Below are 115,343 nucleotides of genomic sequence, written 5' to 3'. Positions count from 1 at the left end.
TCCATTGCGGTAGCAGAATCTGCCCGACGATAAACGCGGCCGGGATCGCCAGGAAGATCCCGCGCATAAAACTCATGCCGATCTGAGCACCGTTCTCGCGGCTGGCAAACAGGCTACACACCACGCACGTCAATAGCAGCGCGCCGGAGGCAGCGGGCCAGGCGGTCGCCAACCAGAAGCACGAGACCACCAGAAACGCCAACGCACTGCGGGCACCAAACACCAGCGCCAATGACAGGTCGCGGTGCGGTGTCAGGGTTCGTGGCGGGTCGACCGTTTCCTTGCCCTCCTCAACGGCGTTCAACGCGGCGCCGGCCGCCATGGCGGTATCGAGCAACAAGGTGAAACGAGCCAGGCAGTAACTCTGTGCGGAGCTGATGTGCGGGGCGTGGGAAGCGTCGAGCAACCTCGGACGCAGCGCTTGCAGGGTCGCGGTATCCGGGCTGTTGAGCGCCTCTTGGACCTCGGTCATCCAAGGCAACAGTTGCTCGGCTTCCAGGGGTTCCAATTGCTTCCATTGACGGCGCGCCGAACGAGCGATGCGCAGCAGCATCAACAGCTTTTGGCTCAAGCCGCTGATCGCGCGTGCTCGTTGCCGCCCAAGGCTTCCTTCAAACCAGGCATGCTCGCGCTGGGCATCGACGGCGACGATTTTCCCAAGGATTTCCAGCAAGCCTTTACGCGCCTGACCATCACCGGCCAGGGTCGCACGCGCGGCGTTCATACCGCTTTGCCAGGCTGCCCGCGCCTGATCCGCCAGTTGCCGTTCGACCCGCATCGGCCAGAGCAGCGCACTGGCGGCGGTGGCGCAAAGTATGCCCAGGCAGATTTCAGTGCAGCGAGCCACGGCCTGATCGAACACGGTCAGAGGGTGGGTGATGGCCGGCAACGCGATGATCGCCACCGTATAACCCGCCAGCACGAATGAATAGGACCAGGTGCTGCGCAGCAGGGTCGAACTCGCCGTACACAGCCCCAGCCATAACGCCAATGCCAACAAAAACAGCCAAGGCGTCTGGGCGAACAACCCCATGAACACCACTGACATGATCGTCCCGACTAACGTACCCAGCAATCGCGCTAGACCCTTCTGTACCACCATTCCGGACAACGGCTGGGCGACGATGAACGCAGTCATCAAGGCCCAGGCCGGTTGCTCCAGGCCCCAGCGCAATGCCAGCCACAGCGCCAGGCCGCCGCCGATCAAGGTTTTGATCGCGAACTGTAAGGCGCGGCGGTCAGGCGCAAACAAAGCCTGCAAAGTGATAGGCACGTAAAACACTCTTGAAAAGACGATTTAACGATAGTCGGGTTCGGTTCAGTCACTTGAAAAATCAAATTATTAGCTAGCTAACTATCATCCGTCCAGTGCTAATTCCCGGACACAAAAAAACGCCAGACTGGCTGGCGTTTTTGACAGACAACGAACGCTTACGAGCGAGCGCGAGCCTGGTTACGCAGGGCTTTTACCTGATCGTGATTGCGTTGCACGCCGTGGTACTGACGCTCAACCAGGTCACGAATGCCCACCAGGTTGTGTTTGTTGATTTTTTCGATGGCTTCTTTGTAAGCCTTCAGTGCATGGTCCTCACCCCGTTCAGCTTCGTTCAGCACGGCTTCTTCATCTTTGCCGGTGAACATCGCTTTCACGTCGACCCAGCGACGATGCAGGTCACCGCTGACACTGGTGGAGGTTTCCGGATCGCCACCCATGGAACGTACAGCGGCCTGCAATTCAGAAGCAGCCTTGGCGCAGTCAGCCGAGCGCTGTACGAAAATGGCTTTGAGTTCAGGGTGTTTGATGTCTTCAGCGCACGTCTTGAACCCTTCCTGACCGTCTTTACTGGTTTCAATCAGGTCGTTGAGTACAGAGATGGCTTCTTTATTCATGTCGGTCATTTTCAATTCCTCACGGGTTAATGAAAGATGCAATAGGTGTTGCACCCTGCATGCCAGCTTTGAATTGACAACTTATCCCTTATATTTCAATTAGTTATTGTTTAACACAAAATCTGTATCCGCTTTATTTGCATGATCTGTCATTTGGCCTCCATGCAGAATGCCTGTATTTTCCAGACTGTTTGAATCAAGGCGACTGATTGATGAACCCTGAAAAGCTTGAACTGCTAGTCACCCGTGAAATGCCCTTCGGCAAATACAAGGGCCGGATCATTGCCGACCTCCCCGGCCAATACCTGAACTGGTTCGCTCGTGAAGGTTTCCCCCATGGCGAACTCGGCGGCTTGCTGGCCTTGATGCAGGAAATCGATCACAACGGCCTGTCGGAGTTGCTCGAGCCGCTACGCGCCAAACATGGCAAACCTGCCCCGCGCCACTGATTCTCCCAGACCGAGTAGTCCATGCCCGATAACACCCGCCGCGCCCGTGATGAACAATTCTGGAAGACCTTTGCCGACCGCTACGCGGTTGAACCCGGGCCCATCAACCTGGAAAACGGTTACTTCGGGCGTATGTCGCGCACGGTGGTCGAGGAGTATCAGCGCAACATCGAACTCATCAACCGCAGCAACTCGGTGCTCGTGCGCCAACGCTTCGAGCAGGGCGAAAGCCTGGAGATCCGCGCACAGCTTGCCGAGCTGGTGGCCGTACCCGAGGAAGCCGTCGCCCTCACCCGCAACGCTTCGGACGGTTTGCAATCGCTGATTCGAAACTACAATCAGCTTCAACCGGGCGACCAGGTGCTGATGTGTGATCTGGAATACGACACGGTCAAAGGGGCCATGCGCTGGCTGGCGCGTAATCGCGGCGTCGAGGTGATCGAGATCGAGCACCCGCACCCCGCCAGTTTTGACAGTTTGCTGGCCACTTACCGCGAAGCCTTCGTGCGTTATCCGCGACTCAAACTGATGGCCCTGACCCACGTTACTCATCGCACAGGGTTGGTCATGCCAGTGCAGGCGATCGCTGCGGCCGCCAAAGAGCACGGCATCGACGTGATCCTCGACGGTGCCCATGCACTCGGCCAATTCGAATTCAATCTCGATGAACTGAGCATCGCCTTTGCTGGCTACAACCTGCACAAATGGATCGGCGCGCCGCTGACCCTGGGCTTCATTTACATCGCCCCCGAGCGCCTGGCCGACATCGACCCGGACATGGGCGAGATGCATTTCCCGATCACCGACATTCGCGCCCGCACCCCGTACAGCACACCCAACATCCCGGCGTTGCTGACCCTGCCGCTGGTGTTCGAGGAACATCGGGCCATGGGCGGTTCCGCCGCCAAGGGCGCTCGGCTCAATTACCTGCGCAACCGGTGGGTGAGCGCGGTGCGCGAACTGCCGGGGATCGAAGTCATGACCCCGGACGACCCGCGACTGTATTGCGGCATCACTTCGATGCGTTTTACCCGACATGCCGATCAACAGGTGATGGTCGAGCGGCTGCTCAAGGACTACAACCTGTTTACCGTGGCGCGCAGTGGTGCCGCGAGTGGTCCGTGCATTCGCATAACACCGGGGCTCGCCACCACCGCCGCGGATATCGACGTGCTGAGCAAGGCGCTGAACGAGCTGCGCTGACGTCACACGGTGTACCTGTCGAAGTCCTCCGCTTTGATCTGCGATGAAACCGTAAACGTGTCGACAGCGATGGTCATGTGCCCGAAAAAGCCGTCTTCATTCGAGTCTCGACCGAGGGTATGGATGTTTAAGGTTGAGGCCTCGCCTCCACGGTTTTTATAGTGAAAGTCTTCATCGTTGGTCAGCGCCGAAACTGTCCGGCCACTGTACTCCCTGGCGTTGAGCACCGACCTCGACGCGACCTCCGGGAAGTAAAGCTGACCAACCCAGGCGACATGGCGCTCTTCCAGATAGTTGTTACCGGCCGTGATGCGCACCGCGACATGAATGTGCAGGGCCCGGCCGGCATAGAATCCGGGATAGATCGTGGTAAACCGCACGATGCCCTTCTTGTCCGTGAATTGCCCGCCGCGCAGATAGGTATCGTCGTCGGTGCGCGGGATCGCGCCAATGGCTCCGACATCGACTTTCTTGTCCGGATCAATCTTGCTCCAGCCCGAATAAGCGCCTCGCGCATTGCAATGCCAGAGATCGACCACCGCGCCCGTGACCGGCTGACCGGTCATCGCATCGACAATTGTCAGTCGCAGCACCAAAGGGATGCCATCCATGCCTTCGCTGATGTTTCGCCTGATCAATTTAGGATTTCGAAAATACGGGCCCGCTATCTGTTCAGGTGTCAGTTGGTAAACCGGTGTGGAGGGTGTAACCGAGGTGTTGTCGTCCATGACGTTCTCTCTTCCATAAGATGAACGCAGGTTATGACGGGGCCAGGCTCGATGTGCGGTAACTATGTATCGCATGATCTTTTTGTAGGAGCGAGGTTTTCATCAGGCAAAAAAAAACGGTGCGCCGACCAAGCGCACCGTAAAGCCGTAGAACACACAACGAAGTGTTTGGTAATAGCCGATCAGTCCAGCAGCGCCAATGCCTCGGCGGTGCATTCCTGAATGCGGGCCCAGTCGCCGTTCTTGATCCACTCAGGATCAAGCATCCAGCTACCGCCCACGCACATCACGTTTTTCAACGCCATGTAGCTCCTGATGTTGGCCGGGCTGACACCGCCAGTCGGGCAGAATTTCACTTCGCCGAACGGGCCGCCCAGGGCTTTGATAGCTGCGACACCGCCGCTGACTTCCGCCGGGAACAGCTTGAAGCGGCGATACCCCAGGCCATAACCTTCCATGATGCCGGAGGCGTTGCTGATGCCCGGCAACAGCGGAATCGGGCTGCCGACACTGGCTTCCAGCAGGTCACGGGTGATGCCTGGCGTGACGATAAACTGCGAACCGGCCGCTTCGGCAGCCGCCAGCATGTTGCGATCGAGCACAGTACCGGCGCCGGTCACCAGCTCCGGGCGTTGCTCGCGCAGAATCTGGATAGCCTTGAGGCCGAACTGTGAACGCAGGGTCACTTCCAGGGCGGTCAGGCCACCGGCCGCGAGGGCGTCGGCCAGCGGCAGGATGTCCTGCTCGCGAGCAATAGTGATCACCGGCAGAATCCGCGCCTTGGCGCAGAGGCTGTCGATCAGGGCAACTTTGTCCGCCATGGAAACGGTTGGGGATGTGTTTGTCATAGCGGCTGATCCTTGGCTCATGGGCACCAGTAAATCTCTAACGTAGGTTGCAGAAACGCGCGAATCGGCATGGCGGCGACATCGTCACCGGCCAATGCGGCACTCAAGGTGGTCAGCTTGGACTGACCGGAAATCGATAGAACGGTGAACTGGGCAGAGGCCAGAAGCGCGCGGCTCATGGTCAGGCGCTGATGCGGCACGGTCGGCGCCAGCATCGGCCAGCAGCGACGGCTGCCGTCGACTTTCAAGGCATCGGCCAGGTTCGGGCTGTTGGGGAACAACGAGGCCGTGTGGCCGTCGTCGCCCATGCCGAGTATCAACACGTCGATCGGCGGCAACTCGGCGAGCAAACGGTCGGCCTGCTCGGCTGCCTGTTCAAGGTTGACGGTGGTGCTGTACAGACTCAGAAACTGAGCCTTGGCCGCCGGGCCTTGCAGCAGATAACGCTTGAGCAGACCGGCATTGCTGTCGGCGTGCTCGACCGGCACCCAGCGCTCGTCGGCCAGGGTCACGACGACCTTGGACCAGTCCAGTTTCTGCTTGGCCAGGTTTTGGAAAAACGCCACCGGGCTGCGCCCACCGGACACCACCAGCGTCGCGGTGCCGCGAGCGTCGATGGCGTCACTCAGTTGCTTGGCCACATTCAGCGCCAAACCATCGGCCAGCAGCACCGGGCTCTTGAACTCATGGGCGCTGACGCCCTGAGGCAGTTGCAAATTAGATATCGCCATACCACGACCTCCCATCCCGCGTGATCAGTGCAATGGAGCTCATCGGTCCCCAGGACCCGGCCGCGTACGGCTTAGGCGCATCACCGGATTTTTTCCACCCGGCGATCAACTGGTCACACCACTTCCACGCGGCTTCGATTTCATCTTTACGGACAAACAGGTTCTGATTGCCGCGCATCACTTCCAGCAACAACCGCTCGTAGGCATCGGGAATCCGTGCGCTGCGATAAGTGTCGGAAAAATTCAGCTGCAACGGACCGCTGCGCAGCTGCATACCCTTGTCCAGGCCTTGTTCTTTGGTCATCACGCGCAAGGAAATGCCTTCGTCCGGTTGCAGGCGGATAATCAGCTTGTTGCTGATTTGCAGGCGCTGCTCGGGAGCGAAGATGTAGTGGGACGGTTCCTTGAAGTGGATGACGATCTGCGACAGCTTCTGCGGCATGCGCTTGCCGGTACGCAGGTAAAACGGCACACCGGCCCAACGCCAGTTGCGGATATCGGCACGCAGCGCAACGAAGGTTTCGGTGTCGCTCTGGGTGTTGGAGTTCGGCTCTTCCAGGTAACCGGGAACCGATTTGCCTTCGCTGTAACCGGCGATGTACTGACCGCGCACGACCTGAGTGGTCAGGCCTTCCGGGCTGATCGGCGCCAGTGCCTTGAGCACTTTGACTTTCTCGTCACGAATACTGTCGGCGGACAGGTCGGCCGGCGGGTCCATGGCGATCAGGCAGAGCAGTTGCAGGAGGTGATTCTGGATCATGTCCCGCAGCTGACCGGCCTTGTCGAAGTAACCCCAGCGACCTTCGATCCCGACCTTCTCGGCCACGGTGATTTCCACGTGGGAGATGTAGTTCTGGTTCCACTGGGTTTCGAACAGGCTGTTGGCGAAACGCAGGGCGATCAGATTCTGGACGGTTTCTTTGCCCAGGTAGTGGTCGATGCGGTAGGTGCGGTTCTCCGGGAAGAACTGTGCCACGGCGTCGTTCACCTTGCGCGAGGATTCCAGGTCCGAACCAATGGGCTTTTCCAGTACTACGCGGGTGTTTTCGGTCAGGCCGACCTTCGACAGGTTCTCGCAAATCGCGCCGTAAACGGCTGCCGGTGTCGCGAAGTAGGCAATCACCCGTTGAGCGCTGCCAGCCATTTCAGCCAGGGCGACGTAATCGTCAGCCTTGAGGAAGTCGACGTGCAGGTAACTCAGGCGGGCCAGAAAGCGTTCGACCACGGCTTCGTCCAGCTCTTTGTCACTGACGTATCGGCGCAGCTCGGAGGCGATAAACGCCAAATGCTGCTGCTCGCTGCCAGGTTCACGGGCCAGCGCGATAATTCGCGTGTCCTCGTGCAAAAGGCCTGCGCCATCGAGTTGATAAAGGGCAGGAAACAGCTTGCGCAGGGCCAGATCGCCGAGGGCGCCGAACAAGGCAAAGGTGCACGGTTCAACCGTAATCGAAGGCATGATGTTTGTTCTTTTATCAAGTTAAGCTACAAATACCTTTTTTCAAGGCATCACTCAAGGGAAAATGTAGTAATAACCACAACATTTTCGCAAAATACAGATTCCGAGTGGTGGACGGTCGGAGCCATCAGTAGGATAGGCCACCGTTTGGGGCCCGATCAAAGTCCCAATTTGCATAGCCGAACGCTTATTTGCATAGCAAAGCTCCTTTTCGTAGGTGAACCAAGGAACCCCATATGGACCGCGTGCGAAATTTACTGGAACAGATCCAGAATCGCCTTGAAGACCTGAACAAGGCAGAACGCAAAGTCGCCGAGGTGATCCTGCTCAACCCACAGCAGGCCACCCGATTCAGCATCGCCGCCCTCGCGCAGGCCTCAAAGGTCAGCGAGCCGACGGTCAACCGTTTCTGCCGTTCGTTCGGTGTCAGCGGCTACCCGGAACTCAAGCTTCAGTTGGCCCAGAGCCTGGCCAGCGGCGCGGCGTATGTCAGCCGGGCGGTTGAGGCCGACGACAATCCGGAAGCGTATACCAAAAAGATTTTCGGCAGCGCCATCGCCTCGTTGGACAGTGCGTTGCAGGCGCTTGACCCGAACCTGATCAGCCGCGCCGTCGACCTGTTGATCCAGGCCCGGCAGATCCACTTCTTCGGCCTCGGCGCCTCGGCCCCGGTGGCGCTGGATGCGCAGCACAAGTTCTTCCGCTTCAACCTGGCGGTCACCGCCCATGCCGACGTGCTGATGCAGCGCATGATTGCGTCGGTGGCGCATACCGGCGAGTTATTCGTGATCATTTCCTACACTGGCCGCACCCGCGAACTGGTGGAAGTGGCGCGTATTGCCCGGGAGAACGGCGCTTCGGTGCTGGGTCTGACGGCCGAGGGTTCACCACTGGCCAAGGCCAGTACGTTGAGCCTGAATATTCCGCTACCGGAAGACACCGACATCTATATGCCGATGACGTCGCGCATCATTCAGCTGACCGTGCTGGATGTGCTGGCGACCGGCATGACCTTGCGTCGGGGCGTGGATTTCCAGCCGCATTTGCGCAAGATCAAGGAAAGTCTGAATGCCAGTCGGTATCCGATTGGGGATGAGTTTAACTGAGACTTTAAGAACCACCCCTCACCCCAGCCCTCTCCCCAAGGGGGGGAGGGGGAAAGGGAGCAGATCTTCATGCTTTTCAAAACCTGAGTTCAACTCAGAGTTTCAGGTCGACGTAGATTGAACAATCAACGCGGTCAGTCCCCTCTCCCTCCGGGAGAGGGTTAGGGTGAGGGAGCAATCTCCCTGACACACCTAAGCCCCCACCCGCGCCTGCAAACTCAAATGCGCCCTCTCCCCCGGCGCCAGGCTCAGGCTATCCGTCCCGCCGCTCGCCGCCTCCACACACACAAACTCCGACATCTCATTCCAGCTCACCCCCAACAACGGCCGCGAGCCCGGATGCCAGACCACCGTGTCCGCATCATCACCGGTATCGATGCACAATTCTCGCTGCCAGGCATGGTCCTTGATCTGTAATTCGCCGTCATGCTGGAACACCCGCTGGCAGCCACCCTCTACCCGCAACTCGCCTTCCTGATGACAAATCTGACGGTTCAACTGGTCGTAACCCTGCGCCCCGTCGAGGCCAGACAGCGCTACCTCACCGACGTCGCCAATACGCCAATAGGCGTGCAACGCCTGACTCAATTGGCACGGCAGGCTGTCCTGATGCTCGGTACTCAGGCGCAAATCCATGCGTTCACCCAAGTGCGCATGCAAGTCCACTTGCCAGTCGCACAACTGAAGTTGCCAGTGCAGGCGCACGCCATCGTCATCAGTGCTGCTGTCCAGAAGCTTCCAGTCGATCAGCCGTGCCCAGCCATGGGATGGCCAGGCGTTTTCGCTCGGATGACGGCCATACCACGGCCAGCACACCGGAACGCCACCACGAATCGCGCCGACCTGCGGCCACTTCGCCGCGCACCAGAGCCAGGGTTTCTGGCCTTTTGGCTGGAAGTGCAGCAACTGCGCACCCTGCCGACTAAACACCGCCTGACACAGCGGATGGTCGATCACCAGCACGTCGCGCTTCTGATAGCGCTCCCACGCAAACACCGGACGTTCGCGCAAGGATTTGAAGAAGCGTTGTAGCGGATGCTCATGCATGTGCCACGGTCCTGAAAATCACCCGGGGTGCGCCGCCCCAAAAAAAAGCGGACAGCCAAGGCTGTCCGCAAAAATGCGCACATAGAGAGGAGCTTATCGCAACAGCGTTAGAACACCGACTGAATTTTCAAGCCGGCGACCAGCGCGTTGTCGACCTCATCAACACCGCCTGGATGAGTAATGTATTGCAGGTTAGGACGCACGGTCAGCCAGTTGGTAACGTGGAAGCCGTAGTTGATCTCGTAGTTGTACTCGGTGGTACGCAGCGGCGAGAACAGTGGATCCTCGTATTCGGTGACACCATTGGAGGCGTTAACCAGCTCGGCGTTTTTCTTCACGTCATCGTTGACATGAATACGGGCGAAACCGATACCCATGTCATCTTTTGGACGTGCATCGAACGGGCCCTTGTACACAAACATCAGCGACTGGTAGTTGTCGACGAAGTTGGTGTCCTTGTCGTGGAAAGTCGCGTTGGCTGCGATGTTCAGACCGCGGGACGCGTCACCGTTGTGGCTGGTGAGTTGTTGCTGCGCCACGAACCAGTAACCGTGCTTGCTATCGTGGCTGCGATAGGCGTTACCGCTGGTTGCTGCATCATTGCCGTTGTCATCCTTGCGGACGTCATCGGCATTGGCCGTGCTTTTGTAGTAACCGACACGGTATTCGCCCGGCAGGTTGCCAGGGTTCGGCAACCAGACCAGTTCCACCGGCAAGACGGTGCCCTTGGTACCACTGCCGCTGAGCTTGAAGCCGTTACCGTGCTCCAGTTGCGACGGGTTCTGGTTGTACGCGCCGATCTGCGCATAGAACTCAGGCGAGATGTTGTACTTCACGCGGGCCGCAGCCTGCATGACCGGCCAGTTGTACCAGATATTGGTCGCCCAGTTACCCGCTTGGGAACCGCAGAATGCCAGGTTCTGGAACTCGCAAGGGAAGGTGTTGAAGTCCTCGCCTTCGCCGAAGTAACCGGCCTTGACGTCCAGTTTACCGTCGAGGAACTGGTGCTTGATCCACAATTGGGTCAGACGGACCATATGGCCACGGCCGTAGACTTCCTGGGACGAACTCAAGGTGCCGGCACGCGGGTCGCCGACACGGTCATTGGAGATGTTCTCACCGTTACGGTTGGTGAGCTGGATCTTGGCCTGGGTGTTATCCCAGCCCCACAGCTTTTGCAGGTCCAGCGCCACGCCCAGACCAAACTGGTCGGCGTAACGCGCAGTCTTGTCATCATTAAACCCGCCGTGGAGGTTACCGCCCACTTCACCGACGTAGTCCATCTTGATGTCGATACCCTGCTCGATCAGCCTGGTCCGCTCGCCACCCCAATCGCCGGTCATCCATTCGGAATCGGCGCTGAACGCGTCAGCCGCGTGCACACTACCGGCCAGCATCATTGCCGCAATGGCTGACAACTGGCAGATAAGCTGAGCGTTGTTGTTCTTCTTCATCCCTACATCCTCGTTTTATTGTTATTAACTGTTTTTATTTAACGCGGTGACATCCCTGTGGGAGCGAGCTTGCTCGCGATAGCGGTCTGTCATTCAACATTGATGTCGACTGATACACCGTCATCGCGAGCAAGCTCGCTCCCACACTTGTTCTTTATCGGCCTTTAAATTGGGTGACGTTCGCGCTGTGGCTTTCGGCTTTTGGCTGACCGGCCACCCCCAGGCGTTCACCGGTCTTGGCATCGAACAGCAGCACTTTCGATGGATCGAATTGCAGAGTCAGGGTCTCGCCCACGGCCGGTGCAACGTCCGGCGCCAGACGGCAGCAGACTTTGGTTTCGTTGAGATTGACGAACACCAGGGTGTCGGGACCGGTCGGCTCGGTGACCTGGACTTCGGCGCGAATGGTCGGCAAACCGTTCGGCTCGTTGCCCGCCAGCACGATCTGCTCCGGGCGCATGCCGAGGATCACTTCGCGGTCTTCAAGACCGGCGTCCTGCATGCCCAACGGCAATTCGCAGCGCGCCTGACCACTGTCGAGCAGCGCCACCAGGCGACCGTCCTTGCGCTGCAAACGCAGCGGGATGAAGTTCATCGGCGGCGAACCGATGAAACTTGCCACGAACAGGTTGGCCGGGTTGTTGTAGATGTCTTTTGGCGTACCGAACTGCTGAATGATCCCGTCCTTCATCACGGCCACTTTGTCGCCCAGAGTCATGGCTTCGATCTGGTCGTGGGTCACGTAGACCGTGGTGGTTTTCAGGCGCTGATGCATCAGTTTCATTTCGGTGCGCATCTCGACGCGCAGCTTGGCGTCAAGGTTGGACAGCGGTTCATCGAACAGGTAGATCTTCGGCCGCCGCGCCAGGGCACGACCCATGGCCACGCGCTGTTGCTGACCACCGGAGAGCTGGCCGGGTTTGCGGCTGAGCAGATGCTCGATCTGCAACAGCTTGGCCACGCGAGCGACTTCTTCGTCGATTTCGGCGGCCGGCATTTTGCGAATCTTCAGGCCGAACGCGATGTTGTCGCGCACGCTCATGGTCGGGTACAGCGCGTAGGACTGGAACACCATGGCGATGTCGCGATCTTTCGGGCTCATGCCGCTGATGTCGGCGTCGTCTACCAGGATTGCGCCGCCGCTGATGTTTTCCAGACCGGCGATGCAGTTCATCAAGGTGGATTTGCCGCAGCCCGACGGACCGACCAGGATCAGGAATTCCCCGTCATCGATCTTCAGTTCGATGTTTTTCAGGGTGTCCGGCAAACCGGCGCCGTAGGTTTTGTTGACGTTGCGTAATTCGAGAGTTGCCATTGTTCTACCCCTTGACCGCGCCGGACGTCAGCCCACGCAGGAAATACTTGCCAGCGAATATGTAGACCAGCAGTGTCGGCAGCCCGGCGATCATCGCGGCGGCCATATCAACGTTGTATTCCTTGGCCCCGGTGCTGGTGTTGACCAGGTTGTTCAGGGCCACGGTAATTGGCTGGGCATCGCCACTGGCGAAGACCACGCCGAACAGGAAGTCATTCCAGATCTGGGTGAACTGCCAGATCAGGCAGACCATCACGATCGGGATTGACATCGGCAGCAGGATCTTCCAGAAAATCGTGAAGAAGCCTGCGCCATCAAGCCGTGCAGCCTTGACCAGCGCATCCGGAATGCTCACGTAGTAGTTGCGGAAGAACAGCGTGGTGAACGCCAGGCCGTAGACCACGTGCACCAGCACTAAACCGGTGGTGGTGTTGGCCAGGCCGAACTTGCCGAGGGTGAACGAGGCAGGCAGCAGCACAGTCTGGAACGGCAGGAAGCAACCGAACAGCAACAGACCGAAGAACAGTTGCGAACCACGGAAGCGCCACATCGACAGCACGTAACCGTTCATGGCACCGATGAACGTGGAGATCAGAACCGCCGGCACGGTGATTTTCACCGAGTTCCAGAAGTAGCCGCCCACAACGTCCCAGGCCTTGATCCAGCCGATGCCGTCAATCACTTGCGGCCAGCTCAGCAGGTTGCCGGTGCGGATGTCTTCCGGGGATTTGAAACTGGTCAGCAGCATCACCACCAGCGGGATCAGGTAGATCGCGGCGGCCAGCAACAGCGTGGCGTAGATTGCGATGCGGCTAAAGCTGATCACCGGTTTTCCGAGTTGATTACTCATGGCGTTTGCCTCGCAATTCGGAGTACAGGTACGGCACCAGAATCGCCAGGATCGCGCCGAGCATCATCATGGCGCTGGCCGAACCAATGCCCATCTGGCCACGGCTGAAGGTGAAGGAATACATGAACATTGCCGGCAAGTCGGACGAGTAACCGGGACCGCCCGCCGTCATCGCCGCCACCAGGTCGAAGCTCTTGATCGCGATGTGCGCAAGGATCATGAAGGCGCTGAAGAACACCGGGCGCAAGCTCGGCAGAACGATCTTCAGGTAGATGGTCGGCAGGCTCGCGCCGTCGACTTGCGCGGCACGGATGATCGATTGATCGACACCACGAAGGCCCGCCAGGAACATCGCCATCACAAACCCGGAAGCTTGCCACACCGCGGCGATCACCAGGCAATACACCACGCGATCCTGATCCACCAGCCAGTCGAGACGGAAGCCTTCCCAGCCCCAGTCACGCAGCATTTTGTCCAGGCCCAGACCCGGGTTGAGCAGCCATTTCCACGCCGTACCGGTGACGATCATCGAGAGCGCCATCGGGTACAGGTAAACGGTGCGGATGAAGCCTTCCTTGCGAATGCGCTGATCCAGCAGCACCGCCAGGAACACCCCCAGCACCAGGCTGATGCCGATGAACATGCCGCCGAAGACCGCGAGGTTTTTGCTCGCGACCCACCAGCGGTCGTTGTCCATCAGGCGGATGTATTGCTGCAGACCGACCCATTTGTAGCTCGGCATGAAGCTGGAATTGGTGAAGGACAGAACGAATGTCCAGATGATGTAACCGTAAAAACCAACCAGGACGATCAGCATGCTTGGCGCCAAAACCAGTTTGGGGAGCCAGCGCTGCAGTGCGTCGAACGGTGAGGCTTTGCTGAAAACCGCCACAGAGCTCATCGGGATAATCCAGGTGAAGAAATGAGGATCAGAGGGTGATCCCTTGTGGGAGCGAGCTTGCTCGCGATAGCGGTGTAACAGTCGACATCTCTTTTGAATGTCAGCCAGCTATCGCGAGCAAGCTCGCTCCCACAGGGGGAACTCACTCAGGTAAATGCCGCAGGGATTACTGGGCGGCTTTGACGGCCGATGCCAGTTGGGCGCTGGCCTTGGCCGGGTCAGCATCCTTGTCGTTCATGAAGTTGGTCACCACATCGAAGATCGCGCCCTGTACGGCCAGGGAAGTGGCCATGTTGTGCGCCATGCTCGGTTGCAGGCCGCCAGTCTTCTCGTCAGCCAGGAAATCCTTGGCCGCCGTTTGAGCGCAGGAATCGAAGCCCAGACCGCTCATGTCGTTAAGCATGTCGGTACGCACCGGGATCGAGCCTTTGTTGATGCTGAAGATTTTCTGGAAGTCTTTACCCAGCGCGACCTTGGCCAGGTCTTGCTGAGCGGCGATGTCACCTTTGCGATCGGCTTTGAGCTTGAACACAGCCATCGAGTCGATGTTGTAGGTGAAGGCTTTTTCAGTACCCGGGAACGGCACGCACTGGTAGTCCTTGCCCGATACTTTCTTGGCAGCGGTCCATTCGCTCTTGGCCCAGTCGCCCATCATCTGCATACCGGCCTTGCCGTTGATGACGTCGGCGGCCGCGATGTTCCAGTCACGACCGGCGCGGTTCGGGTCCATGTAGCCAGTGAGTTTTTTCAGCTCGGTGAACGACTTGGTCATCTCGGCACCGGAGAGGGTTTTCTGATCCAGGTCTACCAGGGCCTTCTTGTAACCGTCAGCGCCCATGACCGAGAGCACCACGTCTTCAAACACGGTGCTGTCCTGCCAAGGCTGGCCACCGTGGGCAAGCGCGATGAAGCCGGCGGCTTTGAGCTTGTCGCCGGCGGCATAGAATTCTTCGAGGGTAGTAGGGGCTTTTTCGATCCCGGCTTTCTTGAAGACTTCCGGGTTGATCCACAGCCAGTTGACGCGGTGAATGTTCACCGGTACGGCGACGTAGTCACCTTCGTACTTGACGGTGTCGGAGACTTTCTTCGACAGCAGGCCATCCCAGCCTTCAGACTTGGCAACGTCTTTCAGGGTATCGGTGCTGAGCAGGCCAGTGCTGCCCCACTCCTGGATGTCCGGACCTTTGATCTGTGCAACGCCCGGCGGGTTACCGGCGACGGCGCGGCTTTTGAGTACGGTCATGGCAGTGGAACCGCCGCCACCGGCGACTGCGCCGTCCTTCCAGGTAAAGCCGTCTTTTTCGACTTGGGCCTTCAAAACATCGACCGCGGCCTTTTCACCACCAGAAGTCCACCAGTGAACGACTTCCACCGAACCTTTGGAATCGGCGGCAAGCGCACTGAGAGGGAATGCAGACAGAGGAAGCAGTGAGGCGAGAGAAATGACAGTAGCGAGGCGAGAAATCGCGTTCATCTAGTAGTACCTTTCTTGTTGTTATGCATGCAAGTCTGGTGCTTGCGCTACATAGGATTTTAAACAGGAGTTGTCCCTTCGCAGGTAACGAAGGGACGTTCGAATGTCACCGCATGGTTACACAGGAGCGCTCTGGGATAACTGTGCCAGGGCAGTCGCCATACTGGGTGCCAGAGGCAGTCGCGGGATCAATACGGCTTGCCAGGCGTGATAGAGATCAGGCTTACCGGCCCAGATATCGGCGCTCGGGCGATTCTGCGGATCGAGTTCGTGGTGCCAGCTACCGCTTTCACGGTCGATGAAATGGTTGTCGCAGAATTCCCAAAATAGTCGGTACCAGCTTTCGTATTGCGCATCGCCTGTGCGTTTAAGCAGCGCACTGGCGGCGGCGCTGGCTTCGCAATGAGTCCAGTGCAAGCGATGGCGGACCACGGCGCAATTGTCCCAGTCGAGGGTGTAGACAATCCCAGGCGCCCCGTCGACGTTCCAGCCGTGGCGGCAGTTGTGGTCGAAGAGTTTTTGCGCGTCGGTGGCCAGCCAGCCTGGCGTGAGCATCCCGGCCTGCACCCGCGCCGCTTCGAGATGCAGCAACAGCCGCGCCCATTCGAAACCGTGGCCCGGCGTGGTGCCGTAGGGGCGAAAACCATCAGCCGGGTTGTCGTGGTTGTAGTCGCGAAGCGGCTGCCAGTCGCGGTCGAAATGCTCGACCACCAGGTAGTCGTTGGCGGCGGCGTGACCGTGGATCACCCGCTCAACGATGCGCTGGGCGCGGACCAGCCAGCGGTTGTCGTCGGTAACATCCGCCAGCGCAAGGAAGGCTTCGGTGGCGTGCATGTTGCTGTTGGCGCCGCGATAGGCCTCCTCGCAGCTGAAGTCGCGGTTGAAGGATTCGCGCATCGCGCCTTCCTCCTCGCTCCAGAAATGCGTGTCGATGACGTTGATCGCGTCATCGAGCAAAGCTTGCGCGCCGGGACGTTGGGCGACCACAGCGGAACTGGCGGCCAAGGCTACGAAGGCATGCAGGTAAGCAGCTTTACCGGTGTTGCCGTCGCGATGATGTGCAGCGGCGAACCAGCCACCGTGCTCGGCATCGCGCAATGGGCCGCTGAGGGCTTTGACACCGTGATCCACCCGCTCGGCGAAACCCGGCAAGCCCTGAATATGGGCCATGGCGAAGCTGTGGGTCATGCGGGCGGTGTTCATGGTTTCGGCTTGAGCGTTGGCCGGGAGGTGGCCCTTTTCATCGAGATTGCCGAAGCCTTCGGGAAGCGTTGAAGCCTTGGCAAACGCCAGCAGGCGCAGGCCTTCGGCGGCGAGCCATTGTTGATGGGCAGGTGCGTTCAGCCAACTGCTGAAAGCAGGTTGGAAGGTGTCCATGGGGTACCTTTTTTGTTGTTATGACTGGGGGCAGTCTAAACAACGGGCGATGGCGGGCTTGTAACGAAGGGGGCGAGTTATGTCACCGCTCTGTGACACTCCCCGAGAGTTGCGGTGAATCTACTGGCGCCATCGCGAGCAAGCTCGCTCCCACATTGGATTTCTGTACGACGCAAAAGCCCTGTGGGAGCGAGCTCGCGATGGGCGCGACGCAGTCTAACTAGTCGACACTGCGCGGTAACTGCAACGTCACCCTTAACCCGCCTTCACGCAGGTTTTGCAGGCTGACCTCCCCCCCATGGCTATGCGCAATATTGCGCGCAATCCCCAACCCCAACCCATAACCCTGCTGCTGCCCAGCCAGGCGAAAGTGCGGTTCGAACACCTGCTCCATCCGCTGTTCCGGCACCCCAGGCCCCTCATCGTCCACATGCAGGATGAACGCACTCTGGTCGTCATCAATGTGCAGATGCGCTTTCTGCCCATACTTCAAGGCGTTGTCGATCAGGTTGCCGATGCAACGCTTGAGCGCCAGCGGCTTCCCCGGATACGCCGCCAGCGCACGCCCTTGCTGAGTGACGCGACCATTGCCGTTGGGCGCCAGATACGGTTCCACCAGACAATCAAGCACGTGATTGAGGTCCACCGGCTCGATGTTTTCGTGGATGTCAGTGTCTTTCACGCATTGCAGCGCGCCTTTGACCAGCAGCTCCAGCTCATCCAGATCACGGCCAAACTTGGCTTGCAGTTTTTCGTCTTCGAGCAATTCAACCCGCAGCCGCAACCGGGTAATCGGCGTGCGCAAGTCATGGGAAATCGCGCTGAACAACTGGCTGCGCTCGGTCAGGTAGCGGCTGATGCGCTCGCGCATCGCATTGAAGGCGCGACCCACTTCGACCACTTCACTGCCGCCGCCCTCCGCCACGGGCTCGACTTCCGCACCGAGGGACATGTCCCGGGCAGCCCGCGCCAAACGCTTGAGCGGACGGCTCTGCCAGTGCACCAGCAGACCGATGAACAACAGCAAGAAGCTGCTGGTGAGCACGATGAACCAGACTTGCTGCGCCGGCAGGCCTTGTTCTTCAAGACTGGTGTAGGGCTCGGGCAACAGCGAGGCGATGTACAGCCACTCGCCCGGTGCCATCTGGATTTGTGTGACCAATACCGGTGGATTCACCGGTTCCAGGGTCAGCGCGTAATGCGCCCAGGAGCGCGGCAATTCATCGAGTTTCAGGCCGCCGTTGAAGATCCGCAGGTCTTCGGGGCTGACGAACGTCACCGAGATATCCGTGTCCTGGCCCAGGGACTGGCGCAGCACTTCGTCCACCGCTTTGAGCACGGCTTCTTTGCGCGGGGTGATCGGCAGCACTTCCATGCCCAAGGGTTTGTCGTTGAGCGTCACCACAAAACGGGTGCCGCCCATGCTACGCAACTGGTCGAGTACCAATGGCCGAAACGCGACCGGCAGAGAGCGGAAGTAACTGACGCTCGCCGTCATCGAATGAGCGAGGCTACGGGCGCTGGTGACCAGGCCTTCAAGCTGGGTGGCGCGCAGTTGCGAGACCCAGATCACGCTCGACAGCGTCTGGGCGAACAACACCGCCAACAGCGTCAGCAACAGCATCCGCCCAAGCAGCGAGCGCGGCATGGGGATTCGTGCGGCGACTTTGCGGAAAAACTCAGTGGCCATTGCTGGCAACCACATTGGCGGCCAGTTGGTAGCCGCTGCCGCGCACGGTACGGATCAGCCGCGGCGGTTTTTCGGTGTCGCGCAGGCGCTGGCGCAAACGGCTGACGGCCATGTCGACGATGCGATCCAGTGGCATCAAATCACGACCACGGGTGGCGTTGCCGATGGTGTCGCGGTCGAGAATTTCCTGGGGGTGATCGAGGAACAGTTTCAGCAGCGCGAAATCGGCGCCGGAGAGAATCACTTCTTCGCCGTCGATGTGGAACAGTCGGTGACTGACCATGTCCAGGCGCCAGTCATCGAAGGCCAGCACTTCACTGCCGGAACGCTCCTGCCCGAACTGCGCGCGACGCAACAAGGCTTTGATGCGCGCCTGCAATTCGCGTGGGCTGAACGGTTTACCGAGGTAGTCGTCCGCCCCCAACTCCAGACCGATGACGCGGTCGGCCTCGTCGGAACTGGCAGTGAGCATGATGATCGGTACCTGCGCCTGACGCGGATGCTGACGGATCCAGCGGCAGAGGCTGAAGCCGTCTTCGTCCGGGAGCATCACATCGAGGATCACCAGATCGCTCGGTGCCTCGTTCATCGCCTGACGAAAACCCGCACCGTCGGGCGTGGTACGAACCTGGAAACCGGCGCGGGTCAGGTAGGTGTCCAGCAACTCGCGTATCTCTTGATCGTCATCGACCAACAAAATCGACTTGTTGACTGAGCTCACGGGGCGGCGTCCTTGTTGTTTGAATTGGGCGGATTATGCCTGATGAACCTTGGATATTTGTTGCCTGTTCTAGCCTTATCGCGAGCAAGCTCGCTCCCACAAGGGATAAATACACATTCTGAAAATGTAAGTAATCCTGTGGGAGCGAGCTTGCTCGCGATGAAGGCGACTCGGTCTCAGGCCTGGTCGAGTGCCACACCCGCGCCAACCAGGCCGGAGTACGGCGCCGTCACCAGCCACACCGGGATGCCTTTGAAGTAATCACTCATGCAGCCCTTGTCAGCAAAGCACCGGGCAAAGCCGCTTTCGATGAAGAAATCGGCGAACCGCGGAATCACCCCACCCACGATGTACACGCCACCGCGTCCGCCCGTGGTCAGCACGTTGTTGCCGGCCACACGACCCAGCCAGCAGCAGAACTGCTCAAGCACTTCCAGGGCAATCGGATCACCGGCCAGACCGGCAGCGGTAATCGACTCGGGAGAATCCAGCACCGGCTCATGACCGTCCACCGCACAAATCGCCCGGTACACCCGAGGCAAGCCGCTGCCGCTCAAGGCTGTTTCAGCGCTGACATGGCCGATCTCGTTGAAGATGTGTTGCCACAACTGAGTCTCCCGCGGACTGCTCAGCGGCAAATCGACGTGACCGCCCTCCCCCGGCAACGCGGCGAAACGACCTTCACCCAGATCCAGCAACGTGCCGACGCCCAGGCCAGTCCCCGGACCAATCACCACCGCCGGCCGCAACGGTTCCGCCGTGCCTTCGCAGACCACCCGAAACTCGTCCGGCTGCAAACGGGTCATGCCCAGCGCCATGGCCGAGAAGTCGTTGACCAGCAACAGTTGATCCACCTGCAAGGTCTTGCAGAACCCCTTGCGGCTGAGTCGCCAGTGATTGTTGGTGAACTTGAATTCATCGCCGCTGACGGGGCCGGCCACCGACAGGCACACCGAACCGATCAAACCCGGCTCCAGGCCAAGCCCGCTCAGGTAGAGAGCAATAGCCTCTTCCGGGCTGGCGTGGTCCGCCGTCGCCAGCACCTGAATCGATTCCAGCTGCTGGTTTTTCCACAACGCGAAACGTGCGTTGGTCCCACCGATGTCACCGACCAAAGCCAGTTTCAATTAAGCGTCTCCAGGGCAGAAGTAAAGGCGCTGGCGCCCTGCTCTGCGGAGCTGAAGGCCATGCGCATGAAACCAAACAGTTCGCGACCGCTGCCGATGTTGTTGCCCAACAGGCCCTTGGCAGGTTCGCGCGCCGCGAATTCTTCGGCGTCCACCTTAAGCTCCAGGGTGCCTTTGACGCCATCGACGCGGATGATATCGCCCTCTTGGACGCGCGCCAAAGCGCCGCCCACATACGCTTCGGGGCTGACGTGAATCGCCGCCGGGATTTTCCCCGACGCGCCGGACATGCGCCCGTCGGTAACCAACGCCACTTTGAAACCGCGATCCTGCAGCACGCCGAGGAACGGCGTCATCTTGTGCAGCTCCGGCATGCCGTTGGAGCGCGGGCCCTGGAAGCGCATCACGGCGACAAAATCCTTCTCCAGCAAACCGGCCTTGAACGCATCGGCCAAATCCTGCTGATCCTGGAACACCATGGCCGGTGCTTCGACGATCTGGTTTTCCAACGCGACGGCGGACACTTTCATCACGCCACGGCCGAGGTTGCCTTCCATGACCCGCAAGCCGCCCTCTGGCGAGAAGGCGCGAGCGACTGGACGCAGGATGGTTTCGTCGAGGCTTTCGATCGGGCCTTCGCGCCAGACCAGTTCGCCATTTTCGAGGAACGGTTCCATGGTGTAGCGGCTCAGGCCATGGCCCAGAACCGTGTTGACGTTTTCGTGCAGCAAGCCAGCTTCCAGCAGTTCGCGGATCAGGAACGACATACCGCCCGCGGCCTGGAAGTGGTTGATGTCGGCTTTGCCGTTCGGATAGACGTGGCTCAGGGTCGGCACCACCTCGGAGAGGTCGGCCATGTCCTGCCAGGTCAATTGAATGCCCGCCGCCATGGCGATAGCCGGCATGTGCAGCGTGTGGTTGGTCGAGCCGCCGGTGGCGTGCAGGGCCACGATGGAGTTGACCAGCGAACGTTCGTCGACGATTTCGCCAATCGGCATGAAGTCGCCGCTTTGCTTGGTCAGACGGGTGACCTGATGCGCCGCTTCGCGGGTCAGGGCATCGCGCAACGGCGTGTTCGGGTTGACGAAAGAGGCGCCCGGCAAGTGCAGGCCCATGACTTCCATCAGCAACTGGTTGGTGTTGGCGGTGCCGTAAAAAGTGCAGGTACCTGGGCTGTGGTAGGACTTCATCTCCGACTCCAGCAGCTCTTCGCGGCTGGCCTTGCCCTCGGCGTAGCGCTGGCGAACGTCGGCTTTCTGCTTGTTGGAAATGCCCGAAACCATCGGCCCGCCCGGCACGAAGATCGTCGGCAAGTGACCGAAGCGCAGCGCGCCCATCATCAGGCCCGGCACGATCTTGTCGCAGATGCCGAGCATCAGCGCACCGTCGAACATGTTGTGGGACAGCGCCACGGCGGCGGACAGCGCAATTACTTCGCGGCTCGGCAGGCTCAGTTCCATGCCCGGCTCGCCTTGGGTCACGCCATCGCACATGGCCGGGGTACCACCGGCGAACTGGCCGACGGAGCCGATTTCACGCAGGGCTTTTTTGATCTGTTCAGGAAACACTTCGTACGGCTGATGCGCCGAGAGCATGTCGTTATACGACGAAACAATCGCAATGTTCGCGGAGTTCATCATTCGCAGACTGTTCTTGTCGTCGGTGCCGCACCCGGCTACGCCGTGGGCGAAGTTGGCGCACTGCAGCTTGCCGCGCATAGGACCGTCGCTGGCAGCACCACGAATCAGTGCAAGGTAAGCCTCACGCGTGGCGCGGCTGCGGGCGATAAGCCGTTCGGTGACCTCAAGGACGCGGGGATGCATGTGTAGAACTCCAGGCTAACGGATGTGGCGACCTGATTGTCTATGCTGATCAAGAACCGTAGTGATTGGGATGACAGACGGTTTTCTTGATCGGTCGGACCAGTTGACTCAGGTCACTCGTTGTAGATTGAACAAAATATTGCCATTAAAAAGGCTTGTTTTCTATTTTTATGCGAATAATCTTGTAATTCCAACAACAAATCGACGGCGGCCCTGTTAAATGACTCTTCGAATCGCAATCAATGGTTTTGGCCGAATTGGCCGTAACGTCCTACGCGCACTGTATACCCAAGGTTATCGTCAGGATCTGCAGATCGTTGCCATCAATGACTTGGGCGACAGCTCGATCAACGCTCATCTGCTCAAGTACGACACTGTTCACGGCACGTTCGACGCCGATGTTCAGCACGACCAGGAAAGCCTGACCGTCAACGGCGACCGTATTTCTGTCAGCGCCATTCGTAACCCGGCCGAACTGCCCTGGGCCGCGGAAAAGATTGATGTCGTATTCGAATGCACCGGTTTGTTCACCGACCGGGCCAAAGCCGCCGCGCATATTACGGCCGGCGCACGCAAAGTGATCATCTCCGCCCCGGCCAAAGGCGCCGACGCCACCGTGGTGTATGGCGTTAACCACGACATTCTGCGCCAATCGCACCAGATTATTTCCAACGCGTCGTGCACCACCAACTGCCTGGCCCCGGTGGCGCAGGTGCTGCACCGCGAGCTGGGCATCGAAAGCGGTTTGATGACCACGATCCACGCCTACACCAATGACCAGCACCTGACTGACGTCTATCATGTCGACCCGTATCGTGCACGTTCGGCCACCCAGAACATGATCCCGAGCAAGACAGGCGCCGCAGAAGCGGTGGGCCTGGTACTGCCAGAACTGGCGGGCAAACTGACCGGCATGTCGGTGCGCGTACCGGTGATCAATGTGTCGCTGGTAGACCTGACTGTTCAGCTCAAACGCGAAGCGTCGGCCGATGAAGTGAATGCGCTGCTGAAAGAAGCGGCCCAGCACTCGAAGATTCTCGGCTACAACACCCTGCCGCTGGTCTCCAGCGACTTCAACCACAACCCGCTGTCGTCGATCTTTGACGCCAACCACACCAAGTCCAGCGGCAAGCTGCTCAAGGTACTGGCCTGGTACGACAACGAATGGGGCTTCTCCAACCGCATGCTCGATAACTGCCTGGCGCTTTGCAACGCCGAATAATCGTTGCCACCTGCAGGAGCATTCGATGATCGGTATCAGTTTTACGCAAAAGACCCTGGCAGCGCGCAAGCGTATTGCCTTGGTCGCCCATGACCACTGCAAGGTGTTTTTGCTGGACTGGGCCGAGCGGCACAAAGACAGGCTCGCACAGCATGAACTGGTCGCCACCGGCACCACCGGGTTGTTGTTGCAACAACGCCTGGATTTGCCTGTGGAGAGCATGATCAGCGGCCCATTGGGTGGCGACCAGCAACTCGGTGCGCGAATCGCCGAGCAGCGGGTCGACATGCTGGTGTTCTTCTGGGACCCGTTCGAACCACAGCCGCACGACCCGGACATCAAGGCGTTATTGCGCGTCGCGGCGGTCTGGAACATTCCCGTCGCCTGCAACGAATGCAGCGCCGACTACCTGCTCAGCAGCCCGATGATGGAGCAGGCGCACGAACACCGGATCCCCGATTACGCGACCTATCTATTGGGCCGCGCCTAGCAATTAGCAAATCAGCTTCACAAATCAATACTTGACCATTCGAGCGGATGATAAGCATTATCATTCGCTCGAAATGGATCAGGTCCTCCCGTGAGTCAATCTCGCTTCAATCACGTCTTCATCGCCCAGCGAGTCTCTCTGCTGCGCACATTGGAGCGGATGGTCAACAATCACAGCACCGCCGAAGACCTCCTGCAGGAGACCTACCTGCGAGTGACCCGGGCGCTCAGTGAGCGGGCCATCGATCACCTTGAACCTTTCGTTTTCCAGACCGCCCGCAACCTGGCACTGGACCATTTGCGTGCGCGGCGGATTCAGTCGCGCACGATGCTCGACGACGTGCCGCTGGACGTGGTGGAAAGCGTCGCCGCCCCTGCCAGCAGTGCCGAGGACGCCGCCCATGCCGAACAATTGCTCGAGCGCTTGAACGTGAGCCTCAATGAACTCAGCGCACGTCAGCAGCAGATTTTCATCCTCAGCCGTCTGCACGGGCACAGCTATCTGGAGATCGCCGAGAAGCTCGGCGTGTCATTGAGCACCGTGCAAAAGGAGCTGAAACTGATCATGGCGGTCTGCGTCGGCGTGGCCGAACGGTTAAACGGAGGCTGAGTCTGTAGGTTTATTCTCTACGAGTGAGGATGAACTGCATGGACTATCGGGCTTTGCTACCCTTGCCCCACTTTCAAGCTTCATTAAAAAAACAGCCGTGCCAAGACACTGCCGAGGAAACACCGTGACGGACACGCTTCCAGTGCCTCCCCCCGCCCCCCCTCCCCCCGCCCCGGCGCGGGACCCCGCACGTGCGATGGACCAGGCCCTCGACTGGCTGATCGTGCTGGACAGTCCGAGCGAGGACCAGACCCGACAGTTTCACGACTGGCTGGCCGCCAATCCGTTGCATGCCGAGGCGTTCGCCAAGGCTCAGGCGATCTGGGATGGCCCGCAGGTCGTGCAATGTGCGCAAAGCCTGGCCGCCCGCCCGCCGAAAGTGACCGTCCTTTCGCGCCTGCGGCCTCACTGGAAACCGCTGGCCACTGCCGCGGTGCTGATCCTCGGTGTGTTCAGTTTCAGCAATCTGCCCATGCGCCTGCAGGCTGATCACCTGACCGTGGTCGGTGAACGTCAACGTCTGCAATTGGAGGACGGCTCGAAGGTCCTGCTCAATACCAATTCGGCCTTCTCCAGCACCATCAACGATCAACAGCGCATTGCCCGCTTGTATCAGGGCGAGGCGTTTTTCGAGGTGGCGGCCAATCGTGGCCAGCCGCTGGAAATCGACGCCGGGCCGGTCAAGGCCAGTGTTCGGGACACCGCATTTGCAGTGCGTTATCTGGACGGTGTGGCACAGGTTCGGGTGCAGCGTGGGGATGTCGACTTGCGAGCGACCCGCGACGACGCGCGAATTCGATTGTCCGCCGGAGAAAGCATCCGTATCGGCCCCAACGGTTTCGATCGCCCCGCCAAGCTCGATGCCGCGACCGATCTGGCGTGGGTCCAGGGTCGACTGGTGTTCGAAAACTGTCCGCTGAGCCAGGTACTGGCGGAGCTGCGTCGTTACTATCCAGGCTGGATCATCATCAACAACAACGAGCAGTTGGCCGACATCGCTGTCACCGGCAATTACCGACTCGACCAGCCGTTGGACGTGGTCCGTTCGCTGGCCCACATCACCTCGGCGCGACTCCAGGAATTCCCGGCGCTGGTGATTTTGAACTAAATGAGAATTATTTTTACTCGATAGCCAAACCCCATACGTCTCGTTATAGCTAATGCAATTGATTCGCATCTTCAGATGCCAATCAGAACCTATAAAGATTCGTGCGACACGGAGCGCTATCGATGTCCTCTCGCCTTACCCGCCAACCTTCTTCACCTTCTCGCGTGCTGTCGCTGCTGACCGCCGCCATCCTGATGGCAGGCAGCGCGCCGCTGATGGCCGCCACCGCTGCAGAGCAACCGACCCGCAACATGGGCGATTACGCGTTCGCCATCCATCAGCAGTCGTTGGTCTCGGCACTCAATGCCTTTACCACCGTGACCGGTTGGCAGGTCGGCTTGTCGGCAGAACTGGCTGAAGGCGTGGCCTCGCCGGGCGTACGGGGTTCGCTGCAGCCAGAGAAAGCCCTCGATCGCCTGTTGGTGGGGACCAACCTGAGCTATCGCAAACTGGGCAACAACAACATCGTGCTGGAGAAGCGCAGCAACAGCGGCGCGCTCAACCTGGAACAGGTGACCATCAGCGCCACCCGTCAGGAACAGGACGTGAACAGCGTGCCGAGCACCGTCACCGTCCAGACCCGCGAAGCGCTGGACCGTAACAATGTGAATAACATCAAGGATCTGGTGCGCTACGAGCCGGGTGTTTCGGTGGGCGGCGCCGGTCAACGCGCCGGTCTCACTGGCTACAACATCCGCGGCATTGACGGCGACCGCGTACTGACCCAGGTCGACGGTGTGCAGGTGCCCGACAGCTTCTTCAACGGCCCGTACGCCCAGACCAACCGCAACTACGTCGATCCCGAGATCGTCAAGCGCGTCGAGATCCTGCGCGGCCCGGCGTCGGTGCTTTACGGCAGCAATGCCATCGGCGGCGCGGTCAGCTACTACACCCTGGACCCGGACGACATCATCAAGCCGGGCAAGGATGTCGGCGCACGCCTGAAAACCGGTTACAGCTCGGCCGACGATAGCTGGTTGACCTCCGGTACCGTGGCCGGTCGCACCGGCGACTTCGACGGCCTGTTGCACTTGAGTCAGCGCAATGGTCATGAAACAGAGTCCTACGGCGAAACCGGCGGCACCGGCCTGAACCGCACCGAGGCCAACCCCGAGGACGTGCGCACCACCAACGTGCTGGCCAAGCTGGGCTGGAACTACGCCGACGATGCGCGCTTCGGCCTGACCTACGAGCACTACAAGGACGACCGCGACACCCACCAGCTGAGCGCGGTGGGCGGCCCGTTCAACGCAGGACGCGGTTTCGGCTTCTATAAATCCCGTACCGGCAACGACACCGTCACCCGCGAACGCTTCGGTCTGGAACACAGCTTCGGCCTGGACAGTGTCCTGGCTGACAACATCAAATGGACGCTGAACTACCAGATCGCCAAGACCGACCAGCGCACCGAAGAAATCTACGCGCCGTCGCGCACCGTGCTGCGCAACCGCGATACCACCTACAAGGATCGCCAATGGGTGTTCGATGCCCAGGCTGACAAGTCGTTTGCCATCGCCGACACCGATCACCGTGTCACCTATGGCACCACCCTCAAACAGGACAAAGTCACCGGTCTGCGCACCGGTAGCGGCACCTGCCTGACAGTGGCCGGCGCGTGCCGGGTCATCGGAGCCGCCAGCGCTGCCGACACCCTGAAACCCGCCAGCGACTTCCCGGACCCGACCATCAACAGCTACAGCGTGTTCGCTCAGGATCAAATCAGCTGGGGCAACTGGACTTTCCTGCCCGGCGCACGCTACGACTACACCCAGCTCAAGCCACACATCACAGACGAGTTCCTGGTCACCGCCGATCAGAGCGGCAACGGCGCGGTGAACGACGACACCAAAACCTGGCATCGTCTGTCGCCAAAATTCGGCACCACCTACAGCTTCAACGACAACTACACCTGGTATGGCCAGTACGCCGAAGGCTTCCGTACTCCGACCGCCAAGGCCCTGTATGGTCGCTTCGAAAACCTGGCCGGCGGCTATCAGGTCGCGCCTAATCCCGACCTGGAGCCGGAAAAGAGCAAAAGTTATGAAACCGGTTTGCGCGGCCAGTTTGAGGCGGGCACTTTCGATATGGCGGTGTTCTACAACAAATACCGCGACTTCATCGACGAGAACGCCATCACTCCCGGCTACACCGAGACCACGTTCCAGAGCAACAACATCAAGCACGCCACCATCAAGGGTCTGGAGCTCAAGGGTCGCCTGAACCTGGATAATTTCGGTGCGCCAAACGGTCTCTACACCCAAGGTTCGGTGTCTTACCTCTATGGCCGCAACGATGACAGCGGCGAGCCGCTGAACAGTATCAACCCGCTGACCGGCGTGTTCGGTCTGGGTTATGACCAGGACAACTACGGTGCCCTGCTGAGCTGGACACTGGTTAAACGCAAGACCCGCGTCGACAGCACCAGCTTCAAAACTCCGGACGGCACCAGCACCCAGTTCAAGACCCCGGGCTATGGCGTGCTCGACCTGGCCGGTTTCTACAAGGTGACCAACGATGTAACCGTCAACGCCGGCCTCTACAACCTGACCAACAAAAAGTATTGGCAGTGGGACGACGTGCGCGGTTACGACAGCGTCGGTGAAGCCTCGGTGACTCAACCGGCCAACCTCGATCGCCTGACTCAACCGGGTCGTAACTTCGCGGTCAATCTGGTCTGGGATATCTGACCTGATTCACCTCCCGGCGCCGCGGAATAGAAGCAGCGCCGGGAGGTTTTTTTACTGTCCGGCGCCCGGTCATTCGTCTCGTTACCAAGCGCCTCTTTTTCTCAAGGACTTCTCATGACCACTCAGGACACTGCTCAACGCCCGACTCTGCGTTCGCAACGCTTGAACCAGATCACCCATGAACCTCACACCCAACTCGATGCGCTGGTCAAAGCGCACGCACCGTTTGAAACCCAGGCCAACTTCGCGCGTTTCGTAGTTGCTCAGTATTTGTTTCAGTCGGAACTGGTGTCGCTGTACAACGATGCCGAGCTGACGTCCATCGTTGCGGACCTGCCGGCACGCTGCCGTGCGGAAGCGGCCAAGGCTGACCTGGCTGACCTGGCTGACCTGGACACTCAAGTTCCGGAGCCCGTCGCAAGCGCCGTGAAGAATCCAGCCAAAGCCGAGGCCCTGGGTTGGCTCTTCGTGTCTGAAGGCTCGAAACTCGGCGCGGCGTTCCTGATCAAGCGTGCCGTGGGCCTGGGGTTGAGCGAAACCTTCGGCGCTCGTCACCTCGCGGAACCGGCCGGTGGCCGCGCTGAAGGCTGGAAAAGCTTCGTCAAAACCCTCGACGGGCTGGAACTCAGCGCACAAGAAGAAGCCGAGTTGGATAAAGGCGCTATCGACGCGTTCAACCGCTTTACCGTGTTGCTGGAACAGGCTTACACCACCACCCCAGAACTCGCCTGACTGTACGCATTCCCCTGTGGGAGCGAGCTTTGTGGCGAGGGGATTTATCCCCGTTGGGTCGCGAAGCGGCCCTAAAAAAGGGGACTGCTGCGCAGTCCAACGGGGATAAATCCCCTCGCCACAAAGCTCGCTCCCACAGGGTTCTTGCCGACTGAGCCAATGCCTCAACCAACATCATCAAAACTCGCCCGAATCCTCTTCGGTCTCCTGGCCTACGTCAGCCTGGGCATCGGCCTGATCGCCATCGTCGTACCCGGCCTGCCGACCACCGAGTTCATCCTGCTGGCTGCTTGGGCCGCGACCAAAAGTTCACCGCGCCTGAGTGCCTGGCTGGAAAACCACCGGCTGTTCGGACCGATCCTGTGCAACTGGCGCAACGGCAAAATTATCGCCCGTCGAGCCAAGGTCAGCGCCACCGTCAGCATGCTGCTGTGCGCCGGGTTGATGCTGGTGATGCTCGATCATGGCTGGCCGATTTACCTGGCCATCGCCAGCATGAGCCTGGGTAATGTGTGGATCTGGTCACGGCCAGAATCGCTGCCGACAATCTCCTGAATTTCTGTCCTTTTCAGGGCATTTTCCTGCGCAAACGTTCACCTACTACCGTTCGTCGGCTTTGCGCTCATGCAACCTGCGCCCCCGCCGATGTGCATGAAATGGCGCTGAATGGACTTGGCGAACCGGGTCGATCCCGACTCACAGCCAATACCTCATCCATTCGCGAGTTCGTCCTATGTTCGACTCTGTCTCCATCCGCCTGAAAATTGTCCTGCTGTCCGGTCTGTGCCTGCTTGGCGTGGTCGTCTTGATCGTCGGCATGAACATCTACCAGACCGATCAGAACGATGAACTGGTCAGCGCCTCCAGCAGCAAGATGCTCACCGCCAGTGTGCAGAACCTGCTCCATGCCAAGGCCGCCGAGCAAGCGGTGCGGGTGCAGAAGACCTTCGGCGAAAGTCTGCTGGTGGTGACCGCCCTGGCCGATCAGATCAAGGACATGCGCACCCTGGCGAGCAAGCGCTCCCTTGAAGCTGGCGCCCTGCGCGAAGAGTTGAACCAGAGCCTGAAAACCGCCTTCGAGCGCAACAGCAAAGTGCTGGGGATCTGGCTGGCGTTCGAGCCCAACGGGCTGGACGGCAAGGACAGCGAGTTCGCCAACGATGCGGCTCGCCAGTCCAACGAAGCCGGTCGTTTCGCCAGCTACTGGAGCCGTGCCGGCGGTGCCGGGATCAACACGATCATGGTCGAAGACGACATGACCAAAACCACCTTGAGCCTCAGCGGTACACCCTACAACAGCTGGTACACCTGCCCTCGCGACAGCAAGCGTACCTGCCTGCTCGACCCCTATGCCGATACCGTCGGCGGTAAGGAAATGCTGATGACCACCATTTCCGTACCGCTGTTGGTGGATGGCAAATCCATCGGCGTGGTCGGTGTGGACATTGCCCTCGACGCGCTGCAAGCGGCGGCTGTCGACTCCCAACGTGATCTGTTCAACAGCGCCGGGCACATGCTGATCGTCTCCGGCAGCGGCGTGCTCGCCGGTTACAGTGTCGACGCGAGCAAGGTCGGCAAAAGCATCGGTGACACCTTGGGCGCGGACGGCAAGGACGTCCTGCAACTGCTCAGCGCTGGCACGCCGAAGATCCTCGAACAGGGCGACCTGATTCGCGCGGTGTACCCGGTCAGTCCGATTGCCGAGTCCAAAGCCTGGGGCGTGGTGATCGACCTGCCGAAACAAGTGCTGCTGGCCGACTCGGTAAAGTTGCAAGCCGTACTCGATGACGCCCAGCAAAGCGGCACCCTCAAAGCGGTGTTGGTGGCGGTGATTGCCGGCCTGGTCGGACTGTTGCTGATCTGGCTCACGGCGTCCGGCGTGACTCGGCCGATCAATAGCGTGGCCGAGATGCTCAAGGCGATTGCCAGCGGCGACGGCGACCTGACTCAACGTCTGCACTACAGCAAGAAAGACGAACTGGGCGAACTGGTGAGCTGGTTCAACCGTTTCCTCGACAAGCTGCAACCGACTATCGCGCAGATCAAACAAAGCATCACCGATGCGCGCGGCACGGCCGACCAGTCCTCGGAAATCGCTCGCCAGACCAGCGAGGGCATGCAGGTACAGTTCCGCGAAATCGACCAGGTCGCCACCGCGTCCAACGAAATGAGCGCCACCGCCCACGACGTCGCCAACAGTGCCTCGAACGCGGCGAACGCGGCCAAAGGTGCTGATCAATCAGCCCGCGACGGCATGTCGATCATCGAACGCAGCACCCGCGACATCAACCTGCTGGCCGACGAAGTCAGCAAAGCGGTGACCGAAGTCGAAGCGCTGGCGGTCAACAGCGAGCAGATCGGCTCGGTGCTGGAAGTGATCCGCAGCATCGCCGAACAAACCAACCTGCTGGCGCTCAACGCGGCGATTGAAGCAGCCCGTGCCGGCGAGAGCGGTCGCGGGTTCGCGGTGGTCGCCGATGAGGTGCGCAACCTGGCCAAACGCACACAGGACTCGGTGGAAGAAATTCGCATCGTGATCGAACGCATCCAGACCGGCACTCGCGGCGTGGTGGCCACCATGCATTCGAGCCAGACCCAGGCCCACAGCAACGCCGGACAGATTCAGCAGGCGGTTCAGGCCTTGAGCAAAATCAGCGACGCAGTGACGGTCATCAGCGACATGAACCTGCAAATCGCCAGCGCCGCCGAACAGCAAAGCGCCGTGGCCGAAGAGGTCAACCGCAACGTCTCGGCGATCCGCACCGTCACCGAAACCTTGACCGGGCAGGCCACCGAGTCAGCGCAGATCAGCAGCCAGCTCAACTCTTTGACCACCCATCAGATGAAATTGATGGATCAGTTCCGGGTGTAATTTGATCTATCATCAGGCCCTCTCCCGGAGGGCCTTCGATGACTGGTTTACTCACGTCCATTCAAGCCGCACTCGGCTTGCCTCATACGCAGGTCAAGCTCACCTCGAGCGGCGCCCTGCCCTCGGCGTTTGCCGTCACCGACCTGGCGTGCGCCAGCATTGCCGCTGCCGGCCAGGCTGTCAGCGAATGGCTCCAGCAACAAACCGGTCGCTTGCCCACCCTTGAGGTCGACCGCCGCCTGGCCTCCTTCTGGTTCGCCACTTCGATCCGCCCGATAGGCTGGAGCGTCCCGCCGCTCTGGGACCCGGTCGCCGGTGACTACGCCACAAAGGATGGCTGGGTCCGCCTGCACACCAACGCGCCCCATCACCGCGCCGCTGCCGAAAAAGTGCTCGGCGCCTGTGCCGACCGTGCAGCGATGGCGAGCAAGGTTGCTCAATGGGCCAAACGTGATCTGGAGCAGGTCGTGGTCGATGCCGGTGGCTGCGCCGCCGAGATGCACACCTGGACGCAATGGCAGGCGCATCCCCAAGGCCAGGCCGTGAACACCGAGCCGCTGATTCAGTTTGCGGACAACAGCCGCCAGAACGCGAAACCGTGGCAAGGCTCGGTGGCGCAACCGCTGGCCGGGATCAAGGTCCTGGATTTAACCCGAGTGCTCGCCGGCCCGATTGCCAGCCGCTTTCTGGCAGGCCTCGGTGCCGACGTTTTGCGTATCGACCCACCGACCTGGAACGAACCGGGCGTGGTGCCGGAAGTCACCCTGGGCAAACGCTGCGCGCGCCTGGACCTGCACGACAAGACTGATCGCGCGGTGTTCGAAAGCCTGCTCAAGGACGCTGACATTCTGCTTCACGGCTACCGCGCGGATGCACTGGAACGCCTGGGTTACGGCGTCGCCGAACGCCAGAAACTGGCGCCCGGCCTGATCGATGTCAGCCTCAATGCCTACGGCTGGAGCGGCCCGTGGCAGAACCGCCGCGGTTTCGACAGCCTGGTACAAATGAGCAGCGGGATCGCCGACACTGGCATGCAGTGGAAACACGCGAACAAGCCGACGCCATTGCCATTGCAAGCGCTCGATCACGCTACCGGGTATTTGATGGCGGCCAGTGCGATTCGATTGTTGGGGCGTAGTGGATCGGCGCGGTTGTCGTTGGCGCGTACGGCGAAGTTGCTGATTGAAAACGGCGCGGGGACGGATGAGCCGTTGCGGGCAGAAGATGACAGCGATCAAGGGCTGTTGGTTGAGCAGACGCCCTGGGGACCGGCGCATCGACTTCATGTGCCATTGAAAATAACGGGGACACCGTTGCAGTGGGCACTTGCTGCTGGAGAATTAGGTTCACATCGCGCGCAGTGGTGGTGACTGCCGGATTGCTATCGTCGGAACGCCGCCCGGACCAAGCTCGCTCCCACAGGTGACGGAGTTTTCCCGGACGACTGCGATCAAACTGCCGGACCACTGCCTCGATGCCAACAATCGCCCGCGCCGACAAGAACCCCAGCATCGCCGACCAGTCATAGGGCGGTGGGTACTCCAGCAGCACCTTCATAACGCCTCCAATTGCCGATGAGACCACGCTGACCAGGATGAACCAAGTTCGCCCGACAGACTGGAAAAGTCGTGATGATCGGTTCACTCTCGGACTCGGCGACACCCGGATTAGCGATCAATAAAAGAAACTCCGAGGGCAGGCTTGAGGTCTGCCCTGATTCAATACCTTTTTGAAGGAGAGATGCCAATGGCAACGTTCGAGCCCGGTCACCTGCACATCGAGCGCCACGCGCTGAACAAGGACGATTACAGTTACAGCCTGAGCATCGACTATGAAGTCAGCCAGGACCCCAAGGAAGGTCAAGGCATGCTCTTCAAGATGCATGGTACGGTTGGGGACAAGGAGTTGAAGGAAGAATTCTTCCTGCCCAAGGATCAGGCATTCGACTTCGCCCGGCATGCCACGCGCATTGCGCAAAAATACGGCTTGCCCAAGGAAGCCAGCATCGGTTCGATTCACAAGCAATACGACGAGATGTTTGAAGATGTGCGCGCGCAGCTGGATGTGAAATCCGGTGACCCGGTCAAACCTGAGCATCTGGATCGAATCTGAAGGCCACCCCCTCACCCTGACCCTCTCCCCACTGGGGCGGTCCGACGTTCGGGAGGGCTGGGGTGAGGGGTGGCTTTTGAATCCACCCTAAATCTCAAGATTTCACCCAAGACCTCCTCCAAGGCATACTTGCCACCCTCCGCACTCCAGAACCAAGAAACGCCCCATGCGTATCCACGTCAGCTTCATCGACCGCGTCGGTATTACCCAGGAAGTCCTGGCCTTGCTTGGTGGGCGCAATCTCAATCTGGATGCGGTGGAAATGGTCCCGCCCAACGTCTATATCGATGCCCCGACGCTGAGCCCGGAAGTCCTCGAAGAGCTGCGCGATGCGTTGTTCAGCGTGCGCGGCGTGCAAGCGGTGACGGTAGTCGACATTCTTCCCGGTCAGCGTCGGCACCTGCAGCTTGATGCGTTGCTCGCGGCCATGACCGACCCGGTCCTGGCGCTGGACAGTGCCGGCAAGGTGTTGCTGGCCAACCCGGCACTGATTGCCTTGTACGGGCGCGAGCCTGACGGCGAAAGCATCGCTGACCTGTTCGCCGACCCAACACTACTCGAAGCCCTGCTGGAAAACGGCTTCCGCCTGCCGCTGCGGGAAGTCACCGTCAACGGCCAGACGTTGCTGCTGGATGCCACACCGATTACCGACGCCGGCGCCCTGCTGACTCTGTATCAACCGAACCGTATCGGCGAACGCCTTTCGGCACTGCACCACGACCATGCCGAAGGGTTCGATGCGCTGCTCGGCGAGTCTCCGTCGATTCGGACCCTCAAGGCCCGCGCCCAGCGCGTTGCGGCCCTCGATGCGCCGTTGCTGATCCAGGGCGAAACCGGCACCGGCAAAGAACTGGTTGCGCGTGCCTGCCACGCCATCAGCGCTCGACACAGTTCGCCCTTTTTGGCGCTGAACTGCGCGGCATTGCCGGAGAACCTCGCCGAAAGCGAATTGTTCGGCTACGCCCCCGGCGCCTTCACCGGTGCGCAACGGGGCGGCAAACCGGGGCTGATGGAACTGGCCAACCAGGGCACGGTGTTTCTCGATGAGATCGGCGAGATGTCGCCGTACTTGCAGGCAAAATTGCTGCGCTTCTTGAACGACGGCAGCTTCCGCCGGGTGGGCGGGGATCGTGAGGTGAAGGTCAATGTGCGGATCCTCAGCGCCACGCACCGCGATCTGGAAAAAATGGTCAGCGAAGGTTCGTTCCGCGAAGATTTGTTCTATCGCCTCAACGTCCTGAACGTCGAAGTCCCGCCCCTGCGCGAACGCGGCCAGGACATCCTGCTGCTCGCCCGCTACTTCATGCAGCAGGCCTGCGCGCAGATCCAGCGTCCGGTCTGTCGCCTGGCGCCCGGCACCTATCCGGCACTGCTGGGCAATCGCTGGCCGGGCAACGTGCGGCAATTGCAGAACGTGATCTTCCGTGCCGCCGCCATTTGCGAAAGCAGCCTGGTCGATATCGGCGACCTCGATATCGCTGGCACTTCGGTGGCGCGCCAGAGCGACAGCGACGTCGATAGCCTCGAACAGGCGATGGAGGAGTTCGAGAAAAACCTGCTGGAAAAACTCTACGTCAGCTACCCCTCGACCCGCCAATTGGCCAGCCGTTTGCAAACCTCCCACACGGCGATTGCCCATCGGTTGCGCAAGTACGGCATTCCCAATAAGCCCTGAAGCCGCCATCGCGAGCAAGCTCGCTCCAACACTGGGATTGTGTCGATCACAAATCTCTGATCACAGGAGATCCCTGTGGGAGCGAGCTTGCTCGCGATGAGGCCAGTTGCCTCACCATCAATCTCATCAAAAGCGACCTCCATCTGTACTGAAAGCGCTACAGCGGAACGATATCGCTACACCCTCTCCTGATCACCGCTGCGCAAGGCTTTGATCCACTTAGGCTTTTTTCTCCACCTTGTGCTGTAGCGATTTCGTTACAGCCAGCAAATCCTTGCACCTCAAACAAATACATAACTTATTGATTTTTAACGAATAAATAACATTGGCCGCGATTTTGCTTAGTATCCACTCATAAAGCAGGGCTTTGCCCAGCATTCAATCGCGTCACCAGACGAGTCTGGCCCCCCTTAGGAGTTTCCATGAGCGAGTTGCGTTTTACTGAAGATCACGAATGGCTACGTACCGAAGCTGACGGCACCGTCACAGTCGGCATCACCGCTTTCGCACAGAACGCCCTGGGCGACGTGGTTTTCGTACAACTGCCTGAGCTGCAGTCCTACGACAAAGGCGCTGAAGCCGCCACCGTGGAATCGGTAAAAGCCGCCAGCGGCGTGTATATGCCGCTGGACGGTGAAGTGCTGGAAGTGAACCCGGCGCTGGACAGCAGCCCTGAACTGGTCAACGAAGATCCGCTGGGCGAAGGCTGGTTCTTCCGCTTTCAGCCAAGCGATGCCTCGGCTGTCGCCCAACTGCTGGATCAAGACGCCTACGACCGTCTGATCAAAGCCAACGCCGAAGCCTGAGGAGCGCTGACATGACTCAAATAAACCTAACGACCGCCAACGAATTCATCACCCGCCACATCGGCCCGCGTGCCGGCGACGAGCAAGCCATGCTCAACAGCCTCGGCTTTGACTCCCTGGAAGCCCTGAGCGCCAGCGTCATTCCCGACAGCATCAAAGGCACCAGCGTGCTCGGCCTGGAAGACGGTCTGAGCGAAGCGGACGCCCTGGCGTTGATCAAATCCATCGCCGGTAAAAACCAGCTGTTCAAAACCTACATCGGCCAGGGCTACTACGGCACTCACACGCCGTCGCCGATCCTGCGCAACCTGCTGGAAAACCCGGCCTGGTACACCGCGTACACCCCGTACCAACCGGAAATTTCCCAGGGCCGTCTCGAGGCGCTGCTGAACTTCCAGACCCTGATCAGCGACCTCAGCGGCCTGCCGATCGCCAACGCCTCGCTGCTGGATGAAGCCACCGCCGCCGCCGAAGCCATGACCTTCTGCAAACGCCTGAGCAAGAACAAAGGCAGCCACGCGTTTTTCGCGTCGGTACACTGCCATCCGCAAACCCTCGACGTGCTGCGCACCCGTGCCGAGCCGTTGGGCATCGACGTAGTGGTTGGCGACGAGCGTGAACTGACTGACGTGACGCCGTTTTTCGGCGCACTGCTGCAATACCCGGCGAGCAACGGTGACGTCTTTGATTACCGCGAACTGACCGAACGCTTCCACGCCGCTAACGCGCTGGTCGCGGTGGCCGCCGACTTGCTGGCCCTGACCGTGCTGACCCCGCCGGGCGAGTTCGGTGCTGACGTGGCCATCGGCAGCGCGCAACGTTTCGGCGTGCCGCTGGGCTTCGGTGGCCCGCACGCCGCGTATTTCTCCACCAAGGATGCGTTCAAGCGCGACATGCCGGGCCGTCTGGTCGGTGTCTCCGTCGACCGTTTCGGCAAGCCGGCCCTGCGCCTGGCGATGCAGACCCGCGAGCAACATATCCGTCGCGAGAAGGCCACCAGCAACATCTGCACCGCGCAGGTTCTGCTCGCCAACATCGCCAGCATGTACGCCGTGTACCACGGCCCGAAAGGCCTGACGCAGATTGCCCAGCGCATTCATCACCTGACCGCGATTCTGGCCCAAGGCCTGAAAGCCCTGGGCCTGAGCGTCGAGCAAGCCAGCTTCTTCGACACCCTGACCCTGAACACCGGCGCCAACACCGCCAAGCTGCACGACAAGGCTCGCGCTCAGCAGATCAACCTGCGTGTGGTCGATGCTGAACGTCTGGGCCTGTCCCTCGACGAAACCACGTCGCAAGCTGACGTGGAAAGCCTGTGGGCCCTGCTGGCTGACGGTAAAGCGCTGCCGGATTTCGCCGCCCTCGCCGCCTCGGTTCAAAGCACCCTCCCGGCCACCCTGGTGCGCCAATCGCCGATCCTCAGCCACCCGGTGTTCAACCGTTACCACTCGGAAACCGAGCTGATGCGCTACCTGCGCAAGCTCGCCGACAAGGACCTGGCGCTGGATCGCACCATGATCCCGCTGGGTTCCTGCACCATGAAACTCAATGCCGCCAGCGAAATGATCCCGGTGACCTGGGCCGAGTTCGGCGCCCTGCACCCGTTCGCCCCGGCCGAGCAAAGCGCCGGTTACCAGCAGCTGACCGATGAACTGGAAGCCATGCTCTGCGCCGCCACCGGTTACGACGCGATCTCGCTGCAACCGAACGCCGGCTCGCAAGGCGAATACGCCGGCCTGCTGGCGATTCGCGCCTATCACCAGAGCCGTGGCGAAGACCGTCGCGACATCTGCCTGATCCCCTCGTCCGCCCACGGCACCAACCCGGCCACCGCCAACATGGCCGGCATGCGCGTGGTCGTGACCGCGTGCGATGCCCGCGGCAACGTCGACATCGAAGACCTGCGCGCCAAGGCCATCGAGCACCGCGAGCATCTCGCGGCATTGATGATCACCTACCCGTCGACCCACGGCGTGTTCGAAGAAGGCATCCGCGAAATCTGCGGCATCATTCATGACAACGGCGGCCAGGTGTACATCGACGGCGCCAACATGAACGCCATGGTCGGCCTCTGCGCACCGGGCAAGTTCGGCGGCGATGTGTCGCACCTGAACCTGCACAAAACCTTCTGCATCCCGCACGGCGGTGGCGGCCCGGGCGTCGGCCCGATTGGCGTCAAGTCGCACCTGACCCCGTTCCTGCCGGGTCACGCGCAGATGGAGCGCAAGCAAGGCGCGGTCTGCGCCGCACCGTTCGGCAGCGCGAGCATTTTGCCGATCACCTGGATGTACATTCGGATGATGGGTGGCGCGGGGCTGAAGCGCGCGTCGCAACTGGCGATCCTGAATGCCAACTACATTTCCCGTCGCCTCGAAGAGCATTACCCGGTGCTGTACACCGGCAGCAACGGCCTGGTGGCGCACGAATGCATCCTCGATTTGCGCCCGCTGAAAGACAGCAGCGGCATCAGCGTCGATGACGTCGCCAAGCGCCTGATCGACTTCGGCTTCCACGCCCCGACCATGTCGTTCCCGGTCGCCGGCACGCTGATGATCGAGCCGACCGAAAGCGAATCCAAGGAAGAACTGGACCGCTTCTGCGACGCCATGATCCGCATCCGCGAAGAAATCCGCGCGGTGGAAAACGGCACGCTGGACAAGGACGACAACCCGTTGAAAAACGCACCGCATACTGCGGCGGAACTGGTTGGCGAGTGGACGCATCCGTACAGCCGTGAGCAAGCGGTGTATCCGGTTGCGTCGCTGATCGAAGGCAAGTACTGGCCACCGGTCGGTCGGGTCGACAACGTGTTTGGTGATCGCAACCTGATCTGCGCTTGCCCGTCGATCGAAAGCTACGCTTAAAACTGATGGGGGCGGGTTCGCCTGCCCCACTCAAAACACCACAAAACCCTGTGGGAGCGAGCTTGCTCGCGATGACGGACTGACATTCACCAAAGATGTCGACTGAAGGACCGCTATCGCGAGCAAGCTCGCTCCCACAGGGATCCGTGCCAACCGTCATGTTCGGCCAATTCCTATAACAAGAAACCGGAGAACAACCATGTCGTTAAGCGTGTTCGACCTGTTCAAGATTGGCATCGGCCCCTCCAGCTCCCACACCGTCGGCCCGATGCGTGCTGCTGCGCGTTTCGCCGAAGGTTTGCGCCGTGAAGGGCTGCTGGCTGCAACCGCCTGCGTCAAAGTCGAGCTCTATGGATCACTCGGCGCCACCGGTAAAGGACACGGCAGCGACAAGGCTGTGTTGCTCGGCCTGGAAGGCGAACACCCGGACACCGTGAACACCGAAACCGTCGCCGCCCGCCTGCAAGAGATTCGCAGCAGCGGTCGTCTGAACCTGCTCGGTGAACACGCCATCGAATTCAATGAAAAGCTGCATTTGGCGATGATCCGCAAACCGTTGGCCTATCACCCCAACGGCATGATTTTTCGCGCCTTCGATGCTGCCGGCATACAAATCCGCAGCCGCGAGTACTACTCGGTCGGCGGCGGTTTTGTGGTCGATGAAGACGCCGCTGGCGCCGACCGCATCGTCGAAGACGCCACGCCACTGACCTTCCCGTTCAAAAGCGCCAAGGACTTGCTCGGTCACTGCGCTACTTATGGCTTGTCGATCAGCCAGGTGATGCTGACCAACGAAAGTGCCTGGCGCCCGGAAGCGGAAACTCGCGCCGGCCTGCTGAAAATCTGGCAAGTGATGCAGGACTGCGTCGACGCCGGTTGCCGCAACGAGGGCATTTTGCCCGGTGGCTTGAAGGTCAAACGCCGTGCGGCAGCGCTGCATCGGCAACTGTGCAAGAACCCGGAATCGTCCCTGCGCGATCCGCTGTCGGTGCTGGACTGGGTCAACCTCTATGCACTGGCGGTCAACGAAGAAAACGCCAACGGCGGACGCGTGGTCACTGCGCCTACAAACGGTGCGGCAGGGATCGTCCCCGCTGTTTTGCATTACTACATGCGCTTCATCCCCGGCGCCAACGAAGACGGCGTCGTACGCTTTCTGCTGACCGCGGCCGCGATCGGCATTCTCTATAAAGAAAACGCCTCGATCTCCGGCGCTGAAGTCGGCTGTCAGGGTGAAGTTGGCGTGGCGTGCTCCATGGCCGCCGGCGCCCTGTGCGAAGTCCTCGGTGGCACCGTGCAGCAGGTGGAAAACGCCGCTGAAATTGGCATGGAACACAACCTCGGCCTGACCTGCGACCCGATCGGCGGGCTGGTGCAAGTGCCTTGCATCGAGCGCAACGCCATGGGTTCGGTGAAAGCCATCAACGCGGTGCGCATGGCCTTGCGCGGCGACGGTCAGCACTTCGTCTCCCTCGACAAGGTCATCCGCACCATGCGCCAGACCGGCGCCGATATGAAAAGCAAATACAAGGAAACCGCCCGTGGCGGTTTGGCGGTCAACATTATCGAGTGCTGATGCGCGCGCATTGTCATCTGCACACTTTTTCAGGAGCTGAATATGTCCACCGAACAACTGTTGAAAACCCCGTTGCACGCACTGCACATCGAACTCGGCGCCCGCATGGTGCCGTTCGCCGGCTATGACATGCCAGTGCAATACCCGCTGGGCGTGATGAAAGAACACCAGCACACCCGTGATCAGGCCGGGCTGTTCGATGTCTCGCACATGGGCCAGATCCGCCTGACCGGCGCCAATGCCGCCAAGGCCCTGGAAACCCTGGTGCCGGTCGACATCATCGACCTGCCGGCGGGCATGCAGCGCTATGCGATGTTCACCAACGAGACCGGCGGCATCCTTGACGATCTGATGGTCGCCAATCTGGGTAACGACGAACTGTTCCTGGTGGTCAACGCCGCGTGCAAGGATCAGGACCTGGCGCATCTGCGCAAGCACATCGGCGACCAGTGCACGATCGAGCCACTGTTCGAAGAACGCGCCCTGCTGGCGCTGCAAGGTCCGGCCGCGGTCACCGTACTCGCACGCCTGGCGCCTGAAGTGGCGAAGATGACCTTCATGCAGTTCGCTCGAGTGAAGCTGTTGGGCATCGAGTGCTTTGTCAGCCGTTCGGGCTACACCGGTGAAGATGGGTTCGAAATCTCCGTGCCGGCCGCCAACGCCGAAGCCCTGGCTCGCGCTCTGCTGGCCGAACCGGAAGTGGCGGCCATCGGCCTTGGCGCTCGCGACTCCCTGCGCCTGGAAGCCGGCCTGTGCCTCTACAGCCACGACATGAACACCGAAACCTCGCCGATCGAAGCTAGCCTGCTGTGGGCCATTTCCAAGCCTCGTCGCGCTGATGGCGCGCGGGCTGGCGGTTTCCCTGGTGCTGAAACCGTGTTCGGACAGCAACAAGCCGGTGTCAGCCGCAAGCGTGTTGGTCTGTTGCCTCAGGAACGCACGCCGGTGCGCGAAGGTGCAGAAATCGTCAATGAAGCAGGCGACATCATTGGTGCAGTGTGCAGTGGCGGCTTCGGCCCGACCCTGGGCGGCCCTCTGGCCATGGGTTACCTCGACAGCGCTTACATCGCTATCGACACACCCGTTTGGGCGATTGTTCGTGGGAAAAAGGTGCCTTTGCTTGTAAGCAAAATGCCATTTGTTCCACAACGCTACTATCGTGGTTGATTGACTGTTTCTATAAGTAACGCGGCTGCGTTCACAGTGCACTAATGTGTAACGCAACCGCCATAAAACAGTGCGTATCTTCGATTACGAACTTGGCTTATAACGATCGAAAACAATTGAACACGGCGATCGCATAAGCCAGCACTAGTTGCGACAGAAACCCGCCAACGCTAGCAAATACGGGCCCTCCACAGGGCTTGTTTTTTCTCCCGTAGTTGGCGTAGAGTTTGTTCACTGTGTTTGCATGGGTCGCCTGGAATCGTGACCTGGGCAGTAGCCTACAAGTTAGCTACATCCCGTTCGACGTCTTCTTACTCTCCTGCAACCAGCCCCAGTACTCTTTCACAAGAAGGAGGCTGTCATTAATTTTTGCGTCAAAGGAAATAAGAAATGTCCCAACGTCAGAGCGGTACCGTCAAGTGGTTTAACGACGAGAAAGGTTTTGGTTTTATCACTCCAGAAAGCGGTCCGGATCTGTTCGTGCATTTCCGCGCTATTCAGGGCAACGGCTTCAAGAGCCTGAAAGAAGGCCAAAAAGTGACATTCGTTCCTGTGCAAGGCCAGAAAGGCATGCAGGCTGACGAAGTACAAGCAGAAGCCTGATCTTCTGTAACGAAAAAGCCCCTGATGCTGACATCAGGGGCTTTTTTGTGCGCGTAAATCCGTAAAATGGCTTCTTTTTCCGCCGAGAGCCCTGCCATGCCGAAACACCTGCTGAAACCCCAGGGCGAATTTCCTGCCGCTGGCTTGGGTCGTCGTCTGGCAGCGATGTTCTATGACTTCCTGTTGTGTACTGCCCTGCTGATCGTCACCAGCGGCCTCTACAAGATGATCCAGATGGCGATCATCGGCGAAGACAAAATGCGCACGTTGACCGAAGCCGGTGCGCTGGATGGAGATCCATTGCTGTCGACAGTGCTGCTGTTCGTGCTGTTCGGTTTCTTCGCCAAGTTCTGGACCTGGTCCGGCCAAACTCTGGGCATGCAGGTCTGGTGCATCCGCGTGCAGAATGCCGATGGCTCATCCATCAGCCTGTGGCAGGCGCTGCTGCGGTTTGTGGTGTCGATCGCGTCCTGGCTGTGCGTCGGGCTGGGTTTCTTCTGGCCCCTGTTCGACAAACAGAAACGCAGTTGGCATGACATCTACTCCAATACCCAGCTCGTGCGGATTCCAAAGAAAACCAAGTAATCCAGCCATACGAAAACCACTGTGGGAGCGAGCTTGCTCGCGATGGCGGCCTGTCAGTTACATGCATGTTGACTGACACACCGCCATCGCGAGCAAGCTCGCTCCCACAGTTTTTTTGCAACTAGCTGACAGATCTCAGGCGTTGCCGGCCAATTTCATCCGCGCAGCCTGGGTGAAGTCGAGCATGCGCTTGAGCGGCCGAATCGCCTGCGGGATCAGCGCCGGATCGACAAAGATCTCATTCGCCCCCTCCTTCAAGCTCTTCAGCAGGTGCTCAAGGGTGTTCATCGCCATCCACGGGCAATGTGCGCAGCTGCGGCACGCTGCGCCGTTACCGGCCGTTGGCGCTTCGATGAAGACCTTGTCCGGGCACAGCTGCTGCATCTTGTAGAAGATGCCGCGGTCGGTGGCGACGATCAGGGTCTTGTTTGGCAGACTCTGCGCTGCCGCAATCAACTGACTGGTGGAACCGACGGCATCGGCCAACTCGATCACCGAAGTCGGCGACTCGGGATGCACCAGAATCGCTGCATCCGGGTACAGCGCCTTCATGTCTTCGAGTTGTTTGGACTTGAACTCTTCGTGAACGATGCAGGCACCGTCCCACAGCAGCATGTCCGCGCCGGTCTGGCGCTGGATGTAGGTGCCCAGGTGTTTGTCCGGGCCCCAAATGATGGTTTCGCCGTTATCCATCAGGCTTTCAACGATCTCCAGCGCGCAGCTTGAAGTCACCACCCAATCCGCCCGGGCTTTCACTGCCGCCGACGTGTTGGCATACACCACCACGGTGCGTTCCGGGTGCTGATCGCAGAACGCCGAGAACTCGTCCACCGGGCAACCCAGGTCCAGCGAGCAGGTCGCTTCCAGGGTCGGCATCAGGATGCGTTTTTCCGGGTTGAGGATTTTGGCGGTCTCGCCCATGAACTTCACACCGGCGACCACCACCGTCTTGGCCGGGTGAGCGTTGCCGAAGCGGGCCATCTCCAGCGAGTCTGAGACGCAACCGCCGGTTTCTTCGGCCAGGGCCTGAATGACCGGATCGCAATAGAAGTGAGCAACCAGCACCGCGTCCTGAGCCTTGAGCTCGGCAGCGATGGCGGCACGGTAATAGGCCTCCTCCTCGGCAGTCAGCGGTTTGGGCTGCTTGGCGTCGAGGTGGGCTTGAACCAGAAGGCGTTCGGAAATCTGCGTCATGTTCGCAAGACCTGCAGGCGCTTTCGCGCGAAAGTCGAGTATACACCCGGCTCCGGACCCTTCAGGGTACCGCCGGGAGAGTGAGTATCATCAGGCACGGACAACGTTGAAGCTGCGCAAGGCTACAGAATATCCCGTAGATGCAAAAGATGATTCTGACCTGCGTCACGGGTCGCAGCCCGGAACTGGGCGAGCTCAAATCGCGGGCAAAAAAAAATCCGGAAATCCTCACTTGCGTGGGCCTTCCAGACTTTTAAAACTGCTACAAAAATGGTGGGTCGTGTGGGATTCGAACCTACGACCAATTGGTTAAAAGCCAACTGCTCTACCAACTGAGCTAACGACCCGCTGTGTGGTGGCGCGTATAATACTGATTTTTAAGGACTATTCAACACCTAATTTGAAATAAATCAAAAATAAGGTGTTGGGTCGCTGATTCCGGCTGCCGCAAAGCCTTCTGCACGCAGGCGGCAGCTGTCGCATTTGCCGCATGCACGGCCATTATCGTCGGCCTGATAGCAGGAAACAGTCAGCCCGTAATCAACACCCAGCTTCACGCCTGCCTGTACGATCTGCGCCTTGCTCAGGTTTTGCAGTGGCGCCTGGATACGGAAACCATTGCCCTCTACACCAGCCTTGGTCGCCAGATTGGCCATGCGCTCGAAAGCCTCAACGAACTCGGGACGGCAATCCGGGTAACCGGAGTAATCCACCGCGTTCACACCAATAAAAATGTCACGCGCGCCGAGCACTTCAGCCCAGCCCAACGCGAGGGACAGAAACACCGTGTTGCGCGCCGGTACGTAAGTCACCGGAATGCCTTCACTCGGTGCTTCCGGCACATCAATGGAGCTATCCGTCAGCGCCGAACCGCCGATGCCGTTCAGATTCAAACCGATCACCTTGTGCTCGACCACACCCAAGTCACGAGCAACGCGCTCGGCGGCATGCAGTTCAGCGCGATGGCGCTGACCGTAATCGAAGCTCATGGTGTAGCAGCTGTAGCCTTCAGCTCGGGCCATCGCCACGACGGTCGCCGAGTCCAGGCCGCCGGACAACAGGATGACCGCACGCTTTTCCACAGTGTTCAGTTGTTCAGTCATTTCAGCGCCCCGGCTCGTCATTCCAAAGATATTTATGCAACTGCAATTGCAGTCGCACTGGCAGGTTGTCCGCCACCACCCAGTCAGCCAGGTCCCGCGCGTTCAGGTCATGGTGACTTGGCGAGAACAGGACTTCGCCAGCACGCTGATCCAGACCGTACTGAATCAGTTTGGACACAGCCCAGTCGTAGTCTTCCCGCGAGCAGATGACAAACTTCACCTGATCGTTGCGCGTGAGCAGTTCGATGTTCTCGTAGCGGTTGCGATGCACTTCTTTCGAACCCGGGGTTTTCAGATCGACGACGCGACTGACCCGTGGATCGACGGCCGAAATGTCCAGGGCACCGCTGGTTTCCAGCGAGACCTCGTAACCGGCGTCACACAACTGCTTGAGCAATGGGATGGCATTAGGTTGCGCCAGGGGCTCGCCGCCCGTGACACACACGTAGCGCGGACGAAAACCGGCCACTTGCTCGAGGATGTCATCGAGCGGGCGAAGGGTGCCGCCCGTGAACGCGTAGGCGCTGTCGCAGTATTGGCAACGCAACGGGCAACCGGTCAGGCGCACAAAAACTGTGGGCAGCCCGGCAGTCCGCGTTTCACCCTGCAACGAGTAGAAAACTTCGGTGATTCTCAATGTGTCTTGCATAGTCGCCACGGGCATAACAGCTAAACAGGCTGTCCGCCTCCGTCAGGCACTTCAAGGAATCCCGCCACCGCGCAGATCCCAAAAAGCGTGTTTCATAAAAAGGGCGTGAATTCTAACGAAAAAACCCGCGACAAGCGCGGGTTTCTTCAAAACGGGTCAAGCAACCCTTACATTTTTTGCAGATCACGCTGGGCCAACTGAGCGGCGGAAGTGCCCGGGTATTGCGACACGACCTGTTGCAGAATGCCTTTGACCTTGTCGGTGTGACCGAGGCGGCGCTCTACATCAGCCAGCTTGTACAGCGAATCAGGCACTTTAGGGTGCTTTGGGTACAGCTGCGAAACCTTGGCAAATGCCTGACCTGCACCTTGCAGATCGCCTTTGGCCAAATTCACTTCGCCCAACCAGTACTGAGCATTACCCGCGTACTGGCTGTTCGGGTACTTGCGCAGGAATGCGGCAAACGCCTGGCTGGCCTTGTCGAAATCCTTGGCTTTGATCAGGTCGAAGGCTGCATCGTAATACAGTTTTTCCTTCGCTGGATCAGCCGGCTCGCTACCCGCGGCAGGCGCTTGTGTGGAAGTGGCAGCGGCTGCCGCTCCTGCGCCTGCACCCGCTGCTGCACCGGGGGCATTCAAACTGCCACCGGTGGAAGAATTTTCAGGAGTCGCGGCTGGTGCAACGCCGGTTCCTATGCGCCGATCAAGATCCTGATATCGCTCCAGGTTCTCTTGCTTCATGCGCGCTACATCATTTTGTAGAACTTCGATGATGCCTTGTTGGCGCGAGATCTGCTCCTGCATGGATTGCAGTTGGTTGAACAGCTCGCCCTGTGCCGAGACAGGGGCCGAAACCCCTCCCCCGGCATAGGCGCCGTTCGTACCGTAACCCGCAGGCGGATAACTAGTCCCGCTATTGTTATAGCCGGAGTCGTTATCGACCACAGGAACCGCAGCCCACACCGCAAGCGGTGCGAGGCTGAGAGCCAAAACAGTTACAGCACGACGGCACGTTCGCATGACGAATTACTTACGCAGTTCGACGCGACGGTTTTGAGCCCAGGACTGCTCGTCGTTGCCGGTAGCAACTGCACGCTCTTCGCCGTAGGAAACCAGTTCCAGCTGAGCTGGGGAAACACCTTGCAGTACCAGGTAACGCTGAACGGCTTTCGCACGACGCTCGCCCAGTGCCATGTTGTACTCACGAGTACCACGTTCGTCGGTGTTGCCTTCCAGAACAACGCGAGCGCCGTTTGCTTTCAGGTCTTTGGCGTGAATGTCCAGGGAGCGCATGGCTTCTGGCTTCAGGTCCGAGCTGTCGTATTCGAAGTAGAAGGTGGTGATTGCGCGCAGAGCAGCTTCTTCGCTCAGGGAGCCGTCAACAGCACCAGTGTTAGCGCCGTAACCAGCGTTTGGATCGACAGCGCCTTCACCGGCATTGTCGCCGCCTTTGGACGAGCAACCTACAGCTACAGCCATGGCCAGAGCCAGCGCAGCAAATTTACCAAACTTCAGCATTTCCATCGTGAAACTCCTAATGAACCCCAGTGTGTTAAGTACAACGTGTAGCGCCGCGTCAGTTCAGGTAAGGGGACCAGGAAGGTTCTCTGACTTCGCCTTGTGCGGTAGGAAGCGGGAGCCTTACGCGTCCATTAATGGACACGAGCATCAAGACTCCCCGGCCCTGCTGGCGGGTGGCGTAGATTACCATGGTGCCGTTGGGCGCAACAGTAGGCGACTCGTCCAGAGTGCTATCAGTGAGGATTTTTACGCTTCCGCGCTGCAAATCCTGGGCCGCCACCTTGAAATTAGTGAAACCTTCCTGGCGGTGGATCATCACCAGGGTCTTTTCGTCAGCCGAAAGCTTGGGGTTGGCGTTGTAGTTACCGACAAAGGTCACCCGTTCCGCACCGCCACCACCGACGCTGGTTTTGTAGATCTGTGGCTTGCCGCCACGGTCCGAGGTGAAGTAAATGGTCGAACCATCTTTACCCCAGAACGGTTCGGTGTTGATGCCAGGACCGTTGGTAACACGCGTGATCTGACGCGAACCCAGGCTCATCACATAGATGTCAGGGTTACCGTCTTTCGACAACACGAACGCCAGACGCTGACCATCCGGCGACCATGCTGGCGCGCCATTCAGGCCTTCGAAGTTGGTGATCTGCTCACGGCGACCGGTGTCGATGTTCTGCATGAAGATACGCGGACGCTTCTGCTCGAACGAGACATAAGCGATGCGCTTGCCGTCCGGTGCGAAACGCGGCGACAGGATCGGCTCGCGCGATTGCAGCAGGGTCACAGCGCGGGCACCGTCATAGTCCGAACGTTGCAGCGTGTAGCGAGTGTTCTTCTCGGAAAAACGCTCGGCCGTCACGTACAGCAGACGAGTCGAAAACGCACCTTTGATACCGGTAAGTTTTTCGAATGACTGGTCCGCGATGTAGTGCGACATGTCGCGCAGTTGATCGACGCTGCCCGACACGCTGCCGGTCAGCACTTGCTGCTCGGTGGCGACGTTGAACAGTGCGTATTGGACCTGCAGGCGACCGCCCGCAGGAGCAATGCTGCCGACCATGACGTACTGGGCACCCAGCGCCTTGAAGTCACGGAAGATGATTTCGCTGGCCTGGCTTGGCTGGCTGATCATGTTCTGTTTTGGAATCGGCGAGTAGTAACCCGAGTTGCGCAGGTCGTTACCGATGATTTCGGCCATGTCGTCCGGCAGCACGCTGCCGCCCTGGTTGCCGAATGGAACGACTGCGATCGGGGTGGCCCGATCACTGCCGCTGGTGACCAGAATGTTTTTTTCATCTGCTGCCGCTATCCCTGCCAGGCAGCAGATAACGACAAGCATTCCTCGAAGAAGGTTTCTCACAAGGCTAGATCCTCAGGTGTGAATGTCATCTTGAATGAACGATACGGAGCGAAATCGCTCGGCTTCATTCCCTGCATTTCTGTCAAACGTCCAATATTCTTCACCGCTGCTACAGCAGAAGCGTCAAATGGACCATCGCCACTGGACTTGCCGACGCTGACCGAAGTCACCGTACCGTCCGGCAACATGCCGATTTGCAACACGACTGTCATGCCTTTGCGGGCCGAAGGTGGACGAGCCCAACCTTCCGCTGCACGAGCACGGATCAGATCATCGAAACTGCCGGCGACTTCGTCACCCTGCTCATCCGCCAAGGCCTGCTGACGCTCCGGCGTGTCGGAAAGCAAATCTGCCAGGGCCTGAGCCTTTTTGTCTTCGGCGGATTTACGTGCCGCTTCCTGCGATTTTTTCTTCGCAGCATCGGCAGCAGCTTTCTTCTTCGCGTCTTCGGCGACTTTCTTCTTCGCGTCTTCAGCTTCAGATTTCTTCTTGGCGTCTTCCGCGGCTTTCTTCTTCGCGTCTTCGACGATCTTTTTCTTCGCTTCTTCAGCGGCCGCTTTCTTGGCCTCTTCTTCAGCCGCTTTCTTGGCTTCTTCTTCAGACTTCTTCTTGGCTATATCAGCCAATTGTTTCTCTTCGACCTTTTTGGCTTCGGCGGTCTTCTTCGCTTCATCGGCTTTCTTGGCTTCATCAGCCTTTTTTGCCTCGTCCGCTTTCTTCGTCTCGTCGGCCTTCTTGGACTCTTCGGCTTTTTGAGCCGCATCTTCCTTCTTTTGTTCCGCGGCCTTGATCGCTTCCTGCTCGATCTTTTTCTGTTCCATCTGTTCGACTTCGGTCTGACGCGCGGCGGATTTCTTCGCCTCACCCGCAATCTTCTGATTGGTCTGGGTGGTCGCCTGACTTTTCGATTTCAGCTGATACAGGGTCGCCTGGACAATCGGCTTGGCCGGCGGCAGTTCTGGCGTGAAGGCGAAACTGACGAACAGCATGCCAAAAACCAGCACGTGCAAGACAAGCGCCCAGACACTAGGCCAGAAGTAGCTTTCCGAGGCGGACGGCTCTCGCATTTGCTGCATCAGGGTGCCTCGGTAATCAAGCCAACATTACCGACCCCGGCTTTCTGCAACCCGCCCATGGCGCCCATGACGGAACCGTAGTCGACGGTCTTGTCGCCGCGAATGAACACCTGGGTACGCTTGCCGCCTTCAGTACCGGCGCGAATGATCTTGGTCACGGCGTCGGTCATCTGCGGCAAGGTCATGGCCTTGTCCTGCTGTTTTTCGGTGTCGACTTCGCTGCCAAGGTTCCAGTAATAGGTCTTGTCAGACTTGATCGAAATGGTCAGGACCTGAGTGTTGTTGTCCTGCGGCAAGGCTTCGCTGGAAACCTTGGGCAGATCAACTTTCACGCCCTGATTGAGCATCGGTGCGGTCACCATGAAGATGACCAGCAGTACCAGCATCACGTCGATGTAAGGCACCACGTTCATCTCGGCAACCGGCTTGCGCTTTTTGCGAGCTCGAGCGATTAAAGCCATTGGAAATTACCTGCTTATTCTTCGCTGGTGTGCACTTTGCGGTGCAGGATCGCCTGGAATTCATCGGCGAAGGTGTAGTAACGGCCCAGCAGGGTTTCACTGCGAGCAGCAAAACGGTTGTAAGCGATAACGGCCGGGATGGCGGCGAACAGGCCGATCGCGGTAGCAATCAGTGCCTCGGCAATACCCGGAGCCACAGTGGCCAGGGTCGCTTGCTGGGCAGCGGCCAGACCACGGAAGGAGTTCATGATGCCCCAGACCGTACCGAACAGGCCGATGTATGGGCTGACGGAACCAACGGTCGCGAGGAACGGCAGGCTCTGCTCGAGCTTTTCTTCCTCGCGGGAAATGGCGACGCGCATGGCACGGGCTACGCCTTCCATGACCGCTTCCGGGTCAACACCTGGCTGCTGGCGCAGACGGGAGAATTCCTTGAAACCGGCACGGAAGATCTGCTCTACGCCCGAATCCGGATCAGGGTTGCTGCCGGCCTGACGGTAGAGTTTGGACAGGTCGATACCCGACCAGAAGCGCTCTTCAAAGCTCTCCAGGGCACGTCGACCAGCGCGCAGCAGGTTGCTGCGCTGAAAGATCATGATCCATGAGGTCACCGATGCGGCTACCAGGATCAGCATTACCAGTTGCACCACGATACTGGCATTGCTGACCAGGCTCCACATGGAGGAATGGTCGACGACGTTAGCTTCCACGCTTTATCTCCTGCTTTGAGTGTGTACCCGCGCCGCTCACGTCGGCAAAGGCCGCACGTAGAGCTTCGGGAATGGCCCGGGGTTTCAAACTGTTAGTGCGCACACAGGCCACCAAAAACTGCCCTTCGCAGAGCAGCACATTATCCGTGGCTCGCCTGACCTGCTGTTTGAAGCGCAGGCTGACACGGTTCAATTCGATTACTTCAGCGCTTACCAGCAGCTCGTCGTCCAGTCGCGCCGGCGCGTGATAACGCGCTTCGCTGGAATGCACGACGAACAACAGGTCCTCCCCTGCAAGCGCCGATTGGGCAAAGCCCAGCTCCCGGAGCCGCTCGGTTCGAGCCCGTTCCATAAATTTGAGGTAATTAACGTAATACACGATGCCACCCGCATCGGTGTCCTCGTAATAAACGCGACAACGAAGTGCGAAAGGCTCAAGCCCGTTTTGCGCGCGCATACTCTAGTGCTTACTCCTCACGTTGCCAATCCGGCCAGGCAACTGTTTTTCATTGATTCACGGCTTTCTGGCGAAAGTACGGTCCTGGGACCGCACAAACTCCGAAAAAATCAGCGCGCAAAGGTTATTAATCGTCCACGGCATCGAGGAACTCGTCTACCACGGGCATCTCGCCCATACGTGTCGGAATGTTTAAACCGAAGTGCAGGTACGCATGCCGCGTCACCACCCGCCCCCGGGGTGTGCGCATGATGTAGCCCTGCTGGATCAGGTACGGTTCCAGCACGTCTTCAATGGTGTGGCGCTCTTCACTGATGGCTGCGGCGAGGCTGTCGACCCCGACCGGCCCGCCATCGAACTTCTCGATCATGGTCAGCAACAGACGTCGATCCTGATGATCGAAGCCACGTTCGTCGACATCCAGCAGGTTCAAGGCCAGGTCGGCGATCGGTTTGGTGATGTGGCCCTTGGCGCGAACCTCGGCGAAATCCCGAACCCGGCGCAGCAAGCGGTTGGCAATTCGCGGTGTACCACGGGCACGGCGGGCGATTTCGAAGGCGCCTTCCGGGTCCAGCGGCAAGCCGAGGATATTCGCCGAACGACTGACAATCGTTGCCAGGTCAGCGGTGTTGTAGAACTCCAGGCGCTGGACGATGCCGAAACGGTCGCGCAGCGGATTGGTCAACATCCCGGCCCGCGTCGTTGCACCGACCAGGGTGAACGGCGGCAGATCAAGCTTGATCGAACGCGCGGCCGGCCCTTCGCCGATCATGATGTCGAGCTGGAAATCTTCCATGGCCGGGTACAGCACTTCTTCGACGATTGGCGAGAGCCGATGGATTTCGTCGATGAACAGCACGTCGTGTGGCTCAAGATTGGTCAGCAGCGCAGCCAGATCACCCGGACGCTCAAGCACAGGGCCCGAGGTGCTCTTGATCGACACGCCCATTTCCTGGGCGATGATGTTGGCCAGGGTGGTTTTACCCAGGCCCGGCGGGCCGAAAATCAGCGTGTGGTCCAGGGATTCATTGCGCCCACGGGCCGCCTGGATGAACAACTCCATTTGCTCGCGAACGGTCGGCTGGCCAATGTACTCGGCCAGGCTGACAGGACGAATCGCCCGGTCCTGGACTTCCTCGCGGTCACGAGGGCCAGGCGTGGCAGTAATCAGACGATCAGCTTCAATCACTTAGATCATTCCCTTCAGGGCACGACGAATCATGTCTTCACTGCTCAAACCTTTCTCCTTGATCGCAGAAATCGCCTTGCTGGCCTCCTGCGGCTTGTAGCCCAGGGAGATCAGCGCGCTGACTGCGTCATTTTCGGCGGTGGCGACTGGAGCCGGTGCATCTGGCCCACCCGGCTGATTTGGCACCAGGGCAAACATCGCCGGCACGGTTTCCCAGGCCTTGAAGCGATCCTTGAGTTCCACCAGCAAACGCTCGGCAGTCTTCTTGCCCACGCCCGGCACCTTGGTCAGTGCCGAGGTGTCCTGGGACTGCACGCAGCGGACCAGCTCATCGACTTCCAGGCTCGACATCAGGGCCAGGGCCAATTTCGGTCCCACACCATTGAGACGGATCAACTCGCGGAAAAAGTCTCGCTCGCGCTTGCCGAAAAAGCCATAGAGTAACTGCGCGTCTTCGCGTACGACCAAATGGGTGTGCAAGGTCAGCGGTTCACCGACCGACGGCAAACGATAAAGCGTGGTCATGGGCACCTCCAGCTCATACCCCAGACCGTTTACATCCAGAATCAGGTGCGGCGGCTGTTTCTCAGCCAGTGTGCCGCGCAAGCGTCCAATCACGTTTCAGATCCTTGAGCGTTGGCCAGCTCAGCAGCTGGCGACTGACAGAGCAAGGGTTTTGCGCCGACGACACAGGCGCAAAACCCTCATTCCATAAAAAATGATTGCTGATGCTATCAGAGACGCAGGCGCCCGCCACGACTGCGTGCCGTGCCCAGACCATGGGGCAACAGGCTGGAACGGGTGTGAGCATGGCAAATGGCAATGGCCAGGGCGTCCGAGGCATCGATTTGCGGCTTGCTGGTCAATTTCAGCATGTGCATGACCATCATCTGCACCTGCTCTTTATTCGCCGCGCCGGTTCCGGTCACTGCCTGCTTGACCTGGGTTGCGGTGTACTCGGCGATCTCCAGGGCTTCTTCCGCGCCGGCAACGATAGCGGCGCCGCGGGCCTGACCGAGCTTCAGCGCAGAGTCGGCGTTGCGCGCCATGAAGACTTTTTCGATGCCCATGGTCACCGGGCCGTAGGTCTGGATAACTTCGCGTACGCCGCGATAGACGATTTGCAGGCGTTCATGCAGCTCGCCGGAACCTGTGCGAATGCAGCCCGACGCCACGTACACGCAGCCACGCCCGGTATCACGCACCACGCCATAACCGGTGATGCGCGAACCGGGGTCGATACCAAGGATTAAAGTCATAACGCCTGCAAAGAGAGAATGCGGTTACCTGAGATAACCTCAGGGTGATGCCTGAAAATCAAAAGATCGCAGGCTTCGCCAGCTCCTACCTGTACAGCGTAAACCGTAGGAGCTGCCGAAGGCTGCGATCTTTTATAAATGCATCAACCGAGCTGCGCAGCTACCGACTCAGGAATGTCCGCGTTGGAGTAAACGTTCTGCACGTCATCCAGGTCTTCAAGCATGTCGATCAGCTTGAGAACCTTCTCGGCACCTTCCAGGTCCAGTTCGGCACTGGTGGTCGGCAACATCACGATTTCCGCGTCATCACCTTTGAAACCGACCGCTTCCAGCGCGTTACGCACTGAGTAGAAACCGGCGAACGAGGTGAATACGTCGATGGAGCCGTCTTCGTGGGTCACCACGTCATCGGCATCGGCTTCCATCGCCGCTTCCATCAGCGCGTCTTCATCGACGCCCGGCGCGAAGGAAATCTGCCCCTTGCGCTCAAACAGATAAGCCACCGAACCGTCGGTGCCGAGGTTGCCGCCGCACTTGCTGAACGCATGGCGAACAGCGGCTGCGGTGCGATTGCGGTTGTCGGTCATGCACTCGACCATCACCGCAACACCACCCGGGCCGTAACCTTCGTAGGTCAGTTCGACCATGTCGTCGGTGTCGGCAGCACCGGCGCCGCGGGCGACCGCGCGATCAATGATGTCGCGACTCATGTTCGCGCCAAGGGCCTTGTCCAGCGCCAGACGCAAACGCGGGTTAGAACCCGGATCACTACCGCCCTGACGGGCAGCAACAGTCAGCTCACGAATCCACTTGGTGAAAATCTTGCCCTTCTTGGCATCCTGACGTTCTTTGCGGTGCTTGATGTTCGCCCACTTGGAATGACCCGCCATAACTCGCTCCGAATTCTCTTTGAAACATTGCCCGCCGCGCCATCACGCGCCAGCCGGCAAACAAAAATCTCGACCTTGTCTATAAAAGAAAGGGCGCATCCGAAGATGCGCCCACAAGGACTGTCTTACTCTGCTTTAGGCGTTTCGCGCAGACGAATGTGCAGTTCGCGCAATGCCTTGGCATCTACCAGACCCGGCGCCTGAGTCATGACACAGGCAGCGCTCTGGGTTTTCGGGAAGGCGATCACTTCACGGATCGACTGGGCGCCGGTCATCAGCATCACCAGACGGTCCAGACCGAAGGCCAGGCCACCGTGAGGCGGTGCGCCGTATTTCAGGGCGTCGAGCAGGAAGCCGAATTTCTCTTCCTGTTCCGCTTCACTGATACCCAGCAGACGGAACACCGACTGTTGCATTTCCTTGCGGTGGATACGGATCGAACCGCCACCCAGCTCGGTGCCGTTCAGTACCATGTCGTAGGCACGGGACAAAGCGGTCGCCGGGTTGGCTTCCAGTTCTTGCGGGGTGCACTTCGGCGCGGTGAACGGGTGGTGCAAGGCGGTGAAGCTGCCGTCGTCGTTCTCTTCGAACATCGGGAAGTCGACAACCCACATCGGCGCCCACTCGCAGGTCAGCAGGCTCAGATCGTTTCCGACCTTGATCCGCAGCGCGCCCAGGGCTTCACTGACGATCTTGGCCTTGTCGGCACCGAAGAACACGATGTCGCCATCGACTGCACCGACGCGATCAAGGATCGTGTTCAGCGCTGCTTCAGGGATATTTTTGACAATAGGCGATTGCAGCCCCTCGACGCCCTTCGCGCGCTCGTTGACCTTGATGTACGCCAGGCCTTTGGCACCGTAGATGCCGACGAACTTGGTGTAGTCGTCGATCTGCTTGCGCGGCATGCTCGCCCCGCCAGGAACGCGCAAAGCGGCAATGCGGCATTTCGGGTCGTTGGCCGGGCCGCTGAACACCTTGAAGTCGACTTCTTTCAGTTGGTCGGCAACGTCCACCAGTTCCAGCGGGTTACGCAGGTCTGGCTTGTCGGAACCGTAACGGCGCATGGCTTCTTCGAAGGTCATGTGCGGGAATTCACCGAACTCCAGATCCAGCACTTCCTTGAACAGGTTGCGGATCATGCCTTCGGTGATGCCAATGATGTCTTTTTCATCGAGGAAGCTGGTTTCGATGTCGATCTGAGTGAATTCAGGTTGACGGTCGGCGCGCAGGTCTTCGTCGCGAAAGCACTTGGCGATCTGGTAGTAGCGATCGAAGCCGGCAACCATCAGCAGTTGCTTGAACAGCTGCGGCGATTGCGGCAAGGCGAAGAAGGAACCGGCGTGGGTACGGCTCGGCACCAGGTAATCGCGAGCACCTTCCGGGGTGGCGCGGGTCAGAATCGGCGTCTCGACGTCGAGGAAGCCGTTCTCGTCCAGGTAACGACGGATGCTGGTGGTCATGCGCGAACGCAGACGCAGCTTCTCGAGCATTTCCGGACGACGCAGGTCGATGAAGCGATAACGCAGGCGGGTTTCTTCGCCGACGTCGGAGAACTCATTGAGCGGGAACGGCGGGGTTTCCGCTTCGTTCAATACTTCCAGCTCGTAGCCCAGCACTTCGATCATGCCCGACGCCATGTTGGCGTTGCCGGCACCGGCCGGACGCAGGCGTACCTTGCCGGTTACCTTGACGACGTACTCACTGCGCACGCGGTCGGCGGCGGCGAAGGTTTCAGCGCGGTCCGGGTCGAACACCACCTGGGCCAGACCATCACGATCACGGATATCGAGGAAAATCACCCCACCGTGATCACGACGACGGTGGACCCATCCGCAAAGGGTAATTTCCTGGCCTTCCAGGCTTTCGTTCAGTTGGCCGCAATAATGGCTGCGCATCATGGTAGTGGTTTCACTTCTCGTAATTCGAAATTCGGTTGGAGATCCTGCAGCAGCCCGCCCTTGAGAAAGGCGCCAGATGATGCAAGAGCTCGCACGTGTCGTTCAACTCAGGCTCAAGACCCTAGTCAGCTTTGTCGCCGCCGGCCAGATTCTTCTTGGAACCGGTCTTGAAATCGGTTTCGTACCAGCCGCTGCCGCTGAGGCGGAAGCCCGGCATGGACAGCATCTTCTTAAGCTCTGGCGCCTGGCAGGCAGGGCAGTCGACCAGCGGTGCTGCGCTGATCTTTTGAATGGCTTCCAACTGATGACCACAGGAAGCACATTGATAGTCGTACATCGGCATGGGGGTTGTCTCGGCGATCAGATTGCTACCGCATACGCTGGGTTTTGCGGCAAAGAGCGGGATTATATCCATTAAATGCAGCCTGTGCAGCCGTAAGACTGCTCAGACCGACACTCTGCCCATTCCACCGCGGCGGCTAAGGCATGGCGACGCAGCGGCCCTCCTTCAGGCTATGCACAACGCACACAACCCGCACCAGCCCGGTGAAGTTCTTGACCCCGCCGTGACGCAAATGCACCTCGCGGTCCACATGGGACAACAGCGCACTGACCGTACAGCAGTTGACCTTGGCCATGTCACCCAAAATATCCCAGTAGACCTGTTCAAGCCGCAAACAGGTTGCAAAGCCATTCAGCCGCACTGACCGGGATAAAGGCTGGGCCAGGCCCATATCAAATTCGCTGACAAATGGATCGATCCTTACATCCTTGACTGGACCGCCCATCCCCTCGCTTCGCCTGCCTTCGTAAACCATATCGTTGACACTCCTTTGTCATCCTTGCTTTTTTATATGAGCAACAAGCTGTTTCTCTATAAAAGCGCAGGCGCAAAGTTATATCCAGATGACTTTATGACCATCAACGTAGGATAAGCCAACAACTGAAGGGCGATCATGGAGACTGTCCTACTCCAGACAATTTCCTACACGCTTTGGCGCAATATCATTCAACAGATAGGCATTTAACGTGACGAGAAGACAGGGCGCGAACAACACCTCATGGGCGCCATCCGCGCACCGACATTGTTATTGATCCAACAGGGAGCGCAGCATCCACGCGGTTTTCTCGTGGACTTGCATGCGCTGGGTCAGGAGGTCAGCCGTTGGCTCGTCACTGACTTTGTCGAGCAGTGGGAATATCCCGCGTGCAGTACGTGTGACCGCCTCCTGGCCTTCGACCAGTTGTTTAATCATGTCTTCGGCACTGGGCACACCCACCTCCTCCTTGATAGAAGAAAGGCGCGCATAAATGGAATAGGCACCGGGGGCAGGAAATCCGAGAGCGCGAATTCGCTCGGCAATCGAATCGACGGCCAGGGCCAACTCGTTATATTGCTCCTCGAACATCAAGTGCAGGGTCCGAAACATCGGACCGGTGACATTCCAATGGAAGTTATGGGTTTTCAAATACAGTACATACGTGTCCGACAGCAGACGCGAAAGTCCGTCGACGATGGACTTGCGATCTTCTTCACTGATTCCAATATCGATTGCCATGCGTTTCCCCTAAAGGTGATGAAATTCATCCAGCAGGTGCAGGACCACTCTAGCAAGCTTGCCGGCACCCCGCAGCCCCGGATTATCCGGTTGCTTGCGACAAATCGACCATCAGTGCACCGCTGGACTGTCTGATTTGAGTAGCCGCAGGCTTTGCTGTTAAATAGGCAGTGTGTCGCTACCGCCTATTTTCCGGGGGCCGCGCATAGGCTGGTACCGGGTACGTGTCCAACGCCTCTTATTGTTCTGAAGCGAACCGTGCTCAATCAGCTCTTCCTTGTGATCCGTCTTAACGTGAGTTACTCAAAATGTTGAAAATTGTCCACCTGCTAATGGGCGCAGCAGCCTTGCTGTTGTCCTTCATCCCTAGCCTGCGATCCGAAGCCTTACCTTACCTGCAACAACCCGATGCGCTGTACCTGGCCTTTTTCGGCCTGCTCAACCTCACCCTCGCTCCTGTTATCCCCTACTGGAACAAAGGCCCGCGTCATCAACTGCAAAACCTGGTCAGCGCCCTGCTGGTTCTGACCGTCGTCCTGCAAACCCTGACGCTGATCGCGCCGATGCCTGTCATTGCCGGTCAACCTGCCGTCCTGTTCAGCCTGGTCGCTGCACTGATTGCCGTTCTTCTGCACCTGGCCATCAGCTTCTACAAATCTTCACCGGCCGCCGCCTCGCCAAGCTATGACATGAGCAACCGCGATACCGGCACCGTCAAGTGGTTCAACACCTCCAAAGGCTTCGGCTTTATTTCCCGTGACTCCGGCGATGATATTTTCGTGCATTTCCGGGCCATTCGTGGCGAAGGTCATCGCGTCCTGGTCGAAGGTCAGCGCGTGGAGTTCTCTGTCATGAATCGTGACAAAGGCCTGCAAGCCGAAGATGTGATCGCCGCACTGCCGCGCCGCTGATTCAAGGCTAAAAAAAACCGCGAACAGCCTGGCTGTTCGCGGTTTTTTATTACATGCCATTTAGTAATGCGGCGGTGGCGCTTCTTCTTCAAACGTCTCGAACTGGCCAGCCATTTCTTCTTGCCGCTTGAGCAATGCGGCCATTTGCAACTGCAGGCGTTCCACTGCACGCTGCTGGGTCGCCAGCACATCACTCAATGCCTGGATAGTGTCATCCTGAAACGCCAACTGACTCTCCAGATCGGTAACGCGATCTTCCAGGCTCATGATTCAACCCTCCAGAAACGTAAAACCATCGGTCAACACCAGGCGCAACCGCTCGCGAATCGCCGCGATCTGCTCTGCGCTATAAGGCTTGGCTGGGTGTTTACCCCAGACCGGAGCCGGCCAGGCGGCGTCCTCACGCTTGCGCACAATCACATGCATGTGCAACTGACTGACGACGTTACCCAGGGCCGCGACATTCAACTTGTCCGCGTCGAACGAGTCCTTGAGCATTTCCGCCAGTGCGGTCGTTTCCTGCCACAGCTGCTGTTGATCTGCGACACCCAACTGAAATATCTCACTGATATCCTCGCGACGTGGCACCAGAATGAACCAGGGGTAGTTCGAATCATTGGACAGCAGTAACCGGCAGAGTGGGAAATCCCCGATCGGTAACGTGTCTTGTTGAAGCCGTGGATCTAAAGCGAACACTGCGCGCACTCCCGCCTGGTCATCATTTTTCAGCTTAGCGCCCATCCCGAGAGACGGCGCACCAAGCGACAGGACGGCAGCATACCTGCGAACGCCGCTGGCTTCACGACGAACCATGGTCGAAGCCAACCCGAGAAACTACAAACGACCGGTCACGCGCCCCGACATGAGTCGTTTTCGATCAGGGCGCACCATTACAGAACCAGCCGCCACACAAAAAACGCCGAACTGACTGATAAACAACGACGCGTTCGAATTTGGCAAACGGGGGCACTGTATGAATTCAGTACAGCGATTAAAATTTTTTGCACCAAAACCGCACATTGCGTCTACGCTGAGTCGGTCAGGCATCCGCCATTTACTCACTGGTGGGGTGAACCGGTAACATTTTGGGTTGTCATGCAGTCGACCATGAGGATGCAACACGATGCAAACCATGGCGTCAAGCCCGAACAAAACGTGCTTGAACCCCCCGGTTTTATGAGGTTTTTACAGTGACAGGCAGGCTTTCAGAAAAAAAACCAGCAGGATTCTGATTTGTGCACGCTTGTTGCATTCACACCCACATCGCCTCTAAAGCGTCCGCTGGAAGTGGAAGCCTTAAGGCAAATAAAAACAGTGGCAGGGTTGCCCGATGGAGATTCAAGCGTTTCACCAGGGACTCTTTTACCGATGCTCAAGCCCTGGAAAACAACGCCAAAAGTTGTCAGTCCGCTTGCGTCGGGGCTGTAAATTTGCGACATCTACCAAGCTGTTTGCGACAGGGTCGTAAAGAAGCTGAAAGGTTAGATACGCAAGTATCGCCAACATGGCCGGCGTGATATAAGTTTGCGCCGACACAATAAAGAAAGAGCCGCCCAGATAATAAATCAGGTGGGACGGCAGTACTCTTCTAAAACCAAAGGAGCAAATCACGATGCGCGTGATGAAGTGGAGCATGATCGCACTGGCAGTTGCAGCAGCAGCCAGTACTCAATTGGCAACAGCCGCACCTTTCGTAGGCGACCAAGCCGAAGCCAAAGGTTTTGTTGAAGACGCAAAATTCGACTTGCTACTTCGCAACTACTATTTTAACCGTGACAAGAAAGACCGTGGAGTCGATGACAAAGACTGGACCCAGGGTTTCCACGGTGTATTTAGCTCCGGTTACACCCAAGGTACTGTCGGTGTAGGTGTTGACGCATTCGGTTACTTGGGCATCAAACTGGACGCCCGCGACAAGTTTTCCGGCTCGGGCAACCTGTCAACCAACAGCGAAGGCGAAAACAGCGACAGCTTCGGCAAAGCCGGTGCAGCCGTCAAAGTTCGCGTGTCCAAGACTGAACTGAAGTTCGGCGAGATGCAGCCAAGCACTTCTCCAGTGTTCGCTGTCGGCGGTTCCCGTCTGTTGCCTCAAACCGCTACCGGTTTCCAACTGCAGAGCAGCGAAGTCAAAAACCTGGACCTGGAAGCCGGTCACTTCTACTCGGCCTCCAGCCAGGACGAGATGAACAGCGACGGTGAGCTGTGGGCTCAATACGCTAGTACTGTCCAGAACATTACCGCCAAGAACGTTGACTATGCTGGTGGCCGTTACGGCATCACCGACGCCCTCAGCGCTTCGCTGTACACCTCCCGTGTCGAAGACGTGTGGAACCAGCATTACGCCAACCTGAACTACACCATCCCAATGGGTAGCGATCAGTCGATCAACCTGGACGGCAACATCTACCGCACTACCGATACCGGTAGCTCCAAAGCGGGCGATATCAGCAACACCACGTACTCGCTGGCAGCCGCTTATTCGTTCCTGAAGGCTCACACCATCACCGTTGGCTTCCAGAAAGTTAACGGCGACACCCCGTTCGACTACATTGGCGTGGGTGACAACAACCGCGGCGGCGACTCCATCTTCCTCGCCAACTCCATCCAGTACTCTGACTTCAACGGTCCAAACGAAAAGTCTGCACAAGTTCGTTACGACCTGAAAATGGCTGAGTACGGCGTACCAGGTCTGAGCTTCATGACCCGTTACGTTAAAGGCTGGGATATTGACGGCACCAAAATGGCCGCCGACAGCCCATACGCCGATTACGGTTATGGCGCAGATGGCAAGCACCACGAAACCAACCTCGAAGCCAAATACGTAGTTCAGGCCGGCCCTGCGAAAGATTTGTCCTTCCGCATTCGTCAGGCATGGCACCGCGCCAATACCGACCAGGCAGAAGGCGATATCAACGAGTTCCGTCTGATCGTTGACTACCCGATTTCGGTTCTGTAATTGCCGAAAGTTAGCTTGCGGTAATCAAAAAAAGGCCCATCTTCGGATGGGCCTTTTTTGTTGCCTGTTTGTTACTTACTGCACCGCAGACTCCTGAACCACTCGAATCACCCGCTGTGGAAACGGGATATCGATACCGGCAGTTTTCAATCGATCACGAGACTGTTCGTTGAACATGAACAATACATCCCAGTAATCCGCCGTCTTGACCCACACTCGCAGGGAAACAGTAATCGAACTGTCGCCCAGAGTAGAAATCACTGCCTGAGGTGCCGGTTCAGCCAAAACACGCTCATCTTTGGCCAGGTCCAGCAATACATTACGAGCCTTTTGCAGATCCGCCTCGTAATCAACGCCCACATCAAACACAACTTTGCGCGTCGGTTGACGGTTAGTGTTGGTGATGATGCCGTTCGACAAGTTGCCGTTAGGCACGATGATGGTTTTGTTATCGCCGGTACGCAGGACGGTGTGGAAAATCTGAATGCTGTCGACAGTGCCGGCAACACCTTGGGCTTCGATCCAGTCACCAATGCGAAACGGGCGGAACAACAGAATCAGCACGCCGCCAGCGAAGTTCGCCAGGCTGCCCTGCAAGGCCAGACCGATGGCCAGACCCGCTGCACCGATGGCCGCCACGAACGAAGTGGTTTCCACGCCGATCATTGATGCCACGCTGACTACCAGCAAAACCTTGAGAATAATGTTCGCCAGACTGCTGATGAACCCTTGCAGCGCGAGGTCGGCATTACGCAACGCCAGCAGACCGCCAAGTTTTTGTGCCACTTTGCTGATCAACCACCAGCCGATGGCCAGGGTGAGGATCGCCAGCAGCACGCGGCTGCCGTATTCCATGATCATCGGAATCCAGGCTTGAGACGCCTTGACCAAGTTATCTACTTCAGTATTCAAATCCATCTACTTTCTCCTGATTTCCGGCCATCCGGCACGCGAAAATGAGCGGCAGAAAAAGACCCGCCGGAATAAACACAATCCCTGTGGGAGCGACGGGCGGCGATCCGACTTGCTCGCAATTGCGGTGTGTCATTCAACAGTGATGTCGACTGATATGCCCTCATCGCGAGTAGCTCGCTCCCACAGGTCCCGCTTCAAAGGTCAGTCGCGGAAGTTGTTGAACTGCAGCGGCATCCCGAATTCCTTGGCCCGCAAGGCCGCAATAGCTTCCTGCAAGTCGTCACGCTTCTTGCCGGTAATGCGCACTTGCTCACCCTGAATGGCAGCCTGAACCTTGAGTTTGGCGTCTTTGACATGAGCGACGATTTTCTTCGCCATCTCTTTGTCGATGCCTTCCTTGAGGACCGCTTCCTGCTTCATCAGTTTGCCCGACGCATAGGCATCCTTGACTTCAAGGCACTGCACGTCGATTTTGCGCTTGACCAAGGCCAGCTTGAGGATCTCAATCATCGCTTCGAGCTGGAAATCGGCTTCAGCGGTCAGGTTGACGGTCAGGTCCTTTTCCTTGAACTCGAAGCTGCCTTTGCCTTTCAGGTCATAACGACGATCGAGTTCCTTGACGGCGTTCTCGACCGCGTTGGTGACTTCGTGTTTGTCCAGTTCGGATACCACGTCGAACGACGGCATGTAATCTCTCCAATAAAAGGGCATGCTCGATCACGATGGAGCACGCCTGGCTTGCGGTTAAAATCCGCGCTGATTATAACGGGTCTTTCCCATCATTCACTGCGAGCCTCCCATGCGCGCGATAAACAGAGCAAAAAGCTGATGTCCACCACCTGGCATGTTCTGGGCGCCGGCAGCCTCGGCACCTTATGGGCCACGCGTCTGGCGCGGGCAAATGTGCCGGTCAGACTAATCGTGCGGGACGCTGCGCGCTTACAGGCGTATGAGGCGGCGGGCGGGCTGACACTGGTCGAACACGGCAAAGCGCAGTGCTATCCGGTGCCCGCCGAGACACCCGACAGCCGTGAACCGATCAACCGCCTGCTGCTGGCGTGCAAAGCCTACGATGCCGAGAAAGCCGTAGCCCAACTGGCGCCGCGCCTGGCCCCCGGCGCCGAGTTGATTCTGTTGCAGAACGGTCTTGGCAGCCAGGACGTGGTCGCTGCGCAGGTGCCGCAGGCACGCTGCATTAGCGCGTCGAGCACCGAAGGCGCCTTTCGCGATGGCGACTGGCGCGTGGTGTTTGCCGGCCACGGTTACACCTGGCTGGGGGATGCAGGGCATCCCGTCGCGCCAATCTGGCTGGATGACGTGAGCGCCGCCGGTATTCCCCACGAGTGGAGCACCGACATTCTGACAAGACTGTGGCGAAAACTGGCACTCAACTGTGCAATCAATCCGCTGACCGTGCTGCACGATTGCCGTAATGGCGGATTACAGGAACACCAATGCGAAATCGCTACCCTCTGCGTCGAACTGACCGAGTTGCTTGAGCGGTGCGGTCAGCCAGCAGCCGCCGAGGACCTTCAACAAGAAGTCGAACGGGTGATTCATGCGACCGCCGCCAATTACTCTTCGATGTACCAGGACGTCGCGAACCAGCGCCGGACCGAGATCAGCTATCTATTGGGTCATGCCTGTAAAGTCGCCGCGAGGCATCAGTTGAACCTGCCACACCTCAATCAACTTGAGCAACGGTTGATCATCCATCTGCACAGCCTTGGATTGCCCAGCGACTGAGCAGCGGCTACGCTGGCCACTTGTTCCTATTTCAGCGATGAACCTGATGCTATTGCGCCAGCGACTTGAAAACCTTCCGGTCGGCCAGAAATTACTGGCCGCCCTGCTGGTGCTGTTGACCACCGTCCTGCTGGTCGCCAACCTGACCTTTATCAGCGCCGCGTACTACATCTCCCAGGAAAGCATGGCACCTCAGGCCTTGCAGACCATTGGCCGACTGGTGTCCAACCCCAGCCTGGTGTCGGAAGCGTTGCAGTCACCGCAAAGCGCCCAACGCCTGCTCAATGAACTCAACAGCTATTCCCCGCTGCGCGCGGCGGCCCTTTATGACGGCAAAGGGGAACGTCTGGCGCAGTTGCAGCATGGCGACACGCTGAAACTTCCAGAGCGTTACCGGCACATCGAATCCTGGCAAGCCACCGAGTTTCGCAGCAATCAAGTGATCACCCTGCCCCGCCCTGGCACTGCGCCTGGCCACCTGTTACTGGTCGCCAGCAGCGAACTGCCGATGGCGTTCTACACCGGCACCCTCACCGCCAGTCTCGGGATTCTGATCTTCAGTGTGCTGCTGTGGCTGGTGATTGCCCGGCAGATCAAGCGCCTGATTACCCGGCCGATCCACCAGCTCGAAGAGTTGTCCCGGCAAGTGACCCGCGAAGAGAACTACGCCCTGCGCGCCTCCCGAGGCAACCACGACGAAATCGGCAGCCTCGCTGAGGCGTTCAACACCATGCTCTCGCGGATCGAAGCCCGTGAGCAGCAACTCAAGCGGGCCCGGGACGATTCCCAGGCCGCTTATGACCAGGCCCAGGGCCTGGCCGAAGAAACCCGCCATACCAATCGCAAACTGGAACTCGAAGTCCAGGTGCGCAGCAAGATCGAGAAGAAACTCACCGGTTTCCAGAACTACCTCAACAGCATCATCGACTCCATGCCGTCGGCGCTGATCGCCCTCGACGAGCAGCTCTATGTCACCCAATGGAATCAGGAGGCCAGCGCCCTGTCTGGCACGCGCCTCGACGAAGCCCTGAACCAGCCGATCTTCCTCGCCTTCGAACCGCTCAAGCCGTTCCTGCCGCAACTCAAGCAAACCGTCGAACAGCACACGGTAGCCAAGATCGAGCGGGTGACGTGGCTCAAGGACGAAGAACCCAAGCACTACGCCCTGACCTTCTATCCGCTGATGGGCGGTGCCGGGCGCGGTGTGGTGATCCGGATCGACGACATCACCCAGCGCCTGTCGCTGGAGGAAATGATGGTGCAGTCGGAAAAAATGCTCTCGGTCGGCGGCCTCGCCGCGGGTATGGCCCACGAGATCAACAATCCATTGGGCGCGATCCTGCACAACGTGCAGAACATTCGTCGACGCCTGTCACCCGATCTCCCGAAGAACCTCGAACAGGCCGAGCAGACCGGTATCGCACTGTCGACGGTCAACCGGTACCTGCAAGCGCGCGAAGTGCCGCAGTTGCTCGATGGCATCCAACAGGCGGGCGCCCGAGCGGCGAAGATCGTCACCCATATGCTCAGCTTCAGCCGCCGCAGTACCCGGCAAATGGCCCCGTGCGACCTGCCGGCGCTGATCGATCAGGCGGTGGAAATCGCCAGCAACGACTTCGACCTGGCGATCGGTTTCGACTTCAAAGGGCAGGCGATCATTCGCCAGTTCGATCCAGCGTTGGGCCCTGTTCCCGGAACCGCGAACGAACTGGAGCAAGTGCTGCTCAATCTGCTGAAAAACGCCGCTCAGGCGATTCACCAACGTGAGGACGACCGCGAGCCGGGGCGGATCATTCTGCGTACCAAACTGAACCCGCCCTGGGCGGAAATCCAGGTTGAGGACAACGGCATCGGCATGAGCGAAAGCGTGCGCAAACGCACCTTCGAGCCGTTCTTCACCACCAAGGAAATCGGTCAGGGCACCGGCCTTGGCCTGTCGGTCTCGTATTTCATCATTACCAACAACCACAAGGGTCAGATGGAAGTGCAATCGACCCTGGGCCAAGGCACGTGTTTCACTTTGCGCCTGCCCTTGGCGGGCACGCCGCTGGTCTCTCAAGAACTCAATCAGCTATCGAGGTAACCATGGGCTTTCGCTTGTCGAAGATTTACACCCGCACCGGCGACAAAGGCGAAACCGGGCTGGGCGACGGCCGCCGCGTGCCCAAGGACCATCCGCGCATCGAAGCCATTGGCGAGGTCGATACACTGAACAGCCAGGTGGGTGTGCTATTGGCCGGGTTGGCGGCGGAAAGTGGCGAGTATCCGGGTTTGAACGAAGTGATCGAGGTTCTGGCGCCCTGCCAGCATCGGTTGTTCGACTTGGGTGGCGAGCTGGCGATGCCGGTGTATCAGGCACTGAACACGGCAGAAGTCGAACGTCTGGAAGCCGCGATCGATGTGTGGAATGAAGAGCTGGGGCCGCTGGAGAATTTCATTCTGCCGGGTGGTTCGGCGTTGATTGCCCAGGCTCATGTGTGCAGAAGCCTGGCGCGCAGTGCCGAGCGACGGTGTCAGCATTTGAATGCGGTGGAACCGTTGGCCGGGGTTGGGTTGGCGTATATCAATCGGTTGTCGGACTTGTTGTTTGTGGTGGCGCGGTTGATTGCCAAGCGGCAGGGGATTGCCGAGATTCTTTGGCAGCCAGCCGTCAAACCTGGGGTTTAATCTGGAAGAAAACTGTCGTCTATCAGGCCCTCATCGCGAGCAAGCTCGCTCCCACATTTGATCGCATTCCTTCTGGAATAACTCGGTCAAATGTGGGAGCGAGCTTGCTCGCGATGAGGCCAGTAAAGTCACCGCAGAATCAGGCCTCAGGCCAAAATGCCCGAATCCCCGCTACACCCTGCGCGCCCGCTTCCCAGGCTTTCTGAAGCTCCGCCGGGCCAACACCACCGAGCAGGAACACCGGTTTGCTGAAACCTTCGATCAACGCGCAAGCCTGCTCCCAGCCCAGCGGCTGAGCACCCGGATGAGTCAGGGTCGGTTGCACCGGTGACAGGGTCACAAAATCCACCCCCATCTGCTCGGCCAACGCCAGCTCTTCAGCGTTGTGGCAGGACGCCGCCAACCAGCGCGACGCCGGTAACGGGCGGCCAGCCGCCGCGTACTTGCGCAGTTGCGCGGAGGTGATGTGCCAACCCGCGGACGGGAAATCTCCCAGCCACTCGAACGGCCCCTTGATCATCAACTGCGCCTTGCCGGCACACAGCCCCGCCGCGTCCACCGCCAGATCGCGGTACTTAGGATCGTAGCCGTTGGGTGCCCGCAGCTGGATCAGCTTGATACCGCCAGCAATGGCTTTTTGAATACCGCGCAGCAAGGCCGGGGTTTCCAGGTCTTCGGGGGTGATCAGGTATTCGGCAGGCAAACGTGCAGCAGCAACGATCGGCTGGTTGGCCGCCGGGAAATCGTAATTCAACAGATCACGGGGCGCGACCCATTCCAAAGGCTGGCCTTCGGCGCCGTGAGGTTCGCCGGTGAAGGCCGAAACCTCCCAAACGTCCAGCAACACCTGTTTGTCCGGGTAGTCGTGCTGAACCTTGATCAGCGGTCGCGCGACATCGACGACAATGCCTAACTCTTCGTGAAGCTCACGGCCAAGAGCCGTTGTCACGGATTCGTCAGCCTCGACCTTGCCACCCGGAAATTCCCACAGGCCGCCCTGGTGCTGGGTGTCGGCGCGGCGGGCGATGAGGATCTTGCCACTGCTATCACGGATAACAGCGGCCGCTACGTGGACTCGTTTCACCGCTCGACTTCCTCCAGACCCGTCTTCTGCCAAGCCTTGAAGGCTGGCCATTGGTAGATGGTTTCAACATAGGCCGCGTCCGCTGCGGGCAGCCTCACCTGATAGGTGCGCAGGCGCACGGCGATCGGTGCGAAGAAGGCATCGGCCAGGGTCGCGCCACCAAACAGGAACGGACCGGTTTCCGTGGCGGCGGCGCGGCACTCGGCCCACAACGCCAACATGCGTTCAATGTCGGCCTGGACGTCAGCCGGCGTCGGGCACAGTGCAGCGTCGTGGCTCAGGTCGAATGGCATGTTGCCGCGCATGGCGAAGAAACCGCTGTGCATCTGCGCGCAGGCCGAACGGGCCTGGGCGCGGGCGGCGGTGTCTTTGGGCCAGAGGCCGGCGTCGGGGAATTGCTCTGCCAGATACTCGGCGATCGCCAGGGAGTCGGCGATGGTGCCGTGTTCGGTTTTCAGCAGCGGGACTTTCGCGGTTGGCGAGTGCTTGAGCAGACGCTCACGGGTGTCCGGCTGGTTCAGCTTGATCAGTTCTTCGGTGTAAGGGGCGCCGGCCAGGTCGAGGGCCAGTGCGCCACGCAGGGACCAGGAGGAAATCAGTTTGTCGCCGATGATCAGGTGGAGGCTCATGTTCGGGACCTTTTGATGAGGGGTACAGGCCAGAATTTTCAGTGTCTGGTCGGCCGTCTTCGCGGGCAAGCCTCGCTCCTACAGGTATTGCACCGTTCTTGTAGGAGCGAGGCTTGCCCGCGAAAGCGATCTATCTTACGTGCGGTACTCGGCGTTGATCTTCACGTATTCGTGGGACAGGTCGGTGGTCCAGATGGTTTCGCTGCAATCGCCGCGTCCCAGTTCGATACGGATCGTGATTTCTTCCTGCTGCATCACGGCCGCGCCCTGGGCTTCGGTGTAGGTCGATGCGCGAGCGCCACGGCTGGCGATGCACACCTCACCGAGGAACACGTCGATCTTGCTCACGTCCAGGTTCGGTACGCCGGCACGGCCCACGGCGGCCAGAATGCGGCCCCAGTTCGGATCGGAGGCGAACAGTGCGGTTTTGATCAGCGGCGAGTGAGCCACGGTGTAACCGACGTCCAGGCATTCCTGGTGATTGCCGCCGCCGTTGACTTCAACGGTCACAAACTTGGTCGCGCCTTCGCCGTCACGCACGATGGCCTGGGCCACGTCCATGCAGACTTCGAACACAGCCTGTTTCAGCTTGGCGAACAAATCACCGCTGGCTGCAGTGATTTCCGGCAGTGCCGCCTGACCGGTGGCGATCAGCATGCAGCAGTCGTTGGTCGAGGTGTCGCCGTCGATGGTGATGCGGTTGAACGACTTGTTGGCACCGTCCAGCAGCAGGTTCTGCAGCACGTCGCGGGCGACTTTGGCGTCGGTGGCGATGTAGCCGAGCATGGTCGCCATGTTCGGGCGGATCATGCCCGCGCCTTTGCTGATACCGGTGACGGTGATGGTCACGCCGTCATGCTGGAACTGGCGGCTGGCACCTTTGGGCAGGGTGTCGGTGGTCATGATGCCGGTGGCGGCAGCTTCCCAGTTGTTGACCGACAGGTCGTCGATAGCCGCTTGCAACGCGCCTTCGATTTTCTCGACCGGCAACGGCTCGCCGATGACACCAGTGGAGTACGGCAGCACCAGGCTGGCGTCGACGCCGGTCAGCTCAGCCAGTTTGGCGCACGTGCGCTCGGCAGCGGCAAGGCCCGGTTCGCCAGTGCCGGCGTTGGCATTGCCGGTATTGGTCAGCAGGTAACGCACCGGACCTCGAACACGCTGCTTGGCCAGGATCACGGGAGCGGCGCAAAAGGCGTTCAGAGTGAACACGCCAGCGACCGTGGAACCTTCGGCACAGCGCATGACCACAACATCCTTGCGCCCTGGGCGCTTGATGCCAGCCGAGGCGATACCGAGTTCAAAACCGGCAACCGGGTGCAACGTTGGCAAAGGACCAAGACCAACAGCCATGAATGCGCTCCTTAATAAATGATGTCAGCACCGCTTTCAGGAAGATCGGTGGTTTAAATGGCAAAACGCCGCGACGGCATTAGCCGGTCGCGGCGCGGGTATTTCAGCGTATGAAACGGGTTTTACTGGATCTGCCCGTGGCAATGCTTGAACTTCTTGCCCGAACCGCAATAGCAAAGCTCGTTACGGCCCAGCTTCTGTTCGTTGCGTACAGGAGCGGTGGCAAGGGCGACATCGACCTCTTCACCCAGCAGTTCCGGTTGCTCAAGACCCGGTGCTTCGTCATGCTGGAACTGCATGCGCGCCGCCAGTGCTTCGGCTTCCTGACGCAGGCGTTGCTCTTCTTCGATCGGATCTTCGCGGCGAACCTGGACGTGCGACAGCACACGGATCGAGTCGCGCTTGATCGAATCCAGCAGCTCGGAGAACAGCGTGAAGGACTCGCGCTTGTACTCTTGCTTCGGGTTCTTCTGTGCATAACCACGCAAGTGGATGCCGTGACGCAGGTGATCCATGGTCGACAGGTGATCTTTCCACAGGTCGTCGAGCACACGCAGAACGATTTGCTTCTCGAAGGTGCGCAGCGCTTCGGCGCTCGCCTGCTCTTCTTTTTCGTTGTACGCGGCCAGCAGCTCGGTCATGAGCTTCTCGCGCAGGGTTTCTTCGTACAGGTGGTCGTCTTCGTCGAGCCATTTCTGGATCGGCAACGCCACACCGAAGTCGCTCTGCAACGCCGCTTCCAGACCGGCCACGTCCCACTGCTCAGGCAGCGATTGCGGTGGAATGTGTGCGCTGACGGTTGCGTTGAGCACGTCCTGACGGAAGTCGGCGATGGTTTCGCCGATGTTGTCGGCGGCCAACAAACTGTTACGCATGTGATAGATCACTTTACGTTGTTCGTTGTTGACGTCGTCGAACTCGAGCAGTTGCTTACGAATGTCGAAGTTGCGGCCTTCAACCTTGCGCTGTGCCTTCTCGATGGCGTTGGTCACCATGCGGTGCTCGATCGCTTCACCTGGCTGCATGCCCAGGGCCTTCATGAAGTTCTTCACCCGATCAGAGGCGAAGATGCGCATCAGGCTGTCTTCCAGCGACAGGTAGAAACGGCTGGAGCCGGCATCCCCCTGACGACCGGCACGACCACGCAACTGGTTGTCGATACGGCGCGATTCGTGACGCTCGGACGCAATCACCTGCAAACCGCCCGACTCGAGCACTTGCTGGTGACGTTTCTGCCAGTCGGCCTTGATCTGGGCAATCTGCTCAGGTGTCGGGTCTTCCAGGGTTGCCACTTCCACTTCCCAGTTACCGCCCAACAGAATGTCGGTACCACGACCGGCCATGTTGGTGGCGATGGTCAGTGCGCCTGGGCGACCGGCCTGGGCAATGATTTCGGCTTCTTTTTCGTGGAACTTGGCGTTCAGAACCTTGTGTTCGATGCCTTCTTTCACGAGCAGGCTGGACATGTGTTCGGACGTTTCAATGGTTGCAGTACCCACCAGCACCGGACGGCCCTGGGTCATGCATTCCTTGATGTCGGTGATGATCGCCGCGTATTTCTCTTCGGCGGTCAGGAACACCAGGTCGTTGTAGTCTTTACGCGCCAGCGGTTTGTTCGGCGGGATAACCATCACCGACAGACCGTAGATCTGGTGGAACTCGAACGCTTCGGTGTCAGCGGTACCGGTCATGCCGGACAGCTTGTTGTACAGACGGAAGTAGTTCTGGAACGTGGTCGAGGCCAGGGTCTGGCTTTCGGCCTGAATGTTCAGGTTTTCCTTGGCTTCGATAGCCTGGTGCAGGCCTTCGGACAGACGGCGACCCGGCATGGTACGACCGGTGTGTTCGTCTACCAGAACGACCTGGCCGTCCTGCACGATGTATTCGACGTTGCGATTGAACAGCTTGTGCGCACGCAGACCGGCATAAACGTGGGTCAGCAGGCCCAGGTTATGTGACGAGTACAGGCTCTCGCCTTCAGCCAGCAGGCCAACGCGGGTGAGCATGTCTTCGATGAATTGGTGACCGGCTTCGTTGAGTTCGACCTGACGGGTCTTCTCGTCGACGGTGTAGTGGCCAGCCTTGGTGACTTCGCCTTCAACTTCTTCGATGTGCAATTCCAGCTGCGGGATCAGTTTGTTGATCTCGATGTACAGCTTGGAGCTGTCCTCGGCCTGACCGGAAATGATCAGCGGGGTACGGGCTTCGTCGATGAGGATGGAGTCGACTTCGTCGATCACGGCAAAATTGAGTTCGCGCTGGAATTTTTCTTCCATGCTGAACGCCATGTTGTCGCGCAGGTAGTCGAAACCGTATTCGTTGTTGGTGCCGTAGGTGATGTCGGCAGCATAGGCCGCACGCTTCTCTTCCGGCGGCTGGAACGGCGTCACCACGCCGACCGTCATCCCGAGGAATTCGTAGAGCGGACGCATCCAGTTGGCGTCACGACGGGCCAGGTAGTCGTTCACCGTCACAACGTGCACGCCCTTGCCGGACAGCGCGTTGAGGTAAACGCCCAGTGTTGCCACCAGGGTCTTGCCTTCACCGGTACGCATTTCCGCGATCATGCCTTCATGCAAGGTCATGCCGCCGATCAGCTGGACGTCGAAGTGGCGCATACCCATGACGCGCTTACCGGCTTCGCGGGCAACCGCAAAGGCTTCTGGCAGCAGCTTGTCGAGGGTTTCCCCTTTGGCGATGCGGGCCTTGAACTCATCTGTCTTGGCACGCAATTGATCGTCCGAAAGGGCCACCATTTGCTCTTCGAAGGCATTGACGAGTTGCACCGTCTTGAGCATGCGTTTGACTTCACGCTCGTTCTTGCTTCCAAAAAGTTTCTTTAACAAAGGCGCAAACATATCGGCAGGATCTTCCACACTAAAGGGATGGAGGGCGGCCCCGTGAGTCGCCCGTGCAGCCCTCATGGCCGCATGCGAACGAGCATTCTACCCGGAAACGATGGTGAGGAAAGTGGCGTTATTCCACGATGCTGGCACAGCGCTGTAACGGGGCTCACTTAAAATAAGGGCTTTTTGCTGAACTTCAAGCCATTCACGGCACAAGTTACTTGTTGATTTAATGGGTAAAGCGCTCGCAAAGCAATGGGTCGGGTGCATGGGGTGCTTTCTGCTACCATGGCGGCTCTGTTACTTCAGGTGTCTGATCATGGCATTTCGCCCTCTTACGGCCAGAGCACCCGCCGTTCTGCTTCGCGAAGCCAAACCGTTGAAAGCCATCTTCGGCCACGCTCAACGCCTGGGTCATTTACAACGTCTGCTGGAAAGCCAATTGCAGCCCGCCGCCCGCGAGCATTGCCATGTGGCGTCGTGGCGCGAAGGCAGTTTGTTGCTGATAGTGACCGACGGTCATTGGGCAACCCGCCTGCGTTATCAGCAAAAGCGTCTGCAACGGCAATTGCAGATGTTCGATGAGTTTGCCAGTTTGACGCGGATTCTGTTCAAGGTTCAGCCCCCGACCGTTCAACAAGGGGCGGCTGGCCATACCATCAGCTTGTCCACCGACGCAGGCGCGACCATTCAGGCCACGGCCGATGGGATCAGCGATCCGAATTTACGGGCGGCTCTGGAGCGCCTGGCGGCGCACGCCAAACCCAAGGCATGACATAGAACCCATGTGGGAGCGAGCTTGCTCGCGATAGCGGTGTATCAGTCAGCATATGCGTTGAATGTGAGACCGCAATCGCGAGCAAGCTCGCTCCCACATTTTGACCGTGCCCGCTTGCTAGCGGCGTTTGCTGCCACCGAGTAGCGAGCCCATCAACCCGCGCACCAATTGTCGGCCCAATTGATTGGCCGCCTGTCGCATCGCTGATTTCAGTGCCTGCCCCGCCGCCGTACCGAGGAACTCCCCAGCCTTGTCGGTGAAGCTTGGCTCTTCGACTGCCGGTTTTCCCGGAACAGCCTCAGGCTCTGGCGCCAACCCTTTGCGTCCCATCAGCACTTCATAGGCCGATTCACGATCGATCGGTTTGTCATACCGCCCCTTGAACGGCGAACCCGCAATCAGCACCGTGCGTTCCGTCTCGCTCAGCGGCCCGATCCGCGATTGCGGCGGCGCAACCAACACCCGCTGAACCCTCTCCGGCGTGCCCTTGTCCTGCAACGTGCCGACCAGCGCCTCGCCAATCCCAAGCTCGGTCAGCACCGACAAGGCATCGAACGCCGGGTTCGGCCGGAAGCCCTCGGCCACCGCTCGCAGGGATTTCTGCTCCTTGGCGGTGAACGCGCGCAAGCCATGCTGAATGCGCAGACCGAGCTGAGCCAGCACGTCATCCGGCAAGTCGCCCGGCGATTGGGTGACGAAATACACGCCAACGCCTTTCGAGCGAATCAGTCGCACCACCTGCTCAAGGCGATCCTGCAAAGCCTTTGGCGTACCGGCGAACAACAAATGTGCTTCATCGAAAAACAGCGCCAGCAGTGGTTTGTCCGAATCGCCGCGCTCTGGCAATTGCTCGAACAGTTCGGCCAGTAGCCACAACAGGAACGTCGCGTAGACCTTCGGCGCTTCGTGCACCAGACGGCTGGCATCGAGCAAGTGAATGCGCCCGCGGCCATCGGCGGTCGGCTGCAGAATGTCTTCGAGTTGCAGCGCCGGCTCGCCGAACAGCGCTTCTGCGCCCTGCTGTTCCAGAATCGCCAGACGCCGCAACAGCGCCTGACTGGAACCGGTGGTCATCAACGCGGCGTCGTCACCGAGCAATTCGGGGTTGTCACGCAGGTGATTGAGCAGTGCCTTCAGATCCTTGAGGTCCAGCAGCAACAGCCCTTCACGATCCGCCACCTTGAACGCGGCATACAGCGTCGACTGTTGGCTGTCGGTCAGCTCCAGCAGGCTGCCCAGCAACAACGGCCCCATTTCGCTCAAGGTTGTACGCAATGGATGACCGGACTGACCGTGAATGTCCCACAGGGTCACCGGATACGCTTGAGGCGTGTGGTTCAGCCAGGGCATCCCGGCGATCCGCTCGGCGATCTTGCCTTGAGGATTGCCGGCGGCGCCCAGACCGCACAGGTCACCCTTGATATCGGCGGCAAACACCGCCACGCCGGCATCGCTGAAGGCTTCGGCCATCCGTTGCAAGGTGACGGTTTTGCCCGTCCCGGTAGCGCCCGCGACCAAACCATGACGGTTCGCCAGACGCATGGCCTGGGCAATGGGTTGCCCGGCGAGATCGGCACCGATAACGAGTTGCAATGAGTCAGGCATTTGGTCACCCATGGTTAATCTTTAATCCTTTACGGCCGATAGAAATAAGCGAGAGACCCAACTGAAAGCAAGGTCCGACTTTCCCATGGAGAGCAGGAATTATCGACTCGCTCCATTGCGCACCCATTTTGCGCGAATTAACAGCAACACGCCCCGAACAATAAGACCTTAGCGGACACCCCGAACCATGAACAAAAATTTGCGCTTCAGCCATAAAATCCTGCTTGCCGCCGCCCTCATCGTCATTGCCGCCTTCGCCTCGTTCACGCTGTACATCGACTATTTGCAGCGCAACGCCATTCGCGAAGACCTGGATAACTACCTCAATGAGATGGGAGACGTCACCGCCAACAACATCCAGACCTGGCTGGCCGGTCGTATCCTGCTGATCGACAACCTCGCACAGAACATCGCCATCAACCCCGAACAGGCCACCGTTTCCAGCCTGCTTGAGCAGAAAGCCCTGACGTCGACCTTCATGGCGTCCTACCTGGGCGACGCCACTGGCCACTTCACCATCCGCCCGGATGCGAAGATGCCCGATGGCTTCGACCCACGGGTGCGCCCTTGGTACAAAGGCGCCGAAAGTAGTAGCAGCGCTACCCTGACCGAACCCTACATCGACGCGGCCACCGGTCAGACCATCATCTCGATCGCCACCGCCTCGAAAAAGGCCGGACAAAGCGTGGGTGTGGTGGGCGGCGACCTGAGCCTGCAAACCCTGATCGACACCCTCAGCGCCCGCGACTTCGCCGGCATGGGTTACGCCTTTCTGGTGAGCGCCGACGGCAAGATTCTGGTCCACCCGGACAAAGCCATGGTGATGAAGTCCCTGAGCGAGGCGTACCCGAAAAATACCCCGCGCATCAGCAGCGACTTCAGTGAAGTGGACGTCGAAGGCAAGACCCGCATCGTCACCTTCACTCCAATCAAAGGTCTGCCATCGGTCAACTGGTACATCGGTCTGTCGGTGGATAAAGACAAAGCCTTCTCGATGCTCAGCGAATTCCGCGCCTCGGCGGTCGTTGCGACGGTCATTGCCGTGGCCATCATCATCGCCCTGCTGGGCATGCTGATCCGCATCCTGATCCAACCGCTGCACGTCATGACCCGCGCCATGGCAGACATTGCCGACGGTGAAGGCGACCTGACCAAACGCCTGACGATCCAGAACAACGACGAATTCGGTGTCCTCGGCACCGCGTTCAATCGTTTCGTGGAACGCATTCACGGTTCGATCCGCGAAGTGTCGTCGGCCACCGGGCAAGTCAACGAAGTGGCTTTGCGTGTAGTGGCTGCTTCGAACTCGTCGATGTTCAACTCCGACCAACAGGCTTCGCGCACCAGCAGCGTGGCCGCGGCGATCAACCAGCTCGGCGCCGCCGCTCAGGAAATCGCCCGTAACGCAGCGCAAGCATCGAGTCAGGCCAGCGATGCCCGCAGCCTGGCCGAAGACGGCCAGCAAGTGGTGGACCGCAGCATTGTCGCGATGAATCAGCTGTCGAGCATGCTCAGCGCCTCGAGCACCAACATTGAATCGCTGAACAGCAAAACCGTGAACATCGGGCAGATTCTCGAAGTGATCACCAGCATCTCCCAGCAAACCAACCTGCTGGCGCTCAACGCAGCCATCGAAGCGGCGCGTGCCGGTGAAGCCGGTCGCGGTTTTGCGGTGGTTGCAGACGAGGTTCGTAACCTGGCGCACCGCACTCAGGAATCGGCGCAGCAGGTGCAGACCATGATTGAGGAGCTGCAAGTCGGCGCCCGCGAATCCGTCAGCACCATGAGCGACAGTCAGCGCCACAGTCAGGACAGCGTCGAAATCGCCAACCTGGCCGGCGAGCGGTTGAACAGCGTGACGTTGCGTATTGGCGAGATTGACGGGATGAACCAGTCGGTGGCCACGGCGACTGAGGAGCAGACTGCCGTGGTTGAATCGATCAACGTGGATATTACCGAGATCAATACACTGAATCAGGAAGGGGTGGAAAACCTGCAGTCGACGTTGCGTGCGTGTTCGGATCTTGAGCAGCAGGCGGCGCGGTTGAAGCAGTTGGTGGGCAGTTTCCGTATTTAGTGTCTGAATTGGCCCTTTCGCGGGCAAGCCTCGCTCCTTGGTTCACACCACCCCCTGTAGGAGCGAGGCTTGCCCGCGAAGGCGATTGCTCAAACATCACAAACCTCGCTGCCCCCCCCGCCACAAAACCCCAACCGAACATCTATCCTTCATAAAGGTCAACCAAGGGAGCCCAAGGGACCGGAGGGATGTTCATCGTGCATATCGCTGACATAACCATGTTCTACGCCCCTGCCAGCGGTGGCGTGCGCACTTATCTGGATGCAAAACACCGTCGCCTGAGCATCAAGCCGAACATTCGCCACAGTCTGCTGATCCCTGGGGCTTACTTAAGTGAACAGGATGGCGTTTACACGGTTCCGGCCCCCGCCCTGCCCTTCGGCAAGGGTTATCGCTTCCCCCTCCGTCTCGCACCCTGGCGCAATGTTCTGCAGGATTTACAGCCCGACCTGATCGAGGTCGGCGACCCCTACCTCACCGCATGGGCGGCCCTCGACGCCCGGCGGCAACTCGATGTCCCGGTGATAGGCTTTTATCATTCGGACCTGCCGCTGCTGGTCAGCAACCGCATGGGCAACTGGGTCACCACCAACGTCGAAGCCTATGTCAGCAAGCTCTATGGCAACTTCGATCGGGTCCTGGCGCCCAGCCAGGTCATGGCCGACAAACTGATCGCGCTGGGGGTGAAAAACGTTTTCGTTCAACCGCTGGGCGTCGACTTGCACACCTTCCATCCCAATGCCCGAGACCCGGGCCTGCGGGCCGAATTGGGCATCGATGAAAACACTCATTTGCTGATCTTCGCCGGGCGCGGCTCCAAGGAAAAAAACCTTCCGGTGCTGCTCGCCTGCATGAAATGCCTGGGCCGACGCTATCACCTGCTGCTGGTCGGTTCGTCGATGCCGGCCGTGGTGCCGGACAACGTCACCGTGATCGGTGAGTTCTGTACGGCGGCACACGTGGCGCGATTGATGGCCAGCGCCGATGCGCTGCTGCATGCCGGCGATCAGGAAACCTTCGGCCTGGTGGTTCTTGAAGCCATGGCCAGTGGCATTCCGGTGGTGGCCGTGGCGGCCGGGGCCTTTCAGGAAATCATCACCGAGCAATGCGGCCTGCTCTGCCCGCCGAATAATCCATTGGCAATGGCCGACGCCGTTCGCGAACTGTTCAGTTCGGGCAGCGTCGTTTTGGGCAAACAGGCCCGCAGCCATGTCGAGCGGCATTACTCTTGGGACACGGTGGTCAACAGCCTGCTGGGGCATTATCGCGCCGTACTTGGCAGCCACTTACCGCTGACCGCCAATGGTTGAGCCCATGAATCCGCCCAGCCTGATACTCGTCCTGCACGACGTCGCACCGCAAACCTGGGCCGATTACCAACCCTTTGTCGAAGCCGTCGACGCCCTGGGCGAGGTGCCGATGACCTGGCTGGTCGTGCCGAATTTGCACAAGCACAACGATCTGGAGGAGCATCCGGGGTTTCGACGTTTGCTCGCCGGTCGGATCGCCCTAGGTGACGAACTGGCATTGCACGGTTACTTTCATTGCGATGAAGAGCCCACTCCCACTACGCCACGAGGCTGGTTCATGCGCCGGATCTACACTCACGAAGGCGAGTTTTACAGCCTGTCTCAAGAAGCCGCCCTCGCCCGCCTGCGCGCCGGCATCGAAGTGTTCCACCGTTATCACTGGCCGCTGGAGGGTTTCGTCGCCCCGGCCTGGCTGATGAGCGAAGGGACGCGACAGGCCTTGCGCCAGTTACCCCTGAGTTACACCAGCGATCCTCAGCATCTGTATCGTCTGCCGGACTTCACCGCAGTTGAGGCTCCAGGCCTGGTCTGGAGTGCGCGCAGCGCCTGGCGCCGGGGGGTGTCGAAACTCGTCAGCCATCAACGCGAACAACGCTGGCGGCACGCACCGGTAATTCGTCTCGGCCTGCACCCGGTCGATATGCGCCATGAGTTCTCGCGCACTTACTGGCTGCAAACCCTCAAACGCTTGCTCGGCGAGGGTCGTGTGCCGATGACCAAGGCACGCTGGCTGGCGCTGCAAAGCGATTGTATGGGTCGCGCCGCATGAGTCGCGGGATTCTGCTGCTCGTCGCGCTGCTTGCTGCGGTGCTGATTCCGTCGCTGCTGGGCGGTAACGAAACCTGGTATCGACTGCAAAGCTTCCCGCTGAGATGGCTGCTGATCATGTTCGGCATGATCCTGCTGTGCTGGGTGCTGAACACAATGCGCTTGCGCCTGTTGCTAGGGGATCAGCGCGACAAAGTGGGCCCGTTCAAAAGTCTCGGGGTGGTGATGGCCGCCGAATTCGCCTATTGCGCCACCCCCGGCGGCAGCGGCGGCCCGCTGACCATCATGGCGCTGCTGGCGCGCAATGGCGTGCGTCCGGCCAGAGGCAGCGCCGTGTTTGCCATGGATCAGCTGAGCGATTTACTGTTTTTTCTCTGCGCACTGAGCGGCATCCTGATCTATGCGTTGTTCCAGCACCTCAGCCAACGCATGGAATGGCTGCTGACCGTCAGCGCCCTTTCGATGTTCGGCGGGTTGTTCAGTTGTGTGGTGGTTGCCCGCTACCATCGAATGCTGATTCGCCTGAGCGGCCGGTTGCTCGCTCGCCTCAATGTCAAAGCCACCACGCGCCTGCGCTGGGCGCGAAAACTCCTGCACTTCCTGGCGGCTTTTGCTGACACGCTGAAGTTGCCCTTTCAGACATTGATCATGGTGTTTGCCTTGACCTGCCTGCATTGGCTCCTGCGCTATAGCGTGCTGTATCTGGCGTTGCGTGGGCTCGGGGCGGATTTGCAGTGGGCCTGGAGCTTTCTGATCCAGATGCTTTCGCTGAGCGCGGGGCAGTTCAGCCTGTTGCCGGGCGGTGCCGGGGCAGCGGAGTTGACCTCGGCGGCGCTGCTGGCGCCGATGGTGGGAAAATCCACCGCGGCGGCGGCGATTCTGATCTGGCGGGCGGTGACCTATTACTTCTATCTGGTGGTGGGTGGCCCGGTGTTTTTGCTGATGCTCGGGCGGCCGCTGCTGAAGAAGTTGATGAAATTCAAGCAGGCGTAGGCTTGTCGTCGGGTTCTTGCTGCAACTGTTCCCACAACTCGGCAGCACCGGGAAACTCCGTGCCGTCTTCGGGGTTCATGTCATCCGGGTCGTAGCGACTCAGACAACCCTCACCCAACGTGGCGGGTGCCCTGGAAGTGGCTTTGTCCAGTGGATCGGCCATGGTCATGTCCTCAATGCAGAAACGGCGAAGGGCCTGAAGCGATTGAACGCCCAGGCCCTTCGAATTTCAACCGTGTTGTGTGGCTGTCAGAACACGACGGTTTTGTTGCCGTGCACCAGCACCCGATCTTCCAAGTGATAACGCAGACCACGGGCCAGCACCATCTTCTCGACGTCCCGACCGAAACGCACCATGTCGTCGATGCTGTCGCTGTGGCTGACGCGGACGACGTCCTGTTCGATGATCGGACCGGCATCCAGCTCTTCGGTCACGTAGTGGCAAGTAGCGCCGATCAACTTCACGCCACGCATCGATGCCTGGTGATACGGCTTGGCACCGACGAACGACGGCAGGAAGCTGTGATGAATGTTGATGACCTTGTGAGCGTATTCGCTACACAACTCGGGCGGCAGGATTTGCATGTAACGGGCAAGTACGATCACTTCGGCATCGTGCTGTTTGACCAGGCGCGATACTTCGGCGAATGCCGGTTCTTTATCCTGCGGATTGACCGGTACGTGGTAATACGGAATTCCGTGCCACTCGACCATGCTGCGCAAATCGTCATGGTTGGAAATTACACAGGAAATTTCGCAATCCAGCTCATCACTGTGCCAGCGGTGCAACAAGTCGGCGAGGCAGTGAGACTCGCGACTGGCCATCAGTACCACGCGCTTTTTCTGCTCGGTATCGGTGATGCGCCAGTTCATCGAGAACTCTTCGGCAATCGGTGCAAACGCTTCGCGAAAGGCATCGATACCGAAGGGCAGCGAATCGGCACGAATTTCGTGACGCATGAAGAACCAGCCACTGAGATTGTCCGAGTGATGGCTCGCTTCAGTGATCCAGCCGTTATGTGACGCCAGAAAGTTACTGACTTTAGCAACGATGCCGACGCGGTCCGGGCAAGCAATCACCAGCCGAAAAGTGCGCATGAGGGTCAAACTCCAGAACTTCGCAAAGGCGGCCATTCTAGCGATTACGCAGCAAAACTGCAGTATTGATGACGTCTTGCCTGGCACGAAGGTGGGCGACAGAGATTTGGCAGCCTCCGCTACCCGCGCGATGGTGTTCCTGTTGCCCATCTTCAAGTGCCCCATTGTGAATATCTGTGGTGACTGCATCACACTATTTAACTACACCCGCCATTTATGCCCTATTCACCGTAACTAATTTAAATAAAACTCCGGTTAATGTTTACTTGATGAAACACCCTGACTATTATTGCCGCACTGTCACCTGCCATCCAGCGCCCCTACATAAGGTAGTCCTCATGTCCTTGATCAACGAATATCGCGCCACCGAAGAAGCTATCAAAGAGCTGCAAGCCCGTTTGAAGAACCTGTCCCAAGACGACAAACTGCAAACCGAGCTGGAATTCGAAGGCAAACTGCGCACCCTGATGGGCGAATACTCCAAATCCCTGCGCGACATCATCGCGCTATTGGATCCAGAGTCCAAAACCAAAGCACCACGCGGCGGCGCAGTAAAAACTACTGGCACCAAGCGTGCTCGCAAAGTTAAACAATACAAAAACCCGCACAACGGCGAAGTCATCGAAACCAAAGGTGGCAACCACAAAACGCTGAAAGAGTGGAAAGCCAAGTGGGGCGGTGACGTGGTTGAAGGCTGGGCTACCCTGCTGGGCTAAGCCGCAGAGTTTGTCGCAGACTCATCCGCGACAAAAAAGAACGCCAGCTGAAGCTGGCGTTTTTTGATGCTGGCATTCAGCCCCGGACATATTCGTTTTCAAAGATTCAATCGTTTGCGCAATCCCTGGACATAATTCTGCCATTCATTCAGCACCTCCCGCTGAACCGATGTAGCACTAATGTTCCATTGGGCTGCGGCCTCTCCAAAAGTGTCCAGCGTATTTGGCGCCCCCCATTCAGGTGCTGACAAACGTTGCTGACAGAATATTCGCCAGCGTTCTTGCTCTTCGAAACTCAACGTATCGGGGAAGTTGCGGGCGCGATATCGAAACAATAATTCAGGCAAGCGTTCATCATCGAAAGGCCATTGTTGTTGCGCTAATTGAGCGGGGTCGGCAGACCTGACTTGCTCACATAGACGCCGATCCCGATCACCGATAAAACCATCGTATAACTGTTGCTCAGGGTCTTGGCTCGAGGTGAAGTCTTCGCTGGCATAAATCGTCTGAACTTTATCTCGCCAAACTTTTTGTGCGTCACTTAGCCGCAGCGCGCGCTCTTGGTAGAGCGACATATCCAGCCCCAAACGTTGCTGGTCTTCAGAACGAAGTACCGACAACGGCGCCACCACCGGGCATTTGTTGATGTGGATAAGTTTGAGCGGCACCGGCAACTCACCCTCGACCAAATCATCGCGACGGGTATACAGCCGTTGGCGCAAGGTGTCGGCATCGAGATCGAGCAAGCCCTGAGGATCCAGGTGCAGGTCACAGACAATCAAAGCGTTCTTGTTGCGCGGATGCCAGGCCAGGGGCAGCACCACACCGACATAATTGCGCGCCGCCGAAAAGCGCCCGGAGATGTGCACCATCGGCTGCAACAGACGAATCTGATCCATCACCTTTTGCTTACCGCGCAACTGAAACAACCAGTCATACAACTTCGGCTGCTTTTCCCGGATCAGACGCGCCAGGGCGATGGTGGCGCGAACGTCCGACAACGCTTCGTGAGCATTGCCATGATCAATGCCATTGGCGGCGGTCAGGCGTTCGAGTTTGAGCGTTATCCGCCCCTCATCGTCCGTCGGCCAAACGATGCCGTCAGGGCGCAAGGCATAGGCTGCACGCACCACATCGATCAGGTCCCAGCGGCTATTGCCGCCCTGCCACTCGCGCGCATAAGGGTCGAAAAAGTTTCGGTAAAGACTGTAACGGGTCATCTCGTCATCGAAACGCAATGTGTTGTAACCCGCCCCACACGTGCCGGGCGCAGCGAGTTGGGCATGCACCCGGGTCATGAAATCGGCTTCGCTCAAGCCCTGCTCGGCCAGTCGGCCGGGGGTAATACCCGTGATCACGCAGGCCGCCGGATGGGGCAGGATGTCTTCACTGGGCTGGCAGTAAAGGTTGACCGGCTCGTCTATTTCATTGAGATCGAAGTCAGTGCGAATCCCCGCCATTTGGAGTGGGCGGTCGCAACGGGGGTTGATGCCAGTGGTTTCATAGTCGTACCAGAAGATCGAGGTCACGGGCTATTCCTGAACTGAAGATCGGCGAAGTCTAGGCGTTCACATCCCGCCCCGGCCAGTAATCTCGTCATTCAATCACCTCTGGCCACTTACCGTGCAATACATAGTTATGTCGTTCCCCCCCGAGAGACTGCTAGCATCGGACGGACATCGAATCCCGAAGAGGCCACATCAAGGTTGCCCATGCTCGAGACCACAGCACTGCCAAGGAAAGCGACGCTGTCCCCACCACTGGATACGCGGTATCAAGTCGAAACGCCGGAAGGCATCGACTTGCCACTGCGCCCGGCCGGGTTGATGGTTCGTGCGCTGGCGTTCGCCATCGACCTTGTGTTGCGCGGGTTGATCCTGGGCCTGCTGTTTATTGTGTTGGCATTTCTCGGAAAACTCGGCGCAGGGCTTGGCTCGATTTTGCTGTTCGTGGTGAGCTGGTGGTACATGGTGCTGTTCGAAGTGCTCAACCAGGGTCGTTCGCCAGGCAAGCAGTGGATGGGCCTGCGCGTGGTGCAGGACGATGGCACCCCGATCGGCTGGTCTGCTTCGCTGTTGCGCAACCTGCTGCGATTTGTCGACCTGCTGCCATTTGGCTACTTCCTCGGCGCCATCAGCTGCCTGCAACACCCCACCTTCAAACGCCTCGGCGACTTGTCCGCCGGCACGCTGGTGATCTACCGTGAACAGCCGTTGACCCGACCGCAACTGCCCGACGTCCAGCCTCGGTGCCCGGCCTTTGCCCTGACGCTGCTCGAACAACGCGCCATTCTCGGGTTTGCCGAGCGCCAGGGCGAACTCTCCGAAGCGCGGACGAACGAACTCGCGTCGATCCTTGCCCAACCGTTGCAGGTCTCCGCGCCACGCGCCGTGGCGGAACTCAATGGCATCGCCCGCGGCTTGTTGGGGCCCGCATGAAGCAAAGTCTTTTCGAAAATCGCCACAAGGCCGAATGGGAGCAGTTTTCCCTGATGCTCGAACAGCTGGAGCGAGGCAAGGAAACCTCACGGATCGCCAGTTTCCCGAAAGACTATCGACGGCTCTGCCACCAGTTGGCACTGGCTCAGGAACGTGGCTACAGCAGTTTCCTGATCGACTCCTTGCAGCAACACGTGCTGCGAGGGCATCAACAGCTTTATCGGCATCGCAGTCGACTGGGCGCCAACCTACTGAGCTTTATCCTTGCCGACTTCCCGCGCCTGGTGCGCGAACAATGGCGCTTTGTGCTCGCCGCCGGCCTGATGTTTTTTGGCAGCCTGATCGGCTTCGCGCTGCTGGTATATCTGTTCCCGGACCTGGTCTACAACCTGATCCCGGCTGAGCAGGTCAGCGAGATGCAAGGTATGTACGACCCCGACGCCGGTCACCTGGGGCGTTCGGCGGAACGCGCCGCCAGTGAAGACTGGGTGATGTTCGGTTACTACATCATGCACAACATTGGCATCGCCTTTCAGACCTTCGCCAGCGGTTTGCTGTTTGGTCTGGGCAGCGCGTTTTTCCTGTTCTTCAACGGCTTGATGATCGGCGCGGTGGCCGGGCACCTGACGCACATCGGCTACGGGCAAACCTTCTGGTCGTTCGTGATCGGTCACGGCGCGTTCGAACTGAGCGCCATTGCGCTGGCCGGTGCCGCCGGCCTGCAACTGGGCTGGGCATTGATCGCACCGGGACGCCTGCCCCGCGCCGAAGCGTTGCGACTGGCGGCACGCAAAAGCGTGTTGCTGATCTGCGGCGTCATGCTGTTTCTGCTGATTGCCGCGTTTATCGAAGCCTACTGGTCGTCGATGACCGCACCAACGCCAATCACCAAATATCTGGTCGGCGCGGCGCTTTGGTTATTGGTGGCGACTTATCTGCTGTTTGCCGGACGAACCCGCCATGCGCCTGAGTGACGCCACGGTCGTGATCCGCCCGCGCACAACCTGGGAAGCCATGGACCTGGGCGTGCTGCTGAGCCAGCGCCATCGACGATTGCTGATGACCAGTTGGGCCATCATCACCTTGCCGATCTTCGCCCTGCTCACCTTGTTTCTGTGGGATTCGCCCTCCCTCGCCGTGTTCATCTTCTGGTGGCTGAAACCGGTGTTCGAACGACTGCCGTTGTACATCCTTTCCAAAGTAATGTTCGGTGAAACGCCCACATTGAAACAGGCGCTGCGCCAATGGCCGCGCCTGCTCAAGCCACAACTGCTGGCCAGCCTGACCTGGCGACGGCTGAGCCTGAGCCGCAGTTTTGTGATGCCGGTGGTGCAACTCGAAGGGCTGAGTGGGCAGGCACGACAACAGCGCTTGCAGGTGCTGTTGCAGCGCAACGCCGGTTCCGCGCGGTGGCTGACGATCATCGGTGTACATCTGGAAAGCGCGTTATGGATCGGCCTGATGGTGCTGTTCTATATGTTCTTGCCGCAACAGGTCGAACTCGACTGGAGCTGGCAGACCCTGATCACCGCCACCACTCAGGACTGGCGATGGCTGGAACACCTGACCAATGCCTTTTACGTGCTGGTGCTGATTGTCTGGGAACCGATCTATGTGGCCTGCGGCTTCAGCCTTTATCTGAATCGGCGCACGGTGCTGGAAGCCTGGGACATCGAACTGGTGTTCCGCCGATTGCGCCAACGCCTCAACACCACGGCGGTCACTCTGCTGCTGGCCGCGATACTGCTGGTGCCGACCGCACCCAACGTCTGGGCCGATGAGCCGGTGATCACGCCGGACAGCCCACGCCTGCTGGATCAACCGCTGACCAGTCAGGCCTCCAAAGACAGCATCAAGAAAATTCTCGATCAGCCCCCGTTCAAGAACAAGGAAACGGTGACCCGCTATCGGTTTGGCGAAGACAAACCCGACACTCAAGCACCGGATGACGGGAAAACACCTGAATGGCTGAAGGCCTTGGCCAGTCTGTTCGATAGCCAGCGTTTCGGCTTTCTCGCCAGCTTGATTGAAGTGCTGCTGTGGGGCGCCGTGATGGGTGCCATCGGCTTGCTGATCTGGCGTTACCGCGACGGGTTGCAGGCGTTCGTCAGCCGTAGGTCGGGGTTAAACCGTAAAGTCGCACGCCCATTGCCACAGCAAGCTTTCAGTCTGGACCTGAATCGCGAAACCCTGCCCGCTGACATCGCAGCCAGCGCCGAAAGTCTCTGGCAAACCAACCCGCGCGCTGCCCTCGGGTTGCTCTATCGCGCCCTGCTCAGCCATCTGTTGCACGATCACAACATGGCGCTGAAACCCGCCGACACGGAAGGCGAGGTGCTCCAACGCATCGAGCAACTGCAACTGCAACAACCGGCCTTGCTGGCCTTCAGCAAAAACCTGACCGGGCACTGGCAGAACATGGCCTACGGGCATCGCCTGCCGCCCGCGCATTTGCAACAGGAACTCTGTGACGGCTGGCGAATATTGTTCGGCCCGGGAGCGCCCCGTTGAGCCGGCGGTTACGACTTTCGGTCGGCGTGTTCATCAGCGTGCTGTTGAGCGTGCTGTTGAGCGTGCTGAGTGTTTATCTGTACCTGAAGGCCACGCCCTATCAGGCAGAAATTGATCATGGCCCGTCCCCCGAAGCCCAGACCAATCCCTATCTGGCCGCCGAGCATTTCCTGCGCAAACAGGGCCTGACCATCAGCCACGCCAACAGCCTCGACGTGCTGCCCACCCTCGATCCACATCAACACAGTCTGTTGTTGCTCGGGGACCGCTACAACATGACCCCGCGCCAGATTGATCAAGTGATGAACTGGACCCGGGCCGGCGGGCGTCTGTTGTTTGTTGCCCTGTCGTTGTGGGATGAAAAGACCGGCCAAAGCAATGACCTGTTGCTCGACCGGGTGCAGTTGCACCAGTCGCTGAGCAAAGACCTCAAGGAGCCGCCGCCCACTATTGGCGACGACCCTTACCCCAAACTGACCAAGCTGTATCTGGAAGAGGAAGACTCGCCGGCCTACGCCAGCTTCGATACCGCGTTCCATCTCGAAGACCCGAAAAACCTCGCGCAAGCCTGGGCCAACAGCGGCAAGGCCACGCACATGATGCAGCTGAACCACGGGCTCGGTTCGATCACCGTGGTCACCGACGCCGACCTGTGGAAAGCCCCGGCCATCGACCAATACGACAACGCCTGGCTGCTCTGGTACCTGACCGCCGACACGAACGTGACCTTGGTGTTCAACACCGATCACGACAGTCTGCTGACCTTGCTACTGCGTAATTTCCCTCAGGCGTTGGTCGCCCTCATCGCCCTGATCGGGCTTGCGCTCTGGCATGTCGGGGGGCGCAATGGTCCGCTGCTGGAACCTGCTCCGAAAGGTCGCCGGCAACTTCAGGAACACCTGCGCGCCAGCGCCGATTTCATGTTGCGCCGCAACGGGCAACAGCACCTGCTGCAAGCCTTGCAACAAGACATCCTGCGTCGTGTGCGGCGCCGTCATCCCGGTTTCGAACAATTGAACGTTGCCGAGCAATGGCTGGTGCTCGCACGCCTGACCGGCCAACCCACACGCGCTATCAGCCAGGCCATGAGCGCGCGAGCGAAACAGCGGCTGTCCAGCGCTGAATTCAGCCGTCAGGTCGCCCACCTGCAAACCTTGAGGAACACGCTATGAGTCAACAGATCGAGCCCGGCGTGCCATCCCACGCCGCTCAGCAACGCCAGCGCGCCAGTCAATTGGCCCAAGCGGTACGGACCGAATTACGAAAAGCCGTGATCGGCCAAAACACGGTGATCGACGACGTCCTCACCGCCCTGATCGCTGGCGGCCATGTGCTGCTCGAAGGCGTGCCGGGGTTGGGCAAAACCTTGTTGGTGCGCGCCCTCGCCCGCTGCTTTGGTGGCGAGTTCGCACGCATCCAGTTCACCCCGGACCTGATGCCCAGCGACGTCACCGGACACGCGGTGTACGACTTGCACACCGAGCAGTTCAAACTGCGTAAAGGTCCGTTATTCACCAACCTGCTGCTGGCCGACGAGATCAACCGCGCCCCGGCGAAAACCCAGGCGGCGCTGCTCGAAGCCATGCAGGAACGCCAGGTCACCCTCGAAGGCCGCGCCCTGCCCATCGTGCAACCGTTCATGGTGCTTGCCACGCAAAACCCGATCGAACAGGAAGGGACTTATCCACTGCCCGAAGCTGAGCTCGATCGCTTCATGCTCAAGGTGCGCATGGATTACCCCGACGCCGAACAAGAATTGAACATGGTGCGCCAGGTCAGCCGCTCGACCCGCGCCGACATGCTCGACGTGCAACCGCTGCGCACGGTGTTGCAAGCCAAAGACGTGCTGGCCCTGCAACGCATTGCCAGCGATTTGCCGCTGGACGATCAGGTGCTCGATTACGCCGTGCGTCTGGCCCGTACCACCCGCACCTGGCCCGGCCTGACCCTCGGCGCCGGACCACGCGCTTCAATCGCGCTGGTGCGTTGTGCCCGAGCCCGGGCGCTGCTGCGCGGTGGCGAGTTCGTGATTCCGGATGACATCAAAGGCTGCGCATTGGCCGTGCTGCGCCATCGTGTGCGCATTGCGCCGGAGCTGGACATCGAAGGGCTGGACGTCGATCAGGTGCTCAAGCAACTGCTCGATCAAGTTCCGGCGCCGCGGTTGTGAAACCTTCGCGCCTGCTATTGATCTGGCTGGCGGTCCTGTTGGCCATCGGCATTGTGCTGGGCACTTTGCGGGCATTGGACGTTGAAGTCCCCGCCAGTCTGTCGTCGATCAACTGGGGATTGCTGCTGGCGCTGTTGGTTTTGGCGACACTGGATGCCGCGCGCCTCAAACGCCTGCCATCGCCGCGCGTGCAACGGCAGATGCCCGGCAGCCTGGCGCTCGGTCGTTGGGGCGAAGTGCGACTGGAGGTCGAGCATGATTTGGCGCAACCGCTGACCGTACACATCTTCGACCATGTGCCCCACGGCCTGAGCTTCGAAAACCTCCCGCTGTCAGTCGAACTGCAACCCGGTCAACACAGCCGGATCGGCTATCGCCTGCGCCCGCTAAAGCGCGGCCACTTTACCTTCGAACACTGCGAAATCAGCCTACCGAGCCCAATGGGCTTGTGGTCGGACAAACGCCTGCTCAACGTCGCCGACACCACCCGCGTCTACCCCGACTTCGCCCGGCTCTACGGCGGCCAGCTGTTGGCGGTGGACAACTGGCTGAGCCAGCTCGGCGTACACCAGCGCCAACGACGGGGCCAGGGCCTGGAATTCCATCAGCTGCGCGAGTTTCGCGAGGGCGACAGCCTGCGCCAGATCGACTGGAAAGCCACGGCCCGCCACCGCACGCCCATCGCCCGTGAATACGAAGATGAACGTGACCAGCAGATCATCTTCATGCTTGATTGCGGCCGACGCATGCGCAGCCAGGACGATGAGCTGTCGCACTTCGACCATGCGCTCAATGCCTGTCTGCTGCTCAGCTACGTCGCCCTGCGCCAGGGCGATGCGGTGGGCCTGAGTACGTTTGCCAGTGATCAACCGCGCTACCTCGCGCCGGTCAAAGGCACCGGCCAGCTCAATCTGCTGCTCAACACCGTCTACGACCTCGACAGCACCCAACGCCCCGCCGACTACCAGGCAGCCGTCAACCAATTGCTGGTACGACAGAAACGTCGGGCGTTGGTGGTGTTGGTGACAAATTTGCGGGATGAGGATGATGAAGAGTTGCTGAGCGCGATCAAGCGGCTGGGCGCGAAGCATCGGGTGCTGGTTGCCAGCCTTCGGGAAAATGTACTCGATGAAGTACGCCATCGTCCGGTGCAAACCATTGACGACGCTTTGTCTTACTGCGCAGCGGTGGACTATCTGAATGCAGGCGCGCAACGCCATGAGCAGTTGAGTGCTCAGGGCGTGGCGCTGCTGCAAGCCCGGCCCGTGGAATTGGGCACCGCGCTAGTGATGCGGTATTTGAGCGGGAAGAGGGCCGCCGCCTTCTAACCCGTGATCGGGTCGGTGCCCGAAGACGCCACAGAACCATCACCCTCGGGGAGGGGTTTGGACAAAACCTCCGGAAGAGGCGTCCCCCCCAACGACATGCGATTGACGGGCGATTGCCTGAGTATGCGGGACGCTCTCAGTGCCAGGGCATAAGCACCGCCAGGGCCGCCAGTAAACGTCCAACTCAAGCCTTCCTCCGTCAACTTCCGGGCAGCACCCAGCGCCGGTTCCACTTTCGTTATCCCCAGCTCGATCATCGAAGAGTCACCCGTCAATCCCAGGCTGATTTCGCGGCCGAGCAGATGGCTGTTTAACCGGGTGACAGCCAGCTTGACGGTATGAGGCGCGGATGTCCGGGGAAACAGGGTACCCTCACCCCACACAGATACGGTTGGTTCAGCATTAAGTTGTATCCGGGCGTCATCCCAGACCTCGGCATCCAGTGCCGTGAAACGGAAGGTATGGGATGACGCTTCCCGGGCTCCATCGTTTACGATGTCCAACGTGGCGATGACTTCGATATCCCCCGCCTGTTCGGCCTTATAGGCGAAACGCGCCCAGCCCTCGCCATTGGTAACTACCCGCACCGTTGGCTGTTGTTCCGCTACCTTGAAAAGCACCGCCACCCCTTCTGCAGCGTTACGGTTCCCGGATGACAGAGCCTGGAGCTCTAAAAAGACGCTTTGACCGACCATAGGGTCAAAAAGGGGGAGGCGCCAATCGCCAATCACGGCTTGAACAGTGGGCGTACCGTTATCCTTGAGCATGGGTTATTCCTCTTGCGGCAGCATGGTTGAGGGTGCCTCAGCTCTGACGCTCAGCACCTTGACTGTAAAAGTATGAGCAGGGAAATTCTCGGGGCCATCGTAGAGGCTGGGAACCGTGGCAATCACTTCGATTTCGCCCGCTATCGTGGCAGTGAAAGGAAATCGCGCCCAACCGTCCTCGTCCGTGGGTGCCTGTGCTGCGGTGTTCTGGTGCGCGAATTCCACCTCGACACCTTGAGCAGCCAATTTCGTATACCAGGAATGGATTTTGATCCACAGATCGACCGTTTGACCCACTTCCAGATCAAAAGGGGCCTCACGGACCTGGACGACTTCAAGGCGGTTATGCCCCAGCGACAGGGTCACTGGAGGGTAAGTCAGCGATATTTGAGTAAATTCCAGCGAGAGCCCGGTGTCCTTCGTGCCACTGCTGGCAGGGCATTCCAGGTCCCATACCAAACCAACAGACGGCAGCTGCCGCTCAGTTCCTGCCGCAGGCTTCAACGTTATACCCAAGGCCTCGGCTTCCCACTTGGCAGCAAGCTGAAGCGTGTTCAAAGGGCTGCCAGACTTTGGAATAAAATTCAATGTATGCTCGGCGCTCAGGCAAGGGTAAGCCGTGCTTCCAACCGGCAGAACCTTATCGTCAAACTTGAGCGTACCCTCGCCCTCAAGCGTTCTTGAAAGTAACAACCCCTGCAAATCAAGCCGCGGTAGCTCGTCGTGATGCACATGCAACAGGAAGCGGGTGCTGGCATCGGCAGTCGAACGGACCGACCAGGACAAACCATCAAGGGTCAATTTACGTTTTTGCTCAAGGGGAGGATCGGATTCAAAGCGCAGCTCTTCCCCGCCTTCGCTTGTCACCTCCAAATGAATGTCTTCATCCAATAACGCTTCGCCAACCAGATCAACCCGCAGCGCTGCATCTAAACCATCGCGATAACAGACGAGTCCGACGGGTGCGGAGCCTTTTCCGTCCAACGTCACGGTTGCCAACTGCTGCCACGGATCCTCACCCAATACAGCGACCGTGAAGTTGTACTCCAAAGTTTTATTCTCGTAGGGGCTGCTCACCCTTGCTGCGACCTGGAAAGTCCCCTCTTCGATAGGTTCGAACGGGTATTCACACCAGCCGTCTTCACCAGTCAACAACAAAACCGCGCCCCCCCCATCGAGTTGCCACTCAACCTCGACCCCAGAAACATTTCCCACACCGGGAATCATCGAACGGACTTGAACCTCCAGGCTAACCGGGACCCCACCCGCCACAGGAAATCTCGTGGACTGCCTCGTGCTCTCGATGACCAGCCAGTTGTGCGCCAGTTGCAGACTCTGGAAGGGTGACGCCTCCAACAGTTTTGAACACCTGACACAGAGCTCGATACTGCTGTCCCTGCGGTCTTCGCAGGCCATGTTCCACTCCAGGCCTGATCCATCGATCGGATTCATGGTGTCCAGTTCTGGAGTGATCTCCACACCCAGCCCACCGGGCGTATCGCCCCCCTCTTTCCAATGTAAAGCCAGATCGGTATCGGCCAATGGGTGGATGGCCGGGAACGCCAGTGTGACCTGATGGGTGCCGCCGCGACATGGGTAGCCAGTACCGCTTCCCCAAACCGGTTCATCCACAGATTCATCCAGCTCGAATGTCGCGCTCAGCCAAGGATCCTCCTTCAGTACCCGCACCTTGAACGCGTACCGGGCGTCTTCCTTTTTATAATGGCTGTCGACCGAGGCCACGATTTCCCAGTCGCCTTTTGTGTCCGGTGTCCAGGTAAAATCGGCCTCACCGTTCTCACCCGAGAAGGCCCTGAGCAATTCGATATCTTCTCCGTCCGGGACTTTCAGCGTCCAGGTCACTTCGCGATTGGCCAGAGGCGTTTTCGTGAAATGGGACTCCACCCGCACACGCAGGTCCACGCTTTGATTGAGGTCGATCACCGGGTAGTGGGCGGCCTCCCGCAGCGCAATGACATCCAGCTGAAAATGCCCACAGACCGCATCCAACGGATAGGTGTCGGCGGTGTACTGACTGCGCACGGCCAATGTGCGCTCAACCTCCGTATCCTCAAGAATCCCGGCGCAGTCGAGAGTCCACGGGTCTCTGATCAACTGCTCGCGCCCCCACAGTGGATTGGCGCTGAGAATATTCTCGGGATCACTCTCGCCATCGTTTACCAGCAACCCTGCCTGCGTATCCATCCAGGCACTGTCGGCTGCTGGTTGCAGCACAACGGAATGATTGGCGCCAAAGCACAAGTGCAGCCTCTCAGTGGGGATCTGTGGCTTGCCATCAATCGTCACGTCGGTCAGCCGCAAAGGCTCCAGCAACAACTCCACCCGCACAAAGGCGAGCCGCACGGCACCCGGCCGGCCCTCGCCACCATTGCTAGGGCTGATGAGCGTGAATTTGACAGTTTCCTCGTTAGAGTCGAGTTCTAGCACGTGAGGGGGAAACTCGATCAGCTCGAGGTCCAGCAGAACACCGGGAGCCGACGCCTGCTCGACGTCAGCCTCAAGCGAGGGCGCAAGTAGCAGGTCTCTTTCCCCGCCCAGACCTGGATTGATCCGTAGCGTACCAACGGCGCCGTTGACCAACTGAACCGCGCGATAGTGGAAGATCAACTTGTAATCCGCCTTGCCGGGTGCAGGGCGCGGAGACGCTGCCAATGTAATCTCCTGGTATCCCGCCCCCTGATTGACAGCGTTCATAAAACCGACCAGTTCTCCTTCCAATAGCCCGTCCTGCCGGGTGACCTTCCTTTCGTCATTGACGCTCCAGCCATCCAGACTCTCCTGAAAGTCGCCGTTGAGAATAAAGTTATGATTGGCGTAAATATTCTCATCGTTCATGGCTGCGTCTTCCTTAAGCGAGCGACACGTTTTGGCTGGTCGGGCGGGGCATCGATGACCCCTTCAACCGCCCCGGCAAAGCCTGAGCCGCCATCCCGGGCTTGATACCTCAATGTCAGAATGATGTCGGTCAATGAGCGCAGAAGACTCTTTTGAGCGGGCTGCCCAACCCTGGGGAACGTCAAGACATAGTCTGCATGGGCGCCCGTGCCTTCAAAAGGTGCGTAGCGGCCGTCATCCATCGCATCGACCATGCCGTTGTCGTCCAACCCCAGGGACAGACCTATCTGCTGGTAAGGACGCAGGTTGTGCACCAGCGAACCTGGTGGCGGGGTGATATTCGGTTCACCGTGAAGGTATTTGACGGCATCGATTTGCGGCTCAAGCAGCGTCGAGCTGCTGATCTGCACCAGCGAGGCACGAATGTTCTGGTACGGCCCCAACAAGCCGGGAAAGGTCAGTGACAACCCCTTGACCTGGCGGCTGTAGTGCCCCGGATAGTCTTCATTGAACAGTCGTTCGTTCAGCTTGAACGCCAGCTTTCCTTGACCTATGCCAGCATTCCATTCGGTCTCGCCCATCAGCGTCTTGAGGGAAATCGTTTTAACCAACTGCAGCCGGTGCTCGTCGCGCTTGATGCGCGCGGCCGCCATCCTCATCAGATCCAGCTTCAACGAAGAACCGGTCGTGAACCCGTGGTAGGTGTCCATCCAGACATCAGGGCGGATAAACCGGGTTTTGTAGTCGGCCATTTCATACTGCCAACAGGTTTCGGCACATAGACACAGGCCGGCGACCACGTCGTAAACCTGGTAGATCAAGGTCTTCACTTGCCCCACGACCCAGTTGCTCAACTCGCGGCCGGTGCTGCGATTCTTGTAGAACGCGTACACTGCCTTGGCCTGGGTGTTGGCTATTTCAGCCTGCTGCAGACTGGCCCGGGCGGCGCTGATCGCGTGATCCTGGGCCAATAGCTGCTCGCGCAACACCCGTGCCTCGGCGTTGGATTGATCGCGCGCAAGCTCCCATTCTTGCTTGCGCCGCTGTTGCTGCCCGATGATGCTGGCTTCGTCGGCTTCACGCATCATGAAATCCGCCGCCAACTGAGCCACTTCGGCGAAGGCATATGGGATCGCCGCAGGACGCATGCCGCCGTTGGCCATCCCGTAGATGTTGGGAATCACATCCAGCGCTGCCCCCGTTGCTCGCAATGCCCCAGCCCCCATGGCGACATATCGGGCAATCCTGCTGTTTTCCAGAGCGTTGGACTCAGCCTTGGAGACCCCTTCTTCAATCAATTGCTCATAATGCTGCGCACGGGCCTTGACCATGCTTTCGCTTTGCCGCAACGACGCGGCCGTCGCTTCAAGCTGGGCAATCGTCGCCTCGTGGATCGACCGGGCATAGTCGGCCAGCTCGATCATGTGGCTTTGTTGCAGCTCCTCCAGCTCTCCCCGATCACGCTGATCCAGCCATGACCTGAGCTGATCCTCTTGCTGGATCAGAAACTCCGTGCCTTGCAGTGCCAGGTTGTACACGGTCTGCCATTTATAGGGCACCACCTGTACCTGTCCTCCCGGATTTCGCGCGGCTCCCAGATTGCCGTCCGCCTGCGCACGCAATAGCTGCAGCGGATCCATCGTTGGCGCGAACAAGGGAATCGACAACGGCTGACCGTCGATCGAGCGATTGTTACGCAAGTTGGTGAGCCGTGAAGTGAGCAACGTCCACAACGCTTTGGGCCGCTCATTCATCCCGGGTCGGAACACGCCTGAACCCAGCAGATCGAAACGCGGTGTGGCGAGCATGCCGGTAGGCACATCGGCCAGGCTCAGTTCAAAACCGGCTTCAAACGCCTTGAGCGGCTCGCGCCCGTTAATCGTCACCAGCAACTCTTCCAGCTTCACGGGTTGCCACGTGCTGGCTGTTTGAGTGACCGGCTCTTGGCCGATCATCGTCAGGGCCCTGCTGTAATTCAGCGCGGCGTGAACCATGCTGTCGTAATCCAGGTGGCGATACAGGCCGTCGCCCCACTCGATCAGGTTTTCCAGGTAGCGCAGAAAAATGGCGATCTTGAAGTGAATGGGCGCGCAATAACCGATCGCGTCCGGATCCGACGGCGCCGCACTTTCATATGAACATTCGATGTTCTCGTTTTGCAGCGGGCGGCAACGCCAGTAGGCTGGCGCCTTAATCACCACCGGATCATCGGGATTCGGATTCTCCGGCGGCTCAACCTCACGTGCCAATGGGTTGAAAACGTACTCGTACCAACCTTGCGCTTCGTGGTGACGCCCCTCCGCCGACAGGCGTGAACCCACCAGATCCGGCGTATGGAAAAACAGCTCCCAGAAATACAAACCGTTGCAGCCGTCGAATGGCCCGCCACTCTCGATCTTTTCATCCGGCATACGAGGTTCCTCGACATGCTGGGTATCCCAGGCCAGCAAGGCATCAACCGACACCGCGGCCCGGCTGGTCAGCACGGGGCCGAACAGGGAGTTCACCCGTGCGTATTTGAGGGTCTGTTGGGGATTGTTGAAACTCAGAAATTGCGCGCCCTCGGCGCTGCTCTTGTCGATGGACGGGGTTGTGTACAGGCGCGGTCTCTCTTGCAGCACCACAGAGAATTTGTTGCGCCCGTAGCCCTTTTTGTCCTCATCCGCTTCACCGAACGAAAAGTCGATCGGTGAACCGATGGGAAAATTGTTGATACCCACCGATGGAACGCTTCGACGATAAGTCCGCCAAGGGGTCGCATATTGGCCGTCCAGCACGCCGGTCGAGATCCAGTCTGACGGATCCTCAACAGTCCGGGCTTCAAATACGAGTTTGAAAACCACGGGGGCATAGAAGACTCTGGGAACCACCTGATTTTGCTCATTCAGCACGGCGTCCCCCAGACCGGTGACGGAAAAACCGGCGCCGGCCCGAATCTCGTCTTGAGTTCTTGCAAGCAGATACGTCAATGAATCGGGCGTGAGCGTGGCTACGGCTTCTGCCACCCATATCCCGTCACCGACCGATGTTTCCGCGAAGTCATCGGCGGCAAAGGTATGGATGGTTTCCTTGGCAGCGCCCTTGGGCAGTTGCACCGCATGAACTTGCTTCGGCTTCTCCCGCGTGGTCAGGGTGATACCGAGTTGTTTCTCGCCGGCATCCACAATCCTGATGTCGAATGTCGGGCTGCTCACCGCCCTCCAACTGATCGACAAACGCTCAAGCACCCGACTCTCTACTTTCACGGCATCGCAACGTCCCCGAACCCGAAGCACTTCATAAAAGTTATTGTCCGCCCCTTGCTCGCGGGTAAAGATGGCATCCAGAAACAACTGAGCATTGATCGAGCCCGGCGTTTGCACGGTACTGTCGACGGTGACTGTCGAATAATCCTGGGGTACCACTTTTTGTTGCAGGCTGGCTGCATTCCTGAAGCGCCCGAAGGTCATCGTCAGCAGGGTCGCGGTGTCATCTGCGACTTTGCGAAACAATGCATCGCGGGTTTCATGAATTTCTATTTCATGGAACGAAGCCGGCCCGTCCAGGCCGTGACGGTTGGTGTAACAAACAGCCAATCGATCATCGCGCGGATCACCGTCGCCCAGTGACACAACGGTCAGGCGGCCGTTGGAAACATCGTATTCGCAGTCACGCTGATGCAGTGACAACGGGGCCGACCACTGACCGTTCAGGGAACTGAACGAGACTTTGATTTCCAGCGACCAGGGCGACTGCACCACGCCGTTGCTATCGATCTGGCGCTCGCGCCATTCACACCAGACCAGGACGGGCAACCCCAGCCATTTCACGCAGCGGATATCCACCACGGTGCCCGTGGTCGCGATTTCACACTTTCGCCATTCGCCCCAGGCTGTGGGGTTGATCTTATGGCTTTGGTTATCCAGTTCGACCTTGACGTTGCGCAAGTAGTAAGCAAACGGCGGCGTCCGTTCCTGGCCAATGAGGTAATAGCGCGCGTCCTGAACGTTCGCTCCGTCGATATAGCCGCTGCGCACATCCAGATCACAGATACGCTGGAAGGCCTGGGTGTATTCCATCAAGCCCTGCTGCACCGACCCGGTACTCAGGCGCATCTGGTTAATACTGTTTTCCAGAGCCCGAAACAAACTGGTTTTCTTCAAGCGAAGTGACGGAACAATGTAGTTCTCCGCCTGATCCTTGAGCAGCACATTGGCCGACCACGTGCTGTAGTGACTCAGGATCTGGTACCAGTACTGCAAGTCATCTTGTTCGAAATAGCTGTTTTCGTAGCCCTTTTCCATGCCGCTGTAAACCGACTGGATGTGTTGCTGCAAGCACCGCACGGTCGAGGATATCCGGGTGGCCTGCAACTGGGCGCTGTCCTGGGTATCGAGCATCAGATACTCGCTCAAGTCATCACGGGTACGCAGCGTGACTGCACCTGACCACAGTTTCTGCCCCAGCACCGCTTCCACCATTGCTGCGGTGTAACGTTGCGCCAGCTCATTGATTTGGTGCGTTTCCATTGTTTTTCTCCCTGTCGCTGCGTGATGACCCGAGCGGCCGACGCGCAGCGTGGCCAAGCCAGGTCTCTGGACAACCGATCAATTCATGATGTCGACGATGACCGCCGAGCAATGGCGCGTTTTCCCGGCAGGCGTTTGCTCAGGCTGCCTTCAATCACCAATGCCTCGTTCAAGCGGTCGCAGAACAAACTCAACTGGAACCGCCCGTTTCGCACGTCGCCGGTCTGGATGTGCACCTCATAAGGCGCGTCGGTGAATGGACAGCGCGTGGCCAGCGACGGCTTGAACACCATTCCCAGCGCCTGGGTCGAATAGTCGGAACTCCACCCCAGCGCACCAAAACTACCCTTGAGCTGCGTGGCATCGACCGGCAAGATTTCAAGGCGGTATTTGCCGTTTCGCAACAGCGTGAGTTCATCGGTACCAGGGGTGATCGGCACAGAGGTTTCACCGCCAACGGAATCGATAGTGACCAGCCTGACGCTCCATTCGAAGGCGTCAACGACGGTCAGATCGAACGTCTGCGTAACAGCCTCATGAAGTTTCAGCGTCGCGGTCACCTGGACGTTACCTGGCGAATCAGACTGGAATGGATAAACCGACCGACCCTGCGCATCGGTCGCAATCAGAACTTCCGTTTGCGAACCGACTTTCCACGACACCGGATAATTGGCCACCGGCTTCTCCCCCAAATCTATTAAGTCCTTCACATCGACCCACAGCAAGGTTGGCCGTGGCGCGCCCGCCACCGGGAAACGAACGACCTCCGAAAAGTTCTGAATCAAGGCGGTACTCGCCACCCATACCAGGGTTTCAACAAAGGGGTCAGTACCGAGCTGGGCGTAGATCGTCAAATCGCCGGCTTGCGGATTCGTCACAGAAAAATCGGAGAACCCTTCTGCGTCGCTGACTCTCTCGATTTTTGTCCCTTCCTTGCTCGTCCACCACATCACCTTCTCGCCCTCAACAGGCTCATCGTCGAGCCCAACGACCTGACAGCGCACCGCCAGGGCATGACCGACCATCGCCACCGTGGCAACAGAAGGGAGACCGAGAATCCGCGGCTTGTCGGCAAACACGATAGGGCGACCGAAGGTGAAGCTGTGACTACCCTCCACGTTACCGACCGTAATTCGCGCATCGCCCGGGCTGAGACTGGAGATCCACACACGGCTCAGGCCATCCTTGTCGGTGAACGTTTCGCTGGGACGAATCTCACCCAGGGTCGTAGACCACGCCACTCTGCGGTTGGCCCCTCGATTGCCGTAATCGTCGATCAGCACGGCATACATCTCTTGCTCCCACAGGCGCCCCGCCAGCACCGGATCTCTAGGCGGCAACCCGCTCAACTCGGAATTGAACTTCAGGGTCATTTCATCGCAATCAATCACTACCGACGGCGCGTAAACCGGCTCGTACAGCGGCAAATTGAATGACACATGGGCGGTGCCCATCCTCGCCCCCGCTTGCAGCCTGGCCCAGGCGCGCCCCTGATCGTCGGTGCGGGTCACAGGCGTGAGCATGGCCCCCAGGTCTGTCGCCCAGTGAATGTCCACGCCCTTGAGCGGCTCGCCGTAAAAGTCGAGCAACGTGCATTCGAACTCCGCGACTTCCTGTAGCAGGTTCGCAATCAGGGTCGGGTTGTCCACGATGCAGCGGCTGGTGAAACTCTGCCCCACTTCAGCCGAGTCCTGGGGGGTCGTCATGGCGTTGAATCGGGCCAGGCTTTCCAGAGCGTACTGCGCGGCTAATGCATAGACCGGTTCCAGATCCAGCGGGGACAATGCACCCAGGCTGAACGCAGCGGTGGCGTCCATGCCGTTTCGGGCCAGCTCCAATGTGCGATCCAGCAAATCCAGGTGCACCAGAGTGCTCAGTATGGGTCGGGCCGGGCTGTCGCTGCCTTCAACTTCATGGTTGATGTGCTCGGCGCATTCGAGCACATGCCGCATCCCGCAGCCGAAATACGTCGCCAGTTTGTCGGCCGCCGCATCACGCATCAGGCGCAGCGCGTCAGGCGTCAAGTCGTCGGGCAACTGGTTGACCTGAAGCAAGTAGTCGAGCATTTTTTCTTCAGGCTGGCGTGCCCTCGTAATCAGTCGACGGTAGAACGCCAGGTAGTACACCGCGCGCAGTGAAATGTCATAAGGGTTCTCGAGACTGAACCATTGGTACTGCTCGCCTGCCAGAAGGGTACGCAGCATTGATGGACTCAACTCCAACTTGTCGGCAATGCGGCCGCGCCGCTCCAGTTCCGCGAGCATTTGCAGGAACACATTCGGCTGATCCAGCATCTGCCGTACCTGTGAAGTATCAGAGGGCAGAGACATAGCCTCTTTCAAAAAGTCATACGGATGCCCCTGGGACCACGACAACACTTGGGCTGCCAGCAATGAATCCAGCTTCAGATAAACAGAAATGCCTTCTTCTACCACCACCCGCTGCTCGTCCCGGCAGCGCAACACGATCGTGCGGATGAGTGTTTGCAGTGGCTCACGTTTAGGGATGTCCCCGACTGCCGAAAACACAGTCAGCACAATCGCCTCGATTTCTGAATTGGCACGCGCCCGATACTGCGACTCGGTTTCGTCATGACGCCCGATCACCAGCCCTTTATCGTCCACCAGCGGGCTCAGCAGCGTTAGCCACTCGATGAGCTGCTCGTTACTGTCCCGTAACGGTGCGCCTTCCTCCCGCAGCGTGGCCCCCTGGACGACCACCGGTTGCACTTGGCTGCGCAATTGCCGCAAAAGCTGCTCCTGGGCCTCGGACCAAACGGTCGGCACGTACACCGGGTTGACGTTTTGCACCAACCACAGCACCGGTAAGTCGTAGTCGCGGGCCCAGGCCACGCAAGTCATCAACCCGCGGATGGCGCTCAATGCATCCGCACCGTCCCCCGAACCGAAACTTGACACCGCAGGCTCGCCCGCCAATTGCGCCACCAGGCCCTCGCCCTCGCTCAGGGTTTGCAGGAGTGCCGTCGATTCGATGGGGGTAAGTCCGAACAATCTGCCCAGCCGCACCAGACGCCAGAAGCTGGAAAGAATCGCCAGGCTGCGCGTCAAGTGGGTCTTGAGGCCAAACGCCTTGGCGATCACTGTGGCCAGGTAGCGGTAGGTCTCGAAGTTGATTTCCAGCGCACTGCAAATCTGATGCACCGTCTGCTGCTCTGCTTCCGTGCGCGGCACGATTGCAAACTCGACATCATCGATGCGCAAGGGGTCGTTAAACGTCGCCTGTCGGTTATACACACGATCAAAGTGCGACAGTTGTCCATCCTGGCCATATACCGACAGTACATCGATGAACGCCGCGAACTCTTCGGCCTGGCAGTCGTAAACGGTATTCAACACCTTGAACAGCCCCAGGCATCGCAGCGTATTGGGCCTGATCCATATGGACGGTTTGCCGGTGCCGCGATGCTCGGCATGCATCGCCGCCATCAGCAATTGATCGACCTGATGGCTGGGCAACTGCAACAGGCGATCCAGGCGGCACTTGCGATTGATGCGATCCACGCGGTGTTCCAGTATCGGAGCAGAACTCTCCCCCACATGATGCAATTGGAATTTCGCATCAGGGCCGTCGTTCACCAGTTTGATCGCAGGTTCTTTCCCACCATGGACATACCGGGCGCCTGCCGCTACGCCCGTGTATGGCACATCGGAGTTACCCAGCAGGGGAGCGTTGGCGGAGAGTTTGGGCGTGAAGGCCCCAAGCCCCAGCAAGCACTCGACCCCGCGTTGATCAAGGCGCGTTGCATCCTTGAAAATCCAGAGCTCGCGCAGCTCCGGGAGGGAACCCGCCAACCCGCCAAAGTTGTCCGGATAGAAGTTGACAGCGGACTTTTCCGGTTGCGGGTCGACCAGCCGGGTACGCGGATCCACCCTTCGCAGCGGAGCCTCAGCCATCGTGCCATCTAACGCAAAGTACGGGTCTTCGAGCAACAACGACAAGTGCAGCGGCCCGATCCCGCTGCCCAGTTGCGAGGCAGCTTCGGCGCGTGCCCCTTGGGCGCCCGGGTTCTTGAAATACGGATAGTCCAGGTCGACCCGGCGAATGACATCCCCCAACGACCCGTCTTTCAGGGCCGTGTCGACGACATGGGAAATACTTTCCCAATCATGGTCATAGGGCAGGCCGTTATGAAAACGCAGGGTGCGCAGGTATGCCTTGACGTCCGGGAAGTCACCTTGCTGCCGGGACATGATCTGCGCTTCAAGCACCGAGTTGGCAATTTCCAGCCGCGACTGCACGCGATTCACCGCCATCTCGTCGATCAGCAATTGGTCCACATCGGGGCGACGCTCATCCAGAGGGATGGTCTGCGATGAATCACCCTGCGATACGATGTTGTCTTGGACCCACTCGCGCAAGGCCACCATATACGCGGTGGTGGACGCGCTGTGCTCGGGGCTGCCCGGCGGGGCGGCGGCGTCGATATCCGGGCTGAACTGCTCCATGTACGTGGGCAACGGCACCATCGCTTGTTCATCGTCTTGGATCGACGTAGCGCGCAAGCTCTGCTCGCGAAACACCCTGGCCATATACAACGCCAGGGCATTGCCCCGGGCGATCAGGTTGCGGGCTTGTTCCCGGCTGAGGCCAAGCGTCTGCAATCCGGCAGGCCCCAGTTTTATCAAGTCGAACACGCTGGGGTTCTGCTCGATGAAATCATTGAAAGGCTGGGCCATGCCAATGCGATCCTCCCCCAGTACAGCCTTGATTAACTGGTGAACCGGACGGTTATAAGATGCATTCATTGCGGTATTTTCCCTTCAGGCAAAAAAGAGTGCCGAACCCCGTCAATGGGTTGGCGATGCAATCGACAGGGTTGATTTAGCGCTTGCTGAAGGGACGGCGCTACTGTCATATCTGACAGGTTTTATGACCATCGGTCGGAATATTGGACGTTCGAAATCGTGAGCAACGGACAGAAAAAAGCCCTCGCAAGAGGGCTTCGGGGTGAGCGCAGAAGGATTACCCGATTTCCCTCACGTCCAGATCAAATGAAGTTGGCGACCAACCTGAACTCACATCGCCCCAGAAAGCCCCCGCTTTCACTTTGACGTTCCCTGGCGGCAGAGGGAGGGTCACGATCAACCAGCGCCCTTGAGCGTCTGCAATGCCTTCGCCCAAAATGTCATTGGTGTCTTCGAACCGGACGATCTTGACCCGCGCGCCGGGCAATGCGGTGCCATGGATCACCGCTCGCGGGGTGACCACTTCCCATGAAGCCTGGCCGAGGACGACGGGAATCTCGACTTTATTGGCGACCTTGAAGCGCCTCACTTCTGAAGCCTGCGAATACAGGCCATCCACGATCTGCCACGCCTTGAACGCGTAAGAGGTCGCATCCACCGGCAGTTCATAATCAGTGCGCACTGACCAAAAGCCTTGTCCATCCGCTCGCGCCAACGCGTAAACCTCGGCGGTATCAGAGCTGTATATCTGGATTTCGGCCCCGCCCCGAGCCTTGCCACTGAACAATGGGCGTTGTTCAAGTACTTGCAGCTCATCATCGATGGGGCGCTCGATGATCGCTGCTTCAAATCCACCCGTATTCGAGATGACCTCGAAATTGGAGAGCGCTCGCTCCGAGAAGACACGATCGCGCCGTTGACGCACGCAGTACGAAAAAAGACTGGTCGCAACCGGAAGTTGCCTCGTCGAGCTGACCTTCCAGTTTCCGTATCGGTCTGCGAACGTCGTGCCCAGCGCATCTAACAAATCTGCTTCGTGAGATTGGTAAACAGTCACTTCAGCCCACGGCAGGCCCCTGCCCTGCCACATCGGCATTTTCCCGACCTTCGCCCCCGCCACCGGATAATCCACGATAGGTGCCGTGAAATCGTTGGGCATGCGCTCCACCACAAAATAATCGCTTTGAACCCACTCCGAGGCCTGGCTCTGCACCGTCTGTCGCACGATCACCCATGCCGGACCGTCAGGAAAATCTACATCGCTTGTTACCGACCACTCCCCCTTTTCATCGGCCGTTGTCGACGCAACGACTTGGCTCGCGTCATACCATTGCGAAACAGTGATGTCGGCATCCGGTTGGGCCACGCCAGATAAATAAGGATTGAGACCGACGTAATCACCCACTCGGGGTTCGGTGATCTGCGGGAGGGTTTTGGACAGCAATGAGTTCTTTAAATAAGGTGTGTGTTCGGAATTCAGACCCTCACCTGCGTTAGCGATGGCAGTGATACTGTCATCCGGGCTCATGTTGTGGATCGCATTGAACGTCCAGGTACCGTTTTCCTTGACCTCGGTTTTTCCCAATGGGTCATTGTTGTTGTGCCTGTCAATGAATATCGTGTCTGTCGGGAAACCAGTCCCGGAAATGAACAACATGCGGCCTAACGCCTCCCCCTCCCGGGGTGAATCGATGACAGGTGTATTTGGAACCACCCTGAACGCGTGTTCACGTTTAGGACTGATGGCGGAGCTGAGGCGGACAACGACCTCAAGCTCGACCGGGCCTACGGGCAGATTCACGTTTGCCCGCCAGGTCGTGTCCGCTTGCACCTGGATACCCTCCTTAAACGGCTCGACTGCTCCTTTCATATACAGGTCGACCAGGCCGCCGATCACGGCATTGCCGGAGAAAACAGATGATCGTGTGGTTGTGCCGCCGGCTGGCGGAACCTCTATAAAGGGGGCCTTCATCTGCACATCGACCGTAAGCGTCGTCGTCATCTCGGAGACGTTGCTACTGCCTTCAGACTCTTGCTGTTTTGCATAAATGGTCAATGGGCCCGTTTCTTGCCTGGTCAACGTCACGGAATAGATTCCGCTCGCATCCACCCGCCCGGCACCCACCGGCAAATTGGTCGGCGAGTAAACGACAATCCAGCACCCCGGCCAGCCTTTGCCCTCGATGATCGGAACGAGATCGACCTCTGTTCCAGGTAACGTGGTAAAGGACGGCGGTGGCGTTCTGACTGTAAACGTTCGACTGCCGACGGAAGACGTCTGGTCGCCGAACTTCGCTGTTGCCTCTAGCGCATACGTGCGCGGTGCCCAGTCTGCGTCGGCGCTCAGGGTAAACGTGCCTCCCGTAGCCGTCAGCGGCACATCGGGTTTGCCGGGGATTTTCAAAACGATTGTGGAACCTGGCCAGGCGGTTCCCATGATTTGCGGACGTTGCCCGCTGATAGCGCCGTCCACGTCGGGCTTGGTGAAAACGGGAGGCAGGGATGCCACGGTCATGGAAAACGTGGCGCTGTCCGCTGACCACTGATTGTTCACCCATTGCCGCGCGGTAAGGCTGTAAACACCGGGCGCATGATCCGCGGTGGCGGTGACGGTCCAGTCGAGATTGGCCTGCACGTCCACGTGTGGCACGCCCGGCAGAACGCCTGCGCCGTGGCGAATTTCGATCGCGACTCTAGTCGCCTCCCACTGCCGCCCTTTACCGGAGAAAGTTCCCTTCTGACCATTAACGGTGACATTCATATCCGTCGGTCTGGGGGTGGGGAGATTGACGGAGAGATCCGGGCTCCAGTCAGAATAGATCCGACCGCTACCACCGTCGGAGATACTTTGTCGCCCTTTGAGGGAGTAGTTACCAGGCAATGTCGCTGGAGGGATTTCCTTATTCCATATACCTGCGGCAACCACAGCATCAAGTAAAACGGGGCCTACGATACGATTTACCTCCATTAGCGCGCCGGTATACCCCGTGCCATGTAACTCAACGCCCTCACCCTTGGGTCGGGACAAGAGCGTAGGTTCACTCAGCGCACCATTGAATGCACGGGACGCGCCGCGAACGGACGTCCTGTTGGACAACTTCTGCAGCACTGCAAGCGTTACAGGTCCTGCCGAGGGTAATGTAACGGCGGCGGTCCAGGTGCCATTGCCCTCCACGGTACCTGTACCGACCTTGGTTTGCGTCAGATCGATAAAGACGTCAACGGTGGCGCCGTTTAACCCATTGTTGCCGTGGAGGGTAAAGTTGGTCGGCTGAGTACTGTTGGCGGCAGGTAAAGTTATAGCTGGGGCGCCCAGTACGTTGTAGGTGATAGGGGCGGTGTAGCCGTGCGTAAAGCCCGTCAGGCTGTATTGAGCTTCCACCTTCATCTCGCCACTGATTGGCGTAGCAGTCATCACCGCTTCCCATGTCCCGGATGGCGCGATTGTTACGTCAGCCAACAAAGTATTACGGTCATCAGCCCTGACCACCTTAATGGTAGTTCCGGGAGCGGCGATCCCCTGGAACTTATCACCAGTGACCAGAAGAGTGCCGGAGGCTGGCGAAGTAATTGCGGCGAGATAGGCAGTCTCTTGGCTTGAATTCGAGAACCTGTCACCTATTTTCTGCGTGGCGTAGAAGACAAGGGAATTCGCCGTCAGCGGTATGGAAATACTTGCACGCCAAGTGCCATCACCCAGCATGCCCGCAGGAGCCAACTGATTCCCACCGACGTTATGGAGAGTGATTGCACCGATGCCAGGCAGGCCGCCCGCCCCTGTAACCGTGAATGTTCTAGAGGAGACGTTTCTGAGGGGGTCGATACTTGGCGTCCTGGGAGTGAAAGACATCGGGAAAGTGCTCCACACTCTCTCCCAACCCCACCAAAACTTATATCTAAACTCAAGAAATAACCCGACGGAACCATCCTTAGCGGGCATCGTATGATTTACAGGGAGTGTGTACGTGTGGCCATTTTGATTCGCTGTCTCAGTTAAAAAAACGGGCCCCCATTCTTCTTCTGAAAAAAGACCGACAAGAACTACGCCCCTGTACAAATCATTGTTTGTAGCCGTATAAACCACATGATGGACAGTAAAAGTCCTACCATCAGCAGCCCACGAATACCTGGTTGTCAGAACCACCTGCCAGTCACCATCCTTCCCAGGGACGGTCACCGTGAAGTCTTGATATGCGTTGGTATTACTTTCATAGGACAAAAGCTCACCAGTACCGGTTGATGTTTCAGGTGTTGCAGGTGCTTTGGATTTCTCAAGATCATCAGTATCCATGACTGCTCCTTAAACTGTTCTGGTGTGATAGACATCCAACAATTTGCTGCTAGCTGTCCAAAAAGCTTCATGAGCTATTAAATTCCTGCCTAACGCGTATAGAACCTGACAGAACTGACAGTCCCGACGAACGGCAACATGCGACCGCTGCCGTTTTCAGGCGATGTTCAGGCGATGTTCAGGGTGCAGAAGAACTGACTACAACGCCTTGCGCAACGGACTACAGATCCGCCAGAATCCGCCGGCTTGTGCGCCTTGGCGTTGCCCCGTAACTTGATCCGCGTCGCTGCCAATCAGCGATCGGGTTTAGTCGCCCGGGAGGTTTCGCGAAGGTGCATAAGCGTCATTAAGTCGGGTATTCCCTATCCCCGCACTCGATGGTGGCTGTGTGCAGGGCGCTCTCGGGCGCGCCGGTTTTTCGTGATTCCTCCCGGTCGACTAACCTGCCCACAGCCGCCACCCTTTCGTTTAGTCGCGAACTGGTGATAGCCCTAGAAACAGGAATTACATATGATCGAACCAACACCAAATCCCCCCGACATCGACCACCTCAGCTCATCCCAAATCCGTGCCATGAACATGTTCACCGTCTCCCCCGATGCCAACCCCGAAGCCATTGCCATCCAGACCTACGAAACCTTTTCGTCGGTCGGCATTCTGCTGCTGGATTTGGCCGAAAGCCTGGACGACAAACCGCGTCACCTGGCGATGGCGATTTATCAGTTGAGTGAGTTGGGGTTGTTGCTGGTGGAGAAGACGCTGGAGAACGAGCAGGCGATCGGTACGGCGTAGTGCTTCAGCCATTTGGTTTCTGTTGTCTGCACTGACGCCATCGCGAGCAAGCTCGCTCCCACAGGTTTCTGCGGTGAACACACTTTTTTTGTGCACAACGCTAATCACTGTGGGAGCGAGCTTGCTCGCGATTGCAACGGCGCCGCAGAATTTCAGGCCGAGGCAGGCAGCGGCTGAAAACTGAAGTACTGCTTCAGCGCACTCACCAGTTGCCCATACTCCGGCGGTGCCCGTTGCAGGCTGAACCCGGCGTCATAGTGGTGAGGCGTCGTGTCTTCATGGCACCACAAGCAACACGCCTGAAGATCAATGACCTGCATGCAGCCGTTGCTGGCGGGGATTTTCAGGCGCAAATCGAAATCGGCGCCGATCATCATCGGCAACTGGCTGATCAGCATCAGTCCGTCTTCGGACACGTTGCCCAGAAAGCCGATGGGTTTGTCGGTGACGCTGTTGAACACTCTTAGAAAATACGGCAATTGATGCCGCTCGATCCGGCGGTCAGTGAACATGCGCAATTGGCCCAGCAAGGCCCTTAAGCAGGGCCGCACTAATGCTTCGGAACGGGCCTGCTTCTATTTCTGCTTCTATTTCTTATAGAAAGGCATAGACATAGGCGCGCTCTCCCCGATCCCGGTGCGACAGTCCACAAAACCGCTGCCGCTTACTCCTGCCGATCACAGGTGTTACGTCGATTAGAGACGAGGCTCTAAAACCGATCTATTCGACTATAGCTCACCACCGCAGGTGAGCCAGCCTTTGAATGACCCCTTTAATCAGAACCGCGTCGGGCGCACGACCGCAGCACTGCGCAGCGGATAGTGGCCCAGTGACTGCAAGGTTTCCAGGCGGGCGCGGGCGCGGTAGGCGTACTCGCTTTGCGGGTAAGACGCCATGATGAACTGGTAGGTTTGAGCCGCATCGACAAACAGTTTCTGACGCTCCAGACACAGCCCGCGCATCATCGACACTTCCGGCCACACATAAGGCCGCGCGCGGCTGGCGCGTTCGACTTTTGACAATTCGAGCGTTACTTGCTCGCAGTTGCCGCGGTCATAGGCGCTGTAGGCGTTATTCAAATGATGGTTCATCGACCAACGGGTGCAGCCCGTGACGCTGAGGAAAAGGACGGCTATGAGCACGAATCGCATGGGGGTTCTCCTGTCTTGAGCTTTGTATCGACCCGTGGCGCAAAATCTTCAGGAATGTTCGTTTAAAGAAACAAGCGAATAACAAAGCTCTTCACAAAAAGTAGTGCAAACGAACAATGACTACACCCCCAGAGCATAGTAGCCTCACTCAGCGCTTGAACTCAGGAGTCTATGCATGTCCGTCCGTCGTACCAAAATCGTCGCTACCCTTGGCCCGGCCAGTAACTCGCCGGAAGTTCTCGAACAGCTGATTCTGGCTGGCCTGGACGTCGCCCGCCTGAACTTCTCCCACGGCACCCCCGACGAGCACAAGGCTCGCGCGAAGCTGGTGCGTGAACTCGCTGCCAAGCACGGCCGCTTCGTCGCCCTGCTGGGTGACCTGCAAGGCCCGAAAATCCGTATCGCCAAATTCGCCAACAAGAAGATCGAGCTGAAGATCGGTGATCAATTCACCTTCTCCACCAGCCATCCTCTGACCGAAGGCACCCAGACCGTCGTCGGTATCGACTACCCGGACCTGGTCAAGGACTGCGGCGTAGGCGACGAGCTGCTGCTCGACGACGGCCGCGTGGTCATGCGCGTTGATACCGCCAATGCCACCGAGCTGAATTGCACCGTGCTGATCGGCGGTCCGTTGTCCGACCATAAAGGCATCAACCGTCGCGGTGGCGGCTTGACCGCACCGGCCCTGACTGAAAAAGACAAGGCCGACATCAAGCTCGCTGCGGAAATGGAAGTCGACTACCTCGCCGTGTCCTTCCCGCGTGACGCCGCCGACATGGAATACGCCCGTCAACTGCGCGACGAAGCCGGCGGTACTGCCTGGCTGGTGGCGAAGATCGAACGCGCCGAAGCCGTGGCCGACGACGAAACCCTCGACGCGCTGATCAATGCCTCCGACGCCGTCATGGTGGCTCGTGGTGACCTGGGTGTGGAAATCGGCGACGCCGAGCTGGTGGGCATTCAGAAGAAAATCATTCTGCACGCACGCCGCCACAACAAGGCTGTGATCGTCGCGACCCAGATGATGGAGTCGATGATCCAGAACCCGATGCCGACCCGTGCTGAAGTGTCCGACGTGGCTAACGCCGTACTCGACTACACCGACGCCGTGATGCTCTCGGCGGAAAGTGCCGCCGGCCTTTACCCGCTGGAAGCGGTGCAAGCCATGGCGCGCATTTGCATCGGCGCTGAAAAGCACCCGACCAGCAAGACCTCCAGCCACCGTATCGGCAAGGTCTTCGAAAGCTGCGACCAGAGCATCGCGCTGGCGGCCATGTACACCGCCAACCACTTCCCTGGCGTGAAAGCGATCATCGCCTTGACCGAAAGTGGCTACACGCCGTTGATCATGTCGCGCATCCGCTCTTCCATCCCGATCTACGCGTTCTCCCCGCACCGCGAAACCCAGGCCCGCGCGGCCATGTTCCGTGGCGTCTACACCGTACCGTTCGACCCGGCATCGCTGCCGCCTGAGCAAGTCAGCCAGGCCGCGATCGACGAGTTGCTCAAACGCGGCGTTGTGGAGAAAGGCGACTGGGTCATCCTGACCAAGGGCGACAGCTACCACACCATTGGCGGCACCAACGGGATGAAAATCCTGCACGTTGGCGACCCGATGGTCTGAGTGACAATGCGCTGAAAAACAAAAGCCCCGCCATGTGAATGGCGGGGCTTTTTGGGTTTCTGATCCAGAAGATGTGGCGCCTGGGCGGGCCCCATCGCGAGCAAGCTCGCTCCCACAGGGGATTTGTGGTGTACGCAGATCAACTGTGGGAGCGAGCTTGCTCGCGATGGGGCCCGCCCGGTCAACGCAGATTCAATGCCTGTTGATAAATCCCGACAATGCCGCAATAGCCTCCGGCGAGCGCAGCCGTTGAGTGAACAATGCGCCCTCTTCTTCTATTGCCTTGCGCAACTGCTCGCGGTCCGGGGCTTTCATCAATTGCTTACTGATGCGCACCGCTTCCGGCGGCAGCGATTCGAAACGCAATGCCACCTCCCGCGCCTTGGCCAGCGCCGCTTCGCCACTGCCCAACGCTTCAGTCGCAATCCCCCACTGCGCAGCCTGCTCACCACTGAAACCTTCACCGAGCAGCAACAACTCGGCGGCTTTGGCATGTCCGAGCAAGCGCGGCAGGATCAGGCTGGAACCGAATTCAGGGCACAATCCAAGATTGACGAAAGGCATGCGAAGGCGCGCATCGCGACTGACATACACCAAATCACAATGCAGCAACATCGTCGTGCCTATTCCCACCGCGGCGCCGGCCACGGCGGCGATCACCGGTTTGCGGCATTCGAGCAGGGTGAGCATGAACTGAAACACCGGGCTGTCGAGGTTGCTCGGTGGTTGTTGCAGGAAGTCGGCAATATCGTTGCCGGCGGTGAAGCATTCGCTGCTGCCAGTGATCAGCACTGCATTGATTTCAGGATCGGTATCGGCCTGTTTCAGCGCTTCGGCCAAGTGGCTGTACATGGCGCGGGTCAGGGCGTTTTTCTTGTCGGGGCGGTTGAGCCGCAGGGTCAGCAGGCCGCGTTCGCGTTCAAATTGGATTGCATCGGTCATGGAGGGTCTCGCATCGAAAATCAGCGCTCAACCACGGAGAACAAAGACGTCCGCCAGCAGTTGGTTGCGCGGCAGTCCCGCCAGGTACAGGCGCCGGGCAAAGGCGTCGACGCTGTCAGGGGCCCCGCAGAGTAAAGCCTGGGTTTGCCGGGAAACAAGCCGCAGTTGCGCCAAAGCCGCGGGCAACTCGGCCGGAGTCCACAGCTCGATACTGAGGTTCGGGCGGCTGGCAGCCATGGCTTGCAGGGGTTTGGCGAGGTAATGTTCCTCGGCATCATGGGCCAGGTGAATAACACGGATGGCGCCTTGGTGATCCTGACGCAACGCTTCACGCAAGACGCCGAACAACGGGCCTAACCCGGTACCGGCCGCCAGCAACCACAGGGGTCGGGCGTTCCAGTCCGGGTCGTAATGCAATGCCCCGCCGCGCAACTCGCCTAGACGGATCGAGTCGCCGATCTTGAATTGACGGGCAGCATCGCTGAATTCCCCCGACTGGCGACACTCGAGATGGAACTCCAGAAACCGGTCTTCATCCGGCAAGCTGGCCAACGAATACGGGCGCGCCACGTTGCCCGCCCACAACACCAGATGCTGCCCGGCGCTGTAGCGCAAAGGGCTCTGAGGGGTCAGACGCAAACGCAACACGCTGGCGCTCAACCAATCGACAGCCGCTACCTCGGCCGGGCGGCCGTCCTGTTGCGGATCGAAGGTGTGCACCTGCAAGTCCTCGATCACCTGACACTGGCACGCCAGGCGCCAGCCTTGCTGACGTTGGTCTGCGCTCAGGGCATCGGGTCGGCTGTCACTCGGCAGCCCTTGTACACATTGCACCAGACAGGCATGGCAACTGCCGGCGCGACAGCTGTAAGGCACAGACACGCCGTTCTGATTCAAGGCATCGAGCAAGTTGCTGCCCGCCGCCACCGACCATTGGCGTTCGCCGACCCGTAACTCAGGCATCGACGTTCTCCCACGCCGCCGCGCAACGATTGCGACCGTCACGCTTGGCCCGATAGAGCGCCTGATCGGCGCGCTGCAAGGCATCGTCGAGATCGTCGCCCAGTTCCAGCAACGTCATGCCCGCCGACAAACTCAGATGGCTGACGTTGAGGCCGACCAGTTCGACATCCGTGAACGCAATGCGCAACCGCTCGCAACAAGAGGTCAGGCGTTCGGCGTTGCAATCAGGCAACAGCACGACAAATTCTTCACCGCCGTAACGCGCCAGAACATCACCCTCACGCAAGCAAGCGCTGGCCACGGCGGCAAAGGCTTGCAGCACCTGATCGCCAGCGGCATGACCGTGGACATCGTTGATCCGTTTGAAATGGTCGAGGTCGATCAGCGCCAGGCCGTGCACGACATCGGCGTCCATCGCGTTCAGTTCTCGGGAGGCCAGGCGCAGGAAATGTCGGCGATTAAACAGCCCGGTCAGTTCGTCGGTGGCCACCAGGTCTTCGAGCTGGCGCATCATCCCGCGCAGAGTGTCCTGATGCGCCTGCAAGGCAAATCGGCGCTGGCGCATGCGTTGACGTGAGGCCTGCACGTAACGGGCATAAAGCTCCAGCCAGACCAACACGATGAGCAGCACGCACACCTGCAACGCGGCCAACGCCGGGTCGGGTAACTGGAACTGGTAGCCCTCCCACAGCGTGACGGCGCTGAAACTGACGAACACCAACAGCGCGCACCGTAGAAAGGCCAGGCGCGAAAGATGAAACAACCCGAACAGCAGAATCAGCACGTAGAACACCAGAAACGCGCCGCGTGCTTCATCCAGATGGACGATCAGCCAGGTTTGCCAACCCAGCCCCAGCAACACCTGCACTTCGGTCAGGCTGGGGTCGGAAAAACGCAGGTTGCAACCGCTGTAAAACAGCGCGAACAACGCTGCCTGGCTGACCACCACCAGCGCACTGCCGATGGCCACGTTGGCCAGGGGTTGATCGTAATGACCCGTGAAAAACGCCAGCCACAGCAGCAGCAAAGCCAGGGCGTAGGTGCCAGCTGCGAGGGCAAAGCGTTTGAGTAACAAGCGCTGGATGGCGTTATGGGTCAATCGTTGACTCACCGTGCGAAAGAAGGCTGCTTGAGTGTCCTACTCTACAGGCCGAATGCCACTTTAGTAGCGTGCCTGATAAATGACCATTCAATTTTTGGCGCGAAAAACTGGCGTCA

The 115,343-nt window shown here is 59.0% G+C and carries 94 protein-coding genes, 1 tRNA gene and 5 pseudogenes (1 of these 100 running past the window's edge); 41 read left to right on the top strand and 59 right to left on the bottom strand.

Annotation, left to right across the window (positions count from 1 at the left end):
* Nucleotides 1–1,273: the 5' portion of an FUSC family protein gene (locus ACYZT7_RS08135; protein ID WP_462040630.1), read on the bottom strand. The gene continues 716 nt to the left of window position 1, outside the view; only the first 1,273 of its 1,989 coding nucleotides appear in the window; the start codon lies at nucleotides 1,271–1,273; its stop codon lies beyond the left edge, outside the window.
* Nucleotides 1,274–1,431: 158 nt separating this feature from the next.
* Nucleotides 1,432–1,899, bottom strand: coding sequence for a ferritin-like domain-containing protein (locus tag ACYZT7_RS08130; protein WP_309675750.1), 468 nt, complete (start codon nucleotides 1,897–1,899; stop codon nucleotides 1,432–1,434).
* 203 nt (nucleotides 1,900–2,102) lie between these two features.
* Here ACYZT7_RS08130 and ACYZT7_RS08125 point away from each other — a divergent pair, with 203 nt between their 5' ends.
* Both ACYZT7_RS08125 and ACYZT7_RS08120 read left to right on the top strand, forming a co-directional pair.
* On the top strand, nucleotides 2,103–2,339 hold the full coding sequence (locus ACYZT7_RS08125) for a DUF3820 family protein (RefSeq protein WP_128870220.1): 237 nt from the start codon (nucleotides 2,103–2,105) through the stop codon (nucleotides 2,337–2,339).
* 21 nt (nucleotides 2,340–2,360) lie between these two features.
* Nucleotides 2,361–3,542: an aminotransferase class V-fold PLP-dependent enzyme gene (locus tag ACYZT7_RS08120; protein WP_462040629.1), complete on the top strand. Its 1,182-nt coding sequence runs from the start codon at nucleotides 2,361–2,363 to the stop codon at nucleotides 3,540–3,542.
* Nucleotides 3,543–3,544: 2 nt separating this feature from the next.
* On the opposite strand, the gene ACYZT7_RS08115 is transcribed toward ACYZT7_RS08120, so the two are convergent.
* The 4 genes from ACYZT7_RS08115 to zwf all read right to left on the bottom strand — a co-directional run bounded on the left by ACYZT7_RS08115 (nucleotide 3,545) and on the right by zwf (nucleotide 7,305).
* On the bottom strand, nucleotides 3,545–4,270 hold the full coding sequence (locus tag ACYZT7_RS08115) for an intradiol ring-cleavage dioxygenase (RefSeq protein ID WP_462040628.1): 726 nt from the start codon (nucleotides 4,268–4,270) through the stop codon (nucleotides 3,545–3,547).
* A gap of 182 nt (nucleotides 4,271–4,452) precedes the next feature.
* Complete coding sequence (locus tag ACYZT7_RS08110) at nucleotides 4,453–5,118, bottom strand: bifunctional 4-hydroxy-2-oxoglutarate aldolase/2-dehydro-3-deoxy-phosphogluconate aldolase (RefSeq protein ID WP_462040627.1); 666 nt, start codon at nucleotides 5,116–5,118, stop codon at nucleotides 4,453–4,455.
* Nucleotides 5,119–5,135: 17 nt separating this feature from the next.
* Entirely contained in the window at nucleotides 5,136–5,849 is a 714-nt protein-coding gene (gene pgl / locus ACYZT7_RS08105) for a 6-phosphogluconolactonase (protein ID WP_462040626.1), read from the bottom strand.
* Nucleotides 5,836–7,305 carry a glucose-6-phosphate dehydrogenase gene (zwf, locus tag ACYZT7_RS08100; protein ID WP_449643475.1) on the bottom strand — a complete coding sequence of 490 codons (1,470 nt, stop codon included), beginning with the start codon at nucleotides 7,303–7,305 and terminating at the stop codon, nucleotides 5,836–5,838. Before zwf ends, pgl begins: the two co-directional genes overlap by 14 nt.
* Nucleotides 7,306–7,550: 245 nt before the next feature.
* Between zwf and ACYZT7_RS08095 the strand changes: the two genes are divergently transcribed.
* Nucleotides 7,551–8,411, top strand: a complete 861-nt coding sequence (locus ACYZT7_RS08095) for a MurR/RpiR family transcriptional regulator (protein WP_177318169.1) — start codon at nucleotides 7,551–7,553, stop codon at nucleotides 8,409–8,411.
* 192 nt (nucleotides 8,412–8,603) lie between these two features.
* On the opposite strand, the gene ACYZT7_RS08090 is transcribed toward ACYZT7_RS08095, so the two are convergent.
* The 11 genes from ACYZT7_RS08090 to edd form a co-directional block, all read right to left on the bottom strand.
* Complete coding sequence (locus tag ACYZT7_RS08090; RefSeq protein WP_462040625.1) at nucleotides 8,604–9,458, bottom strand: D-hexose-6-phosphate mutarotase; 855 nt, start codon at nucleotides 9,456–9,458, stop codon at nucleotides 8,604–8,606.
* A 107-nt stretch (nucleotides 9,459–9,565) separates the two neighbouring features.
* Entirely contained in the window at nucleotides 9,566–10,912 is a 1,347-nt protein-coding gene (locus ACYZT7_RS08085; protein ID WP_462040624.1) for a carbohydrate porin, read from the bottom strand.
* A 154-nt stretch (nucleotides 10,913–11,066) separates the two neighbouring features.
* On the bottom strand, nucleotides 11,067–12,227 hold the full coding sequence (locus ACYZT7_RS08080; protein WP_462040623.1) for an ABC transporter ATP-binding protein: 1,161 nt from the start codon (nucleotides 12,225–12,227) through the stop codon (nucleotides 11,067–11,069).
* Nucleotides 12,228–12,231: 4 nt separating this feature from the next.
* Entirely contained in the window at nucleotides 12,232–13,077 is an 846-nt protein-coding gene (locus ACYZT7_RS08075) for a carbohydrate ABC transporter permease (protein ID WP_462040622.1), read from the bottom strand.
* Nucleotides 13,070–13,978, bottom strand: coding sequence for a carbohydrate ABC transporter permease (locus ACYZT7_RS08070; protein ID WP_007902369.1), 909 nt, complete (start codon nucleotides 13,976–13,978; stop codon nucleotides 13,070–13,072). Before ACYZT7_RS08070 ends, ACYZT7_RS08075 begins: the two co-directional genes overlap by 8 nt.
* A 166-nt stretch (nucleotides 13,979–14,144) precedes the next feature.
* Nucleotides 14,145–15,452, bottom strand: coding sequence for an ABC transporter substrate-binding protein (locus tag ACYZT7_RS08065; RefSeq protein WP_462040621.1), 1,308 nt, complete (start codon nucleotides 15,450–15,452; stop codon nucleotides 14,145–14,147).
* Nucleotides 15,453–15,569: 117 nt separating this feature from the next.
* Complete coding sequence (locus ACYZT7_RS08060; RefSeq protein ID WP_462040620.1) at nucleotides 15,570–16,829, bottom strand: D-mannose isomerase; 1,260 nt, start codon at nucleotides 16,827–16,829, stop codon at nucleotides 15,570–15,572.
* 220 nt (nucleotides 16,830–17,049) lie between these two features.
* Nucleotides 17,050–18,519 (bottom strand): ATP-binding protein, encoded by a 1,470-nt coding sequence (locus tag ACYZT7_RS08055; RefSeq protein WP_462040619.1) that lies wholly within the window; start codon nucleotides 18,517–18,519, stop codon nucleotides 17,050–17,052.
* The gene (locus ACYZT7_RS08050) at nucleotides 18,509–19,240 is read right to left on the bottom strand and encodes a response regulator (RefSeq protein ID WP_008155851.1); all 732 of its coding nucleotides are present in this window, start codon (nucleotides 19,238–19,240) and stop codon (nucleotides 18,509–18,511) included. The genes ACYZT7_RS08055 and ACYZT7_RS08050 overlap by 11 nt, the downstream gene beginning before the upstream one ends.
* A gap of 176 nt (nucleotides 19,241–19,416) precedes the next feature.
* The gene (locus tag ACYZT7_RS08045) at nucleotides 19,417–20,367 is read right to left on the bottom strand and encodes a glucokinase (protein WP_462040618.1); all 951 of its coding nucleotides are present in this window, start codon (nucleotides 20,365–20,367) and stop codon (nucleotides 19,417–19,419) included.
* Entirely contained in the window at nucleotides 20,364–22,190 is a 1,827-nt protein-coding gene (gene edd / locus ACYZT7_RS08040; RefSeq protein ID WP_462040617.1) for a phosphogluconate dehydratase, read from the bottom strand. The genes ACYZT7_RS08045 and edd overlap by 4 nt, the downstream gene beginning before the upstream one ends.
* Before the next feature lie 220 nt (nucleotides 22,191–22,410).
* Between edd and gap the strand changes: the two genes are divergently transcribed.
* The 10 genes and pseudogenes from gap (at nucleotide 22,411) to ACYZT7_RS07990 (ending at nucleotide 33,280) form a co-directional block, all read left to right on the top strand.
* Nucleotides 22,411–23,412 (top strand): type I glyceraldehyde-3-phosphate dehydrogenase, encoded by a 1,002-nt coding sequence (gene gap / locus ACYZT7_RS08035; protein WP_462040616.1) that lies wholly within the window; start codon nucleotides 22,411–22,413, stop codon nucleotides 23,410–23,412.
* 25 nt (nucleotides 23,413–23,437) lie between these two features.
* Entirely contained in the window at nucleotides 23,438–23,902 is a 465-nt protein-coding gene (locus ACYZT7_RS08030; protein ID WP_462040615.1) for a methylglyoxal synthase, read from the top strand.
* A gap of 90 nt (nucleotides 23,903–23,992) precedes the next feature.
* Nucleotides 23,993–24,511 (top strand): RNA polymerase sigma factor, encoded by a 519-nt coding sequence (locus tag ACYZT7_RS08025; RefSeq protein ID WP_462040614.1) that lies wholly within the window; start codon nucleotides 23,993–23,995, stop codon nucleotides 24,509–24,511.
* Between the two features lie 196 nt (nucleotides 24,512–24,707).
* Complete coding sequence (locus tag ACYZT7_RS08020) at nucleotides 24,708–25,619, top strand: FecR family protein (protein ID WP_462040613.1); 912 nt, start codon at nucleotides 24,708–24,710, stop codon at nucleotides 25,617–25,619.
* Nucleotides 25,620–25,741: 122 nt separating this feature from the next.
* Nucleotides 25,742–28,306 (top strand): TonB-dependent receptor, encoded by a 2,565-nt coding sequence (locus ACYZT7_RS08015; RefSeq protein WP_462040612.1) that lies wholly within the window; start codon nucleotides 25,742–25,744, stop codon nucleotides 28,304–28,306.
* Between the two features lie 114 nt (nucleotides 28,307–28,420).
* Nucleotides 28,421–29,038, top strand: a complete 618-nt coding sequence (locus ACYZT7_RS08010) for a biliverdin-producing heme oxygenase (protein WP_462040611.1) — start codon at nucleotides 28,421–28,423, stop codon at nucleotides 29,036–29,038.
* Nucleotides 29,039–29,197: 159 nt separating this feature from the next.
* Nucleotides 29,198–29,593, top strand: a complete 396-nt coding sequence (locus tag ACYZT7_RS08005; protein WP_462040610.1) for a YbaN family protein — start codon at nucleotides 29,198–29,200, stop codon at nucleotides 29,591–29,593.
* Nucleotides 29,594–29,771: 178 nt separating this feature from the next.
* Nucleotides 29,772–31,052, top strand: a pseudogene (locus ACYZT7_RS08000) (methyl-accepting chemotaxis protein); the annotation flags it as partial.
* 333 nt (nucleotides 31,053–31,385) lie between these two features.
* A pseudogene (locus tag ACYZT7_RS07995) lies at nucleotides 31,386–31,910 on the top strand (methyl-accepting chemotaxis protein); the annotation flags it as partial.
* A gap of 38 nt (nucleotides 31,911–31,948) precedes the next feature.
* Complete coding sequence (locus tag ACYZT7_RS07990) at nucleotides 31,949–33,280, top strand: CoA transferase (protein ID WP_462040609.1); 1,332 nt, start codon at nucleotides 31,949–31,951, stop codon at nucleotides 33,278–33,280.
* 91 nt (nucleotides 33,281–33,371) lie between these two features.
* Here the strand turns inward: ACYZT7_RS07990 and ACYZT7_RS07985 are convergent.
* Nucleotides 33,372–33,467, bottom strand: a pseudogene (locus ACYZT7_RS07985) (AlkA N-terminal domain-containing protein); the annotation flags it as partial.
* A gap of 189 nt (nucleotides 33,468–33,656) precedes the next feature.
* Here ACYZT7_RS07985 and ACYZT7_RS07980 point away from each other — a divergent pair.
* The 8 genes from ACYZT7_RS07980 to ACYZT7_RS07945 all read left to right on the top strand — a co-directional run bounded on the left by ACYZT7_RS07980 (nucleotide 33,657) and on the right by ACYZT7_RS07945 (nucleotide 43,298).
* Nucleotides 33,657–34,022: a DUF5064 family protein gene (locus ACYZT7_RS07980; protein ID WP_462040608.1), complete on the top strand. Its 366-nt coding sequence runs from the start codon at nucleotides 33,657–33,659 to the stop codon at nucleotides 34,020–34,022.
* 166 nt (nucleotides 34,023–34,188) lie between these two features.
* Entirely contained in the window at nucleotides 34,189–35,697 is a 1,509-nt protein-coding gene (locus ACYZT7_RS07975) for a sigma-54-dependent transcriptional regulator (protein ID WP_462040607.1), read from the top strand.
* A 422-nt stretch (nucleotides 35,698–36,119) separates the two neighbouring features.
* The gene (gcvH, locus tag ACYZT7_RS07970; protein ID WP_462040606.1) at nucleotides 36,120–36,503 is read left to right on the top strand and encodes a glycine cleavage system protein GcvH; all 384 of its coding nucleotides are present in this window, start codon (nucleotides 36,120–36,122) and stop codon (nucleotides 36,501–36,503) included.
* An 11-nt stretch (nucleotides 36,504–36,514) separates the two neighbouring features.
* Nucleotides 36,515–39,367, top strand: a complete 2,853-nt coding sequence (gene gcvP / locus ACYZT7_RS07965) for an aminomethyl-transferring glycine dehydrogenase (protein WP_462040605.1) — start codon at nucleotides 36,515–36,517, stop codon at nucleotides 39,365–39,367.
* A gap of 199 nt (nucleotides 39,368–39,566) precedes the next feature.
* Complete coding sequence (locus tag ACYZT7_RS07960) at nucleotides 39,567–40,943, top strand: L-serine ammonia-lyase (RefSeq protein ID WP_449643496.1); 1,377 nt, start codon at nucleotides 39,567–39,569, stop codon at nucleotides 40,941–40,943.
* 42 nt (nucleotides 40,944–40,985) lie between these two features.
* Nucleotides 40,986–42,110, top strand: a complete 1,125-nt coding sequence (gcvT, locus tag ACYZT7_RS07955; protein WP_462040604.1) for a glycine cleavage system aminomethyltransferase GcvT — start codon at nucleotides 40,986–40,988, stop codon at nucleotides 42,108–42,110.
* Between the two features lie 390 nt (nucleotides 42,111–42,500).
* A complete protein-coding gene (locus tag ACYZT7_RS07950) occupies nucleotides 42,501–42,713 on the top strand; it encodes a cold-shock protein (protein WP_462040603.1) in 213 nt (70 codons plus the stop codon).
* Nucleotides 42,714–42,809: 96 nt separating this feature from the next.
* Entirely contained in the window at nucleotides 42,810–43,298 is a 489-nt protein-coding gene (locus tag ACYZT7_RS07945; protein ID WP_462040602.1) for an RDD family protein, read from the top strand.
* Between the two features lie 135 nt (nucleotides 43,299–43,433).
* Here the strand turns inward: ACYZT7_RS07945 and nadA are convergent, their stop codons facing one another.
* From nadA to ACYZT7_RS07850, 19 genes are all read right to left on the bottom strand, one after another.
* Nucleotides 43,434–44,492 carry a quinolinate synthase NadA gene (gene nadA, locus ACYZT7_RS07940; protein WP_462040601.1) on the bottom strand — a complete coding sequence of 353 codons (1,059 nt, stop codon included), beginning with the start codon at nucleotides 44,490–44,492 and terminating at the stop codon, nucleotides 43,434–43,436.
* Nucleotides 44,493–44,763: 271 nt separating this feature from the next.
* Nucleotides 44,764–44,839, bottom strand: a tRNA-Lys gene (locus ACYZT7_RS07935).
* Nucleotides 44,840–44,902: 63 nt separating this feature from the next.
* Nucleotides 44,903–45,595 (bottom strand): 7-cyano-7-deazaguanine synthase QueC, encoded by a 693-nt coding sequence (gene queC / locus ACYZT7_RS07930; protein WP_462040600.1) that lies wholly within the window; start codon nucleotides 45,593–45,595, stop codon nucleotides 44,903–44,905.
* Between the two features lies 1 nt (nucleotide 45,596).
* The gene (gene queE, locus ACYZT7_RS07925) at nucleotides 45,597–46,244 is read right to left on the bottom strand and encodes a 7-carboxy-7-deazaguanine synthase QueE (RefSeq protein ID WP_462040599.1); all 648 of its coding nucleotides are present in this window, start codon (nucleotides 46,242–46,244) and stop codon (nucleotides 45,597–45,599) included.
* Between the two features lie 167 nt (nucleotides 46,245–46,411).
* On the bottom strand, nucleotides 46,412–47,263 hold the full coding sequence (ybgF, locus tag ACYZT7_RS07920) for a tol-pal system protein YbgF (protein WP_462040598.1): 852 nt from the start codon (nucleotides 47,261–47,263) through the stop codon (nucleotides 46,412–46,414).
* 6 nt (nucleotides 47,264–47,269) lie between these two features.
* Nucleotides 47,270–47,767 carry a peptidoglycan-associated lipoprotein Pal gene (gene pal, locus ACYZT7_RS07915; RefSeq protein ID WP_131059800.1) on the bottom strand — a complete coding sequence of 166 codons (498 nt, stop codon included), beginning with the start codon at nucleotides 47,765–47,767 and terminating at the stop codon, nucleotides 47,270–47,272.
* Between the two features lie 52 nt (nucleotides 47,768–47,819).
* Nucleotides 47,820–49,121 carry a Tol-Pal system beta propeller repeat protein TolB gene (tolB, locus tag ACYZT7_RS07910; RefSeq protein ID WP_462040597.1) on the bottom strand — a complete coding sequence of 434 codons (1,302 nt, stop codon included), beginning with the start codon at nucleotides 49,119–49,121 and terminating at the stop codon, nucleotides 47,820–47,822.
* Nucleotides 49,118–50,197 (bottom strand): cell envelope integrity protein TolA, encoded by a 1,080-nt coding sequence (gene tolA, locus ACYZT7_RS07905; RefSeq protein WP_449644828.1) that lies wholly within the window; start codon nucleotides 50,195–50,197, stop codon nucleotides 49,118–49,120. Before tolA ends, tolB begins: the two co-directional genes overlap by 4 nt.
* A complete protein-coding gene (gene tolR, locus ACYZT7_RS07900; protein ID WP_162556275.1) occupies nucleotides 50,197–50,649 on the bottom strand; it encodes a protein TolR in 453 nt (150 codons plus the stop codon). The genes tolA and tolR overlap by 1 nt, the downstream gene beginning before the upstream one ends.
* Before the next feature lie 23 nt (nucleotides 50,650–50,672).
* On the bottom strand, nucleotides 50,673–51,368 hold the full coding sequence (tolQ, locus tag ACYZT7_RS07895) for a protein TolQ (protein WP_462040596.1): 696 nt from the start codon (nucleotides 51,366–51,368) through the stop codon (nucleotides 50,673–50,675).
* Nucleotides 51,358–51,825: a tol-pal system-associated acyl-CoA thioesterase gene (gene ybgC / locus ACYZT7_RS07890; protein WP_131059803.1), complete on the bottom strand. Its 468-nt coding sequence runs from the start codon at nucleotides 51,823–51,825 to the stop codon at nucleotides 51,358–51,360. The genes tolQ and ybgC overlap by 11 nt, the downstream gene beginning before the upstream one ends.
* A 127-nt stretch (nucleotides 51,826–51,952) precedes the next feature.
* Complete coding sequence (gene ruvB, locus ACYZT7_RS07885; RefSeq protein ID WP_462040595.1) at nucleotides 51,953–53,014, bottom strand: Holliday junction branch migration DNA helicase RuvB; 1,062 nt, start codon at nucleotides 53,012–53,014, stop codon at nucleotides 51,953–51,955.
* The gene (gene ruvA / locus ACYZT7_RS07880; RefSeq protein WP_007897033.1) at nucleotides 53,015–53,632 is read right to left on the bottom strand and encodes a Holliday junction branch migration protein RuvA; all 618 of its coding nucleotides are present in this window, start codon (nucleotides 53,630–53,632) and stop codon (nucleotides 53,015–53,017) included. It lies immediately after the preceding gene.
* 116 nt (nucleotides 53,633–53,748) lie between these two features.
* The gene (gene ruvC / locus ACYZT7_RS07875; protein ID WP_059406065.1) at nucleotides 53,749–54,273 is read right to left on the bottom strand and encodes a crossover junction endodeoxyribonuclease RuvC; all 525 of its coding nucleotides are present in this window, start codon (nucleotides 54,271–54,273) and stop codon (nucleotides 53,749–53,751) included.
* A 143-nt stretch (nucleotides 54,274–54,416) separates the two neighbouring features.
* Nucleotides 54,417–55,163, bottom strand: a complete 747-nt coding sequence (locus ACYZT7_RS07870) for a YebC/PmpR family DNA-binding transcriptional regulator (protein WP_462040594.1) — start codon at nucleotides 55,161–55,163, stop codon at nucleotides 54,417–54,419.
* A gap of 125 nt (nucleotides 55,164–55,288) precedes the next feature.
* Nucleotides 55,289–57,064: an aspartate--tRNA ligase gene (aspS, locus tag ACYZT7_RS07865; RefSeq protein WP_462040593.1), complete on the bottom strand. Its 1,776-nt coding sequence runs from the start codon at nucleotides 57,062–57,064 to the stop codon at nucleotides 55,289–55,291.
* A 121-nt stretch (nucleotides 57,065–57,185) separates the two neighbouring features.
* Complete coding sequence (locus ACYZT7_RS07860; RefSeq protein ID WP_010208103.1) at nucleotides 57,186–57,407, bottom strand: FmdB family zinc ribbon protein; 222 nt, start codon at nucleotides 57,405–57,407, stop codon at nucleotides 57,186–57,188.
* A 136-nt stretch (nucleotides 57,408–57,543) separates the two neighbouring features.
* Nucleotides 57,544–57,882, bottom strand: coding sequence for a ribbon-helix-helix domain-containing protein (locus tag ACYZT7_RS07855; protein ID WP_462040592.1), 339 nt, complete (start codon nucleotides 57,880–57,882; stop codon nucleotides 57,544–57,546).
* A 270-nt stretch (nucleotides 57,883–58,152) separates the two neighbouring features.
* Nucleotides 58,153–58,623: a Dps family protein gene (locus ACYZT7_RS07850; protein WP_129437851.1), complete on the bottom strand. Its 471-nt coding sequence runs from the start codon at nucleotides 58,621–58,623 to the stop codon at nucleotides 58,153–58,155.
* Nucleotides 58,624–58,931: 308 nt separating this feature from the next.
* On the opposite strand from ACYZT7_RS07850, the gene ACYZT7_RS07845 reads away from it, so the two are divergent.
* Nucleotides 58,932–59,534 carry a cold-shock protein gene (locus ACYZT7_RS07845; RefSeq protein ID WP_462040591.1) on the top strand — a complete coding sequence of 201 codons (603 nt, stop codon included), beginning with the start codon at nucleotides 58,932–58,934 and terminating at the stop codon, nucleotides 59,532–59,534.
* 60 nt (nucleotides 59,535–59,594) lie between these two features.
* Here ACYZT7_RS07845 and ACYZT7_RS07840 read toward each other — a convergent pair whose 3' ends face one another.
* Nucleotides 59,595–59,801, bottom strand: coding sequence for a SlyX family protein (locus ACYZT7_RS07840; protein WP_056741397.1), 207 nt, complete (start codon nucleotides 59,799–59,801; stop codon nucleotides 59,595–59,597).
* Nucleotides 59,802–59,804: 3 nt separating this feature from the next.
* Entirely contained in the window at nucleotides 59,805–60,230 is a 426-nt protein-coding gene (locus ACYZT7_RS07835; RefSeq protein ID WP_462040590.1) for an HIT domain-containing protein, read from the bottom strand.
* Between the two features lie 916 nt (nucleotides 60,231–61,146).
* Between ACYZT7_RS07835 and ACYZT7_RS07830 the strand changes: the two genes are divergently transcribed.
* On the top strand, nucleotides 61,147–62,490 hold the full coding sequence (locus tag ACYZT7_RS07830) for an OprD family porin (protein ID WP_462040589.1): 1,344 nt from the start codon (nucleotides 61,147–61,149) through the stop codon (nucleotides 62,488–62,490).
* A gap of 75 nt (nucleotides 62,491–62,565) precedes the next feature.
* Here ACYZT7_RS07830 and ACYZT7_RS07825 read toward each other — a convergent pair whose 3' ends face one another.
* Nucleotides 62,566–63,408: a mechanosensitive ion channel family protein gene (locus ACYZT7_RS07825; protein ID WP_462040588.1), complete on the bottom strand. Its 843-nt coding sequence runs from the start codon at nucleotides 63,406–63,408 to the stop codon at nucleotides 62,566–62,568.
* Nucleotides 63,409–63,606: 198 nt separating this feature from the next.
* Entirely contained in the window at nucleotides 63,607–64,092 is a 486-nt protein-coding gene (locus ACYZT7_RS07820) for a YajQ family cyclic di-GMP-binding protein (protein ID WP_449644835.1), read from the bottom strand.
* A 141-nt stretch (nucleotides 64,093–64,233) separates the two neighbouring features.
* Between ACYZT7_RS07820 and ACYZT7_RS07815 the strand changes: the two genes are divergently transcribed.
* Genes ACYZT7_RS07815 through ACYZT7_RS07805 form a run of 3 tightly spaced genes read left to right on the top strand, consistent with a single transcriptional unit; the run spans nucleotide 64,234 to nucleotide 67,818 of the window.
* A complete protein-coding gene (locus ACYZT7_RS07815; RefSeq protein WP_462040587.1) occupies nucleotides 64,234–65,151 on the top strand; it encodes a putative 2-dehydropantoate 2-reductase in 918 nt (305 codons plus the stop codon).
* A 46-nt stretch (nucleotides 65,152–65,197) separates the two neighbouring features.
* On the top strand, nucleotides 65,198–67,234 hold the full coding sequence (locus ACYZT7_RS07810; protein WP_462040586.1) for a sensor histidine kinase: 2,037 nt from the start codon (nucleotides 65,198–65,200) through the stop codon (nucleotides 67,232–67,234).
* A 2-nt stretch (nucleotides 67,235–67,236) separates the two neighbouring features.
* Nucleotides 67,237–67,818: a cob(I)yrinic acid a,c-diamide adenosyltransferase gene (locus ACYZT7_RS07805; RefSeq protein WP_462040585.1), complete on the top strand. Its 582-nt coding sequence runs from the start codon at nucleotides 67,237–67,239 to the stop codon at nucleotides 67,816–67,818.
* A gap of 139 nt (nucleotides 67,819–67,957) precedes the next feature.
* Here ACYZT7_RS07805 and ACYZT7_RS07800 read toward each other — a convergent pair whose 3' ends face one another.
* The 4 genes from ACYZT7_RS07800 to secA form a co-directional block, all read right to left on the bottom strand.
* Nucleotides 67,958–68,902 carry a Nudix family hydrolase gene (locus ACYZT7_RS07800; protein ID WP_462040584.1) on the bottom strand — a complete coding sequence of 315 codons (945 nt, stop codon included), beginning with the start codon at nucleotides 68,900–68,902 and terminating at the stop codon, nucleotides 67,958–67,960.
* The gene (locus ACYZT7_RS07795) at nucleotides 68,899–69,531 is read right to left on the bottom strand and encodes a glutathione S-transferase family protein (RefSeq protein WP_462041760.1); all 633 of its coding nucleotides are present in this window, start codon (nucleotides 69,529–69,531) and stop codon (nucleotides 68,899–68,901) included. Before ACYZT7_RS07795 ends, ACYZT7_RS07800 begins: the two co-directional genes overlap by 4 nt.
* Nucleotides 69,532–69,666: 135 nt before the next feature.
* The gene (gene argJ / locus ACYZT7_RS07790) at nucleotides 69,667–70,884 is read right to left on the bottom strand and encodes a bifunctional glutamate N-acetyltransferase/amino-acid acetyltransferase ArgJ (RefSeq protein ID WP_462040583.1); all 1,218 of its coding nucleotides are present in this window, start codon (nucleotides 70,882–70,884) and stop codon (nucleotides 69,667–69,669) included.
* 122 nt (nucleotides 70,885–71,006) lie between these two features.
* Nucleotides 71,007–73,742, bottom strand: coding sequence for a preprotein translocase subunit SecA (secA, locus tag ACYZT7_RS07785; RefSeq protein ID WP_462040582.1), 2,736 nt, complete (start codon nucleotides 73,740–73,742; stop codon nucleotides 71,007–71,009).
* 307 nt (nucleotides 73,743–74,049) lie between these two features.
* Between secA and ACYZT7_RS07780 the strand changes: the two genes are divergently transcribed.
* A complete protein-coding gene (locus tag ACYZT7_RS07780; protein ID WP_111451433.1) occupies nucleotides 74,050–74,505 on the top strand; it encodes a DUF721 domain-containing protein in 456 nt (151 codons plus the stop codon).
* A gap of 120 nt (nucleotides 74,506–74,625) precedes the next feature.
* Here the strand turns inward: ACYZT7_RS07780 and ACYZT7_RS07775 are convergent, their stop codons facing one another.
* Nucleotides 74,626–76,113 carry a helicase HerA-like domain-containing protein gene (locus ACYZT7_RS07775; protein ID WP_462040581.1) on the bottom strand — a complete coding sequence of 496 codons (1,488 nt, stop codon included), beginning with the start codon at nucleotides 76,111–76,113 and terminating at the stop codon, nucleotides 74,626–74,628.
* Between the two features lie 187 nt (nucleotides 76,114–76,300).
* On the opposite strand from ACYZT7_RS07775, the pseudogene ACYZT7_RS07770 reads away from it, so the two are divergent.
* The 5 genes and pseudogenes from ACYZT7_RS07770 to ACYZT7_RS07750 all read left to right on the top strand — a co-directional run.
* Nucleotides 76,301–77,332 (top strand): annotated as a pseudogene (locus ACYZT7_RS07770) (HAMP domain-containing protein); the annotation flags it as partial.
* A gap of 93 nt (nucleotides 77,333–77,425) precedes the next feature.
* Nucleotides 77,426–78,190, top strand: a complete 765-nt coding sequence (locus ACYZT7_RS07765; protein ID WP_428608872.1) for a methyl-accepting chemotaxis protein — start codon at nucleotides 77,426–77,428, stop codon at nucleotides 78,188–78,190.
* Nucleotides 78,191–78,378: 188 nt separating this feature from the next.
* Nucleotides 78,379–79,500 (top strand): glycosyltransferase family 4 protein, encoded by a 1,122-nt coding sequence (locus tag ACYZT7_RS07760; RefSeq protein WP_462040580.1) that lies wholly within the window; start codon nucleotides 78,379–78,381, stop codon nucleotides 79,498–79,500.
* Nucleotides 79,493–80,269 carry a DUF2334 domain-containing protein gene (locus ACYZT7_RS07755; RefSeq protein WP_462040579.1) on the top strand — a complete coding sequence of 259 codons (777 nt, stop codon included), beginning with the start codon at nucleotides 79,493–79,495 and terminating at the stop codon, nucleotides 80,267–80,269. Before ACYZT7_RS07760 ends, ACYZT7_RS07755 begins: the two co-directional genes overlap by 8 nt.
* Nucleotides 80,266–81,261, top strand: coding sequence for a lysylphosphatidylglycerol synthase transmembrane domain-containing protein (locus ACYZT7_RS07750; RefSeq protein WP_462031799.1), 996 nt, complete (start codon nucleotides 80,266–80,268; stop codon nucleotides 81,259–81,261). Before ACYZT7_RS07755 ends, ACYZT7_RS07750 begins: the two co-directional genes overlap by 4 nt.
* On the opposite strand, the gene ACYZT7_RS07745 is transcribed toward ACYZT7_RS07750, so the two are convergent.
* Complete coding sequence (locus ACYZT7_RS07745) at nucleotides 81,248–81,424, bottom strand: hypothetical protein (protein ID WP_461969145.1); 177 nt, start codon at nucleotides 81,422–81,424, stop codon at nucleotides 81,248–81,250. The genes ACYZT7_RS07750 and ACYZT7_RS07745 overlap by 14 nt on opposite strands.
* Before the next feature lie 86 nt (nucleotides 81,425–81,510).
* Nucleotides 81,511–82,359 carry a formyltetrahydrofolate deformylase gene (gene purU, locus ACYZT7_RS07740; RefSeq protein ID WP_461969143.1) on the bottom strand — a complete coding sequence of 283 codons (849 nt, stop codon included), beginning with the start codon at nucleotides 82,357–82,359 and terminating at the stop codon, nucleotides 81,511–81,513.
* A gap of 338 nt (nucleotides 82,360–82,697) precedes the next feature.
* On the opposite strand from purU, the gene mvaT reads away from it, so the two are divergent.
* The gene (gene mvaT, locus ACYZT7_RS07735; RefSeq protein WP_007933316.1) at nucleotides 82,698–83,075 is read left to right on the top strand and encodes a histone-like nucleoid-structuring protein MvaT; all 378 of its coding nucleotides are present in this window, start codon (nucleotides 82,698–82,700) and stop codon (nucleotides 83,073–83,075) included.
* 98 nt (nucleotides 83,076–83,173) lie between these two features.
* Here the strand turns inward: mvaT and sbcB are convergent, their stop codons facing one another.
* On the bottom strand, nucleotides 83,174–84,604 hold the full coding sequence (gene sbcB, locus ACYZT7_RS07730; RefSeq protein ID WP_462040578.1) for an exodeoxyribonuclease I: 1,431 nt from the start codon (nucleotides 84,602–84,604) through the stop codon (nucleotides 83,174–83,176).
* A gap of 183 nt (nucleotides 84,605–84,787) precedes the next feature.
* Here sbcB and ACYZT7_RS07725 point away from each other — a divergent pair, with 183 nt between their 5' ends.
* From ACYZT7_RS07725 to ACYZT7_RS07700, 6 genes are read left to right on the top strand one after another with little or no spacing between them, the layout of a single operon-like run.
* Nucleotides 84,788–85,513: an RDD family protein gene (locus ACYZT7_RS07725; protein WP_462040577.1), complete on the top strand. Its 726-nt coding sequence runs from the start codon at nucleotides 84,788–84,790 to the stop codon at nucleotides 85,511–85,513.
* Nucleotides 85,510–86,487 carry a stage II sporulation protein M gene (locus ACYZT7_RS07720; RefSeq protein WP_462040576.1) on the top strand — a complete coding sequence of 326 codons (978 nt, stop codon included), beginning with the start codon at nucleotides 85,510–85,512 and terminating at the stop codon, nucleotides 86,485–86,487. Before ACYZT7_RS07725 ends, ACYZT7_RS07720 begins: the two co-directional genes overlap by 4 nt.
* Nucleotides 86,474–88,024 carry a DUF4129 domain-containing protein gene (locus ACYZT7_RS07715; protein WP_462040575.1) on the top strand — a complete coding sequence of 517 codons (1,551 nt, stop codon included), beginning with the start codon at nucleotides 86,474–86,476 and terminating at the stop codon, nucleotides 88,022–88,024. Before ACYZT7_RS07720 ends, ACYZT7_RS07715 begins: the two co-directional genes overlap by 14 nt.
* Entirely contained in the window at nucleotides 88,021–89,196 is a 1,176-nt protein-coding gene (locus ACYZT7_RS07710; RefSeq protein WP_462040574.1) for a DUF4350 domain-containing protein, read from the top strand. The genes ACYZT7_RS07715 and ACYZT7_RS07710 overlap by 4 nt, the downstream gene beginning before the upstream one ends.
* Nucleotides 89,193–90,194: an AAA family ATPase gene (locus ACYZT7_RS07705; RefSeq protein ID WP_461969132.1), complete on the top strand. Its 1,002-nt coding sequence runs from the start codon at nucleotides 89,193–89,195 to the stop codon at nucleotides 90,192–90,194. The genes ACYZT7_RS07710 and ACYZT7_RS07705 overlap by 4 nt, the downstream gene beginning before the upstream one ends.
* Nucleotides 90,191–91,522 carry a DUF58 domain-containing protein gene (locus tag ACYZT7_RS07700; RefSeq protein ID WP_462040573.1) on the top strand — a complete coding sequence of 444 codons (1,332 nt, stop codon included), beginning with the start codon at nucleotides 90,191–90,193 and terminating at the stop codon, nucleotides 91,520–91,522. The genes ACYZT7_RS07705 and ACYZT7_RS07700 overlap by 4 nt, the downstream gene beginning before the upstream one ends.
* On the opposite strand, the gene ACYZT7_RS07695 is transcribed toward ACYZT7_RS07700, so the two are convergent.
* The 5 genes from ACYZT7_RS07695 to ACYZT7_RS07675 form a co-directional block, all read right to left on the bottom strand.
* Nucleotides 91,519–92,289 (bottom strand): hypothetical protein, encoded by a 771-nt coding sequence (locus tag ACYZT7_RS07695; protein WP_462040572.1) that lies wholly within the window; start codon nucleotides 92,287–92,289, stop codon nucleotides 91,519–91,521. The two genes, ACYZT7_RS07700 and ACYZT7_RS07695, sit on opposite strands and share 4 nt — an antisense overlap.
* Nucleotides 92,290–92,292: 3 nt before the next feature.
* The gene (locus ACYZT7_RS07690; protein WP_462040571.1) at nucleotides 92,293–95,145 is read right to left on the bottom strand and encodes a hypothetical protein; all 2,853 of its coding nucleotides are present in this window, start codon (nucleotides 95,143–95,145) and stop codon (nucleotides 92,293–92,295) included.
* Nucleotides 95,142–99,653: a Tc toxin subunit A-related protein gene (locus ACYZT7_RS07685; protein ID WP_462040570.1), complete on the bottom strand. Its 4,512-nt coding sequence runs from the start codon at nucleotides 99,651–99,653 to the stop codon at nucleotides 95,142–95,144. The genes ACYZT7_RS07690 and ACYZT7_RS07685 overlap by 4 nt, the downstream gene beginning before the upstream one ends.
* A gap of 83 nt (nucleotides 99,654–99,736) precedes the next feature.
* Complete coding sequence (locus ACYZT7_RS07680; protein WP_462040569.1) at nucleotides 99,737–104,419, bottom strand: Tc toxin subunit A; 4,683 nt, start codon at nucleotides 104,417–104,419, stop codon at nucleotides 99,737–99,739.
* Nucleotides 104,420–104,636: 217 nt separating this feature from the next.
* Nucleotides 104,637–108,650, bottom strand: coding sequence for a hypothetical protein (locus tag ACYZT7_RS07675; RefSeq protein WP_462040568.1), 4,014 nt, complete (start codon nucleotides 108,648–108,650; stop codon nucleotides 104,637–104,639).
* A 555-nt stretch (nucleotides 108,651–109,205) separates the two neighbouring features.
* Between ACYZT7_RS07675 and ACYZT7_RS07670 the strand changes: the two are divergent.
* A pseudogene (locus tag ACYZT7_RS07670) lies at nucleotides 109,206–109,442 on the top strand (DUF6124 family protein); the annotation flags it as partial.
* Nucleotides 109,443–109,594: 152 nt separating this feature from the next.
* Here ACYZT7_RS07670 and ACYZT7_RS07665 read toward each other — a convergent pair.
* Both ACYZT7_RS07665 and ACYZT7_RS07660 read right to left on the bottom strand, forming a co-directional pair.
* Complete coding sequence (locus ACYZT7_RS07665) at nucleotides 109,595–109,954, bottom strand: PilZ domain-containing protein (protein ID WP_282375439.1); 360 nt, start codon at nucleotides 109,952–109,954, stop codon at nucleotides 109,595–109,597.
* A gap of 264 nt (nucleotides 109,955–110,218) precedes the next feature.
* Nucleotides 110,219–110,593 carry a tetratricopeptide repeat protein gene (locus ACYZT7_RS07660; RefSeq protein WP_462040567.1) on the bottom strand — a complete coding sequence of 125 codons (375 nt, stop codon included), beginning with the start codon at nucleotides 110,591–110,593 and terminating at the stop codon, nucleotides 110,219–110,221.
* Between the two features lie 175 nt (nucleotides 110,594–110,768).
* Between ACYZT7_RS07660 and pyk the strand changes: the two genes are divergently transcribed.
* Complete coding sequence (gene pyk, locus ACYZT7_RS07655; RefSeq protein ID WP_462040566.1) at nucleotides 110,769–112,220, top strand: pyruvate kinase; 1,452 nt, start codon at nucleotides 110,769–110,771, stop codon at nucleotides 112,218–112,220.
* A gap of 192 nt (nucleotides 112,221–112,412) precedes the next feature.
* Here the strand turns inward: pyk and ACYZT7_RS07650 are convergent, their stop codons facing one another.
* Genes ACYZT7_RS07650 through ACYZT7_RS07640 form a run of 3 tightly spaced genes read right to left on the bottom strand, consistent with a single transcriptional unit; the run spans nucleotide 112,413 to nucleotide 115,224 of the window.
* Nucleotides 112,413–113,162 (bottom strand): enoyl-CoA hydratase-related protein, encoded by a 750-nt coding sequence (locus ACYZT7_RS07650; RefSeq protein ID WP_462040565.1) that lies wholly within the window; start codon nucleotides 113,160–113,162, stop codon nucleotides 112,413–112,415.
* Nucleotides 113,163–113,189: 27 nt separating this feature from the next.
* Nucleotides 113,190–114,125, bottom strand: a complete 936-nt coding sequence (locus ACYZT7_RS07645) for an iron-sulfur-binding ferredoxin reductase (RefSeq protein WP_462040564.1) — start codon at nucleotides 114,123–114,125, stop codon at nucleotides 113,190–113,192.
* Nucleotides 114,118–115,224 (bottom strand): GGDEF domain-containing protein, encoded by a 1,107-nt coding sequence (locus ACYZT7_RS07640; protein WP_462040563.1) that lies wholly within the window; start codon nucleotides 115,222–115,224, stop codon nucleotides 114,118–114,120. The genes ACYZT7_RS07645 and ACYZT7_RS07640 overlap by 8 nt, the downstream gene beginning before the upstream one ends.
* Nucleotides 115,225–115,343: the final 119 nt, after the last annotated feature.

The organism is Pseudomonas sp. RT4P38 (genome assembly GCF_054897765.1).
This window is presented reverse-complemented; position numbering and strand designations above follow the sequence as displayed.

Coding starts and splice junctions, on each gene's coding strand:
- ACYZT7_RS07990 (WP_462040609.1), top strand. CDS start 31,949: ATGACTGGTTTACTCACGTCCATTCAAGCCGCACTCGGCTTGCCTCAT.
- ACYZT7_RS07715 (WP_462040575.1), top strand. CDS start 86,474: ATGCGCCTGAGTGACGCCACGGTCGTGATCCGCCCGCGCACAACCTGG.
- ACYZT7_RS07980 (WP_462040608.1), top strand. CDS start 33,657: ATGGCAACGTTCGAGCCCGGTCACCTGCACATCGAGCGCCACGCGCTG.
- ACYZT7_RS07855 (WP_462040592.1), bottom strand. CDS start 57,882: ATGGTTTACGAAGGCAGGCGAAGCGAGGGGATGGGCGGTCCAGTCAAG.
- ACYZT7_RS08090 (WP_462040625.1), bottom strand. CDS start 9,458: ATGCATGAGCATCCGCTACAACGCTTCTTCAAATCCTTGCGCGAACGT.
- ybgF (WP_462040598.1), bottom strand. CDS start 47,263: ATGCGAACGTGCCGTCGTGCTGTAACTGTTTTGGCTCTCAGCCTCGCA.
- ACYZT7_RS07850 (WP_129437851.1), bottom strand. CDS start 58,623: ATGGCAATCGATATTGGAATCAGTGAAGAAGATCGCAAGTCCATCGTC.
- ACYZT7_RS07830 (WP_462040589.1), top strand. CDS start 61,147: ATGCGCGTGATGAAGTGGAGCATGATCGCACTGGCAGTTGCAGCAGCA.
- ACYZT7_RS07725 (WP_462040577.1), top strand. CDS start 84,788: ATGCTCGAGACCACAGCACTGCCAAGGAAAGCGACGCTGTCCCCACCA.
- ACYZT7_RS07745 (WP_461969145.1), bottom strand. CDS start 81,424: ATGGCCGATCCACTGGACAAAGCCACTTCCAGGGCACCCGCCACGTTG.
- ACYZT7_RS07755 (WP_462040579.1), top strand. CDS start 79,493: ATGGTTGAGCCCATGAATCCGCCCAGCCTGATACTCGTCCTGCACGAC.
- ACYZT7_RS08060 (WP_462040620.1), bottom strand. CDS start 16,829: ATGGACACCTTCCAACCTGCTTTCAGCAGTTGGCTGAACGCACCTGCC.
- pgl (WP_462040626.1), bottom strand. CDS start 5,849: ATGGCGATATCTAATTTGCAACTGCCTCAGGGCGTCAGCGCCCATGAG.
- aspS (WP_462040593.1), bottom strand. CDS start 57,064: ATGATGCGCAGCCATTATTGCGGCCAACTGAACGAAAGCCTGGAAGGC.
- ACYZT7_RS07845 (WP_462040591.1), top strand. CDS start 58,932: ATGTTGAAAATTGTCCACCTGCTAATGGGCGCAGCAGCCTTGCTGTTG.
- ACYZT7_RS07815 (WP_462040587.1), top strand. CDS start 64,234: ATGTCCACCACCTGGCATGTTCTGGGCGCCGGCAGCCTCGGCACCTTA.
- ACYZT7_RS07775 (WP_462040581.1), bottom strand. CDS start 76,113: ATGCCTGACTCATTGCAACTCGTTATCGGTGCCGATCTCGCCGGGCAA.
- ACYZT7_RS08010 (WP_462040611.1), top strand. CDS start 28,421: ATGACCACTCAGGACACTGCTCAACGCCCGACTCTGCGTTCGCAACGC.
- ACYZT7_RS08005 (WP_462040610.1), top strand. CDS start 29,198: ATGCCTCAACCAACATCATCAAAACTCGCCCGAATCCTCTTCGGTCTC.
- ACYZT7_RS08120 (WP_462040629.1), top strand. CDS start 2,361: ATGCCCGATAACACCCGCCGCGCCCGTGATGAACAATTCTGGAAGACC.
- pal (WP_131059800.1), bottom strand. CDS start 47,767: ATGGAAATGCTGAAGTTTGGTAAATTTGCTGCGCTGGCTCTGGCCATG.
- ACYZT7_RS08085 (WP_462040624.1), bottom strand. CDS start 10,912: ATGAAGAAGAACAACAACGCTCAGCTTATCTGCCAGTTGTCAGCCATT.
- ACYZT7_RS07810 (WP_462040586.1), top strand. CDS start 65,198: ATGCTATTGCGCCAGCGACTTGAAAACCTTCCGGTCGGCCAGAAATTA.
- gcvP (WP_462040605.1), top strand. CDS start 36,515: ATGACTCAAATAAACCTAACGACCGCCAACGAATTCATCACCCGCCAC.
- ruvC (WP_059406065.1), bottom strand. CDS start 54,273: ATGACTTTAATCCTTGGTATCGACCCCGGTTCGCGCATCACCGGTTAT.
- ACYZT7_RS07950 (WP_462040603.1), top strand. CDS start 42,501: ATGTCCCAACGTCAGAGCGGTACCGTCAAGTGGTTTAACGACGAGAAA.
- ACYZT7_RS07650 (WP_462040565.1), bottom strand. CDS start 113,162: ATGACCGATGCAATCCAATTTGAACGCGAACGCGGCCTGCTGACCCTG.
- ACYZT7_RS08030 (WP_462040615.1), top strand. CDS start 23,438: ATGATCGGTATCAGTTTTACGCAAAAGACCCTGGCAGCGCGCAAGCGT.
- secA (WP_462040582.1), bottom strand. CDS start 73,742: ATGTTTGCGCCTTTGTTAAAGAAACTTTTTGGAAGCAAGAACGAGCGT.
- ACYZT7_RS07780 (WP_111451433.1), top strand. CDS start 74,050: ATGGCATTTCGCCCTCTTACGGCCAGAGCACCCGCCGTTCTGCTTCGC.
- ACYZT7_RS08125 (WP_128870220.1), top strand. CDS start 2,103: ATGAACCCTGAAAAGCTTGAACTGCTAGTCACCCGTGAAATGCCCTTC.
- gcvT (WP_462040604.1), top strand. CDS start 40,986: ATGTCCACCGAACAACTGTTGAAAACCCCGTTGCACGCACTGCACATC.
- ACYZT7_RS08080 (WP_462040623.1), bottom strand. CDS start 12,227: ATGGCAACTCTCGAATTACGCAACGTCAACAAAACCTACGGCGCCGGT.
- nadA (WP_462040601.1), bottom strand. CDS start 44,492: ATGACGCAGATTTCCGAACGCCTTCTGGTTCAAGCCCACCTCGACGCC.
- ACYZT7_RS07825 (WP_462040588.1), bottom strand. CDS start 63,408: ATGGATTTGAATACTGAAGTAGATAACTTGGTCAAGGCGTCTCAAGCC.
- ACYZT7_RS07960 (WP_449643496.1), top strand. CDS start 39,567: ATGTCGTTAAGCGTGTTCGACCTGTTCAAGATTGGCATCGGCCCCTCC.
- ACYZT7_RS07860 (WP_010208103.1), bottom strand. CDS start 57,407: ATGCCGATGTACGACTATCAATGTGCTTCCTGTGGTCATCAGTTGGAA.
- ACYZT7_RS08075 (WP_462040622.1), bottom strand. CDS start 13,077: ATGAGTAATCAACTCGGAAAACCGGTGATCAGCTTTAGCCGCATCGCA.
- ACYZT7_RS07975 (WP_462040607.1), top strand. CDS start 34,189: ATGCGTATCCACGTCAGCTTCATCGACCGCGTCGGTATTACCCAGGAA.
- ACYZT7_RS07665 (WP_282375439.1), bottom strand. CDS start 109,954: ATGTTCACTGACCGCCGGATCGAGCGGCATCAATTGCCGTATTTTCTA.
- ACYZT7_RS07820 (WP_449644835.1), bottom strand. CDS start 64,092: ATGCCGTCGTTCGACGTGGTATCCGAACTGGACAAACACGAAGTCACC.
- ACYZT7_RS07685 (WP_462040570.1), bottom strand. CDS start 99,653: ATGGAAACGCACCAAATCAATGAGCTGGCGCAACGTTACACCGCAGCA.
- ybgC (WP_131059803.1), bottom strand. CDS start 51,825: ATGCGCGCGCAAAACGGGCTTGAGCCTTTCGCACTTCGTTGTCGCGTT.
- ACYZT7_RS07675 (WP_462040568.1), bottom strand. CDS start 108,650: ATGGATACTGATGATCTTGAGAAATCCAAAGCACCTGCAACACCTGAA.
- ACYZT7_RS08110 (WP_462040627.1), bottom strand. CDS start 5,118: ATGACAAACACATCCCCAACCGTTTCCATGGCGGACAAAGTTGCCCTG.
- ACYZT7_RS08115 (WP_462040628.1), bottom strand. CDS start 4,270: ATGGACGACAACACCTCGGTTACACCCTCCACACCGGTTTACCAACTG.
- ACYZT7_RS08065 (WP_462040621.1), bottom strand. CDS start 15,452: ATGAACGCGATTTCTCGCCTCGCTACTGTCATTTCTCTCGCCTCACTG.
- ACYZT7_RS07805 (WP_462040585.1), top strand. CDS start 67,237: ATGGGCTTTCGCTTGTCGAAGATTTACACCCGCACCGGCGACAAAGGC.
- ACYZT7_RS08055 (WP_462040619.1), bottom strand. CDS start 18,519: ATGGCCACTGAGTTTTTCCGCAAAGTCGCCGCACGAATCCCCATGCCG.
- queE (WP_462040599.1), bottom strand. CDS start 46,244: ATGCAAGACACATTGAGAATCACCGAAGTTTTCTACTCGTTGCAGGGT.
- ACYZT7_RS07840 (WP_056741397.1), bottom strand. CDS start 59,801: ATGAGCCTGGAAGATCGCGTTACCGATCTGGAGAGTCAGTTGGCGTTT.
- ACYZT7_RS07660 (WP_462040567.1), bottom strand. CDS start 110,593: ATGCGATTCGTGCTCATAGCCGTCCTTTTCCTCAGCGTCACGGGCTGC.
- queC (WP_462040600.1), bottom strand. CDS start 45,595: ATGACTGAACAACTGAACACTGTGGAAAAGCGTGCGGTCATCCTGTTG.
- ACYZT7_RS07765 (WP_428608872.1), top strand. CDS start 77,426: ATGTTCAACTCCGACCAACAGGCTTCGCGCACCAGCAGCGTGGCCGCG.
- pyk (WP_462040566.1), top strand. CDS start 110,769: ATGTCCGTCCGTCGTACCAAAATCGTCGCTACCCTTGGCCCGGCCAGT.
- ACYZT7_RS07750 (WP_462031799.1), top strand. CDS start 80,266: ATGAGTCGCGGGATTCTGCTGCTCGTCGCGCTGCTTGCTGCGGTGCTG.
- mvaT (WP_007933316.1), top strand. CDS start 82,698: ATGTCCTTGATCAACGAATATCGCGCCACCGAAGAAGCTATCAAAGAG.
- purU (WP_461969143.1), bottom strand. CDS start 82,359: ATGCGCACTTTTCGGCTGGTGATTGCTTGCCCGGACCGCGTCGGCATC.
- gcvH (WP_462040606.1), top strand. CDS start 36,120: ATGAGCGAGTTGCGTTTTACTGAAGATCACGAATGGCTACGTACCGAA.
- ACYZT7_RS07705 (WP_461969132.1), top strand. CDS start 89,193: ATGAGTCAACAGATCGAGCCCGGCGTGCCATCCCACGCCGCTCAGCAA.
- ACYZT7_RS07695 (WP_462040572.1), bottom strand. CDS start 92,289: ATGCTCAAGGATAACGGTACGCCCACTGTTCAAGCCGTGATTGGCGAT.
- tolA (WP_449644828.1), bottom strand. CDS start 50,197: ATGCAGCAAATGCGAGAGCCGTCCGCCTCGGAAAGCTACTTCTGGCCT.
- argJ (WP_462040583.1), bottom strand. CDS start 70,884: ATGGCTGTTGGTCTTGGTCCTTTGCCAACGTTGCACCCGGTTGCCGGT.
- ACYZT7_RS07720 (WP_462040576.1), top strand. CDS start 85,510: ATGAAGCAAAGTCTTTTCGAAAATCGCCACAAGGCCGAATGGGAGCAG.
- ACYZT7_RS07795 (WP_462041760.1), bottom strand. CDS start 69,531: ATGAGCCTCCACCTGATCATCGGCGACAAACTGATTTCCTCCTGGTCC.
- ACYZT7_RS07690 (WP_462040571.1), bottom strand. CDS start 95,145: ATGAACGATGAGAATATTTACGCCAATCATAACTTTATTCTCAACGGC.
- zwf (WP_449643475.1), bottom strand. CDS start 7,305: ATGCCTTCGATTACGGTTGAACCGTGCACCTTTGCCTTGTTCGGCGCC.
- ACYZT7_RS07945 (WP_462040602.1), top strand. CDS start 42,810: ATGCCGAAACACCTGCTGAAACCCCAGGGCGAATTTCCTGCCGCTGGC.
- ACYZT7_RS08130 (WP_309675750.1), bottom strand. CDS start 1,899: ATGACCGACATGAATAAAGAAGCCATCTCTGTACTCAACGACCTGATT.
- ACYZT7_RS07680 (WP_462040569.1), bottom strand. CDS start 104,419: ATGAATGCATCTTATAACCGTCCGGTTCACCAGTTAATCAAGGCTGTA.
- gap (WP_462040616.1), top strand. CDS start 22,411: ATGACTCTTCGAATCGCAATCAATGGTTTTGGCCGAATTGGCCGTAAC.
- ACYZT7_RS07760 (WP_462040580.1), top strand. CDS start 78,379: ATGTTCATCGTGCATATCGCTGACATAACCATGTTCTACGCCCCTGCC.
- ACYZT7_RS08015 (WP_462040612.1), top strand. CDS start 25,742: ATGTCCTCTCGCCTTACCCGCCAACCTTCTTCACCTTCTCGCGTGCTG.
- ACYZT7_RS07645 (WP_462040564.1), bottom strand. CDS start 114,125: ATGCCTGAGTTACGGGTCGGCGAACGCCAATGGTCGGTGGCGGCGGGC.
- ACYZT7_RS07870 (WP_462040594.1), bottom strand. CDS start 55,163: ATGGCGGGTCATTCCAAGTGGGCGAACATCAAGCACCGCAAAGAACGT.
- ACYZT7_RS08070 (WP_007902369.1), bottom strand. CDS start 13,978: ATGAGCTCTGTGGCGGTTTTCAGCAAAGCCTCACCGTTCGACGCACTG.
- ACYZT7_RS08020 (WP_462040613.1), top strand. CDS start 24,708: ATGGACCAGGCCCTCGACTGGCTGATCGTGCTGGACAGTCCGAGCGAG.
- edd (WP_462040617.1), bottom strand. CDS start 22,190: ATGCATCCCCGCGTCCTTGAGGTCACCGAACGGCTTATCGCCCGCAGC.